This is a genomic window from Jiulongibacter sediminis (assembly GCF_001306455.1).
In the GTDB taxonomy this organism is placed as follows: Bacteria; Bacteroidota; Bacteroidia; order Cytophagales; family Spirosomataceae; genus Jiulongibacter; species Jiulongibacter sediminis.
In genome coordinates this window covers 57,672-173,014 of record NZ_LGTQ01000015.1, presented here as the reverse complement: position 1 = coordinate 173,014, position 115,343 = coordinate 57,672, and the positions used below count along the sequence as shown (strand labels likewise).

The following is a 115,343-nucleotide window of genomic DNA, read 5'->3' as shown; positions in this document are numbered from 1 at the left end:
CTCTACCTGCCGCCAAATATGGTTCATGGGGTTACCACAGACTCCTTCGGCCTGGATGTTCTTGAAGTTATATGGCCTGCTCAGGAAGGTATTCAATCCAGAATTGCTGATGCCCAAAAGGCCTTTCATGAGATAATCCCGGAAGATGCTGAAGCCGAACTGTTGATCGACGGCTCAAAAACAAAGCCCACTCTCATTTTCACTGAAGGGCCGAAATGGATGAATGGCAAAGTCTATTTTTCCAATATGTTCTTTGATCAAAACTTTGGGGCTTCGCCTCAAAAAAGCTCTACCATTGAGATGGATCCCGATGGGCATTACCACGCCATTACTCAAGGGAAAATGCAGACCAACGGCCTATACCCCTACAAAAACGGCAACCTGATTGTTTGTGATATGATGGGGCACCGGGTGGTGGAAATGAGCACAACAGGAAAAGTGATTCAGGTATTGGCTAACGAATATAACGGCAAGCCCATCGACGGACCGAACGATGTGATCACCGATAAAAAGGGAGGCTTTTATTTCACTGACCCGCAGTTTACCATGGAACCCGAGAAATTTCAACCCGGACGGGCGGTGTATTATGTCAATGCTGATAGAGAAGTGATCAGAATCACCGAACCCAATGAATTTGCCATGCCAAACGGGATTCTGCTTTCGCCGGATGGCAAAACGCTTTATATCAATAACTGTTACGACGATGAAAGCTGGTTCCCGGTGAACAGCGAGAAGGAAAACTACGTCTGGGCCTATGATGTCAATGAAGACGGAACCATCCGTAACGGACGGCAATTTGCCAAACTTCTACTCCCCGAAAATGTACTGAACCGAAAAGGAAAGTCATCCAGTGCAGACGGAATGGCCATTGACACCGAAGGTAATATCTATGTGGCCACTTACATGGGCGTTCAAATCTTCAATAATCAGGGAGTATTTATGGGCATCATTAACCTCCCCACTTTCCCAGTAAGTTTGTGTTTTGGTGAAGAGAACATGAAGACGCTTTTTATCACCAGTTTTGATAAAATCTATAAGATTAGGACAAAGAAGGCAGGGTATATTAACTATTTATAAATTTGGTTAGAGTTTGTCCGAAGGGAACTGTGGCCAGAAGTCAAACCCGATAAGTTTCGGGGATTTTGAAATTTTTGGATCAAAAAAGATGAAAAAAACACTTCTGGTGGTTCTCGAAAATAGCGAAATAGACGCTACTACCCCACTGAATCTCATCGACAATACTATTACTGGTAACTAAGAAATAAAGAATGAATTACATATATGAAAAAGGTAATGACCTAGTATTAAAATGTGTAGATGACATAAGTGAAGAAAATTGGATTAAAAAACAATTCGCGGACCGAAATTTAGCTAAAATCAGAAAAGCTTTCAATTTTAAAAAATCCGATATTATTGATCAGCGAGAACTTGATGCAGGTGAGGAAGAAATGGATGGCTTTGAATATAATTTTAGAATTGGTACTAAAGTCGGAAGTTATTACAAACTAAGTAAAAGTGTATTCGGAATTGAAAATGATATATACATCAAAGTCGGTTCCGATTTCACAATGAAACACTTTGTAACAACTAATAATGCTTCTGTCATAAAGCGACTTGATGACTTAATTATAGAACCTTTATACATTGGAGGAGATGAAAGTGGGAATGGTAAGATCCCATCTAAAGAGTACAATGAACTATTAAAACTATTACCGAATGGTTATGAGGTAAAACTATATTCAAATGCTCGAATAGAAAGTACTCTATCAAATTTCTTGGAAACAAAAGAAAGTTCTACGACTAAATTTAATAACTACCTAAATAAAAAACTTGAACAACTAAACAATCCAGATTTAGCGAAACTTTTTGATGAATATGAAATACAGAAATTGAATACAATTCTTGAGCATTTAGAAGACATGCTTAAAAGCGAGAGAAAATATTCTGAAAAACAATGGCAAGATCAAATTCTGAATATTTTAATTCTGCTCTTCCCAAAGTATATCGCGGTATTTAAGGAAGTCAAATTCAAAGATATATACTCCGGTAAAACGAGAAGACTTGATTATGTTCTTGTTGATTATTTAGGCCATATAGATATTATCGAGATAAAGAAGCCAATGGAATCAGCAATGATATCGAATAGTCATTATAGAGATAATCACATTCCCAAGAGAGAGCTATCAGGAACCATAATGCAGATAGAAAAGTACATTTACTATCTCAATAAGTGGGGAAAAAAAGGAGAGGATGAACTTACCAAAGAGTATAAAAATTGCTTGCCGAAAGGAATGAAAATAAGAATAACAAACCCAAATGGACTAATAGTTATGGGTCGAGAAAACAACTTAACTATTGAACAGTTAAGTGATTTAGAAATTATTAAGAGAAAATATAAAAACGTTATTGATATCATCTCGTATGATGATCTAATTAAAAGAATAAAAATTACAATTGAACAAATGTCAAAAGTTTAGCTACCAGTAAAATATAAGAGCTTCCTAACATCACTACTCAAATTATCTCGAAACCTAAGATACCGGTAAGTCTTTACCACCAACCTACCTCAAATCATCCCCCATCACATCATAACCACGCCATTTGAACTTTTTGGCCGAGATTGAAGTATCAGCACAGACTATTCACTTAAACACCAGCAAGACAAAATCAAGCATTGATTACCGAAGGGCCGATGAGCTTTCTATTATTTCTCCCCATAATGAAATAACAAAGCCATGATATTCTCCAAGTCAGCGTCTTCGTCGTTGCATAGCAGCACTACACCAAGGCCAGTATCTCGATCGAAATACATTTCTGTTGTCACTCCCATCTCGCCACCGCTATGACCAAGGTATTTCTTGCCGTTGATGGTTTCGTAATAAAAAGAAAGGCATTGCTCTGTGCTGCCAAACTGGAATTTTTTCATCTCTGCCATACTGGAAGCTGAAAGTATCTGATGGCCCTGAAAGGTTCCATCCTGAATGATTGCCCGTAAGAAAATGGAAAGATCATGAAGACTGCTTCTAAGTCCGCCATTCGGATAATCGGGGAAGGTATAGTGTGGATTAGCACGGTTCGTTTCGCTTGAATACGGTATAGCCAACTCATTGAGAGGTGTTTTCGCCAACCGCCACTCGGTTTTGCTCATACTCAAGACCTCAAAAATGTGCTGTTTACAATACTCGTCGAAAGGCATTTGAGTGATTCGCTGCACCAAATAACCAAGTAAGGCACTTCCCAAATTGCTGTAGTCCTCCGCCGTTCCCGGTTCTATATTTGAAAAGTTGTTTTTCGAATAATAAAGGCCGTTTTCCGTGAAGGTTTCTTCAAAAAACGTTTCCAGAGTCATAGGACAATCTGTACCATAGCAGTACAAATCCAAACCACTCTGATACCGGTCAGAAATGCTGGACATATGGCTGAGCAGCATTCGGTATGTTATTTTGGAATCAGGAAATTTGGGGTTTCGCAGTGGAAAAGGCAGATAAGCCATGATGTCATCATCAAGGTGTATTCGTTTTTGCTCAACCAACTGCATGATCGCCACCGCTGTAATAGTCTTTGACACAGAAGCGAGAAGATATCTCGTCTGATCTGTGGCGGGTACTTTATTCTCTTTGTCGGCAAAGCCCCAGGCACTACTGATTAATATCTCCTCGTTTCTGACCAGTGAATAAGCAACAGAACTTAGTCCGTTTCTTTCAGCCTCGCCCTGAATTTTCTGTTGAAGTTCTTCCAGAGAATTGGTCTCAAGATCAATTTCTGGCTGACAGGCCATTAACCCGTTGAAGAATAGAAAGACAAGAAGTATGTTTTTCATCATGGGAATAAAAACGCTATAAATTAGAAATTATTCCCTTGTTGTAGATTGAGATAAAATGGTTGACTATGTCAACGCTGGTCATCCCCCATCACATCATACCCACGCCATTTGAATTTTTTAGCGAGGCCTGAGGCGGCTGGCCAGGCGATTTGATGCTGGTCGCTGGCTACCCATTTACGGCGGTTTTCTTCAGTGTCAAACTCAATCTGAATCTGGTAATTATATTCCGTAGGCTCGGCTTCGATGCCTTTGGCCACCTCCTCTGGGAAAAGTCTGAGCAGTTTTGAGCTCATATACCCGTCTTGAACAATCATGGCTGGTACATATATGGAATAATACATTTTCTCAAACTCTTCGGCATTGGTCGGCTCAACGACAAATTCCATTTGAAGAGCCATAGATTTTGGTTTTACCAAAGGCTCTTGGATGGCCATTCCGCTTTCTTTTGCAGCCGCAATACCAATCACCAATATCTGTAAATCATTGCTTCCGATATTTTTGAAACTCAGGTCTTCGCCCAATTCTCCGTAAAAAGCATCATCTGTTTTAAATGCAGCGGTTTGTCCGTTTGTACTCAGTGTTCCTGAGCCATTGACGACGTAATAAACCTCCTGAAATCCTTCCAGTTTCCGGGAGTCAATTGCCTCACCAACCGGAATGATCAGATGATCTACATGGTGCCAGTCTGTGCGAAAAACCTGCGGACCAAGCACCTGAAGCGAGTGGCTGCTCCGAGGTTTTGGGCCAAACCTTGGGGGCGTTGCCGGGATTTCTTTCTTTTCTAAACTGGCAGAAACGAAAGTGGGAATTGCCTCCAAAGATGCTCCCTGCCGGGTATCGCCCAGGTCAAACGCATCGCCCTGACCTTTGACCTCACTTACGGCATAATTCAGCCATTTGAGAGGCTTATTGGTATGATTATAAATGGCATGAGAATCCCCCCTTTTGCAGGGCACCAGAGCCGGCCCTTTAATTTTTGAGGTTCTGCCATTGATGGTAAACTCAGCCTCACCGTCCAGAATCACATACATTTCTTCAATAGTATGATGAAAATGATGTCCTATACCCGATTTCGGATCAATAGTACCGCTGTGCAAATAGAGAAAATTTGTGGCCAGATCATACCTCCCAATTAACTCCGTAAAACCCATTTGACCCGCACCCGCATGTACGCCGGTGAGTTTTCGGTAATCAGCGGGATCATTATGAGTTATCCTTTCCTGAAGCGTTTGGGCTTTGACCGAAACGATTAAGAAGAATGTCAGAAGGCTGGATACTAAATATTTCATACGTCAATAGGTTATAGTTGAACAGCTTAGGGTTTCTTATTGGGCAAAGTATAAACGACATAGCCTTTGGGCAAAGCCCCCGGCTTTTTGGAGTGATCATAGCTATCAGGCGTAAAACTGGAGGCAGCGTTAATGACCAGATATTGCTTGCCATTGACCGTGTACATACTCGGCTGGGCATTGGTCTCATGACTTAGGGTGGTTTGCCAAAGAATCTCCCCGTTTTCTGAATCAAAAGCATAGACTTTCCCGCCCTTTCCGTTGGCAAAAACTATCCCGGTTGAGGTGACGATCATCCCTTTTCGGGCAGTGCCATTCTGAGCTCCCACAGATGGATCGCCCTGCGTATAAAGTGAGTCCTCCCCAAAAGGCTGTTTCCAGAGCATTTTACCTGTATTTAAATCATAGGCCATGATATAAGACCATGGCGGCTTCACCAGGGCCGTCCACTCAATATCGTAGCTGCTGGTGTAGCGTACATCAGGATGCTCAGTGCCTTCGGGATAATCAGCCATTGGGGCAGCACGTTTGCCATCATCCTCAATGGGTGCCCCGCCAGAGGCCACTACAGGCCCTTCAGGGTCTACGTACTCATCGCTTCGAGCACCAAAATTGAAACGTCTTGGATTACCTCCCAGCAAGCGATAAAGAGCATTGAGGGTTTCCTCATCCACGTGCGTAAAGCCCGGCATTTGCCCGCGTCCATTTAAGATAATCTCCTTAAACTCGCTGTATAGATACTGGTCGCCAACGTTTTTCAATGTCGGGCCTACAGAGCCTTCCATATTAGGCCCATGGCAAGTTTGACAGGTTTTGTCGTAAAAGGTTTTGGCTTTTGTTCGGTCATTGGTTGAAAGCTCAATCTTCGGAGGTTCCACCTTACTCAATTTATAGACAGAGGCACAAGTTTGTGACATGATATACATGATGCCCTTATGTGGGTCTGCCGCCGTATTTCCATAGTTAGCCCCGCCCAGAGCACCAGGCATCATAACAGTCTCATACTCGCTGGAAGGCGGTACGTATAAGCCAGTCTTTGCCTTGCTGAGGCGATCTATCCAGTAATTTCTTGTTTCTTCTGAAAAATGAGGATTGAGAATTTCCGGAGTCACTTCGTGATAGGTGAATGAAGGGATTTCGGTAGGGATTGGCTGTGTAGGCCACGCTTCTTCACCCTCCATTTCGCTTTTTGGGAAAGGCTTTTCTTCAATATCAAAAAGAGGTTCGCCGGTGACCCGGTCAAAGACGAAAAGAAAACCATGCTTGGTGGCAACAGCTACAGCATCCACTTCTTTTCCTTTTCGGTTAACAGTCATAAGCTGCGGTGCCGGTGAAAGGTCATAGTCCCAGAGATCATGATGAACGGTTTGATAATGCCAGATTCGTTCGCCAGTTCGAGCGTCTACAGCCACCAGCGAATTCCCGAAAAGATTGCTTCCAAGACGGTCTACCCCGTAAAAATCGAAAGTTGGTGAGCCAATAGGAAGGTAAGCGATGCCCCTCTCGGTATCTACAGAAATCTCACTCCAAACATTTGCTCCGCCGGCGTATTTATAAGCATCTTTCGGCCAGGTATCATAACCAAACTCTCCGGGATGTGGAATGGTATGGAAAATCCATTCCATTTTTCCGGTCACTACATTATAAGCCCTCACATGGCCTGGCGGGGAGAAATAGTTTTCGCCGGGAGCGGAACCCAGAATCACCAAATCTTCAAAAATAACTCCGGGCATCATGCTTTGTATACGGCGGATAGACGCCGGATCACGATCAAGTCCCTCTTTTAAATCCACGTAGCCGTTATTGCCAAAGGTCAAAATGGACTTCCCTGTCATGGCATCTATGGACTGCAGCGTGTTATTGATTGTAAAAATGAGGCGGCGGTCTTTGCCATCTTTGCTTTGCCAGTAATTAATACCTCTTCGGGTAATGCCTCTCAGGTTAGAATGAATCCAGATTTCTTTACCGGTTACCGCATTTATGGCCGATAGCGACGAGTTTTTACCATAAACATACATGATGGTATCCACCACAATGGGGCTGAAGAAATTGAAGACGTCATCTGAGGTTTCATACACCCAGGCGACTTCCAGACCGGCAACATTCTCTTTGGTAATTTCGGAGGCTTCAAAGTAGCGGGATTGCTCAGGACTACCTCCGTAGTGTGTCCATGTATTATTGGTCTGGTTCTTTTTACAACTGATAGAAGCAAAGAGAATACCACAGACCAGCACCAGATGGTATTTAGATTTTATCATTTCTTCAGGGTTGAATTTTTAGTTGCTACCGACCTCTTTCTTCCTTGTTAGAACAAAAGAATTTTAAGTGTCGAAATAACAACTAAAGTAAATCTACAGAAAGCAAGACCAAAGAGAAAGCGGAATAGGTCAAAAGACAGATTAAAGAAATCACTACTGATTTTTTGACGTCAAAGACTCATGAAACGGATTGCAAAACTCAATTTTAGGCCGTGAAATTATCATTCTTTGATTTTTGTCCTGCCCATTATCACCAGACCTCACCAAAATATTTGGTTTATATGAAGGCCAAAGGAGATAGCGAGCAGATTAAAAAAATTAAATGTAATATTTTTTGTTACATTTAAAATTCCGTTACCTTTGCGGCGTAATGAACAACACCAGATTTGCCACGGCCCTTCATATCCTGACCCTTCTTGCTGACAGCAATGAAGAATGGATAAGCTCTGAGTGGATCGCAAGTAGCATTAATGTGAATCCCGTGGTGGTTCGGCGTGAGCTGAGTGTTCTCAACGAAGCCGGGCTGGTATTAAGCCGAAAGGGGAAAGCAGGAGGCTCTGCTCTGGCGAAGAATAGTAGTGACATTACGCTGGACAGCATTTACCGGGCTGTCAAAAACTCGGAGGTTCTGGGGAAACGAAATGAGAAAACCAATCCCCAATGCCCAATTGGTAAAGAAATTAATGCAAAACTCGATGGTCTTTTTTCAAGTATTGATGATTCAGTGATAAGAGAGCTTCAGGGAAGAACTCTCGAAAGTTTCGTTGCTGAGTTTCATTGATATTTTTTTAGGCCAAAATGTAACATATTTTATTACAATTAATTAACAGACAAAATGAAAATTGGAATTGCCGGTGCTACCGGTCAACTTGGATCTTTAGTTTTAGAGCAATTGAAAAGCAGAACAGAAGCCGGCAACCTTGTGGCTCTTGTCCGCTCTCCGGAGAAAGTAGAGGGAATTGAGGCCAGAGCTTTTGACTATGAAAAACCTGAGACTTTGGCTGCTGCCCTAGAGGGTATTGAAACGCTTCTTTTGATCTCCGGAAATGAAATCGGAAAAAGAGCTTCGCAGCACGAAAACGTTATCAAAGCTGCTCAAAAAGCAGGTATTCAGTGGATTGTTTACACTAGTATTCTGAAAGCTGATACCACCACTATCAGCCTTGGCGGGGAGCACCTTATTACCGAGAAACTTTTGAAAGAATCAGGTATTGAGCATACGATTCTTAGAAACGGCTGGTATACTGAAAATTACACGGGCTCTATTCAGGGAGCCTTACAGGCAGGAGCTTTTGTAGGCAGTGCCGGAGAGGGCAAAATTGCTTCAGCAGCCAGAAAAGACTTTGCAGAAGCCGCCGCAGTAGTCTTAACAGATACAAAACACAAAGGGAAAGTGTACGAACTGGCCGGAGATGAAGCTTACACCCTTTACGAACTGGCCGCTGAAATTTCAAAGCAAAGCGGAAAAACCATTCCATACCAAAACCTGCCCGAGCAGGAGTATAGCAAAATTCTGAAAGGAATCGGCATCCCTGATGTTTTTGCCGATGGTCTGGCCAGCTGGGATGTGAGTGCTTCTCGAGGCGACCTTTACGACGACAGCCATACGCTTTCATCACTAATCGGTCATTCGACTACCTCTTTAGAAAGTGCCGTTAAAACGGCTCTAAATTAATGAATTTGACCCCGCAGTTGAAGTCTGCGGGGTCAAGCTTTTTACTCCTATCTAAACTGCTTTGTGAGCAGAATGAGTCAAAGTTATGAGACTCATCATAAGCGAGGCTCTGATTTAAGAATAGCTTGTCATAGCTAATCTTAACAGCCATGATGCGGTTTATTCTACTTCTGCTGTTTTCTACTCACCTGATGGCTCAGGGAGATAGCATTGGGGTGAATCAAAGGACTTCGGGTTTATTTAGGGTGACTACCCAAGATCAGGAGCTGAAACATTATTTTGACAGTAAAGCCAAACAGCAGTTGCGTGCTTTTCGTAATGGTTTCTTTTATGGTCTGACCTGCGAAGTTTATCTTATGGCCTTGCCGGAAGAAATAAGTAAATGGGATCGGGATAATATGTTTAGCCTGCCGCATCTGGTGGATCATTATCGCGAAACGTTCAGCAATCCTCCGGTCATTGATCACGACGTTTGGTATGTGAATTATCTGGGGCATCCCTATCAGGGAGCGTTTTATTATAACTCCATCAGAAGCCAGGGCGGGACTGTACTGGCCTCTTCAGTGAATGCATTTCTACAAACCATCATCTGGGAATATCTCTGGGAAGGAGGCCGCGAAAGACCAAGTATTCAAGACCTCACGGTAACGCCACTCAGCGGTATTGTTTTGGGAGAACTTAGTCATAAAGCCAGCATGGCCATGGCCAGAAACGGTTACAGTTTCCCCGAAAAGGTGCTGGTTACTCTTATCGACCCTTCATTCTTACTCAACGGCAACTTTAAAACCGCGAGACACTTAAGACCTAATCTCTGATCGTAAAACTATACTGGCCCGAGCCTAACGGAAGTACGAAATACTGACCACTACGACTTAAACCATCCCAATCCCGGATAGAGCGACTAGCTTCCTTAATCTGCGTAATTGAACTCGCTTTGAGGTAAAGGTTAGCAGTGGTATTAGCCGGAACTGTAAAATCGTAGCTGGTCTCATTCCCCTCTACTGCCCACTTGCTTTCAATTCGGCCATACATCGAATCATAATAGCCTTCAGCGTGGGTGATCTGACCTGTAGGATCAGGTGTTGGTTTTAACACAAAATGCTTAAAACCAGACTCATCAGGACTCCTTTGAATACCCAGTGAATAATTATACATCCATGCCGCCACAGCCCCGAAAGAATAATGATTGAAGGAATTCATACTGTTATTGCCTCCAAACCCATTCTCAACGGTATAGCTGTTCAGTCGCTCCCAAATGGTGGTAGCCCCATTAACTACAGAATAAAGCCATGACGGATACTGCTTGTTCACTAAAAGCTGATAGGCCAGATCATCCCGACTGTTTTGAGAAAGTGCTTCACTGATAGAAGCTGTACCAATAAACCCTGTCATCAACGAATTTTCAGGTCTCTCAACACCGAGATCATCAGTATTCTTACGGGTAATGGTTTCACTTAAATACCTAATGGCATAAGGTTTATTACGGGTGTTGAAAATATCAAGAGCCAAAGGAATGGCATAAGAGGCCTGTGTATCTATCAGCTCGCCTTTATCTGTAGTATTATCGCCTCTACTCTCACCTGGAGGTCCCATGAATCCTGTTCTCACACCTGATTTTACCGTCCTTCGCGTTCTTGAACTAACATAAACCTCATTGAAAGTCTCTTTGATTTCCTCGCTTCGCTGTTTGAAAGCTATGGCTTCCTGACTTTTTCCAAGAGCCTCAGCCATTTGACTCATAATATCTAAATCATAGGCGAAATAGGCCATCCAGAACAAGGTATTATCATTTTTGTTACCTTCCGGGCTCAGCCAATCACCCAGCGGACCTTCATTGAGAATTCCTTCATCATTAACTCTGGTTTCCAGAAATGCGATATACTTTTTCATGGCAGGGTAATGTTGCTCCAGCAATTGCTTATCTCCATACTGACGGTATGTCTCCCAAGCCACCACAATACCGGCACTGCCCCAAAGTGTTCCTCCAAAACCACCGCCAACGGGAGCTACGTCTGTAAAACGACCACTCTCTGGCTGTAAATCACGCATAGCCATCATATGCTTTCTCAAAAACATATTGGCATCACATAAGTACGTTGCAGCCTTTGAGAACACTGAAATGTCTCCACTCCAGCCCATTCTTTCATTACGCTGAGCACAGTCCGTTGGGATAGAAAGGAAGTTACTCCGCAAAGACCAGGTGATATTCTCCCACAATTTGTTCACCAAAGGGTCACTGGTGGAATATTCTGAGGCCAGCTCATCTACAGAACTGATGACCAGACCCTCAACGGCATCCACAGGAAGGGCATTGTCAATTCCCGTAATCTCAATAAAACGATAACCATGGAAAGTGAAACGCGGCTCAATAATCTCGTCACCACCCTTCAAAATGTATTGATCCTGAGCCAAGGCAGCACGAATATTCTCCATCATCACCATGCCTTCATTTCCTTTATATTCGTCAAGATCAGGATAAAGCACTTCTGCAAAACGCATATTGATAACCTGGCCTTTCTGGCCGTTTTTGATATGAATCCTTGGTACACCCACCATATTTTGACCCATATCGTACACAAAGACTTTCGGCCTTGGCTCTTCCACTTTCTGAGCCGTCAACGTAAGTACATGTTTGGCACCCTCTCCATATTGACCAATCAATTCAAAGTCATCATAATTGAAATTAACCTTTCCACCTCTTGACGGGAACTCGCCCATGTAAGCTGTGCCCTTCAATGGTACCTCTACAGCCGTTTTCCACCCGGAATCATCATAGTTGGCTGAGGCCCAACCTTCAATTGACGTCTCTTTTGAGGCATCATAAACCTCACCCTGAAAGAAAGAACCAACTCTGATTGGCCCATCCGTGAAGAGTTTCCAGTTTTTATCATTAGAAGTAATCACCTGCTCAGACCCGTCTTCATAAGTAATCACCATTTTAGCAAGAAGTGACTGTCTATCTCCAAAGAAGTTCCAGCTTTCGCCACTGTAAGTGATATTCCCGCTCCACCAGCCTTCAGAAAGCCAGGCTCCCAGGGCATTACTCTCACCTGATTTCAGCCTATCAGTGACATCGAAAGTCTGATACATATGGTGTTTATTGTACTGCGTCAGGCCGGGATTGAAATAGTCTTCGCTCACCTTTTCTCCATTAAGATAGAGATCATAAATACCTCTGGCAGTCGCGTATATTCTGGCTTTTTTGATTTTAGCAGTCTTCGTCTGAAAAGCTGTACGCAGCATTGGCGTTGCATTTTGACTTGGGTTTGCTGTCACCAAAGTGCCTTCGTCTACCCGATAAACTCCTTTTTTGATTTTCAATTCAGAGAATAGAGCCTCGCCCTTTTCCGGAGCATCGGCAAAAAGGGTATTTCCCGGGAAACGGAAGTTTTTGATTTCAATATTGGAGAAATAGGCCTTTTGACCTTCGCCTGTTTTCAAACCTATATCCGCCAGCATCGGAAAACTAATGAAGTTATTTCCTTTGCCGACAGGATTAAGATTCAATCCTGGCTGACCATAAGGACCTTCTGCTTTGAAAGAGGCATCCTCAACTTTATTTTCAGGCGTTTGCCCGTCAATATAAAACTCAAAAACTCCAAAGTTACATTCAGCATAGATCGTATGCTTTTCATATTTGTTGGTGGCATTGATCAGGTTTTCAGGAACGGAAATCTTTTGAAAAGGAACATCAGCCTTATCGCCATTTTCATAACCCACACGATAAACATTCAATTGAGCTGGTGAACCATTTCCCAAGCCGGAGATATCTAGCTCCAGAGCAATATAGCTCTGGTTTCTATCCTTTTGAACTGCCATTAAATTGAGGTATTGATTAGCCAGTCGGCTATCATTTGCTCCAAAAAGAAAAGAAGCTTTGGTCGAACTGCTCTTTTCATCAAGCTGAACATCAAAATTGAGCTTGAAAACAGAGAGATAATGCGAATAGAAGTTCAAATCCTCATCACCGCCGCCGATCCACCGGGCACCTGACCAGGCTTGTTCTGATGGATTCATCAAACCGGTTTCAAACCAGGAGCTACCTTCAGCAGTTGTGTCATTGCTTCCCCAGACTTTAACTGACCAACTGTAACGCGTAGTCGGCTTAAGGGCCTCCCCTTCATATTGAATGGCATGTGCCAGACCTGAACTCACTTTTTCAGAATCCCAAACGATGACCCCAGCTTCGTTTTTAACGGTCAATTGATAGGCTAACTGCTCCGCATTTCTCACTTCGCCGTCGGCCTTCATTTGCCATGAAAATTGAGGCGTTTCCAGATCAGTTCCCAAAGGAGTTGTCGTATAATTGACCTGAAGGTTTTGAAGTGAAAACTGAGCGAGTAAGCTCTGTGAAACAGCAAAAAAGATGGCTAAACACGCGGAGAATTTGAATTTCATAGGTATCGGTTATTGGATCGTAAATCTAGTAGAATTCAATGATTTGGCTGGCATGGACTATCCTTTTCATCAAACTGATGATATCAATATCTTTTGATCGTATCGAAAGATATTATTGTTTAGTAAACAAAGATATCTTTGTCAAGTAGCAAAACCACCCTAAACTCATGTCCGGAATTATTGAAGAACTCCTCCAGAGTATCGGAAAAGAAAGTTTATTAACAGCCGAAGAAGCTGCCAACCGACCAGCCAGTCTCTGGCTTTCAAATGATAACCTCAATTGCAAAGCTCTTTTAAGACCTGCAAATACTCAGGAGGTTTCAAAAGCTCTGAAAATCTGTAATGATCATGGTCAAACCGTAGTACCACACGGTGGACTAACCGGAGTAGCCAGAGGTGAAAAAACCGGACCGGAAGACATTGCCATCAGTCTGGAACGGATGAATAGCATTGAGGAAATTAACCTTCAAAACAAAACGGTGACTGTGCAGGCGGGAGTTATCCTTCAGGATTTGCAAAATGCTGTCGCCGATAAAGGCCTTCTTTTTCCGCTGGATTTAGGATCGAAAGGTAGCTGCATGATCGGAGGGAATATCTCAACCAATGCCGGCGGACTTCAGGCTTTGCGTTATGGGGTGACTCGCCAACTTGTTTTGGGTTTAGAAGTTGTCATGGCCGATGGAACAATCATCAGTTCTATGAATAAAATGCTGAAAAATAATGCCGGTTACGACCTTAAACAACTTTTTATCGGCTCTGAGGGTACGTTGGGAATTATCACTCGTGCCGTACTCAAACTTGAGGATGCTCCGAAAAGTAGAAATACGGCAATGGTGGCTTTGAAAAGCTTCAACCACGCTGTTGATTTTCTAAACCGATCAAAACGTGATCTGAATTCCACACTTACCACTTATGAGATATTCTGGAATGATTATTACCGCCTCATGACCACTCCACCATCAGAATACAAGCCTCCGCTCGCTCAGGATTACCCCTTTTATGTATTAATGGAAACGCTGGGCCAGGATGAAAAATCAGACGAAGAACGATTTCATCAACATTTGGAGTCATGTCTCACCGAAGGTGTAATCGAAGACGCCTCACCGGCCACATCGCATCAGGAGTTTACCAACTTATGGGGAATTCGTGAGAAAGTGGAGCTCATTTTTCAAATCCATCAACCGGTTTTCCTTTTTGATGTAAGTCTGCCTATCTCGGAGATGGAAAATTATATTTCCTCGATTGAAAAGCAGTACCGATCAGAGTGGGACGAAGTTCATTTCTATGCCTATGGCCATATGGGTGACGGAAACCTACATATGTATGTCTGCTGCGGCGAGAACGATCACAAAACAAGGCATCGGGTGGAAGAAATCGCCTTTGAACCCTTAAAAGCCATCGGTGGCTCTGTTACAGCCGAACATGGCCTGGGGCTTGAGAAAAAACCATGGGTTCATTACTGCCGGACACCCGAAGAGCTGGCTCTGATGAGGACCTTGAAAAATGCTCTGGATCCAAAGGGAATTCTGAACAGAGGTAAAGTGATCTCAGAAACATTCCCTACTTTTAAACACCAAAATTGACCTATTGATGATGAAGAAACTTCTTGCTTTGAGCCTTTTAACTTTCAGTGCCTTCGGGCAACAAATTATTCCGCTTGATCACAAGCCTGTTCCCGGGGTATCCTATGAAAACCCTGAAAAACAGTTTTATTCTGAAGCCTGGCAAACGCAGGTAGTCACCAATGTATCCAAACCGGTTCTGATGGTTTATGAACCTGAAGAGGGAAAGAAGAATGGCACCTCAGTCATTATTGCTCCGGGAGGTGGTCTTTATGGACTCAGCATTAACAGCGAGGGAATAGATGTCGCCAAATGGCTGAATGAAAAAGGAATAACGGCCTTTGTACTTAAATACAGATTAGTACCAACCGGTGAAGATGGGTCCACCGAAATTGGAGTCGAGATGAGAAATAGTCCGGGTACCCTTTTCCGTAAAGTTGCTGAAGTTCTCCCCTACTCTGTGAATGATGGTTTAACCGCAATTGGTTACGTCAGAACTCATGCTAAGGAGATGGGAATTGATCCCGGGAAAATTGGCTTTATGGGCTTTTCTGCCGGTGGAGCAGTGACCATGGGTGTAGCCTATAATTACACAAAAGACAGCCGACCCGATTTCCTGGTACCGGTGTATGCCTGGACAACCGCCCAGCCTGTACGAACCGCCCCTCAGGATGGCCCTCCAATGCTATTGGTTTGTGCCACCGATGACGGCTTAGGACTTGCTGCAGGAACAATCGATATTTATAATTCCTGGTATACACAAAATCTCACCGTCGGCCTGCATCTCTATTCCAAAGGTGACCATGGCTTTGGAATGAAAAAACAAGGGCTGCCATCTGATCACTGGATTGAACGTTTCTACGATTGGGCCGTCACTGAAAAAATCGTGAGCGAGTGATTTTTAAAACTTTCGTTCTAAGTTCTATTGCTCTCCTTGGCTGCCTATTAGACAGTAATGCTCAGGATGAACTTCCCTTAGAAAAGAATGCCGTTTCTTTTCAAATCATGGGAGGTACTGCTCTTGCCGGATTTGTTTATGAACGTTCGGTAACCGAGCACTTATCTGTTGAAGCCGGTGCGGGTTGGATTAGCGGAATGGCTGGTCTGAAATATTTTCCTTTCAAAATGAAAACAAAAAAACTCTTACCTTCGATAGGAGTTCAGGCATCTGCTTCTCCTCTGTATTCAGACTGTGAGCTTTGTTTTGGTGGCGATGGACTTTTACTTTACTTACCAGTCGGGCTTTCCTACTTTGGACAAAAGGGACTCAATCTCGGAATTGATGGAGGCTATGCAACAGTTTTTGAAGGAGGGTTTCTTTATGGAAGCCTAAAGATTGGTAAACGATTCTGAGATGGGGAATTGACTTTAACTTACGTTCAGAATCCTCATTCCTTCCGAACCGATTCTCCTTTTCGTTTCTTCTGTAATATACCGTTGCTGATCTATCTGCTGCGGCTGATCCAAAGCACAGAAATAGCTATGAATACTTCTGCGATCCCGATCTGTCAGATTCTGTGTACCTCCGTGCCATACATGGGAGTTGAAAATAAATACTGAACCCGCCGGAGCCGTAATTTTTATTTCATCAGGATGTGGAGCAAATGGATCTTCCAATAACTCACCCGGTAAATTCTTTGAATGATGGGTGCCCGGCACAATGCGTGTAGGACCGTTCAGCTCTGTGAAGTCATCCAACAGCCAGATGCTGTTGCACACTTTATATTCTCCTTTTGGAACGGAGTTGCCGAAATCGACGTGAAGCTTTTGCAATCCTTTTCCAGGCTTGGCGGCCCGGTAATTCAAAGAAGACAGTTTAAAGCCACTGCTCAAAACAGCACCTACTCCGGCCAAAACTCTTGGATGTGTATAGAAAATATCAAAGACTTCACCCTTATTAACCAAATCAGCCAAACGATCAGCTCCCTCTTCTTTGGGGTGACGAATGTATTTAGAATCCATGAGTTCAGCCCCGGCAGTTTCGCCTTCCTGCTCTCTGAGCTCATCTAAGCGTTCATTGATCTTTTTAACCTCCTCAGCTGAGAGCAAGACTCCCAGATCAAGGTATCCGTTCGCTTCCAGAAAAGCTGTTTCTTCAGGGTTAAGTATCATAGGGTTGAATTTGAGTTAAGCAATTTAGATCAATTCTCAGAATTTTCGGATACGATTACTTTGGTATCGGAAACAAAAAAATCCCCCACCTGAAAAGGCGAGGGATTCTAAGTACATCATTAAGTTGCCTATTTTTTATCGGCCGTCACATCGAACATACCCATCAACTTACCTTCCAGTGAAGTGTCTCCCGCTTTCATCAATTCCACGTTGAGGTCGTAGTTCATCATATTGAAATAGATCGTAACGCTGCCATCGGTTTCTTCCACGTTATCAAGGGCCACTTCATCCATTCCAGCATCTTCAGGGATGATACTTCCGGTCAACTGACCATCTTTACGCTCCAGATGAAGGGTCATTTTGGCATCGCCCTGCGGAGTACCTTTGATCATCATATCCCAGTCGCCCGAGAAGAAATCCGCTTTTTCAATGACACGTTCAGAAGTCACATCAAACATGCCCATCATTTTTCCCGCAAGTGTTACATCATCTTCTTTTACCAGCTCCACATTGAGATCATAGTTCATCATTTTGAAATAGATGGTTACACTGGCGTCCGTTTCTTCCACATTATCCAGGGCTACAGGCTCCACACCATCCATATCAGGGGCTATTGTACCAGACAATTTTCCGTTTTCTCTAACCAATGTCAGTAACATATTTGCATCACCCTGAGGAGTGCCAACGATAGTGGTGTTCCATTTACCGACGAAGAAATCATCATAAGACGACGGAGCAGCAGCACCCACCGCTTCTCCTTCTTCCAGCATTTTGAACTCAGCACCCATCATAATGAAGAGCGAACCTTCAGCTCCCGGATTACTAAATACCACGCAAAGATCCTGAAGTTTTGAGGCTTCCTCAGCCGAAACTGAAACAGGTACCATGAACGCTTTCGGAGCAAAACCTCCGCCATCCCACGGTTCTATGAATTCTGACTGACCAATCAACTTCCCTTTAGGGCCACCCAGACGCAACTGGATTTTTCCTCCTTTGGTGTTCAGACGGGCTACCGGAGCGGTAATAAGAAACTCTATGCCTTTGATGCCACCCAAATCAATCTGGTTCATCATGACATTGGCTCCTGATTTTGAAATGATAGAGAGCTTATTTCCTCCGAAAGACATTTTGTTAATGTCTTCAAAGCTATCAAAATCATGCGGCCCGATTTTCGAATTTCTCAACACGAACGTTTGCTCAGAACGCAATGAAGGCATTCCGTTTGCACCCTGGTCTTCATACGAAGCCCGAACAATATAAACACCTGCACCGGTATCGTTAGGTTTTACTTTTGCGGCATATGTCCCTTTCACAGGAAGTGTTTCGACCTTTGTCTGATTGGCAATGTTCAGAATGTATTTTACCATTTCAGAAGCATCTTCCTTGGTAATTTGCGGGTGGGCAGACATCGCCATTTCACCCCAATTTCCACCACCGCCATTGATGATTTTAGCTGTCAGCATTTCCAACGCTTTACTATCACCTTTGTATTTTTTTGAAACCTCTGTATAGCTTGGTCCAATCGATTTGTCATCAACTTTATGACAGGCCAAACAGTCGCTACCGTCAATCAGCTTTCTACCTTTTGCATAAGCAGCACTGGCATCAGCGGAACGGTGCCCACGGGCAATCTCCACTTTATCAAAACCTTCAGCCAAATAATCAATGTTTACCGCCACTTGATCAGCATTAATGCCTTCTCCCAGTTTGCCGTCTTCTTTATCGCTTACTTTGATATCGTAATTGAACGTTCTGTTCGGTGCAAAGAAGCTTTTGTTGCTTCCCGGCATTTCCAGTGTCAATACCGGAGGCTCGTTACCGGCCACCACTTCAGTACTTTGAGAAATTTTACCACCATTGCCATCGTTTACGGTCAAATTAACTGTATAAACGCCAATGTCTTTCAAACTCAATTCAGCAGTTTGTCCTTTGATAGAAGAGGCAAAATCATCACCAGTGATTGTCCATTCATAAGCCAGTTCGTCTCCGTCAGGATCGGTAGTGCCTTCAGCACTCAGAGCCAATTTGAAAGGCACAGCACCGCCATCGGCATTTTTGTTCATCACCACTTTCGGCATTCTGTTGCCACCGTTGTATTCGATGCGAATCAAACGGGCATCGTCATTGGCACTGAACCAACCAGAGCCATACTCCAGCATGTATAAATCGCCATTATCAGCAAATTCCATATCCATCGGATTGCTGAATTTATAACTTGGCATAAAAGGCTCCATGGACTTATACTTACCATTCTCGTCGAAAGAAACCGCCATGATCCAGCCTCTCATCCATTCGTAAATGAAGTGCTTGCCATCGTAATACTCAGGGAAAGCTCCTTCAGCACCTTTGAACATATCTTTATAGTACACCGGGCCAGCCATAGGGTTACAACCACCGGCACCTACCAACGGGAATTCCTCGCTTTTATCATAGGTGTACCAAACCATGGCTTCCTGAGCCTGTGGTAATTTGATCAAACCTGTGTTATTCGGTGAAGTGTTCATAGGATTCAAATAATCCCATTTCTCACCCGAGGTATTGGTGGCAAAATCAAACTTATTATACGCTTTGTTGTCGCCTACAAAATGCGGCCATCCATAGTTACCGGCTGAGAACGCCTGACCAAATTCGCAGGTACCGGCAGCACCACGATTAGGGTCCGCTGCATTTGCATCTGGTCCTACATCTCCCCAGTAAAGGGCTCCGGTTTTCTTATCAACGGCAATTCTGTACGGGTTACGATGGCCCATGGTAAAGATTTCAGGACGGGTTTTGTCCATGCCTTTCGGGAAAAGGTTGCCCTCAGGAATGGTGTATGAACCATCAGCCTGCGGCGTAATTCTCAAAATTTTACCTCTTAAATCATTGGTATTTGCAGATGATTTCTGAGCATCCCAAGGCGAACGACCCGGTCTTTCATCACTCGGACTAAAGCCATTAGAAGCATGTGGGTTGGTATTATCACCAGTTGAAAGGAACAAGTTTCCGTTGGCATCCCAATCGATAGATCCACCGGTGTGGCAGCATTGCTCACGCTGTGTTTCCACTTTCAGCATCTGCACTTCAGAGTTAAGATCAAGCTCGTCACCTTTCATAGTGAAACGCGACAGCACATTGTATGAACCCTCCAATGAAGAATAATACATGTAGATCCAATTGTTCTTCGCGAAGTTTGGATCCTTGCTTAAACCTAAAAGACCATCCTCGGCCACAGACTCCTTGCCCTCGGCATCTACATACTTTAAGCTTACCGGAATGTCTGCAATATTTGTCAACTCAGCCGTTGAGTTTTTGTACAATTTCACCTGTCCTTTTCTTTGAATGAAAAGCACTCTGTCATCATCCAAAACGGCGATTTCCACCGGCTCATCCAGTTTGTCTTTCAAAACCACCTTCGTGAAACGGTTTTCTTCAGGCTTAGCCTTTGAGAAATCAATCACATTCGGCTGATCACCACCGGTTACATAACGTAAACCTTCCCAAAGGTGGGTAAGGAAAAGTGGCTCGCCGAACGTTTCGTCTGTATGACCCATGGCCGTATAAAACGCCCGGCCACCCTGAAACTCATGGTACCAGCTCATCGGGTGATTATCACCGTTTGTACCTCCACGGTAGGTTGTCTCATCAATTTTCAGAACAACATTGATGTCGTCAGAGATATTCTTGAAGCTATAAAACTCATCGGTACGTTCAAAAGACTCCGGCATGTGGGCTGTCAGGGCATTTTTCTCCGTCACAAAAAAGCGACCTTTTTGTACGTTGTCCGGGTTGGGGTGATCTTGAAACCAGGCACCAGCCAGCATATTGTACCAGGGCCAGTCGTACTCCGTATCAGTAGCGGCGTGTACTCCTACATAACCACCGCCGGCCTGAATGTACCGCTCAAAACTCACCTGCTGCTCGCCATTGAGCACATCGCCGGTGGTGTTTAGAAAAAGAACGGCATTAAATTTCTTCAGATTGGCTTCTGAAAACTGGGAAGCATCTTCGGTAAAACTTACCGTAAAACCCTTCTCAGAAGCCATTTTCTTTAAAGCAGCCTGACCGGCTTCAATGGAAGCATGACGGAAAGCCGCCGTTTTGCTGAAAACCAGAACGTTGATACCGCTCTGAGCAAAACTCACCTGAAAAGCCAGCAGAAAAGCCAGCATCACAGACATGATGTTGATTTTTTTCATATTTAGATAGGTCTATCGTAATTAAAGAGGAACAAAAATAGTGGGAATATTTTTATTGTCTACTTTATAGACAATAAAATTTCGTCTAACTTTATATTTGGAAAGTTCAATACCATGAACGGCGTGTTCACAGGATGAATGAACCCTAAGACCTCTATATAAAAAAGTAATGAATCAATTTAACCCTGAGCAGTATATCCCGCAGCTCTCGATAGACAGCGTCATCTTCGGCTACAGGAAGAAGCAGCTGCATGTGCTGATCTCAAAAATGAATTTCGGGCATAACATATATACTCTGCCCGGAGGTTTTATCTCGCAGGATCAGGGCATTGACGAGGCGGCCCTGCAAATTCTCAAAGAGCGGACAGGGCTTAAGGATATCTTTCTGGAACAATACAAGACCTTCGGCCCGGCCGACCGGAAAAACAACCCGATTCTGGATGTCCTTGATCAGGATAAGCCCACTCCGATGCCCGATGAACAGGCGGCTGTCGAATGGTTTTCTAAACGCTTTATTTCTATTGGTTACTATGCCTTGGTTGACATCAATAAAGTAAAACCACAAAAAACAGATCTGGATGAAAGCGTGGATTGGCTGCCTATCGAAAGCCTACCTTCTCTTATCATGGATCATAACCAAATGGTGCAGGAAGCTCTGGAAACCCTTCGGCGAAATCTGGATGAAAAGCTCATCGGCTTCAATCTACTACCCGAAACATTCACCATGCGTGAGCTGCAAGAACTCTACGAGGCCGTGTACGACAAAGCCTTCGCACGCAATAATTTTCAGAAAAAAATGCTCAGCCTGGAAGTGCTGGAACGACTGGAAAAGAAATTTACCGGTGCAGCCAACAAGGCTCCTTATTTGTACCGGTTTAGGAGGTAGGGGGGGATTAACGGTGAGCGTATGGTGCCGTCAGGATTGTGGGCTATAAACCTATCCATTTACCACCCAAATTGATGTGGCTGACACTCCTCAAAAACTTCTAGCGATTCAAACAGACTCCGCCTCCGTTCAACACAGGCCTATCGCAGGGCTAATCGCCATAGCTATTCAGCCTTTAATGTTAACATTAGTGTTTTTTTCTTTTTGAGTTTCTCAATATACGATTCAACCTTTTTTAAATAATCATCCTCTATGCTGCTAATGAAGGAAATGTAACCGGATACTTGGTTTAGATTAATTTCTTTACCATTTATGATGTACTGATGCAGCTCGGCTCGAAGTTGTTTTTTTAATTCACTGCTAACCTTTGGTTTACCGCTATTTATATAGACACCTGTAATTGACATTTTTCCTTTCCCTGATAAGTACCTTGTCTTCTTTTTGTTGATGTTAAACCCGTTAGTGTATAGTAAGTGACTAACGAATTTGTATACGTATTGCAATGAATTCTTATTGTCAGAAGAAAATGTTAAATCATCTGCATATCTTGAATAGTTTACCATCTCAGAATTACAATACTTCATTATTTCATCATCAATCCCCTTGAAAACTAAATTTGATAAAGCTGGAGAAGTTGGTGCTCCTTGCGGTAGAGATCTTTTGTATGTGCAGAGTTTCGCCATTTTTAGAGCAAAATCCTTATCATAATATATTTCATACAGAACTTCAAAAACCTTTTTCTGCGAAATTGAAGGAAAGAAATCTTTAATGTCAATTGTCAATAGGTATTTGTTTTTCATATGAAAAAGAGCGTTCCTCTTTATTCCTCTTTTAGGCACAAAACCATTAACCCTTTTATTTACTTCAACCTTATTTAAGTATTTCTTTAAAAAAAATCTTTGAATAGCTTTTAAATTGGCGTTAGGGCAGTCAATAACTCGTTTCTCTCCCTTCTTCTTTTTTGGAATGTAAAAAGTATTGTAGCTGGCATCAGAAAATGTGACATAATTCTCTATGGCACTTTTAGTTAGTCCAATTTCTAATATGAAGTTCTCAAACTTTTTCATCTCGATTAAAATGGATAAGGAGGCTTTTACTTAGATAAAGTTAGTTTTGAAAACTCTAACGTTTTCAAAATCTAAGTTTATTGTATAAATGTAAGTTGAGACCAGAAAGACGAAACGTCATTCTATTAATGGCTACTTTAATGCTAAAAGCTTTAACTCCTTATCCATAATTTTCTTTTTCCTCTTACTTCGGTTATTAATTATTTGTAATCTTATTTTATTAAAGTCATTTACTATAGCGAGCTTTGGAATTAATTCCTCATATACATACTGATGCCCTTCTGTTGTTAAACCGAATGCCTCGGAAAAATCAGATTTGATATCCTTCTCTATTCTATTTTTTTGGATTAAAATTTGAATTGAGGCATCAATAAATTTCATTTTTATTTTTTCATCTTCTTTTTCAGACGTGAACTCATTAAGTTTTTCAATAATTCCATCCTTGGAAAGAGGTTGAAATATTGAAATTAGATAAAATATGTATCTAGATAAATTAAAGATATTCGCTAAATCATAGGAGTGTTTTTTCTCATATCGCTTCTTAGAAATACTTTCAATTAATTCTTCCAATATTTCTGATTCACGGCCTTTGTGAAAAAATACAAGGTTTTTAGGGTTGTTCTTTTTGATTAAATCAAGAGGTCCTAAATTGATGAAGCTTTTGGCGTTCCGATATTTAAAATCATTGATGGCAATTATTTTTGGAAGCAGCTTCTTATTAACAGTAAACGCTCCTATTTCTGCTAATGTTCCTTGGCCTTCAAGGGGAATTATTATCAAATCAACATATTTTGCTAGTTCATCTTCAAGTTCTAGTAAGTTATCGTCCTTTCGATTTAGCAGTGTTGCAAAAATGAATTCTGGGTACACAACATTGAACCTGGCATGTTTTTGAAATTCTGAATTAAGTAAATATCTAAATGAATCAGTTCTTCCAGTGTCTGCTCCACATAAAAAAATATTAAGCGTAGAGTCAACATCTCTTTTGTAGAGGTTGTTGTAAATCTTTTTCGCTATGCCTATTTCTTTATTCATTTTTCATTAATGCCAACGAGGTCCAGAATACATTCCAGTTTCTAAGCAAATTTGCATATATCCAACTTCAAAGACCAAGTTAATGCCTGAGTTTAAATTTACAGTCAAATTGTAAGCACTTTCTAAGTTTATGAGTTCAGATTAAGACCTTATGTTAGCTGCCTTTTCTTTGATTTAGTAGGTCAGACCTCTGTGAGGTCTGACCCTATTCACCATTTACTCATACAATGGCCTACCCTTCGGTTCTCAGCCATCGGACGAGGTGTTAGAAGTACATTTTCTATCCATCTGCGGGTTGGTCATCTGAATTCTTCGTATCTTTTGAACATCTGAAAAACGAGTCCCCTTTCCCTCGGAAAACGCTCATCATCAACAAGAACAAAAGAGTACTTCATGACCAACCATACCGTCAAGGTTTATCCTTCTAAAACCAATCTTCTGAAAGAAGAGCAGTTGGCCTGGAAACTGGCCGCCATGACCACCGACCTCACGCCCATCGATGCAGAAGTCACCGAAATGGTGATCAACCGCATCATCGATAATGCTTCAGTAGCCATCGCTTCAGTCAATCGCACACCCGTCGTCAACGCCCGTGAACAAGCTCTGGCCCATTCCAGAACCGGGAACGGAGCCAACATTTTTGGCACCTCAAACAAGACCCGCGTCCATGCCGAATGGGCTGCCTGGGCCAATTGTGTAGCCGTGCGTGAGCTGGACTATCACGATACTTTTCTGGCAGCTGATTATTCGCATCCGGCGGATAGCATTCCGGCTGTTTTAGCCGTGGCCCAGCAGATGGGCAAAGGCGGAGCCGAAGTTTTAAGGGGCATCGTGGCGGCTTATGAAGTGCATGTGAACCTGGTGAAAGGCATCTGCCTGCATGAGCATAAAATTGATCACGTGGCCCACCTTGCTCCGGCCCAGGCGGCAGGGGTTTGTGCCTTGCTTGGCCTCGATACAGAGACCACCTATCAGGCCATTCAGCAGGCTTTGCATACCAGTATCAGCACGCGTCAATCCCGCAAAGGAGAGATCTCCAGCTGGAAAGCCTACGTACCCGCTCATGGAGCTAAACTGGCCATTGAAGCGGTGGACAGAGCCATGCGAGGTGAGAAAAGTCCGTCGCCGATCTACGAGGGAGAGGACTCTGTGATCGCCTGGATTTTGGATGGTCCCGAAGCGAACTATACGGTACCCTTACCAGATCACGGAGAGTCCAAACGAGCCATTCTGGAAACCTATACCAAGGAGCATTCCGCCGAATATCAGTCGCAGGCCCTGATTGACCTGGCGTTCCGGATGCGGGAAAGGATTGCGGATTTTGAGGCCATCGAAAGTATTTTGATTGAGACCTCCCACCATACGCATTATGTGATCGGCACAGGTTCAAAAGACCCTCAGAAATTTGATCCGAAAAGCTCCCGGGAAACGCTTGATCACAGCATCATGTATATTTTCACAGTGGCTCTGCAGGATGGCTTCTGGCACCACGTGAAATCCTATGCCCCTGAACGGACGAACCGAAAAGATACTGTTGACCTATGGCATAAAGTGAGCACGGTGGAGAAAGAAAAGTGGACGAAACTGTACCACGACCCGGACCCCGACAAAAAGGCTTTCGGCGGAAAAGTGATCATCACCCTGAAAGACGGAACAATCATCGAAGACGAACTGGAAAGAGCCAATGCCCACCCTGCCGGTGCCCGGCCTTTTGTGAGAAAAAACTATATCCAAAAGTTTGATATGCTTACGGAGGGCATCATCACTTCGGCAGAAAGAAACCGTTTTCTGGAACTGGTCAGTCGCCTCCCCGAGCTTTCGCCGCAGGAAATCCAGCAGCTCAATGTGGAAGTGCCTGAAGGCTATTTAGTAAAAACTCAACAAAAAGGAATTTTCGGATGATCAACTCAACAATAACCGCCACAGAAAAACGGAAAGTGCTTGCAGAAGGCCTGGCCTCCGGCAAACTCCTGAAATTCCCCGGAGCCTACAATGCTTTGGTGGCCATGATCATTGAGCAGCTGGGTTTTGATGGTATTTATATTTCAGGAGCCGTTATGTCGAACTCGCTCGGCTTGCCAGATATTGGCTTTACCACCTTGACGGAAGTATCTCAAATTGCTTCGCAAATCGCCCGGGTGAGTTCTTTGCCGGCCATTGTGGATGTGGATACCGGGTTTGGCGAAACCATGAATGTAGCCCGCACCATAATGGAAATGGAACGGCTGGGACTGGCCGGTTGTCATCTGGAAGACCAGACCAACCCTAAACGCTGCGGGCATCTGGATCACAAGACCATAGTTCCGATGGAAGAAATGATCAAAAAAGTGAAAACGGCGGCTGAAGCCAAAACAGATCCCAACTTCATCGTGATGGCCCGTACAGATGCCCGGGCCAGTGAAGGACTTGATGGGGCCATCAACCGGGCCAAAGCCTATGTAGATGCCGGAGCCGACATGATTTTCCCGGAAGCCATGTATTCAGAAACCGATTTTGAGCAGATGCGTAAAGCCATCTCCGTGCCTATTCTGGCGAATATGACGGAATTCGGGAAATCTGAACTACTGACGGCCAAACAACTGGAAAACCTGGGCGTGAATATGGTCATCTACCCTGTGACTACGCAGCGACTGGCCATGAAAGCGGTATCTGATGGTCTTAAAACCATTTTGGATGAGGGCACACAAGAGAGCCTCTTACCCAACATGCAAACCCGAAAAGAGCTGTATGAGGTGCTGCGGTATGAAGATTATGACGCCTTCGACAGCTCGATTTACAACTTTAACCTCGAATGATATGGAACAAGTATTCAAAGGTTTAGCTGGAGTGACGGTTGATACCTCTGCCATTTCCAAAGTAATGCCCGAAACCAACTCACTCACCTACCGGGGCTATGCTGTGGAGGAACTTTGTGAGTACCGTGACTTTTTAGATGTCGCTTATTTGCTAGTGCATGGCGAACTCCCCGATAAGACCCAAAAAGAAAAGTTCATGGCAGCAGAGCAAGCAAAGCGAGGACTTTCCAAGGAAGTGTTAAACTGCCTGCAGTCCTTGCCGACTCACGCCCATCCCATGGACAGTCTGCGAACGGGAATAAGTATATTCGGCTGTGAAGACGAACGAATCTGGGACAACAGCCACGATACCAATCTGGATAAATACCTGAGTCTTCTGGCCAATATCCCGTGTATGATCGCGGCGTCTTACCGGCACAAAATCGGTAAATTGTATATCAGGCCTGACCGCACCCTTAGTTTCTCTGAAAACTTTTTTCACATGTGTTTCGGTGAAGTACCGGCTCCGGAAGTGATCAAGGCTTTTGATGTTTCTTTGATTTTGTATGCCGAACATAGTTTCAATGCTTCCACCTTCACAGCCCGGGTGATCACCTCCACCACCTCTGATATTTACTCGGCCGTTACGGGGGCCATCGGTGCCCTGAAAGGTCCGCTGCATGGCGGTGCCAATGAAATGGTAATGCACATGCTCAAGGAAATTGACCAACCCGGGCAAGCCGAAGAATGGATGCTGACCGCTCTTCAAGAGAAACGGAAAATCATGGGTTTTGGTCACCGCGTTTACAAAAACGGAGACTCCAGAGTACCCACCATGAAAAAGTATGCCCGGAAAATGGCTGATTTTGTGGGTGAGAAAAAGTGGATTGAAATTTCTGATATCCTCGAAAAGGTCATGCTCAGAGAAAAAAACATTTACCCAAACCTGGATTTCCCAGCCGGGCCTGCCTATTATATGATGGGCTTTGAAATTGAGATGTTCACGCCCATTTTTGTGATGAGTCGCGTCGCTGGCTGGACGGCCAATATCCTGGAACAGAATGCGAACAATAAGCTTATCCGGCCGCTGAGTTCTTATAATGGAGTTCCGCAGAGGAAGGTACTTCCCTTCTAAAAAAATCCTGCCACGACTAAACTCAGGAGAATTCGGTCGTGGCAGGTTTATACTTCGGCAGTAGGAAGAAGGTTTGATTTTATTCCTCGTCCTTCATGGCCTTCCAGTTCTTCACGATGCCATCCAGAATTTCTTCTGTAACACCCCAAACTTTGCCCTCTACAGCCAGTGGCATGAAATCGTCAATGTATTTCTGACTGATCGTCTCATTGTCTCCGTACTGCTCACGAAGAGCATCCAGTGTAGTGTGCATCTCTTTGCGAATGTCGGCATAAGCCGGGTCATCATAATAATTATGCTGCTCGTTCGGATCCTTTTTGCGATCAATTAACTCCCAGTAATTCTGATCAAAATAGTAGTGGATCAGTTTATAATCCTTGGTAACGGCTGCATAATGACGATTTACATTATGCTCTGACGGATGCTCATAATAATGATAATACACCGCGTCTCTGTCCCAGTTCTCCAAATCTCCTGTCAATACCGGCATCATGCTTTTTCCTTGCATATCGGCTGGCTGCTCTACACCGGCTACATCCAGGAACGTTTCAGCGAAGTCAAGGTTCTGAACCAGTTCATCCGAAGTTGTTCCTGCTTTGATTCTGTTTGGCCATGAAACCAAAAGTGGAGTTTTAAAGCTTTCATCATAAATGAATCGCTTATCAAACCAGCCATGCTCGCCAAGGTAGAAACCCTGATCTGAGGTGTAAACAATAATGGTATTGTCCATCAGATCATTTTCTTCCAGGTAATCCAACACTCGGCCTACATTTTCGTCTACCGATTTGATGGTTCCCAGATAATCCTGCATATAAACCTGGTAACGCCAACGGGTAAGATCTTCCAATGTCATATTCGGGTAACGCTCTTTGAGGTCTTCACTTCTCTTTTTGTAGAAGGCGTCAAAATTAGCCTTTTGAGAGGAGTCCAGTCGGCCGTAGGCGTAATCAAAGCCTTGCTTATCAAACCCTATTTCATCAACTCCCATTTCATCCATAGTCTCCGGATAGATCTTCAGATCGCGGGCCCAGCCCATATTGCCACTAATATTCATTTCAGCTACTTTCGCCGCAGGCATTCCTTCATGATCATCAAAAAGCGTTTCTGGCTCGGGGAAAGTTTTATTCATATACTCTTCCATATGACGTTCAGCCATGTACCAAGAGCGGTGCGGAGCCTTGTGCAAATACATCAACATAAAAGGCTTTTCCGCCTCACGTTCATTGCTAAGCCAGTCTAGGGTCATGTCGGTGATGATATCAGTCACGTAACCATTGACTTTAATTTCACCTTCATTTTTGGTGATGAAATCAGGGTTATAATAAGAGCCTTGTCCAGGTAAAATTTTAAACTGGTCGAAGCCTTTGGGATTATTACCAAAATGCAGTTTACCAAACATGGCCGTCTGGTAGCCGGCTTCCTGAAGCAATTGCGGGAACGTCACATTCGTGGTATCAAACGGGTTGACATTATCCACTTTGCCGTTCAGGTGAGAGTGCTTACCAGTCAGAATGGTGGCCCTGGAAGGGGCACAAATGGAATTGGTCACACTGGCATTGGTAAATAACATGCCTCGCTCTGCAATGCGGTCAATGTTTGGAGTTTCAATCAACTTATTATCATAAGCTGAGATCGCCTGATAAGCATGATCGTCAGACATAATGAAAACGATATTCGGTCTTTCGCTTTTTTTATCGGACTCACAGGAAGTAGAAAGACCCAGGGCCAATAGAGAGAACAGGGCCAACATCCCTTTTTGCAAGGGTAATAAATTATTCATTCAGGTAAATAAGGTTAAAGAGTAAATGGTAATCGTGCCCAATTTACTGATTAATTAGGGAAACCTGAGTTGAAATTTTCGTAAGGAATGTCTGTCAATCAGGCACAACCGTAATAATGACCCTTTTATAACTCGTCAATTTCGGCTGTCCCGTATCAGAAACCTCCAGAACCATGTGAATGGTAGATGGTTTGGCTACTTGGGGAGCCGTAAATGTTAACGTCTCCTTTTCGGTTTGAATTAAAGGAACAAAACCCTTGTAAGTACCCGCCTCCTCAAACTGCCACCAGTGAGCCTTGGTTCTGGGGAAATTCTTTTTGGCCATTTCTTCAAAGGTCTCGCGGGTGCCTCCGTGCTGCTGATAAATGGGACCGTACTTCCGCCATAACTCATCAAAATCCAATGGATCTGGATCACTGAATTCACCTTCCAACGTGACAGTATGACCAGATTTTACAGTTATGTTTTGCTCTCCTTTGATATTGACAACCGGTGCGTGATTGGCTTTTGAAAACTCATCTGTTTCACACCATTTCAGTCGGGCCTGATAATCGCTGTTAACATGTTCCACCCATCGCGTATACGAACCTTTATTGGCATCACGATACACATTTTTAAAGCCATCCACTTTATAAAATAGACCTCCCCAACCTCCAAAAGTGGGATCTTCAAAAGACCGAAGGCCGTTAGGTATGGAATAAAAGAAAGAGGGGGAATCGCCTTCGCTGATGTATGTCTGTGGGTAAAGTTTACCCAAATGCCCTTTGCCGTTTGTCAGATTTTCCGTTACAAAAGCCGTGGAATTGTTCTGACTACCGTAATCCCAGGTTCCGCTGAAATGGTAAGAAATGAGCATGGTGACCTCCGGGTGAAATTGCTCAATATAAGACCCCGCCCCATCCTGATACCAGATATTATACATGACCGCCTTTTTAACTGCTTTTTCATACTGATCGGGGTATACCCGCTTTAGCTTTTCAAAAGCTTTGGCAGCTGTATTTCCACCACCCCAGGCCTGAATGAAGACCGGGCCGGGTTTAGAGTCCAACAAAACTTCTACAATCTTATCCGACCCCGGTGTATCTGGCCATTGAGATGGGTCAATCTGCGGTTTCATTCCGGGAACACGCATTGGTGACCGGTTGTCAACAACAATGTGTGAAGAATCCTCATCACCAACATAGCATAAAGCCCGGAGCTCGGCCGCTGTTGGGTAATTTTTGGCATGTTTAGTTAGGTTCGGGTAGTCTTTTTCGTAGGCATCCAGCTGATTTTCAAGCCAGGGTTCCACGCTGTGACCGTTTCTTTGATACACCGAGTTTGATTCAATGATGGCTTCAATATCAAATTCATTGGCATACAATAAGAACCGAATCATGGAGCTTTGGTCGTCTACTTCGCCGTCTGTCATGACAATGATTCTGGGTCTGGCTTCCTGAGAAAAGCATTCCCGGCCAAGTACTATTCCGACGAGTAAAAAAAGGTACTTCATGTTATTCTAATTTAATTTTTCATTCCAGCACTAATTAATGCCTCTATTTGCGGTAAAATTTGAATTTCCAGCTTATCCCCTCGCTGTTTAAATGTTTTCAGCTCCTTCAACCATTCTTCGCTCTGTTCTCTGGACGAATTGGATTTCAATGATTTTAGTCCAATTTCCGTAACCTTTGACAAACGATCTGCATAAATAGCAAACTCTTTAGGATTAGGGGCTTTTGTGATCAGTTGAGTTATTTTAGAAGATGCCAAATTCCATTCTTCTAGCTGATTTAATAGACGTACTTTTACCAAATCATCTCTGTTTTGAAGATATTCTTCCACGTTTGTCTTAAAAACCCAGGCTTCTTTATAATCGCAGGCCACAAGATCTTCTATGGCCACGAGTGGCACACTTTGGTATTTTTTGCTTTCAGCCGCTACAAACTGAGAAAGCAATCTTCCATAACCTCTTGCAGGAGCCAGTGCCGTTAAGACCTTCAAAGCTGCCGAGATATCTTGTCCGTTTGCCAATGCAGATAACATTCTCTCAGAATTCAATTTGTGATTAAGGCCATTTTCTTCCAATTTATCTTCCAGAATGAATAGCCTGCGATACATCTCATCAACATCATTGACAGACTCCGGAGACCACAGACGCTCAGCCACAGCGGCTGTTCTGGGCCAGGCTCTGGTTTCAAAACCATTTTCATCTACCAGCTCAGACCATAGAGCGGCCTCGCCACCTAAGATATTCGGGTGCACTTCCTTTGGGATATTGGGGTTGTTATAATGTGCCTTTGCCTCCAGAAAATAATCCAGGTAAAATCCCTTTGAAATCAAAACCTTGTTTCCTTTTTGGGCTATTTCCATGGCATTTGGTCTGTTGGCACCTATGGCTCCCCATTGTTGTACGATAACCTCTTTTGATAAATCAGCATTATAAAGCTCTTCCCAGCCAATGGTTGTTTTATGGTGCTTGCTCAAAATTTCATGCATTCTTTCCACAAAATAGGCCTGAAGTTCTTCAGCATTTTCAAAGCCTTTTTGTTTCATAAAGGCAGCTATTTTCGGATTTTCAAGCCAGGCAAGTCCGTTATTTTCATCAGCACCAATATGCATGTACGGCGAAGGAAACAAGGAGCTCATTTCTTCAATAAACTGATCCAAAAATTTAAATGTGGATTCTTTGCTGGGGTCTAAAGTGGGTAAGGCCGATTTCATAATCACCTGCATGGCTTCCTGCATGGAAGCTCCTTCTTTTACTTTATACCGATGGCCGGGTTCATAAGGACCGGGAGCACTGGCCAGCTCTGGGTAGCCCGCAAACCAACTTGTGCTGTGCCCGGGCAGGTCAAATTCAGGATAGACCATTATTCCTCTTTCTTTGGCATAGGTCACCAGATCTTTAATCTCTTCCTGTGTATAGAATTGCCCTTTTGATCCTTTTTCATGAAGTTTAGGAAACACTTTTGATTCTACCCTAAACCCTTCATCATCGGTGAGGTGAAGATGTAACACATTAAGCTTTACCACCGCCATAGCATCGATATTTCTTTTCAGAATATCCATTGGGATAAAATGACGGGAAACATCGAGCATCATACCTCGCCATCCAAAACGAGGAGAATCTTTGATTTCGACGGCAGGAAAGTAAAAGCCTACGGAATCTGTTGCTACTAATTGAAGCAGTGATTCTAAACCAAAGAGGGCTCCGGATGTAGTAGGAGCAGAAAGATGTACACCGTTGTCCGTGATACTTAATTGATACGATTCATCAAGTCCAATTCCCGGTTCTACCTTCTGATCAACCTTAATTTGAAGTGATGAAGACGAAAGAGACTGATTTAATTCAATTTTCTCCTGCTTAAAATAAGCAAGCGTATTACGGTTAATCCTTTGCAAAAAGCGATTTGCAGCTTCCTCTAAAATATCATCATCTTTTTGTCCGGTCAGATTAACGGTAAATTCTGAGGTAATCCTGAATTGACCGGCGTTAATTTCAACACTTTTTGGCCAGGGCATCAATGTCAAATTTGCTGACGATTGCTGTGCAGAAACTTTACAAAAAGCAAGTAGAGAGAAAATCAAAAAGTACTTTTTCATCAGATAGCTATTTAACAATTACCCGCACTCGATCCAAATTCTGAATCTTCGCAAAATGAGAATCTGGATTCCCGTTTCTATTTGCTTTTACTCGAACAGTCACGAAATAGGTTCCGGATTTATCAAAGACGTGGCTTTTCTTAATAACCAGCTTTTCTTTAAATTTCTTAAGGATTCTTGTCTCTGGATAATAATTTTCGTTTGCGTCAAAATCCCAATCTATCTGAACAATCTTGCCCATACCAGCTGGTACCTCTACCACGGCTTGAAGTTTTACTTTTTCTCCGGCTTTGACCTCTACCTTTTTCATTCCACCTACCGTAAGTGAAACAGTCTGCTGAATTCCCTTACGTTCTTGAGCCAACTTTGGCGTAATTACCTGACCATCCACGATTTCATACTGAGTACTTGCGGCAGGACTTATGCCTTTTTCTACCCAAGAAGAGAGATCTCTCAAAGCCTGATGCAATACCCCAATATAACCCACAGCCCGGGTAGGGTCACCCAATTGATCTTGCTGGTCTCCATGCAAGGCGTGCTCTGTATACCAAAGCCTGAAATTTTTATCGGCTTTATCGCCTAAATGTTCCTTTACCCTCGATCTGTACCAGTCGCACTGCCATGGAAAAGCCTCCCTGTCCATTAAAGAGCCAAGAAGAATCATTTTGCCTTCAAACTTCCCCGTAGGCAAAGAACCGGCAGCTCCCATAGTAAACATAGGCCCAAGTAACATGGGTCTTTGCGGATAAATAGGTTTTCCATCTTTATCTCTGAATTGATCCCAAACTTTATATTCAGGCCCAGGCACCTGATGTCTGTGGTACGACTGAACCGCCAGAAAATTTGAATTATCTACTCTTACTTCATCCCCGGGTTTAATTTTTGCCAAAATCTCTGCAGAATTGGTAGGAGCCAGCACCACTTTATTGCCAGTAATGGTTTCTACCTGTAGTCTTTGACCCTTGGCTTCACCACTATTGATGAATAAATCGCCGCCCAAAAAATCTATTTCAGGTAACAGATCAGTTATTTCAAAAGCAACGGGCACTCCGGCTCCACTACCGCCGGCAGCTTTCCAGGCCAAATCCGCACTGCCACGATCTGCATCAGAAATTGGCTGCTTTATTCCAAGTTGCACCGCTTCATCAATGGCTATTGGCTTCAGTAATTTAGAATCTTTCTGTAATCGAGCACCTTCAAAATATTCAGGATGATCATAACCAAGATAACCTGGCTTGTTCCAGAAATCCTGTGTGAAATAGGCGTTATCTGCCATTACTACGCCATTATACAACACAAGGAAACCATGAATACCCATGTTTTTGTAATCGTACCAGGAGTTAGGTGGAAAACCCATTTTCGTCACTTCCTCTAAAGCCGTTTTTTCCTGATCAGTAAGACCTGCATACATATCTCCACTTCCACCCGCATCCATGGCGTCATTGATCTGATCAAATTTATCTTTGAGAACTCTCATGGCCTGCATTCTGGCCGTAAACACATTGGGAATGGCCATGGGAGAACCCAATACAAAAGGTACTACACCGTCCCAAACACCTTTTGTGTTTTCAAAACCACCAATGGTCCGATACGCACCTCCACTACCTCCAAAAGCATAACCGTAAGGTCTGCCACCTCCAAAAATTTCCTGTGCCACTATTCTTGAAAACTGTGCAGAAGCCGCATTGGCCCGGTAGGCACCAATCGTTGCGTCATTCGCCATCGGATTTGAAAAATCAGTAGGCCCTCCTCCATTAGTCTCTATAAAGTATGCTCCGCTTTCATTGGCAAAGCCGATTGAATTCAGTTCTCCTGTTCCAAATTGTGCAAGATTTTCGTTGTCCGGGAAGGGTGTAACGTATTGAAAAAATCTTCCCTCATATTGTTCCTTTGAGGGGAAATAGAAAGAAAACCGTGTACCTGTACCCTCAAAACCACCATGAACGTAACGATGGGGTGACGGTATGGACCGCTGTTCGTCTATGTCTATATAGGGCTTGGTTAAAAGAGGGTCTGTTGTAGAAAATTGCTCTGACAAACGCTTGCTCATGCTAAGCAAACTATTTTGAGCATAAACAGATGAACTTTCGAGAGCCAATACTACGGCCGCAAGTCCAAACAATTTCTGAGTAAAAAATTTCATTGATCTCATTATACTATCGGTTTTCTTATTCTTCATCTGTTTTATCCCATCCGGTCATATACAATGGAACTATGTCAAACATTTTATCCATTGAGCCGGGAGTCTTGTCTGTCCATTGGGTATGGATGATAGCTTCTGATGACTTCATGACAAATCTTTCAATGAAGGAGTCAATTTCAGGGAAATTGTATTGAAGCGGCTTTAAGGCCACTATATGGTCAGCTCCTACTTCTTCAAATAGCCAATGTGCCCAACCAGCTTGTTCAAATTGACGATGCAAATAAAGTGAGCCGGCGAAAAGCGTATTATCTACTTTCTTTGAATCAAAACTTACCAATTGATCTAAAGAGCCATGCATGAGCAGCATAGGGCAAGGCTTTCTTTTCCAGTTAAGGGTATCTTCCTGGACTATTACATTACCGGCGTGAGAAATCACTCCGGCATAATTAAAATCTGCAGGAAGACCAGAAGCTACAGAATTTTCAGAGCAGATAGCATACTCAGCAGTAAGACAGGCAATTGCCCCAGCACTTCCACCTGAAATCATGATTTTCTGTGTATCAATATTCCACTCTTCGGCTTTCGATAAAATGAATTTTGTGACATCCAATAAATCTTCAGTACCCATGGAAACAGCATTGTTTATAGCTGTCATGTCTGGCTGTTGATTTCCGGCAAGACCCAATCTGTAATTGATGGAGATGGAAACAAAGCCTTGTTCGGCAAAGTGCTTATTGTATTTAATTTGAAGGGCATTTTTGCTGCTCCCCATGGCAAATCCCCCGCCATGCACGTAAATCATGACTGGTCTTTTGTGGTCAGCAGGAACAGAGGAGACGTATTTATCCAGCTTCAGCTCAAGTCCTTCTTCAGATTTATAGACCAAAGTTTCTTTTTGAATAGTTTTCTGAGCAAAGGTTTGATTTAGTGTCAGCCCTTGTAAAGTCAGAAATAAGAGATATATACTTCTTTTCATTGCTAAATAAATGTCATTTTTCAATGACAAATTTAAACAATATTTTATTGTATACTTTAATATACATTATAAATTATTTTAAAATATAATTACCTTTGACGTGTCATCTAAAAAGAGCTTTTTTTGCAGTAAACCCATATAAACAGGCCATTTTGGAAAACAGTAAATTTATTAACCAGGTCAGCATCGACTGCGTCATTTTTGGATTTGAAGAAAACGAGCTAAAGGTGCTTATCCCAAAAATTAATTTTTCGGGTGATTTCTATGCCTTGCCAAGTGGTTTCATTTATCAGGAAGAAGACATTGAAAATGCAGCTAAACGGATTTTAGAAGAGAGAACTGGTCTGAAAGAAATTTACATGGAGCAGTTTAAAGTTTTTGGCAAAGCCAACCGCAAGAGGCAGGAATTCATGGATGAGCTGATTTCCAAAAATTACATTGACAATATTGAAGAAGTTAAAAAGAACCCCGGTTATGCCTGGTTTACCAATCGATTCATTTCCATTGGCTACTATGCCCTTGTGAATATTAAAGATGTAAAACCGCGACTTTCTGCTATTGACCAGTCATTTCAGTGGTATAATATCGATCAAGCTCCAGAGCTTATCATGGATCATCCTGAAGTTCTCAAAGAAGCTTTAAAAGCACTAAGGGAGGATATTGACACCAAGTTCAATGTTTTTCATCTGCTTCCCGAAAAGTTTACCATGAGAGAGGTGCAAGATGCCTACGAAACCATTTTTGAAAAAGAATTTGTCAGAACCAACTTCCAGAAAAAAATCCTCTCCATGGATGTGCTCGAGCGGTTGGAAAAGAAATTTACGGGAGCCAAAAATAAGGCTCCGTATTTATATCGTTTGAAATCTGAATAGCTATTTCAGTGATACCTTATTCTCACCGGATGTCATTCGGACACTTTTGTGGTTCCAAAGAAATTCTCCTGTAACCCCTTGGGGTAAGCTTAAAATTGCCTGCCCTTTATCCAGATCGTAATCGACTGAAATCATTCCTTTGGGATGTGGCATTTTCCCGGCAATCTTTTTCAAGTCACCCAAATGTGGTTCAAAGACAATTTTTTCAAAGCCGGGAGCTCCACTCTTTATCCCGAGAATTGTTCTGTAAAATTCAATATTCGGGCTGGCCCCCCAGGCATGGCAGTCTGATCGGGTAGTGTTGGCATCCGTATCTTCTCCCCAGGTGGTGAGCCCGATATCCATATGACTTCTCCAGATATCAAGCCATGCCAGGTATTCATTTCCAAAGCCGGCTTTAGTAAGGGCCAGATGAACATAATATTTGAAATAAATAGAAGCCTGCTCCAGCAACTCCTCGTTTTTGAGTTTCATTGCCAGGTCAGCAGTCAGGTTCTGATCAATTAGACCAGACAGAATGGCCATAGCATTGGCATGTTGAGAAAATATATCTTTCTCGGGTGTATCAGCAATCAGCCCCTTTTCCTGGTCCCAATACTTTGATACAATCATCTTTTTCAGGTCGTCTGCCCTTCTTTCATAGAGCTGACTCAATTCCTGCAAGCCGATTTGCTTCTCCAAATCAGCAGCATACTGATAGGCCAGCAATAGCTGCAAATCCAACACCGAAGAACTTCCATCTTTTCCTAAAGGAGGCATACCACGTTTCCAGTGATCAGCCCAGTCTACGAAAAACCAGTTTGGCAGATTTTTTACAGAGCCATCCACATCTCTGTATTGCTCAAAATAAGACAAAACTTCTCGCGTGCCCCCAAGTTTTTGCTTCACAAATTGCAGGTCATCACCATAATAGAGATAATCATGCAGCATGCCAATGTACCAAAGTGAGAAGGTGGGAATAATCTGTGAATTTTCTGTTGGATACCGGCTGCGGGTAAGTCCATCTATCATTCGGGAGCGATCCATCAGGTCAAGGGCATTTCTGACGAGTCGCTGGTCACCCGTCGTATAAAGTGTTACCATTCCCTGAATTCGTGTATCTCCGATGTATTGCAACTGCTCGTAGTATGGGCAGTCCATATAGGTTTCATTGGCACAAAGACGAGCTGTTCGCCAACCGATCTTTAACATTTCGTGCATTTCCTGATTGTCAATCGTCAACTCATCTTTTCGCTCAAACGGGTAACCGGTAAACGTGCTATAAATGTCATGAATCGTTAAAGGTGAATTCTCTGTTTTAACTTTAAGCTCAATATACCTGAAGGTGCGGTAAGCCAATGTTGTAAACTCCTGATTTAATTGCCCGTTAGAGATAAGAACATCCCGACGGCCCACCATTTTTTTGCCGTCTGTCTCGTTTCGATTCCCTTTATTGTTTCCCTGATAAAGGGCTTCAGCATACATCAGGTCTATCCTTGCATTATTTCCTCCGCTGAAATGTAACGAAGGGTAAGCGTTGGTCAAAAAAGACTGATCAATGAGCAAACGAGCTTCCGTATTTGCCGGAATCACAAGTGTTCCGTTTTTCTTCGGGAATCCATCGGGAACTGGCACACCGGAAGACTCAGCAATTCGTTCAAAACGTTGAGGAGTAAGCTCCATTTGAGGGATGTAAGATGGAATTAACCGCCAGGAGTTCCCACCGTCTAAACCAACCGTAAACTTTGGAATTCCGGGGTTTCCCAAGCGGGCTGAAGACCAATCTTCATCATTAAAACCGTTCTTTTCCCATCCTTGTAGATGAGAGCTCATCATAATTTTTTCCCCCGGGCCAGCCACATAGTAGCCTTTGGCAGTGGAGGTTTCGAAAGGGCCATTTCTATTCCAATGATTAACCAGAACAGGTTCATAGCTCAAATCCTGAATGCATTTCCAGCTTTTATCAGTGTTCACTGCAGATGAATTTTCGGAAGAGCCCTGAATGATCAAACCCGTTTCATGGCTAATCTGAAATTCCGGCTTATAATCTGCTTCATTCCAGACCTTTACAGACACAAGGTTCGACCCTTCTTGCAGATAAGCTGCTAAATCAAGGATATCAAAATTCCAGTTGAACAAATCACTTTTGGCCGGACCCGTGCCCACCCACTGACCATTCACAAACAATTTGTAACGATTATCAGCTGAAATAAAAACCGGAAAACTTTCGGGTTTTTCATTGAGCACAAAGGACTTTCTGAAGATATAAACCCCATAGGCCGAATTGTCGGTTTCAGGTACTGAAATCCATTTGGCCGGCCAGGCTTTTTGTAAGAATTCAGCAGGTATTTGCTGACCCCTGATGTTCGTAAAAAAGAAAAGGAAGAACACAGAAAAGAGACTGGTTCTCCGGGTCAATGTATATTTAAGCATAAGGTTTCAATAGGGTAATACGAAGCAAGTTAGACATAATACTGAAAAAAGAGGTCGAAGTTCGACCTCTTGAAATTCATCATCCGGCTTCTACTGATTTAACAAAGAACCCATCTTTTTTCGGATAAAATTGGCTGCATATTTCGGTGCCAAACGGTAGAGTTTGTCAAGAAATCCGGCGTCTGGCCCCACAGTAACTCTGAACTGATTTTCCTCCATCCCTTTGATAATGATTTCAGCCGCCTTTTGAGCTGGCAATGCTTTAAACTTTGAATTCTCAGCCTGCTCAGCAGAGGGTGCTTTCAAACCTGAATTTTCGGAAATATTGGTTTGGATCGCCCCAGGAAAAACCACGGTTACTTTGACATTGGTCTTGGCCAGTTCTGAATACAAACCTTCAGTCAATAACTTAATTGCCGCCTTGGAAGCTCCATAAATTGTTTGCCCGGGAACGGGTAAAAAGCCACCCATACTGGAAATGTTGACAAGATGACCTTCAGGTCTTTTCAACAAATGAGGAAGAAACGCTTTTATAAAATAAACAGGACCGTAAAAATTGACATTCATCACCCGTTCTATATCCGATAACTCCAGCTCATTCACCATAATGAATTTCTGAATAATGCCAGCATTATTGATCAGGCCATCGACCTGACCAAAATGACCGATCACTTCTGCTGGCAAAGCATCCACTTTCTCCTTATTGGTGATATCCAGCACAAAACCTTTAAAACGGGAGTCATCCACACCGCCAAGCCTTTGTGTCTCAGCCAACGCATCGGGGTGAATATCAACACCTGCTACATTTGCTCCTTTTTTCAACAAGAGAAGGGCCATTTCGCGGCCCATTCCGCTTCCGGCACCAGTAAGTAAAATGGTCTTTTGGTTTACTATCATCCGTTTTTAAATTTTATCGATGGTCACAAATAGGACACTTCTGGCTGGCAAACTCATAGCACCTCCCTTCACTTTCTGACCTTTTAATTCGGGTACTTCGATACCATTGACAAGGTTTAGTTCTGTACCGTTCAGTTTGACCTTTTTGGTTAATAATTCCTCTGCGGTCAATAGGTATTTTTTGCCTCTGCCCGGCAAATTAACCGTAGCCTCTTCTTCTGTAGTATTAAGAATGAGCAGCGTTCTGCCGTTCTCATTTCCCTTTATATTATGAACAAACATATCAACGCCCAGGCTAAGAGTACCGGCATCATAAACTTCGGTGCCCATCAATTCTCCCCACAATAAAGCGGCCCAATAATTAGGACGAGGCTCATGGGTATCGTGTTCAAGCAAAGCATATTCACTTCTGGCGAGTGTATTATGCATCACACTTTGAACACCCATTTTAGCAAGTCGGCCGAGCTGCTCCAGATACCTGAAAACATCAACATATGTCGCCGCTAAAGGGTCTCCGCCGCAGGCTGCTTCAGCCGTTTCATTAAGCCAGATGGGTGCTCCAGGGGTATATTCATCTCTGGACTCAAGGTAAAAACGAAGACCTTTTTCGGTCTTGCTGAGCCAGTCTTCAGTCAGAACACTTTCCGGGGTTTGATTACCTCCGCAGCGTTTTGAAACACCTCCGTAATAGTGATAGGTGAAAACCTCAAACGGTTTCTCCGGCAATTTTGACATAAGCTCATCCGTTGGCAGGTCGAACTCAATTCCTGCTGAATTGCCTGTGGTCAATACCCCACCTTCTCCCACAGCTCCCGGACCTGAGATTTCCATCTCAGGATAATATGACTTAACAAACTTTGAGAAAGTATTAAAATCCCGGGCATACCAGCTTGCATTATATCCTTTGGGTGCACTCCCATGGCTTGCCAGAGTTGGTTCATTAAACATTTCGGCTGAAGTAATTTCCCCATCAATTGATTTTGTATAATCAATCAAAGCCTTCACCTGATCTGTCTTGTAGCTCCCATCGGCATTATGCATCCCATCACTTATTGGAAATGAAGTGACCAGCTTGCCATCCACAGCTTTTACATAATCAATAACACCTTTCCACTGAGCTCGTGTCAAAATGTTATTAAATCCTTCCGGAGCACTCTGCATTACTGGTTCATCATTATTCTGAAAATAGACGTCATTGGCCCAGGTACCACTCACTCTCACATAGGCAGGACCCAGAGCTTTCGCCAGATTTCTTAACTTTTGTTCATACAAATTGATCGGCTCAATTTTCCATTTCAGGGCAGCAAAACCGGTTTTTCCAGAGTGCTTCATGACAGAATCAAGCAGATGATAAGGCACCCAAAAGTCTCCTCCTATCACCTCACACATTTCAATATTATAGGATTGATACCGCTCATCTACTGAACCAATATGAGGCATGGTTTTGAGATCAATGGATTGCGAAAAAGCACTCTGAAGTGCAAAAAACAGAAGGCCTGAAAGAGCAACTTTGAATTTCATCTTTTTAGAATTTACCGTTAGGGTTTATTTCGCCACTCTTCGAGCTTTGGCATCGAACATATCCATCAGACTGCCTGAAAGCTTATTGTCGTCCACTTTTTCAAGCATTACACTCACATCATAACCCTGAGCAGAGAAGAAAATTTCTATAGAACTTTCCTCTTCGTTAATGTCTGTAATCATGATTTCGTCTCCTTCCTGACCCATAGGTGTTAAATTCCCGATAAGGGTGTCGTCATTTCTGCTTAATGACATCAGCATCTTCGCATCTCCGTTTGGTGTACCAATAAACTCAAGCTCCCAGTCGCCGGCAAAAAAATCCTCTGCCTCTTTGATACGCTCTGCTTCTGCATTAAACATATCCGACAAATCACCCTCCAAATGATCTTCATCCACCTTTTTTAAGTTCAGAACGAGATCATAGCCCTGAGCAAAAAAGTCAATGGCAATACTGGTCTCAGTTTCCTCCACATCACGGATTTGAATGGGCTCAGACTCCGTGGTGCTGGTCAATGTCCCGGTCAACATATCACCTTCGCGGTACAAATCAGCAATGATCTCAATATCTCCCTGAGGGGTATCATGTACGTTTACAGTCCATTCACCAACGAAGAAATCAAGCTCGATTATTCGCTCGGCTTTGGCATCAAACATATCCATCATAGATCCCTCCAGATGGTCATCATCTACCTTTTTTAAACTTAAAACTAAGTCATAGCCCTGTGCAAAAAAGGCGATATCGATGGCATCCTGCTTTTCCTCAATTTCTGTAATCGTGATTAAGCTTTCAGCAGCATCAGTTTCTAAAGTACCTGTGAGTTCACCGTCTACTCTTTTCAGGTCAGCTGTGATGTTGACATCTCCCTGAGGTGTACCGAAAACATTAATATTCCATTTACCGGCAAAGAAGTCATCTGAATCATCTGAAATCTGGCCAATGGCCGATAGCGATAGACAAAAAAGAAGGAAGGTTGTTATTTTTTTCATTTCAAATAGGTTAAAGTGTTTATAACTAGTCAGAATTGGTAAAGCAATATAAATAAGATTACTCACACTTTCTGAACACCTCAAACTTAAACAGAATTCTATTGTCTACAAAGTAGACAATAGAATTTGGCCTTTTTACTACCTGTTTTGGTCAACAAACTAACAGCAAATAGCTAAATCTGTAGAAACACTATTCTCTCCCGTTTGTATATTGCCAGATAACTGACCGATTTTCATTCCTAACCTTAATCATCAACTCGTCATGTCAGAGAAGTCAACAAGAAGAAATTTTCTCCAAAAAATAGGAGCTACCACCTTGGTATCAGCCGCCACTCCGCTTGCCTCTTTGGCTGCTGCCCATAAAGCGGAGGAACGCATGCTCTTCTATGAGCGTAAAATAAGCTCAGCAGATAAAATACGGGTGGGTGTAATTGGTTATGGAGTTCAGGGTCATATTGACCTCAATACAGCTCTCAAAGTTCCCGGAGTGGAGCTGGCCGGCATTTGCGATCTTTACACAGGCCGAATTCAAAACGCTCTGGAAACCCACGGTAAGGATCTTTTTGTTACCCGAAATTACAAAGACCTTCTTGACAGATCAGATATCGACGCTGTCATTATCGCCACTACCGACATCTGGCACTATCAAATGATATTAGATGCTTTGGCCAAAGGCAAACATGTATATGTTGAAAAGCCAATGGTGTATAAAATTGGTCAGGGTAAAGCAGTTATTGATGCCCAGAACAAATCAGGCAAAGTTCTTATGGTAGGGAGTCAGCGGGTAAGTAGTATTGGTTATGCCAAAGCAAAAGAACTTTTGGCCGCAGGCGAAATCGGGAATCTGAATATGGTCAATGCTGTGTATGACCGTCAAAGTTCCATCGGAGCCTGGGAGTATACGATCCCAAAAGACGCAAGTCCTGAAACGCTGGACTGGGAAACCTTCATTGAAGCCACTAATAAACTGGCCTATGACCCGAAAAAGTTTTTCTGGTGGAGAGCCTTCAAAGAAGTCGGTACGGGTGTAGCCGGCGACCTTTTTATTCACCTCCTAAGTGGAACTCATTTTATCACCAATTCACTGGGTCCAGAAAGCATCTACAGTACAGGTCAATTAAGCTATTGGAAAGACGGCCGAAACCTGCCTGATGTGATGTCCGGCGTAATGCAATATCCTGACTCTCCAGAGCACCCTTCATTTCAGATGACCCTACAGGTGAACTTTGTTAGTGGTACCGGAGGACAACACGCCTTAAAATTTGTGGGATCTGAGGGTGTTATTGATATACAGGGAAACAACCTGAAGGTTACCCACAGTATTATGCCTGAAGCTCCGGGCTTTGGTGGCTATGATTCCGTTTTCACCTTCTCTGAAAAACTACAAAAAGAAATGCAGGCCGAGTACGATGCAAAATGGACAGAAGCCCAGAAAAGGCGTCCGGAGAAAGAAGATATCGTATTCAAAGTACCGCAAGGTTACAGCGATCACCTTGATCACTTCACAAACTTCTTTGACGCCGTAAGAACAGGAGGCAAAGTCGTGGAAGATGCAACTTTTGGTTTCAGGGCTGCGGCTCCGTCACTGTCCTGCAATGAGAGTTATCTTCAAAAGAAAATCATTCATTGGGACCCTGTGAAAATGAAATTAAAATCCTGACTTCAATAGGGAGTATAGTGAGAGGCAGCCTTCGCAAAAGGCTGCCTCTTTTTTTGACCTTACCTTACTGTATCACTACAGAACCGGAGGAGCACTATCATGATATTTTAAAACATAAAGTCAAATATTACAGTCAAATCCTGTTTTCTTAGTATTATTGTCTCCTCGTAAGACATTAACCTATGATCACAAGAAGAAATTTTATAAAAACAGCTGGTTTGGCTACTGCCGCAGCATTAACACCTATGGATCAAGTTCTGGCCATGCTGAAGAAAGAAAATAAATTGGGAATTCAGCTTTTTTCAATTCCAAAATTATTGTCTGAAGACTTCCTTGGCGGCATAAAACTATTACAGTCTTTAGGATATAAAGAGCTCGAACTCTATGGCCCTTTCCCTTTCAGTGCTGAGAGTAATCTGAAGAGTTGGGCTGAAGCAGGTAAAATGCTTGGATTCTCCGGTTCCGGATATTTCGGTAGAACAGCCAAAGAAGTTAAAAAGGTATTGGACGACCACGGTTTAAGTACTCCCGGAACGCATACCGATTTAGACACACTCGAGAACCATATGGATAAGCTTGGTGAAGCTTCGGCCATTATGGGACATCAATACGTTACACTTCCGGCTATTCCGGATGATCGAAGAAAAACATTAGACGATTATAAGCGAATGGCTGAGACCTTTAATAAGATTGGAGCTTCAGCCAAGGAAAACGGGGTTAAATTTGGTTATCATAATCATGGGTATGGAATCAAACCATGGGAAAATGACATAGTGCCACTCGAAATATTACTGGAAGGCACAGACCCTGATCTGGTCTTTTTTGAAATGGATATTTTCTGGACAACCTGTGGTGGTGCAGACCCAATTGAGTATCTGACCAAATACCCGAACCGTTACAAAATGCTTCATTTGAAAGATATGACGGAGAAAAAAGAATTTGCCGGTGACGGTGGAGGAATGAATGAATGGTTAGGGATGTTCCCGCTCATGGCTTCTGCCGGCGATGGAGTACTTGACCTTGTCGGTATTGTCAATAAAGCGAAAGAGGTCGGCGTTGAACATTTCTTTGTAGAACAGGATATGGTAGCCAACCCGGAAGTTGCTCTTGACCGGAGTGCAAAGTTTTTAAACCCTAAATTATAACCTGTGCGGAGATGCCTGCTTCGGTGGGCTTCTCCCCTTTTCACTTATTTGCCATTGTCAGGGCCTTCCTTTTAAAAGGCAACCAAGGTGACTCTATTCTCAAGAAAACATATTGATTTCCTTCTTCATGAGGTTTCAGACCTTCCGGAATTACTGAAGGAAGAGTACTTTTCAGGCCATGACCGGGAAACTGCCGACATGGTACTCGATACCGCCTTTGAGATTGCTCAAAAAGAAATTGAACCCCATTTTGTTGATTCAGACCAGAAAGAGGCCAATTACGAAAATGGCGAAGTAAAGGTACATCCCGGAGTACATGGCTTTGTCAAAAGTCAGGCTGAGAGCGGGTTGCTTTCTGCAACTTTTCCGGAAGAAGTTGGAGGCTCTCAACTTCCGGAATCTGTGGCCGGTGCCGCTGCTTTTATTGAACTTTGCCACAGCAACAGTTTCCCCATGTACACCGACCTCCTCTCGGGCTGTGTGAAACTGATCAATTCTTTCGGAACCACTGAACAAAAGGAAACCTATATTTCGAAAATGCTTACCGCCAATTGGATGGGCACCATGTGCCTTACTGAACCACAGGCCGGAAGCTCACTGGCAGAAATCAACACTAAGGCCACTCCTCAAAACGATGGCACTTACAAAATAGACGGACAGAAAATCTTTATTTCAGCGGGTGACCATGACATTACCGAGAATATCATTCATCTCGTACTAGCCCGAATTGATGGAGCTCCGGCCGGGGCAAAGGGCATTTCGCTATTCATTGTTCCCAAGAACAACCCGAAGAACTGTTCTGAATCAAACGATGTAAAAACGATCGGGCTTTTTCATAAAATGGGACAGAAAGCCACTCCGGCTGTGCATCTCGCTTTTGGGGCTGAGGGCAAATGCACGGGCTATCTTTTGGGAAAACCCAATCAGGGCCTTCCCCAAATGTTCAAAATGATGAATTCGTCGAGGTTGGGAGTTGGTCTTACCGGGTTGGCTCTTTCTTCAGCTGCTTATTATACTTCAAATCAATACGCTCATGAGCGTAAGCAGGGGCGTATACCGGGTGGGAACGAGAATGTGCTGATTGCAGAGCACCCTGATGTGAAGCGAATGTTGCTAAAGCAAAAAGCCATTCATGAGGGAGGACTGGCTCTGTTTATTCAGGTTTACAGTTACCTCGACTGGCAAAAAGCCGGCAAAGAGATAGAGAAATATGCAGCTCTTACAGAACTCCTCACTCCCGTCTGTAAATTTTACGGCTCTGATCAGGGTTACCACTCTGTTAACGAAGGACTTCAGGTACTCGGTGGTTATGGATATACCTCTGATTTTCCTCTGGAACAAATGGCTCGTGATGTTCGCATTTTAAGCATTTATGAAGGAACCAACGGTATTCAGGCTCAGGCTGTACTTGGCCGACAGGTGCAGGTTAACGGTGGAGCCCCTTTTCAGTTATTGCGGGCAGAAATTGAGAAAACACTTAGTCATTTAAATGACTCCTGTCTTTTCAAAAGAGATTTTGAGACGTCTTTTAAGAAACTCCAACAGGTAACCTCCACTTTGCTGAGCAAACAAAACCCAACAGAGCTCTTGGCTGATGCCACACTCTATACTGAATTTCTCAGCCTCATTTGTGTCGGCTGGCAATGGCTTAAAATGAGTCTGGCCACTGAACAAATGGATACGGAATTCAACGAGTCATTTAAGCAAACCATAGGTTATTTCTTCAGGTACGAGTTCACGAAGTGCTTATATTTGAGCGAAATTCTTCTAAAAGAGAACAAAATCACAGTTTAAGATCAATGAAAATTATAATTGCCGGTGCAGGCATCGGGGGGCTCACCGCGGCCCTGAGTCTACATGAAGCGGGATTTGAAGTGAAGGTTTTTGAGTCTGTCAAAGAAATTAAACCACTCGGCGTAGGCATTAACACGCTCCCTCATTGTGTAAGGGTTCTGACGAATTTAGGGCTGCAGGAAAAAATTGCCGAATGGGCCGTTGAAACCAGCGACCTGGTGTATTTTAACCGCTTCGGGCAGCAATTTTGGTCTGAGCCCCGTGGCCGGAATGCCGGACTGAAGTGGCCGCAATTTTCTCTTCACCGGGGTCAGCTTCAAATGCTTTTGTTTGATGAAACACTGGAAAGATTGGGAGAAAACTCCATTCAGGTTAATCACCATTTGAGCCTATTTGAGCAGGATGAAAATGGTGTGACAGCCTACTTTGAAGATAAAGATACCGGTGAAATTGTACACACTGAAAAGGCAGATCTTTTGATTGGTGCCGATGGTATCAACTCGGTGGTAAGAAAACAACTTTACCCCAACGAAGGCCCGCCGGTATATTCTGAGAATGTGCTTTACCGTGGCACCACACGAATGAAACCTTTTCTGAATGGCCGATCAATGGTCATGATTGGTAGCCTGAAGCAAAAAATGGTAGCCTACCCAATCAGCAAGCCGGATGAAAATGGTGAGGTATTGATGAACTGGGTGGGTAACCTGAAAGAAGGCAAATCAAAACTTACCGCCCGGGACTGGAATCGCCGTGCTGATCAAGAAAGATTGGTAGAAACGTATAAAAACTGGGTTTTCGACTGGGTGGATGTAAAGAAAATGGTGGAGGATGCCGACGGAGTTTATGAATTCCCAATGTCTGACAGAAATCCGCTGGAGCAATGGTCTTTTGGCCGCGTTACGCTATTGGGAGATGCAGCACACCCCATGTACCCAATCGGCTCAAACGGTGCTTCACAGGCCATACTGGATGCCGAGTACATCGTAGAATGTCTTCAAAATGAAGAAAATGTGACAGAAGCTCTAAAAGCATACGATGCCGAGAGAAGACCGGCTACCTCAAAAGTGGTACTCCAAAACCGCAAAAAAGGACCGGATGAAATCATGGATATGATGGAAGAATGGTACCCAAAAGGTTTCAAACCCGAGGAAGTACCTCACGAAAAACTCAAAGCCGTCATGGATAATTATCGGAAAGTGGCAGGCTTTGACAAAGAAACGCTAAACTCAAAGGCATAAAACAAAAGAGGCCGCCCTTCAAAAAGGCGGCCTCTTTCTAATTGATTTTGCTTAGTTTACTTCTTCCAGCTCTTTGAGCTCTTGAATAACCTTCAACGATTCTTTCAGGGCTTTCAGGTGAGAGTGCAGCAGAAGTCGCTCCTTCACTTCGATAAAGTCTTCATTTGCCAACATAGAGTCATAGGCTCCGATAATCACATTTTCGCCAAACTCACAGCTGGATAGTAAAGCCTCTCTGTTCTTGTTGGTCACAGCGGTCTTGATATCAATCCATGTTTTGTGTACATCAGAAAGGAAAGAGTTCTCTGAATCTGTAACCTCCCCGCCTCCTGCGGCAATCACCAAATCTAACTCTGCTTTGGCCTCCTCACTAAAAGATGCCATGCTCTTAAACATTTTTCGTAAACCGAAATCTTCAAGATCAGTTTCTTTAATGACTTTTCTGAAGCCATCAATTCTATCCTGATGAAGTTCTGCTAGTGTTTGAAAACCGTTTATTATTTCTTGCTTTTTCATATTATTAATTTTTTGTTCACCTATTTTGGTAAAAAGGCCATTCCAGTAAACAGGAGACACATTTTGAGCCATGATTGTAGATTTTATTCGACATTATTTCACCAGTTTCCACAACCCGCCTGATTGAGTTTTTGGACGGACCAATCTTCGGAAAATGTGTGGAATGTATAATGAATGTGGTCAAAGTTCCACACTTCTACATGTAATGCTTCGGAATGTTCTTTTAAGAATCGCGGTCATTAGAAAATAGACTACAGTATTATGACAGCAAATGTTAAGACTAATGAAGCCATTTTAATTCAGGGATTGAAAGCACGAAAAAGCGAGAGCTTTGATTACCTATTATCCAATTACAGCTACTCCATCAAAGCTATTATTGCAGGATACCTTAAAAACGAGCAGGATCAGGAAGATCTTCTTCAGGAGGTATGGCTAAAAATCTGGAAAGGAATTCATAAGTATAATGAGCATAAAGCAGGTCTTTACTGTTGGATGGCTACCATAGCCCGCAACCTGTGCATTGATACTCTCCGCAAATTTAAAACCCGAAAAGTAGAGGGTAAGAGAGAGCTGGAAACTTTGGAGAATACATCTTACTTCTCAACTATGCAGAGAGATGAATTAATTGGCGTTGAAGAATTGCTGGGAGATATGAAAGAGAAAGAATTACCTGTGGCAAAACTTTTCTTTTTTGAAGGATACACTCACAATGAAATCTCTGAAGAGCTGGATATCCCCGTAGGAACCTCAAAATCGAGGCTAAGAAGCGGCTTAAACAGTATACGTAGATATACACCGGAACTTTGCCTCAGCAGAAGAGCTTAGATACTCTTTAATTCTTCAAAGAATTTAAAATGCCGCCTTTCATTAAAGGCGGCATTTTTTTATCATCCCAATGTCTTCAACAAAAAGAAACCGGAGATAAATACGCTGTCCTGCAAGATTTCGCTGTACACTAATTATTATTCGCATTGGTCAAATCTCTACGACTTATTCCCAGACCATACTATTCTACAAGTGACAGGTATGAAAAAAAGGCCACGGTATATAACCGTGACCTTTATCTATTTGAGATACAACTATGAATTATTGTTATCTCGCCGATTCTGTTCTCATTTGATTCCCTGGAATTATCAGAACATCCACACGTCTGTTTCTATCTCTTCCTTCAGGATAGTAATTGAAGAAATCAGGATACTTTTCACCGTAGGATTGAACAAAGAGTCTGTCTTTATCTACACCTAATTTCGTCATATAGTTTGCTACCACTGCAGCCCTCACATACCCTAATTTGTCATTAAAGTCGGCCGAACCGATGGCATCAGTTCTACCAAAAAAGACGGCATATGTTTCAGGGTTGTTCTTTAAACTGAATGCTAAATCTCTTGCCGCATTTTCCATCTCATTAGTCATACGGTATTGACCAGATTTATACATGTCACCTCTGTCAAATGAGACCAAAACTCCCTGACCCATCTGAAGTACGGTGGCTTCGTCTGCAAGATTTTTGGAAATCTTCTCCCCGAGATAATCCATTTCAGAGGTCAGCTCCCAGTCTTTCATACCCTCCATAGAATATTTCAGGACAGTATCTGCCAACGGGTAATTCAGCTGTTTCAGCTCTCCGGTTGATAAAACTCCGTCGTAATCGACTACATTATTTGTTGATGTGCATGCTACCATTGATACGGCAACAGCAGTTGATAAAATTATTGTTGTTAACTTTTTCATAATATAACTTGTTGTTTTACAGCTATATACAAAAAAGACATTCCATACCCCAGCAGCTCAATGCCGTGGTATCAGCTCCACATCTTGTGTAAAAACCCCTATACCCCTCACCAAAACCGCAGATAGGAAGGAATCTTAAAGCGACCTTTACGCAAACCTGCGTTTTGCCAATGAAATTCTTTCATTTCATAATAATTATTGGTGCGGTCAGGCAATGAAGAGTCAAATGCATGTAAAGCGAAAGCCAACCAACCAATGAGTAAGAACAGTACGAGTATAGATAGTAACATAGCTTTTAATTTTTTGAGTGTGATTTAAAAGGTAGTTCCCCTGAAAAAGCCCGAAGAACTGTAGAACAATTTACTCAAACTCCACATCATAAAAATACTTTCGCCACTATTTTAAAATATAACCTGCTGAATTAGTGAATATTACAAGAAGTGTAAATCAGGAATGATCCTTTTGAATAAGTGGGTATTATCAACGTAAAACTGAAACAAATGAGGGCCAGATTAAAAAAGGAAAACTTACCCGGAGTACTTATTGCGGTATCTCTTATTGTTCTTGTTTTAGTCTACCTTAAATCTATTCTTATTCCCTTGATTCTTGCTCTTTTGCTCTCTGTGGCGGTTGCACCAGCGGTAAATTGGCTAAAAAGCAAAGGGTGGAATAAAATAGTCGCCAGCTTTACCGGTATTGCACTGGTAGCTCTCATCTTCTCTTTTCTGTCATATCTGATCATTTCAGAATTAGGTGAATTTAATGACAGACAAGACCAGATTATGAACAAAATGGCCCATTACAATAACTTACTAATTGAAAAGTTCAGAGGTAACCGTATCGGAGAAAGTCTGGTCAGAATTTATAAAAAAGAGGTTACCACTGAGGAATATTTAACCGAGTTTTTCGAAAACTCATCCGGTTCATTACAAGCTTCATTTGACTTCATTGTCAATGTGGCACTAATCCCGATCTACATGTTTTTCTTTCTGGTCTATTCTGATTTTTTCATTTTCGGAATCAGGAGGATGTTCAAAGATTTTGACACCAGTAATTATATCAAACTTATTGACAGCTCGAAAAGAGCAATACAGTCATATTTTCAGGGATTTGTAAAAGTAACATTGATACTGGCCGTCCTAAACTGCATAGGCCTATATATCATAGGTGTTGAAAATGCTCTCTTTTATGGAGTCTTTGCCGCTTTGCTATGTATAATTCCTTATATCGGAATTTTCATAGGCTCACTTTTACCAGCATTCATGGCCCTAATCACACTTGATTCACCATGGTATGCCGTGGCTGTGATCGGCTGGATGTCCTTTGTACAGTTTTTAGAGGGTAATTTCATAACACCATTTGTTGTTGGCGACAAAGTCAAAATAAACCCTTTTATGGTCTTGATTTTTCTGCTTATCGCAGGAAAAATCTGGGGTATTCCGGGTTTAGTGGTGGCTGTGCCTATGGCAGCAGTATTCAAACAAATCTGTGAGCATGTGCCTTTCCTGGCTCCTTTGGGCTCACTAATGCATAGTTTTCCGGAAGATCCGGAAAAGACAAAAAATAAACGACTTCGTGTTAGCGAGGTATCAACTTAAATTTACAATTATGAAAGAAGCAAAAAACGAAAAACAGTTAATCCCGATCAGAAAGATCATACTTTATACCGTAATAATAGGAGTAGGCCTAATGCTCATTGCTCTGGCCTCAGGTGTATTTACGATTGGTACTGACAATGCCGAAACACCTTATGTAGACGAGGCATCAGCGGTTATGGAGTAAAAACTTTTACATTCGTAAAGAATATAAGAAAAGCATGTCTTTATCAGACATGCTTTTTCTATACCCCATAAAGGAAAAAGAGAGCTCAGAAAGCTCTCTTTTTACCCAACTTGTATTAACCCCTTAACCGTTAAACTTTTATTTGTGCAGCCATTTGATTTAGCTGCCTGAACTTCTCTCTTATTTCCTTATTACCTGATTTTTTTCTGGGCCGAATCACGGGCTTTCTAATAGCTTCTCTTACTACCATGAAAGCAATCACTATCATTACAAGGCAGCTGCTTATTGTTAATAAATTCATAGCTTTTCATAATTTGTTACTCCGGGAGTTTAAATTCTGATTCCCTGATGAATTTGTTATCAAAAGCTGTAGAAAAGGGAAGATAGTTCTACACTTTGTGTAGCATTATGTGGTCAGTAAACTGTTTGAATGTCTTTCGGGCTGAAGCAATTACAGTTTCATGTTGCTCCTGCGGGGTTGCGTTAAGATAAATCAGAAAAGACTGCCACATAGCAAAGGTCCTTTCACCATAACCTTCAAAAAAACGGAAATCATGGTCCGGCTCCGGGTAAGTATTCCGAAGCATTTTCACAATATACTGGCCACCCAAAGTAGAGCCTTCCAGTACATATAATATCCCTAAAGCTTCGAATAATGAAGATATTGATGGTTTGCTATTGAGAGGTTTCATCTCAGTTTTAGGGTCAGCCTCAATGGCTCTGATCTCTTCTGAAAGCCAGCTGCTTTTTCTGCGAATAGCCATTTCAGGTACTGCATTTAACTCTTCTATTTCTGTCATTTCATCTTCCATTGCCTTAAAAAAGGAATGAAAAACTTGCAGAAGCTGAAGATAGGCCGACCTTGAGGTCGAATTTTTTATTAAAGGTAGTGTTACTTTTTCCAGGGCTACATGCTCTGCTTTAGTAGCACTTTTAATTTTATCTGAAAGCATTTTATCTTTTTGAATTTGACGGCTTAGTAAGCTATTATTGCAAACCTTTGCCGGGGTAAAAACTTCTCAATCTAAACGAAACGAATTACCAAAGTAAACAGCCATTTCATGAACGTCAAAAGTATTGTTTACGACGATATTGTCAATCTGGAGAATTGCGAAAGTGAGCCCATACATGTGCCGGGCTCCATCCAGCCGCATGGTATCCTCCTGGCTGTTGATACAAACCTGATTCTCAAATTTTGCAGTCAAAACCTTGAGACCCATAACTTAAAAGCCTCAGAGGTACTCGAGAAACCGTTGAAAAGCCTGTTCTCAGAGGCCGATTTCAAAACAATCACAGAACTGTTTGATCAGGAAGATTATACCAGAGGTGGTAATCAACACATCCGGTGGAACGACACCTTTTACAGTGTTTTGGTTCATAAATCCGGAGATTATCACCTGATTGAGCTTGAAAAAGCAACCGAGGCCGATACCGAACTTACTTTCCTGAATTCACTCTCCTTTGAGTTTGCTCGTCACACCGGCGAAGCAAGAAATCTCAAAGAGCTTTGCCAGAGAGTCAGTGAGCACATCAAAGAAATTACCGGCTATGACCGGGTGATGATCTATAAATTTGATCAGGATTATAACGGGGAGGTTTTCGCCGAGGCCAAAGAAGAAAAACTGGAGTCTTTTCTGGGCCTTCACTATCCACATACAGACATTCCGCCGCAGGCACGGGCACTATATATGACCAATTTGGTTCGTATGATCTCCGACGTACACTATAAGCCAGTTCCTGTTCTCACATTAATTAAAAACAGTAGCCACCGGTCGCTTGACATGAGTATGGCCACCCTGCGAAGTGTGTCTCCTATTCATGTTAGCTACCTTCAGAATATGGGTGTGGGAGCCACTCTTACCATTTCTCTAATCCATGAAGAAAAGCTTTGGGGCCTTGTGGCCTGCCATCACTATTCGCCCAAGCACCTCTCTTATTACGGCAGAGTGTCTTCCTTGCTGCAGGGGCAACTATTGGCTTCGCAAATCAGGGTTCAGGAAACGGCCGTAAACTATGAAATCAAAAAAGAGCTGGAAAAACATCTGGAGGGTGTTCAGCAGCTTTTAAGAACAGACACCTCACTCAATATCAGCTCTCAACATCTACTGGAGCTTTGCAATGCAGATGGTTTTATATGTCAATCTGAGAATCAACTAATTAAAACGGGCGATCTGGCAGGAGGTAAAGAAGCCGAGAGGATTTTTGATCTCCTGAAACAAAAAGAAACGGACTATCTCTGTACAAGATCAGTCAGTCAAGACCTCGGGATTGAAACAGAAACAATTTCAGGTATTCTTTTCTTCAAGATTGACGTTAATACCTATGCCATGTGGCTCAGGAAAGAGTTTAATCAGGAAATAGAATGGGCCGGGAATCCCAACAAGGCCATTGAAAAAGACAAAAACGGCCTGAGCCCTCGTAAATCCTTTAAATCCTGGAAAGAAATCATCAAAGGCCAAAGTCGCCCATGGACTGAAGCAGAGAAAGACATCGCAAAAAACTGTGTTTATCTACTTCAAAAGCATTTCAGTTATCTTAATAGCCAGAATATTCAGAAAAAGCAGGAAGATCTACTCAATCAACTCCAGCAAGCCAATGAGGAGTTGGAAAATATCAACTGGATAAGTGCACATGACCTTAAAGAACCTTTACGAAAAATCAGAATCTTTTCTTCCATTTTAACTGAAGACAGCCGTTATCAGCTTGGTGAGCGTACGCTAAAAATGATAGACCGAATTAATAACTCAGCCAGCCGTATGCAAAGACTTCTTGACGACCTGATGGAGCTCAACCGGACCAAACACGTAAAGCCCGAGTTAGAAAATGTGGCTTTATCAGCCTTGATCTCTGAAATTATTGAACATTATGAATGGGAAGAAAACAAGAAAATCAGAGTGGCTATAGACCTGCCAGTGGTTAAAGGAAACGCCTTTTTACTTACGCAGCTTTTCACCAACTTAATTGATAACTCCATTAAATTTGCCAAAGAAAATGAGCCACTAATCATCGATATTACCTGGAGTGAGAAAGGAAAGAATAAGGTGGTTATAAGCCTGAAAGATAATGGACAGGGTTTTGAGAATAAGTATGCGGAAAACATGTTTAAGGTCTTTCACCGACTAAATGATTCTGGCTCTAAAGAAGGCTCCGGAGTAGGCCTGGCAATTTGCAAAAAAGTTGTTGAATTACATGGGGGTGAAATTTCTGCACAAGGTATTGAAAATAAGGGTGCTACTTTTAACGTTACACTCCTACTCCCGGAAAATTAATACCACTCAATAAAATTTTATACAGGATCAATTAAAAACCAACGGCAGAGTAACATCTGATTATTTTAGCTAAATTTGAAAACTTAACTCCAGCCGTGAACATTGGATGAATCATAACTTAACTAAAATCCAGATGCTTGTTTTTCTGGTAGATGACGATCCCGAAGATCAGGAAATTTTCGAGATGGCCCTGACCGAGGCTGGTGTACCCGTACAACTTGTTTGCTTTAATTCAGCCGAGGATATTCTGGATGAACTGAGAGGCTTGAAAAAAATGCCGGATTTTGTATTTCTGGATTTGAACATGCCGAAGATTAATGGACTTGAGCTTTTGCAGATTTTCTCAAAAGAGAAATTTACCGGCAGAACTAACCTTATCATTTATTCAACCAGCTCTAACGAAAAAGACATCACTCAAGCCAGAGCACTTGGTGCTGATGAATACCTTATCAAACCGACAAGTTTCAGCCAATTGGTAAATTCTCTAAAAGATCTGATTGAAGGAGAAATAGCTTAAAACGGGTGGGCTATTGCCAGAGAAAATACCAAATTTTCGCGTCTCCAGTTTTTCTGTCCAAATCGAATCTGATCAAAAACCCATGGGTCTTCTCTAAGCCAGGGCTTTCTCACCGGAATGGCCAAATCACCACGTAAAATCAGGTAGGTGAAGTCAAGACGAAGACCAAGTCCTATATCTGCGGCCAGTTCGTTGAGAAAGTTTTTTGAGAATTTCCCGTCTGTACCAAAGGCCGAATTTTCATTATAGAACCAGATGTTACCGGTATCATAAAAAGTGGCCAATTCTATCAGATCGTTAACTTTATACCTGATCTCTGAGTTAAACTCCATCCTGATATCCCCGCTGATGGCGTTCCCGAAAACCGAGCCGGTGAGGTTTTGAGGAGCCACGGTACCCGGGCCTAATGAACGTGCTCTAAAGCCCCGAAGACTATTGCTTCCTCCAATAAAATACTGCTTAAACTGTGGAATAATAGAGGAGTTGCCGTAAGGAAGCCCAAATCCTGAAAATAAGCGACTGGCCCAGGTTATATCACCGAACTTGCGGTAAAAACGGGTTTCAAACGTCAGTTTGACAAACTGATCAAACGGAACACCAAAGAGGTTACGAGTACCATTTTCTGAATTGACATCTTTAGAAGCAATAAGGCTGGCGATGTTCCCTGCAATATCAAGACCAAAATTGAGATTCCAGGTATTCCAACGATCCTGTACGAAAGCTGGTAAGTAATTGAGTTTGTATTCTATTCCAAGAATCAGGCGGCTGTCCAGTATTTCAAAATACCGTCTCAGGTCATTCGGATTTTCACTTTCCAATACCTGATCGACAAAAGCCTCTGAAACATTTCGAGGTTTTACCAGATTAAAATAAAGTGGGGTTAGCGTGTGATCATACTCCGCATTTTTTCGCCAGTAGTAGGTAAGCCCTGTATTCAGCGAGGTTTGCGTATAAAGCCCTTCCTGATTTAATTCTTCATAAGAAAGATATACGCTGCTCTTGGGGATACCCCCTGAAAGCGAGGTCTTCAGCTTATTGAAAAGCAAAACAAAACGTGGGAAAACCAGCTCAGCACTAAGATCAAAACGAGTGAAATTATTGGCCAATTCGCCATTTGAGAACTGTAAATCACGGCCAATGTTAAAGTCAATGGTAAGATTTTCAGCGGCATGAAAAAAGTTGCGGTTTTGCCAGCTTGCCCCCACCTCGGCTCCTACCAGACCATTGTTTTTGGTTTGGCCATTTAGCTTTGCTGTCAGGCTTTTACGTTTGACCGGGCTAAGAAAGTAACTCACATCCAGCCAATTCGCTGAGCTATCACTGGCGATATCAAATTTGTTTCTGATAAACTTAAAGTTTTTGAGGTTTGCCAGTCGATTGTATGAGGCCTCCTGCCGTTCTTTTGAGTATAAATCACCTTGCCTGAAAACAATGGATTCTTTGAAAACTTTTGGCTTAAAATACCGGCCGGTAGAATACACCAACAGACCCGTATTTTGCAAACTGCTCAGGCTTTGCTGAAGCGTATCCCTTTTTTCGCCGGGGTTATCAAAACTCGTGTATATCTTAACATCCCGTATAGTAAAACGTCGGCTAAACTGCTCCCTGAACTCCTCTTTAAGCTCTACGTGGAGATTGGCCTCGTAACTATTCAGATTGGTATCAACCCGAACAATAATACGATTAGCATCAAGTAAATAATAGCCGTCATCCTGAAAAAGCCCGGAAATTCGCTGTCGCTCGGAGACAATATCCTGCAGTACATACGGTTGCCCGGACCGCAGTCTGGACTTTCGGTAAATAAGCTCCGGCTGGCTATGAATGCTAAAGTCTGCTGTGTCAAAAGTCACCTCTTTAATAAAATACCGGGGGCTTAACTCCACCTCATAGACAGCCTTGGTTTTGTACTTTTTTGAAACCGCTTCTCCCCTGACCTCGGTGGTGAAATAACCCATATTTGAGGCAATGTTTTCAAGGTTGTCTTCATTGGTCTCTAAATTTGAAGGATTAAAAAAGACAGGCTTTTCTGCTAGTTTTCTCTGTAAAAAACTCCGAAGACCTTTCTCTTTCCTGGCTTCTCCAATGGTATAATAAAACCAGACTTTGTACGGGAAGCCCAGCAACATGGTATTACTAGCCGGAAATGTATTTGAACTTAAAACCTCCTCAGCCTCTCCGGGCTTTCCTCTCCCTGACTCAGATTTCACATTCACCTCTGCCCCTGCATATAACCTGGAGCCTTCAGGTAATTTCTTTTGTAAACTGCAAGAGCTCAAAAAGGCTAAAAGTGCTATGTATTTGAAAACTCTCATTGGTTTTGCTTGCGGTTAAATAATTCTGCCACCTTATCATAATCTGCTCTAAGCTCAAAACCCACTCCGGTTTCAACCACAAAACCCTCCAGTAATGTTTGGTATTCATTATTACGATAAACCTTGGCCACATAGCGGCCATCAGGCGTTACCAGATATTCAATGTTAATATTATCAAGCACCTCGGTAGAGCTTCGGCTTACACCAGTGCTATTGGCCAGTTCAAAGTTTTTCCCTAGTGATACCCGTATGCGGTCATTGAGAAAGCTCTGGCTTAGTCCAAGATTAAATTCAGTTCGTGAGCCAGAGCCTTCAGCTCCCTGAAGAACTTCAGAATCAACTCCAAAACTCAACCCTACTCCTCCAAGCAGATTCCCAGCGAGTATGTTAAGCTGTTCGGTCAGTAATTTACTTACACTTTGACGAGCCACTGACTCCCCATTAAATCCATTGCCCGAAAATGATAAAAACTGATTTGACATAAACCGGTTGAATAAAATCAGGGAAAAAACCTGCTGGTTCATCTCCGAACTGTTTTGCCGAAGAGATGAAAAAACATCATTTGAAGAAATCAATGATTTGATGGAATTCTCGGCTTTATCAGAGACTTTGACATCAAAATTCACTTCAGGTTCTTCAATTTTTCCGGTTAGCTTCAGAAGCACATCCAATGGTACCTTGCCATAAGAGGTAGAGTTTAGGCCAAAGGCGTTCAGTGACTGTATATCGGTACTCACTTCGTAGGATGCGGTAATATCCAACTCTGCCTGATACGGGTCTCCGTTCCAGGTTAGTTTACTTCCTTTTAGTACCTGAAATTCACGTTTGAAGACTTCGAGTGAAAAACTGTAAGACCCACGTGTAAGATCAAAACTCCCGATCAGGTACTGCTGCCCATTGGGGTAAAGTCCATAAGTAAGATTTGAGGTTCCACTGAAATCCAGCTTATCCCCATTGATTTCATCTACTACAAAAGTAAACTTCGCTTCTTCATCCGTTTCTACAGCAACCAGTATCTCATTCACCACTTCTGCAAAGGCATCAGCGGCACTTAAGGTATCTCTGACTGGAGCCGCCTGCACCGCCAAAGAGCTGTCTTTTGGAGGTACAAAATAGACGATTCCCTGCGTTTCGGCAGTTTCAATATCGGCCGGCATAATGAAGGTAAGATCACTACCTTCTTTAATTTTTACCCTACCATCTACGCTGGGCTTCTCACCCACTCCCTGAAGTTTGAGATCTGCATCCATTTTCAAAGTACCGTAAACCAGATCATTATCTTCGACGGCGGTATTCAGCAAAAGGAAATCAGTGGTTTGCAGATCAAGCTGATAAGAAACGGCATCCAGATCAGACCAGTTCAGGCGGCCATCAAAAACAAGGGCCTGACCGGTAGAATCTTTCACCGTAAACTCATTAAAAAAGACATTCTTGTTATCAAACCTGAGCTCCTGATTATCAATAGCTAGTGGCACGCCAAGGTAGGTTGGAGTCACGTCAAATTTTCTAAAACCAAGTGTGCCCTTCGGTTGCGGGTTAGTAAATGTTGATGTCAGTTCAATTTTTCCGAATAACTCGCCTGCGGCTTTTGCCACCTGACCTGCACTAAAAGCCCGGATCAGGGCCGCGTCCAACCTTTTCAGGTCAACGACTAAATCGAGGTTTCCTTCATCCGCGAGATTCACCTCACCCTCCATTTCCGCATCGCTTGAAGGGCCTTTCAGACTTCCGTTTATGACAATATTTTCGGCATCAAACTCGGACAAATTCATCTGAAAATCACCTATCAATTCGTTATCGATGGTTAATTTGGCAAGGTTTATTTCAGCTTTTCCTGACAGAGACCCCAAGTTATTTCTTAACTGTAAATCACCATTTAAAGATGCCTTAAGGTCAACCTCAGGGCTATACAACAAATGATAAAAAGGCTCAATATTGACACCTTCCATATTTAACGCAATCCATTCATTATTGGCATTTAAAGCTATTTTTTGATTGTCAGATTGCATCACCAATCCATCTGTCAAAAGTTGATTCTCAATTAGGCGAATTTTGTGATCATTGATTTGAAAATCCTGATGGCCAAAGCTCAGTTTTTGTACTTCAAACACTTGGCCTGCCTCCATGTTTTCCATTTCGAAGGCTATTTGGTGAAGAGTGTTTCCCGCACTATCGGCTGTTTGAAAATCAAACTGGAAAACATCATTTTCAAGATTGGCTAAAAGCACATTACCGGAAAGAGCCGTTTCCCCCAGGTCAAGACTTTCAAGAAGAGTTTCCGATTTAAAGTCATTCATGCTGCCGGATATTGTAGTTTCCCAGCCGGACAATACATAATCCTGATAGCGGAGTTGTTGAAAATTCAATTGCCCATCAAAATTTTTCCCGTCAGATGTCAAATCCATTTTCACTGGCTGATCAAAATAAACTCCGGGTAAAACACTCTCCCAAAGGGGGCTCCAAACCAACTGACCTGATAATTCAAAACGACCTTCGGGAGCTGAGACTTCAGAGCTATCTGTCACTAAACCAGAGAAGTTATCGGCAAAAGATAACAGACCGGACTTTGAAATCAGATCAAAATTCATGTAATCTGCATCAATTTTGACCTGTTGAGTGGTACCGTCTTTAAGGAAATTCCCGTTAAGATTTCCGGCATTTTTACCACCTAACTTTAATTCCGCGATTTGGGTAGTCCCTACCAAATAAGTTTCTGACTCGAAAGCCAAATCAACATTGAACCGGCCTGAGATATCATCCTCCAGATCGCTGATATTAAGAGTTTGCAGATTTAGCTTTTGAATATCTACGATTCCTTTGAATGCAGATTTGTCCGAGCTCAGGTTAGCTCTAAAGTCAGCATTGAGTCTTGCATTTACATCAGCCGAATTTGCTTTGAGAATTAGAATACTATCCTCAAGATTGACGTCCAGATTTATATCCTTATAGCTGTAATCCTTATACACAACCGACTGAATTTGGCCATCAGCTGTTATACTACTAAGATCAGCATTCCCATTAACCTGAAGCTCAGCTGTTAGAAGACCTATTTCCTGCTCCTCTTTATAAAGTTTTTGGAGATTTAAATCAGTGGTTTTAAGATAACCTGCATACGACCTCAACGAGTCTGAAGCCGCATTCTTAAGTAAGCCTTTCAGGGTAATTTCCCCCAGATCAGTACTTAGGTTTCCGTCAAGCTGCAGAGCTTTTGCATTTCCCTTTACCAAGCCATTCATACTAATAGTCTCAGGCAATTGATACGAAGAAACATCAACAGAGTCTGGAATAAAATCCTGATATAAGTCTCGCTTAACCCGCAGGTCTTCGATGTTCAGGTCCACCCTTAAATTGTCAAGGTTTTTCACCCCTCCAACAAAGCCATTGAGAAAAAGCCGGGTTTCTTTATCCAGGGTCACCTGAAGATCTTGAAGTAAAAAATTGTCCTGATTAGATTTTATCGATCCGTTTAAACGAAGACTTTTAGAAGTATTTTTTGCTAGTCCGGGATTTTTCTTCAGATCCGCATTAAACTTGAAAATATCGTTGAAAGCAATCTGACTCCGATCTGCCCTGATCAGTATTTTGCTCGTAAGAGGGTCATTGATGAAATCATCCAGGGAGTGATAAGAAAGAATAACTTCGCCTTCATAATCAGAGTAGGGAGTTTCAAAACTCAGATCCCTTAAGGCAATCAACTGATCGGTGTAAGCAAAGTTCACTGCTAATTCTTCAATGTTTAGGCCCGAGCGTTCTCTTGCTTTCACCTCAGTGACTTCCCCCTTAATTTCGTTGCCATCATAATAGAAATTCCTGAGCTTAATATCGGCTTCTGAAAAGGTAAAATCTGAACTGTTAAACTCTCCGGGCTTTAAAACCGGCTGAGCAAGGTTATCCCGATAATGCACTTTTCCCTCCTGAAGCTCAAGTTCAGCAAGTGTGATTGTCCATGGTTTACCTTCATCACCGGTAGACTCATTAAGAGGCTGTTTGAAAAAAACGTCAATGTCGGCATTTTCAAAAAAGGCCTCATTAAGTTCAATTCGCTGTTCACTGAGATCTATTTTATTAAAACTAACTTCGGCCTTCCCGGCTTTGATGGTATTCTCCACACCGATATCTTCACCATCATATTTCCAGCTAAAGTCTGACAGGCTTATATCGCCCAACTCTAATTTTACAGATTCTCCAGCCCCTTCTGTTTGATTGACAACTGTTGGAATAAAAGTAAGCAGTCGGGTTTCAGCACTATCAACCACGATCCCGGAGAAACCGTAGAAATTATCTGTCACGTTAAAATCACTAAATTCTGCTGAGCCTTCTTTAAGGAGAATACCAAAGTCAATTCCGGCTGTTTCATCCCGGAAACTGAACCGTGTGTTTTTCAATTTGGCCTCATCAATTCTAAAAGAATTGCTCTCGGAGCTATCAGATGAAATGGTATCACTTCCGGAAGAAAAGGCATCGATTAAAAATCGATAATTGAAATCTCCATTTTCGTTTATGGTGTAAAGTTTTGCGATTCCGCCTTCAAGCTCAATGGTGTTCACCTGAAAATCACCGGTAAGTAATCCAAACATATCGAGGTCAATCCGAACCCGTCCGGCCATCAATAGCGTGTCTTTCTGAGGGTCTTCGAAATATACATCTTCAAGCTCTACCCAGTCAGGAATATTGTAGCTGAGTCGTCCAATGGAGTAAGGTGTTGTGAGCTTTTGGGAGAGAAAATTCTGAAGCTGATTTTGAACGGTTTTCTGCCCTCTATCTGACCGAATATACATAGCAAGCCCCACCATCAGCAATAGAATCACTGAAAGCACGATCCCCGAGATTTTAAAAAATTTAGCCATATAGATTTTATCTGGGGAAATGCATTAAAATACAGTTCCACAAAAAGTGCACCATCAGCCCCAAAAGAACGTAAAAATCAGCAGGAATAGCTTTTTGAGACGTTACGAAAAAGAGATAGCACCATGCAAAACCCTATTTATCAAATATTTGACAACCTGTCTTCTTTCAAGAATGCTCTTTTGCTGAGAAAGAAAGCCTATGTTCATGCCTTGAAAATTCAAAACCTCAGAATTGATGAGCGAGGAGAGCTTATCACAGGTTTACTGGAAAGTGTGAGGATAATTTCTGACCTTAAGAAACGTATTGATGATATCGTAAGAAATTTAAGTGACCTTTCTCTAAAAAAAGAAGGGACATTACAATGTGACTTTTATTATGACCTCGCTGTAAAATCAGACAATACAAAATCCATTTTTCTATCACTTCAACTGGGAGATATGTGGCTACTGCAACGTCTTGAAGAATATTTCAAAAGCCTGAATAACAACCAACTACAGACCTTCAAAGAGGAAATAAAGGCTTTCATTAACACCATGAGAGAATCCGTAAGCCGAAGCCAGAAACAAAAGCTTTTGGTGGCATAAAAAAAGTGCCCGGGAAACCCGGACACTTACTCAGATACAGGAGCCACTACTCCCCTGCATTGAGCGGTGCAAAAATGTTTTATTTGAGTAAAACCGAGGTAATACTATCTCACCTCGTCATAGCACAATTGTGTAATTTTCTCTACACATAAGCACCTGGTGTTTTTCCATAAACCTCTTTGAATTTCCGAATAAAATAGCTCGGGTTACTAAAACCAATTTCCTCGGAGAGCTGAACTACCGTCAGCTCCGGATTATTGTTCAACATCGTACGGGCTTTTTCCAGACGAATATTTAGTAAATATTTATTGATCGTTAGCCCGAAAACCTGTTGAAAGAGTGAAGAGAGTTTATTGAGATTCAGACCCACTCTTCTAGACAAATCCTGTTGTAATGGTGGTGTTTTAAACTCCTTGTGAAGAATATCAGCGGCCTCTTCCACAGCCTGCATATCAGCAGGTGACAGAGTCGGTTTTGCCTGAGTATCCTCCTTAAAAGAAAGGCCATAGGCCTGAGCCAGCAACTCAACAGCCTGACTTTCAAGTATAAGTCGTCCTTTCAAACCACTGGTCTCCTCTGACCACATTTGCATGATAATATCCTGTATTCTCTGAGTGAGTGGTTGGGTTTCTGTCGTTGACTTAGCCGCCAGTTTTGTCAGTTGTTCTGCTTTACCAGGCTCGTCGCAGTATTTTTCATTGATCAGGTTTTGCAGATCTGTTTCTATGGTTACTGCCCTGAAAGTTCTGTTGGCTTTGAGACCTAAAATATAGGCCAGAAGATTATTCGAGATCAGCATTTCTTTTCCTAAAACCAATGCCTGTTCAGAGACCGTTTTTGACAAATGATAATTCACCGGATCTCCGTTATTGCACAACACTTTAAGCATTTTACGGTACTCGTCGCCATTGAAAAGTAGGTCAACATCCTCATGAATTTGGAAATCAAAACTGGTTAGTGAGATTTTATCAGCTGTTTGACAGGATTTTATTGTGCCGTCAAAAAAAAGATTCTTGTAATTACGAGTATAAACTCCGCAGTCATGACTCTCTGTAGTCTCAAATACTCTCCCATCTGACCCTACTAATTCATTTTCTTTAAGACTAAACATAGTTTTCTTGTTTGGTTAGACGACAAGTTTAATTCAGCTCACTATCACTAATTTTTACTTTCTGGTTCTCTATAAACTCCGCATGTTCTTTAGACCCAATAGGCTCTCTGGCTACTAAAGCCAGATTTCGGGTATAAGCGGCCCCGAAATACAAAATAATGCTGGTGTAATACACCCATGAAAGCAAGATGACGATGGTACCTCCCTGGCCAAAAATGGAGTTCAGATTACTCTGCGACAGGTATAATCCGATAAAATACCGCCCAATAAGAAATAAAACAGTGGTAAGTAGTGCCCCAGCTGAGGCTACACGGTTAGACAGCTTGATGTCCGGCAAAACCCGGAATATCAAATAGAATAACGCACTGATAATGACAATCATAACTGCGTTATTTACTACAAATGTAGCCAATGCAGAAATAGCAGATAAGTTTTCTTCAATTTTTTCTCGCAAAACATCTATGGCTGAGTTAATTAGCATAGAAACAAGTAGCAAAAAACCAAAGGCAAGAATAATTGAGAAGCTCAGTAAACGGTCTTTGATAAACGACCAAAATCCTGAGTTTTCTTTGACCTCCACAGACCAGATTTCGTTCAGCGAATCCTGTAATTCCACAAAAACACCTGTGGCAATTACAAGCAGTGTACCCGCACTCACCACGGTACCTATTTGAGATTGATTTTCAATCATCGTTCGGCTCAGCATACCCTGCAAGGTCTCGGCAATACCCAAACCCACAAAATCCTGGAGTTTGGTTAAAACCTCACCACGAAGAATTTCTTCTCCATAAAATAAGCTACCAAGCGTTAGAATAAGATAAAAAATAGGAGCTAGAGCAAATGTAGTGTAGTAGGCCAAAGAGGCACTTTTCTTCGGAATTTTATATTCCCCGAAGTTCAAAACTGAATTCTTTAAGGCGAGCCAAAAAAAGGCTGGTTTTAATTTTCTTACCATACTCTAGTGAATAAGAAAATCATTCCACAACCGTTACATCATCAGGCTGCTGGCAGTGTAAGGATAAAAGTAGCTCCCAAACCCAGATCTGAATCAAGCTCAAGGTTTATCTGATGAGCTTTAAGTATTCCTAATGTACTTGCCAGACCCAGACCTACACCGTTGGTCTTCCGGGTATAATAAGGCTCAAAAATAAGGCCTTGATCTTCTTTTGAAATGCCTGGCCCGTTATCAGAAATATAAAGTTTATTGCCCTCAATTGACACCCGTATAACACCGTCCTTATTTTTATCAAGAGCCTCCACAGCATTGACCAAAAGGTTTGAAATCGCCAACGAAAACTGTTCTTCATTAAGATTGACAGGCAATGGTTTCTGAGGCAGATTTACAACGAGTTCAATGCCTTTCAGGTGAGCCTTATCTTCAATGTTCTCAATTACTTTTCTGAGTACATCAATTAAATCCATGGGCTCAAAAGCCATGGTTTCTATCTGTGAGCTATTTAATACTTTAGAGATAATACTGTCTATCCGGCCTGAGTTTCGTTTGATGATTGACAAATAGGGCGAAACCTCCTCTTCTTCGGCCTCCATACCTTCAATAGCTAAGGAAATATTGCTAAGTGGGTTTCTTACCTCATGAGCCAGCGTTCGCATAAAACGAGCCGTTGACTCCAGTTTTTCGTTAACCAATCTCGATTGCAAAGCTTTAATTTCCTCCGTTTTGTCAATGATCACCCCATGAACGAAATCGTCCTCGGTAAAGGCCTGCTGGTAATTGCAGGTGATGAGTACGCTTTTTAGTTCTCCGTTTTTACACCGGATAGTGGCAGATTGTTTAATGACTGCCTTTTTATCGCTTAGGTGTTTTTTAAGTTTAACTTTTACCTCTTCATCCTGAATGAGTGCCAAAAGCCCCTCTTTCTGCAACTCCTCCTTTCTGTAACCTGTGATGGCTTTAAGCGAGTGACTTACATTGAGAATATTACAATTAGTATCCGCGATGAAGAGAATATCCTGCGACTGCTTTAAAACCGCCCGATACTTGGACTCACTCACTTTTAAGGCTAAAATAATTTCATGGTTTTTCATGGAGTAACGAATGCTCCGCTCTAATTCGGGAGCCTTAATATCTCGTTTTACGAGGTAATCGTTCACTCCTATTTCGGAGGCCTGTCGGTCTACTTCGCTATCTCCTTTGCCAGTCAAGAGTATGATTGGAGCAATTTTACCCATGTCTCTGAACTTCTTACATAGCTCCAGACCAGAATAAGCTCCCAAAAGGTAATCTACGACCAGAAGGTCAAAGTTTTCGTCCGTTATTTTTTCAAGTGCTTTTTTGTAAGAACTTACCCAGGTGGTCTCAAATTCGAAGGTCTCTATTTCGTCAAGGGTTTCTTCAAACAGCTCAAAATCTTCTTCATCATCCTCTACCAACAACAGCTTAATTTTTCTCATCCCTTTCAATTTAATTTAGGTTTTGGGCAAATAAATATAGAATGTAGTTCCTTCTCCTTCTTTTGATATGACGTCAATGATACCGTTGTGGTTTTCAACAACCTTTTTGACAATGGCCAGGCCAATCCCTGTTCCGGGAAACTCAGCCCGCCCAAAAAGCCGCTTAAATGGAGTAAATATTTTTGAGGCAAATTGCTGTTCAAAACCTATGCCGTTGTCTTTATACACAATTTCGTAGTAGGGGGTGATGGTACTCAGGCCTAACTTCTTAGCCTTTTCAGCAGAAAGGCCGCTGTGTGAAATATGTATAGCTGGCACCCGGTCTTCAGCTCTGAATTTCAGCGAATTACTGATGAGATTCTGAAACAGCTGGTGAAACTGAGTGTCGGAGCCCATGAGCTCCGGAAGATCATACTCAATAACCGCACGGGTGTCTCTGATACTTTCTTCATAATCACCTACAATACCATCCAGAACAGTCATCAGACTGATTTTTTCAGGTTCAATTTGCGTTGAGCTTACTCTTGAGAGCTTCAGGATATCGTCAATCAGGTCACTCATTCGGGTGGTGGCCGAAATCATTTTATCCATGTAGTGCTCTGATTTCTCAGAAAGCTGATCACCCAGACTTTTCTTTAATCGATTACCGTAAGCCTCAATTTTTCTCAAAGGCTCCTGCAAATCATGAGACGCCGTATATGCAAACTCTGAAAGTGCCTCATTAGATTGGTTTAGCTTTTTGATATTATCAGCAATCTCGGTTTCATTTTTACGGATATTCGTAATATCTCTAATAATACCCTGTGCCGAGTATACTTTACTATTGGCTGTAAGTAGCTTCAAAGTAGAAATGCTAAGCAAACGCATTTTCCCGTTGCGGTCAATGATACGGTGCTCCAGGTCTTCAACCTGAGAACTCGTTTCTATGACATAAGCAAGAGCGTCGGTGACTCTTTTGCGATCTTCTTCAATTACAAAACTCAGGTATGACTGAATATCCTGAGGAAAGTGCTCTACATCCTCAGGGCTGAACCCAAAAAGATTCATCATACCGTCTGACACACTTAATTTATCCTCCTGCAAGAGATACTGCCAGGTACCCATCGCCATCTTACTCTCGGCCTCATTCAGTATCTGGTAGTGTCCTCTGAATGGCATTTTACGATTCTTAACAAGCACAATAAGCTTAGCCTCAGTACTATCTGACAGACTTACTTTCTTTACGCTTATTTTTGAATAGCCAGCCATTTGTGCAAGATCATCTTCTGATATATCACCTTTGACAAGGTCTTTCAGCAGAGATATCACCTTTTCCCTTTCAAACTCACTTTCGAAAGATTCAAAGTTTTTATTGCTGTATTCCACCTCCAGAGTGTCGGTAGTAATAATCACAAAACCGTCACTCATGGCTTCGTACAGGGCACGGTCTTCAAACCGAGTTTCTTGTTTCCTGACTTGATCCACAAATACGTTTTTCACAAGTTGTAATATTTAATTTTGTTATACAGTGTCTTACGGTCAATGTTGAGTATTCTGGCCGCTTTACTTTTATTAAAATTCACCTCTTTAAGTGTTCTCACAATCAACTCAGCTTCAGCCTCTTTGGCCGCTTCCTTTAAATCAGCCGGCATGCGGGAGTGATGTGTTGGCTTTATGAGATCGGCCATGATCTCCTTGGTGCTGTTGCTTCGTAGAAAATTTGGATTAGACTCCTGCTCGTTCTCTGAGTCAGCAAAGTGAATATGATCATGGTTTACCAGTTCATACGGTAGATTTGCTACCTTAATCATGTCTGACTGACAAAGTAGAGCAGCACGCCTCACCACGTTTTTCAGCTCTCTGATATTACCATGCCACGGGTAAGTTTTGAAAACCTCAATCACCTCATCACTGAAGCCATTGATGGATTTATTGAGCTCGTCATTGACTCCGTCAAGCATAAACTCTGCATACATCATGATATCTTTATCCCGATGTCTCAAAGCCGGAACATTGATTTCAAATTCATTAAAGCGGTAATAAAGGTCTTCTCTGAACTTACCTTTTTTTGCAGCGGCCAGCAGCCCCTCATTACTGGCTACGATTATTCTAACGTCAACCGCCTTTTCTTTGGTGCCGCCGATAGGTTTTAACTTACGCTCTTGCACAACCCGAAGTAGAGACACCTGAACATCATAGGAAAGATTGGCCACCTCATCAAGAAAAAGAGTGCCGCCGTTCGCCATTTCAAAATGACCGGTCTTATCGGTTACCGCTCCGGTAAAGCTACCTTTTACATGACCAAAAAGCTCACTACCAGCAAGTTCATTACTAATAGCACCGCAGTCCATAGCCACGAAAGGCTTGTCGCGGCGGTCACTACGATGATGAATTTCACGGGCTACGGCTTCTTTACCTGCTCCACTTTCACCATGAATAATCACACTGAAATTAGTCGGGGCCACCAGATTAATCTGATTTACCAGATTCTTACTGGCCTGGCTTGTACCAAAAATATAACCGGTTTTCTTTTTCTTCTTTTTTGCAGCTTTCTCTTTTGTCGTGGTTTCTACCTTAACAGTATCCTCTACTACATCATCTTGTTCGCCAGCTGAGGCCAGTGCCTTTTTGATCGTATTGAGAATTTCCTCTGGGAAAAGCGGTTTAGTGACATAATCAAAGGCCCCGTTTTTCATGACATTAATTGCCACTTTGATATCAGAATATCCCGTAATAATGATGACAGGAAGCGAAGGGTGAGCCTTTTTAACTTCTTTCAGAAGCTCGCCACCGGTAATATCGCCCAGCTTAAAATCAGACAGAACCAAATCAGGGACGTCCTCATTGAGCATTTTTAAACCTTCTTTGCCTTTTGAAGCTACTCTAACGTCAAAGTCCTGCCTTTTGAGAAATCGCTCCAAAAGCAGACAAACGTCTTTATCGTCATCTATTACCAGTATTTTCTGCATATTTCTTGTTGTTCGTTGGGGTTTAATTAATGGTTGTGGTTGTGTCAGGATACTTTCCGCTCTTTTGAAGACGGAATATTACCCGATAATCTATATTTTGTTATTGTTCTGCGTGTCAGGCTTATGCCTTCTCGTTTAAGAGCTTTCTGGATATCAAAATCACTGAGCGGATTGCTTTTGTCTTCATCCTGCACCAGTTTCATTACCATGTCCTGCACTTCTTTGTTACTCTTACGGCTACCGTCTTCTAAATAAATAGCTTCAGAAAACAGGTCTTTCAAATGAATAAGACCAATTGGACTCCTTGCATATTTATTGCTTGTAACACGGCTTACCGTAGAGATATTCATATCAATGTACGTAGCTACGTCTTTCAGGATCATGGGTCTTAGTTTACTATTATCTCCTGTCTGAAGGTATTCGCCCTGCAGATGAACGATGGCCTTAATAACCTTTGACATGGTATCGTAACGTTGCTGAATGGCATCTATCAACCAATACGCCGATTTCAATTTATCATTTACAAAAGAGCTGGCTTTACCTTTCCCGCCCTTGATACTGTTCGCGTAAGCGGCATTCACGCTAAAGTTATATCGTTTAGACTGTGCTACCTCACCCACCAGCTCTCCGTCAATCACTTTTATTTCGTAGTCGGGTACTATTTCGCTTTTCACCTTTAACCAATCGGTACCAAACCCTTTGGTAGGATAAGGTTTATAGGCCGCAATCAATTTTAAAACGCCATCAATATCGCTTCTGTCAAGCTCTTCAGACTCATCTAGTATTGCGGTCCATTTAGCCGATTTGAATGATTCAAAATGATTCTGTAGAATAATTAACCCCTTCTTTTTAAGATCTTCATCAGCTTTATCGTCGGACTTAATAAGCGTTATGAAATAATCCTGAAGGTCGTAACAGGCAAAGCCTTTTGGGTCTAGCCTATTGATTTTATCTTTTATTCTTTCAATCAATTGTTCGTCGTAAAATTTGCCGGTGGCAAAACTCAACTGATCAGCGAAAGAGTCGAGATCAGTATCCAAAAAGCCTTTCTCATCTGTAGAATTAATGATGAAATGAGCGATTTCAAGCTCTTCATCATTCAAACCCAAAAACCTTACCTGCTCCATAAACACCTCAGAGACATCAACCTCCGCTGTGTGTCGCTGCATGCTTAGCTCGTTCCAGTTGGTTTCAGAAAAATTATTCGACTGAAGTTTATAAGACGGAGCATCGTCTTCCAGAACCTCCCTGCTGTATACCTCTTCTATACGCATTTCGCCGGTAAGGTCATCTGTATCAGCTCCGTTATCTGCCTTAAAACTCTCTTCGCCTGGCTGCTGCTCCAGAAAAGGATTTTCCAATAATTCTCTATCAATCTGGCTTTCAAGCTCATTTTGATTGAGAAAAAGAAAATTTAAAAACTGAATCTGTTTGGTGTTGATTCTTTGGTTTTGACGGGCCGTTTGTATTTGAGCATTTCTAGTCATAGCGAGTATCTGTTTAGGAGGTCTTTTTCACTAATATGTTTGACAATTTATACTCCACAAATCCTTAATTTTCGCTAGATTGGATCCCTGAGGATATAATTAGCTCAAAATCAATAGATTATTTTTTGCATTTTTTTTGATCATGCTATGAACACTAAATTTTACACAAAAATCAACCGTAGAAACTGTGGAATAGTTTCTACAATTTGGTCTTAAAAAACAACACCTGGTGAAAAGTAAATCTATTGACATTCTCTTTCTTTCGGCATTTCTGTTTATTGGAATCACCCTCTATACCACTTACTCGAGTGTTCGCAAACAAGAGTCATTTAACGACTTAGTGGATCACACCTATCTGGTAAAAAATAAGATCCTGGATCTGGAGAGTGAGTTCAGGTCGATGATTTCAAATCAGCGGAGTTACATGCTTTCTGAAGACACTCAATACCTAAAGATCTATCGTGATCGCTCTTCTGCTTTAGATCAGATGTATGAAGAACTCTTAGCCATGACTCAGGATAACCCTGATCAGCAAAAGAACCTTAAAGACCTGAAAAAGAGCTTAAATGATACGAGATATGTACTAAATCAGCAGCTCAAACTTTTTGAAAATGGTGGGCTTTTTTCAAATCGCAAAGTGCGAAACCATATCAATGAAACGGATCAGTATGCTGATAGTTTTTTGAACGCCATTCGTAGAATGTCAGAAGTGGAAAACGAGCTACTCAAAGAACGTATTTACTCTCAGGATGCCGGTGAGCGGCTCACACCTTATACTTTCACCTTGTTAGGAGTGCTCTCTTTTGCCATTATTGCCTTTGCTTTCTTTAAACAGAAGGCTAGTTTAACCGAGAAAAACGAACTTTTAAAAAATAAACGACATCTCCTCAAGAACTTACTAAACTCTAATGCTGACCTTGAAGAATATGCATATTTAGCGTCTCATGACCTCAAAGAGCCGCTGCGTAAAATTCAAATCTTTAGTGATACTGCTCAGATAGCAATAGACCGGGACAATCCGGATGATGTTAGAAAATATCTTCAGAAGATTGATAAATCCGCCAATGATGCCGCCAGAATGGTCGATGGTTTGTTAAGTCATGCACAACTTGAAAAAAACGAGAAAGATCTTTCACTCAATCGTCTTTCGGATCTCTTTGGTGATGTGGCGGCCGAGTTCAGAACTGCCCATGAGCCGGATATTAAATTTAGTATATCCTCTGAAGAAACCCCGATGCTCATGGTTTACGAAAGTCAGATTAAAGATCTCTTCAGAAACCTGTTCTCAAATGCTGTTAAATTCAGAAAGGAAGGAGACCTGGTTGAAATAAAAATGACCTGCGATCAGGTCAATGTAAAAGGTGAAGAGTATTACAGGGTGTCTTTTGTGGACAATGGTGTAGGTTTTGATCAAAATTATGCCGGACTCCTGTTTGAGATGTTTAACAAGTTAAACCTTCATCAGAACTCTAAGAAAAATAACACCGGTCTTAGCTTGTGCAAAAAAGTAATGGACAATCATCACGGGAAAATAGAAGCTCATAGTGTAAAGAATGAGTGTTCCACTTTTCATCTGCTTTTCCCTAAAATAGTTTAATACCAGCTGGCTTCTTCTACTTGAATGGGCACGTCTTTATTCGCCCCGCTTCTTAAACCTTCTTCCAGCTTTTCAACGGGCTTTATGGCCTCTATTTCACTTTTAGCCATACCTGATTTAATACTGTTTTGGATATCCCCGATTTCTTCTGAAAGCAGAAACTTTTCATCGTCAAGTGTAAGCTCAGTTTTGTCTGAGACCCACCTCAAAGCATTTCTCAAACCTTGAATCAATTTTATTTGAGCATTACGGTCTGAGAATTTCCGACTCACCACATTGGCCGCCACTGGCAAGGCCATTCGAGCTACAGGGTTTCTTATACCCAATGAAAGGCCAGATACCAAGGTACTTGCAACCGGACTACCACTGGTGCCACCAGCTCCAATCATCTCCTTAAACAAGCCTTTTGGCGTCAACTTACCTAATATCTCTCCCTCTGCCAGATTGATTTCAGCATCAACTTCCGCCATTCTTTCCCTAAGGTCGTTTCGGTTTTTCTTTAATCTATTCTTCATGATTTTCTCCTTCTTTAAAAATGTTATCTATCAAGTCATTGCCAATGAAATCTGCCAGCCAGTTTTTACCCATGAAATAAAGAACGAACCCGGCTAACACAAGCAAAGCTCCTGTGATAAAAAAACCGACAAATGGATTTTCCAAACGATAGTTCAGAAAAATAGCAAACCCAAAACAAAACATTGTTATCGCTAACAGAGCCATAACCATAAAAATGACTTTTACAGCTAAGTTTGCCAGGGTATTGGACGACTTCTCTACCAGGTTTAATACAACCTTTTCCTTCTGAAGCTCCACATAGTTTCCTAGCTGCTCCATAAGGGTTTGATCTTCAGTTTCGGTATAATAATATTCTGCCATGGTACTTTAAATCTGATGTAAAAAAAAGACAGGCAGCCCAATAGCTACCTGTCACTTAAAGAACTGTCTATTAGGCAGCCTTAACTACTTTTCCAGAGACTTTATCTACCAGAGTATCAACTGTTTTCTTACCCTGATCTATTAAAGTTGAAGCCTTCGCTACTGTTTTATCTTTGGTGTTCAGGGCTACATCCTTCACACTCTCAGATAGATCTTCTGCCTTTCTTCTGATTTTCTTTCTGGTTTTAGAACCCTTGTCCGGAGCGTATGCAATTCCTACTGCTGCCCCTACTGCTGCTGCTGCTATTATTCCAGTTAATGCTTTTGCGTTATTCATAATCGTATGTTGTTTAAAAATTAAAAATCTGTTTAACCTTTTAGTTAAAATTTAGGTTCCTTAGCTGTTTTGCTCTCAAAACCGCTCAATTGTGGAGTTTTATGGACAAAACTGTAGAAATTCAACACTATTCAACCGAAGCTTCTTTGATTTGACTCTCAATTGCATTTAGCTCGTTAATGGCCTGATTGGCTAATCTGTTTGCATTTCTTTTTAATCTCAGGCGGCTTACACGTCCTTTTGCAGGGGCAAATAGCACACCGGCCATGAAACCTGCCACACCGGCCATTAAGTATATTGACTTATTCATTTGATTTATATGAGTTTTGGTTACACCATGCCCTCTCAAAACAGTGTTCCACTACCTATATATACTAGTCAAAAATTATAGACTCTTTCATACAGTCTCAATATTCCTTTTTCTGCCTCAACTTCTGTCAGCAGTGTTGAAAACCAATGGGTAAGTGTGGAATTTCCACAACAAAATCACCCCGTCAAAGATTAGCAAAAAGGACATAAACAATTAATTATCAGCTATTTAATTATATTTCAATCCGTGAAGGATAGATTATTTGAGCGTAGTGGTTAATCACAAACAATACAATTATGAAAAAGTTAAAACTAAAATCAATCGGAGCAGCTGCCCTGGCAATGACGCTACTTTTCAGTAGCTGCAACAGTTTGAAAAAACTGACTCGCGAACAGAAAGGTGCCATCGTAGGTGCAGCCGGTGGGGCTGCTGCCGGAGCTGCCATTGGGTCAAAGAAAAAGAATCCGGCCGTTTATGCCATTGTTGGTTCAGCTATAGGTGGTGTAGCCGGGGGTATTATCGGAAAATACATGGATAAGCAAGCCCGAGACCTCGAGGACGAGATTGGCGAAATAGCCGAGATTGAAAGAATAGAAGAAGGTATTAAAGTAACCATGGGCTCAGGAATCCTTTTTGATTTTGACTCCTATACTTTATCTGCCACTTCTAAACAGAACATTGCAAAGCTAGCCGAAGTGCTTGATAAATATGAGTCTACTGATATACTGGTAGCGGGACATACTGACAGCATTGGCTCAGACGCCTATAACCAGGAACTCTCCGAAGACAGGGCAAATGCAGTAGCCGCATACCTCATGGCCAATGGTGTAAAAAGAAGCCGTTTGGTGGTGATGGGTTACGGTGAGGAAAGCCCGGCTTACAGTAATGAAACAGAAGCAGGTCAGGATAAAAACCGCCGTGTAGAACTGGCTATTGTAGCAGATGAAAATCTGAAGAAGCAGGCGGCCAATGAAGCCAACAGCGTGGCTTTCGGGTCTAAATAATAAACCTTAGTCTGTTATCAGCTCCGGAAGGAGGTGTGGGTAATCAAACTTTTGACATCAAAACACAAAAAACATAATCATGAAAAAGTTAATAGCACTGGCTGTTTTGGCCACATTGACAAGTCTGAGCCTTAAAGCTCAGGACAATTTTGAAATCGGTATCCGGGCCGGAGCCAATTTATCAACGATCCGCGGCGAAGGTTCGGGAAGCGATCAGGGTTTCTGGGATTCTGAAGATACCAGAAGTACCGGTTTCACCGGGGGGCTCTACACCCGCTTTGGTAACAAGTTCTTTGTTCAGCCCGAGCTTATTGTCTCTCAAAAAGGTGGAACTACCACCGGCCTGCTAGGTGTAGAAAGAGATTTTAAACAAACCTATTTTGACATACCAGTGCTTCTGGGAGTAAAAGCCACAGATGTCGTACGTTTTAACGCAGGTCCGGTAGCTACATTTTTAATCAATGAAGACGACACGTTCCTGGAAAACATTGGAATTACTCAGGCAGAAGAGGGCTTCAGAAAAGCCTTACTGGGTTATCAGGTAGGTGTTGGCTTTGATATCAGAAGTATACGTCTCGACATGCGATATGAAGGAAACGTAAACGATGTCTTTAATATCGATTATGACGACCAGCAAACTGAAAATCAGTTTTCTGGTAAAGGAAATTCATTTTCCATTACTGCCGGATATGCCTTCTAAGCAGAAGAAAATCAATTTTTTAACTAAAAACACAATCACATAAATGGAAGCTTTAATAGGAATTAATAAGAAAAATAAAACTGAAATATCTGATGCCTTGAATGTTATGCTGGCTGATCAGCACATTCTGTACATCAAACTCAGAAATTATCACTGGAACATTGAGGGAAGCTCTTTCCTGGAGCTACACGAGTTTCTGGAGAAATTATACACCGAGCTTGCTACCGGAATTGACGATACGGCCGAGCGAATCAGAAAAATCGGGAAAGTGCCGATGGGCTCTTGCGAAGAGTTTCTACAGTTTACTAATCTCAACGAAACTAAGGAGCCATACCATGATTCTAAAAAGATTCTGAAGTCTCTCCTTGATGATTATGAAACCATGACCCGATGGATGCGTGACCATATAGAACTGGCCGCTGATGCCAAGGACTATGGTACTGAAGATTTCATGGTAGGGCAACTAAGACACTGCGAGGAAGCCGCCTGGATGCTAAGAGCTTACCTCTCTAAATAAGACAATAAAGTCATTTTTTTCACTTAAACGAATATCAATTATGTTACGATGGTCAATAGGATTTTTAATAGTTGCAATTATCGCCGGAGTTTTCGGATTTGGAGGCCTGGCGGCCGGAGCAGCTGAAATCGCCAAAATTTTATTCTTCCTTTTCATTATCCTTTTTGTGGTCACCCTGATCACTGGAAGAAGAAAAAGCCGGGATTTACTGGATTAAAGCAAAGCTACATTTCACAACAGACTGGAGGAGTCATTTATGGCTCCTCTTTTTTTCAAAAAGATCCCGACCAATGATCTAAATCAGCTACCAGATCGTATACACAAGACACTAAACCCGAAACAGAAACTTAAAACAAACAAATAATGAAAAAGCAAATTTTAACAATGATGGCAGCAGGGTTTATGGCTGCAATGACCTCTTGCGAAGATAACGGAGGAATGAACCCGATGAATACTACGGCAATGGTCTATGCATCAAATAACGCCAACGGTGATGTGACTTTATATGAGTACGAGAATAACTCTATGGCCACCACTACTACCTATGAATCAAGCTCTTCTGCTGCTGACGGTGTATATTACGATGCTTCCTCAGATCAGATTTTCCAGGTCTCCAGATCAGATAAAGGGATAGAAGGGTTCTCTGCCGATGCCAGTGTAAGCGTAGGTGGCTTAATAAACGTCAATATCAGCATTGACGGGCCAAATGACATGGAAAGCCCAAGAGAAATGGCCGTAAATGGCAACTTTTATGTAGTGGCAGACAATGCAGATGTAGACGGCGACAGCAATACACCAGATGGCAGACTCTTTGTCTATCAGAAATCAGGCAATTCGTTTATGCTGAGAAACGTGATTACCACTGATATTAAACTGTGGGGAATCACCTTTATAGGAGATGATTTATACGCCGTTGTAGATACCGACAATGAACTGGCCGTTTACACTGATTTTCTTTCTAACAGCTCTACAGGAATGTTAACCACCGGCAAGCGTGTGGCCATAGAAGGTCTAGTTCGTACGCATGGTTTAACATACGATGCTGCCAGCAATACTATGGTGATGACAGACATTGGACAGGCCTCAAATGGTCAGGATGACGGAGGTTTCTACATCATTGAAAACTTCATGAGTAAGTTTGACGGAACAGCAAACGGCGGAATGATATCAACCTCTGAAACTATCATCGTCAGCGGTAGTAACACCATGATGGGCAACCCTGTTGACGTGGCATATGACGGGGCCACCAAAACTGTCTTTATCGCTGAAGCCGGTAATGGCGGTGGTCGTGTATTGAGTTTTGCCAATGTAACCTCCGGCGGTAATATCGCCCCGAGCACCAACTATAACTTAGAATCGGCCTCTTCGGTCTACCTACATAAAATGTAAGTCTTAACTAAGCTAGACTAACATGAACCGGCCAGAAAACTCTGGTCGGTTTTTTTATTGACAACTGCGATTTTTTTTGCCCGAAATTTCCCATTTCCACAGCTTTCGCAGGCCTGTGATGGAGGAACAAGCCTTTATTTATAATGATTGAATCAAATCGTTTTTAATCATGAAAAAGCAATTAAAGTTACTAACCATTACAGGATTATGTTTAGCACTCTTCTCATGTAATATGAAAACAGAAGATCAGGCAGAACTTGAAAAACTGAGAGCTCTCGATTCATTAAGAAATGAAATGAATCAGTCGGCATCAGCAAATCCTGATGTGGATTTTTACAGCCCTGATTATGAGCCATCTGAACCCGTGGCCTACAAGCCCGAGGAAAAGAAAATGTCAGCAGCTACCAAAGGAGCACTCATTGGTGCCGGAGCCGGTGCAGCATCAGGAGCTGTTATTGATGGCAAAAAGCCAGTAAGAGGTGCTGTTCTTGGCGGTGTTCTGGGAGCAGGTGCGGGTGCAGCTACCGGAGCCATCATTGAAAAGAAAAAGCGTGAACAATAATCGGAAACTGTTAGTAAACAATATCAGAGGAGGGGCTACGGCTTCCTCCTCTTTTTTATATCATCTATCACAATGAATTAAGTATAAGAAGCAAATTACTTTTCAAGCTCTACCTATTTTTCAGAAAACGAGCAAGATTAGTTTCTATCACTTTTACCAGCAAACTCCGATCAACATACCAAAAGTTAGTCAGTTTATTACCCCTCACCCAATTCCACACTTTACAATAAAAGTGGCAAATTTTCTACAGTTTTCATGTGATTCCACAATCAAAAAAAAGGAACGTTGATTTTATACACAATCCTATAAATCAACTACTTACAATCATGAAAACAGCAAACTACTTTTTGATAACTATAGCCTTTTTGGCCTCAAGCTTTTTAAGCTCATGTTCTGAACTTACTTCTGTTGAACCACTACCAGAGGGTTCGGGCTCAGCCACTACCGAAGAGAGAGTATCTGCTCAAAGCACAACACAGGAAGAGCCAAATTCACCGCAAGAGCCTACCATGGGTCAACTACTTACAGCCGGAAACGTAACTTCTTACACAGTAGAGAAAAACAGATCGTACGGGCCAGACAAGCTACAAAATTATGACCTGTACAGACCGGTGGGTACAGGAGAATCTGTACCATCCGTTTCTGTAGTGCTAATTCATGGCGGTGGCTGGAGTCTTCTTGACAAATCGTTTCTTGATCCAGTTGTGGAAGAGTTTAAAAAGAGAAATATTAATGCTACAATTTTTAATATAAATCACCGCTTAGCAGGGAGTCCCGGTGTTAATTTCCCGCAAATTATGGAAGATCTCGACCTGTTTTTCGAGCATCAGCAAAGCTTGAAAGGTGAGCTTAACCTCAACGATGATGTGGTATTATGGGGTTACAGTTCAGGCGGGCATCTAGCTTTAACTTATGCCTACAAAAGAAAAAAACGATTCATAAAATCAGTGGCGGCTGTTGCTGCCCCTGCAGATCTTACCCAGCCTTCAATTTACAATGGGATCGTAGATGACAAAAACCGAAACTTAACAGCTCTTCTTATAGGCGGAACGTACGACCAAAAACCGGAGGCCTATCAAGATGCCAGTCCTATTTTTGAGGTAGACGGAAACAGCGTTCCTACAGTTCTATTCTATGGTGATAATGACCAGGTTGTAGACGACCAGAATCAGGGAGAAAGATTACATACTGCCTTAAAAGGTCGTAATGTAAAGGCCAGATTTCATACCGTGAGCGACGCAACACATGAAATGCATGGTAAAATGCCGGGTATTGTCAATAACACAATAGATTTTTGGAAGACAATCAACTGATAAACCAAAGCCCAAACTAAAAGAAGCTGTCTCGAAAAGGCAGCTTCTTTTTCGTTTATCAACTGCGGAAATTATCTAAATTCAACCATTACTTGACTGTCTATTAAATTCTAAGAATTCGATCTGTTACAACCGTCAAAAACGATTTGCCTCTGAATTATTTTAAGTATTCCTGAAGCACAGTCTTCGTCAGGGACTCCGCGGAATTACTCCCCGAACATAGCAGGCACCTCTACCACAGCCTTCACAGCTTCTTTTGGCTGATGATTTCTATCCCATAAGAGTGGGTAGTTGGTACGGCCGGCGATGGGATAGCCGTTTTTCCATGACATTTCATCAGAGACGCCCCATAGTGTTACACGGTCAATTTTGTCTTTCTTTCTATAGAAAATCTCAAATAGCTCAGCATAGCGATCGGCTAATGCTTTTGATACTTCCGGCGGCATTCTATCCGCATACGGATCAAGATATTCTTTGAATTCTTCCAGTTGGTATTGCGGGTGAAGCATTCCTGTTCCAATAATCTGGCCTTCGCGGGTCAAAGGCAATACATCCACATCGAGTTCGGTTATCATAACTTTTACTCCTGCAGCGGCATAAGCGTCAATCGCCGCTTCTATGTATTCAGTTTTGGGATAATTCAATCCCCAATGACCCTGAATGCCAACGCCGTCAATTCGAATACCTTCGTCTTTCAGCATCTTCACCAGCCGTATAATGCCCTGCACCTTTTCAGGCCGCCAAGCATTGAAATCATTATAATACAACTCCGTATTCGGAGCGTATTGAGCAGCGTAGGAGAAGGCAAGTTTCACTAACTCATCTCCGCTTCCCATACTATTAACCCAGGTAGTAGGTCTGTAGGAGCCGTCATTATCAATCACCTCATTGACTACATCCCAGGCATCCACTTTACCGGCATACCGACCCGCTACTGTTTCAATATGCTGACGAAGGCGTTCTTTCTGTTGCTCCGGAGTATTTGGGTTGCCATTCGCATCTTTGAAAAACCAATCCGGGCATTGATTATGCCAGACCAGAGTGTGACCCACCGTGAACATATCGTTTTGCTTTGCAAACTCCACATATTCATCAGCCGGGGTAAAATTGAAAACGCCGGGCTCTGGATTTATCAATGCTGCCTTCATCACATTCTCCACCGTGACAGTATTGAATTGTTTCAAAACAATAGCCTGATTGGCGGAGTCCAGGCCGTTGACGATGGCAGGATTCACGGCTGAGCCGATTTTGAACGCTCCCGCATAGGCTTCTTTGAGAGAAGGCAACTGCTGGTCATGCTCTTGCTGACAGCTGAAAAGAACCAGGCCTGAAAAAAAAACAGAGGCGGAAAGGATTTGATATTTCTTCATCATCTAGGGTTAAAGTGTTAAAATTACAGGAAATAATTATTGCGTAAACCTTTCAGCAGTTTTTAAGATCAGGCCTTTAACCAATCCCTCCGTTGAGTTACCGAAAACTAAATGACGTAGAAGCTGCCCTCACCGATAGCAACGCCGCCTTCCCGATGTCTACGGTGATCGTAGTCAGTCTTGAAGGTTCTCTTCGCTCATCCGACGTACGGCACGCGATGGATCGTCTTCAAAAGCGACATACCCTGCTTAGGGCCCACATCTCACGACAGAAAAAAGGTTACTACTTCAGTCCAACAGAGGAGCCTCTTGATCTATCCATTCATCCGCGGGCATCTGCTGACTCCTGGAAAAAATATGTTGAAGAGGCTGTCAACCGCCGGTACGATACGAATCGCCCCCTCTTGTATGTTCTTTTTCTGGAAGACCCAAAAGGAGAAAATCACACTGAACTGATCCTTGTTTTTCACCATGCGATCATTGATGGCATTTCAGCACGTCAGCTCCTGACTGACATGCTCAGCCTTCTCGGCGAGGAAATACTGGAGGAGCATAGCACAGTTTCTTCCGGTTCATACGATTACCCTGAGGCTTATCAGGGGTGGCCGGGCCGCTGGAAAAAACTGAGCTTTCTGGCCCGGCAAATGAAGGATGAAGTCTTATATGCTTTCCGGGGTGATACCCCGGCCCCGCTTCAAAACTCTGAAAACCGAATTTGCAGCCTGACTCTAAACACCCATGAAACCAGGCAATTGTTAGTAACAGCCGGTCGGCAGAAACTATCTTTCAATAATGTTCTTTCAGCCGCAATGCTTTCGGCGTATATCAAGCAAAAAAACAGGAGCCGGAAACAACTCTTTCGTTCCATTTCGTTTGCGGATATCCGTCATTGGATGCAGCCACCAGTACCCGACGATGTTCTTGGATGTTATTTTTCGATGACGCGATTCACCCTGGCTTTACCTTCGGCCTCAGGCACCAAAGAAATCGCCCGCGACCTGTGGAAGCAAATGTACCAATCCGGAAAAACAGGCGATATTGTTCTTTTTGCTCAAATGAGCCAAACAATGATACAACTGATGTTGAAAACCCGAAAATTCAGGATGGCCAGTACTGCTTTGAGTTATATCGGTCAACTGGACCTCAAAACGACCTATGGTCACCTGAAACCCCTGGAGGTTCGTACGTTCATCAGCAATAATCAGATAGGCCCTCCGGTTTCTGCCTTCGGGCGTCTTTTGTATGGCCGCCTGCGTCTCGATTTCACACTTTTGAAAAACGAGTTTACCGAACAGGAGAGCGAGCAATTGATGAAGTCAATTCGAGATTCCTTATTATCCTTTTCAAAATAATTTAATCTTCCATTCAGTGTACTGGAAAGACTCTTTTTTCCTCAGCTTTTGTTATTCAAAACATGCAAACAAAAATCCTTGACAATATTATCTGGAATGCCGCAAAGGAAAACCCGTGCCTTGTCAAAAGCGGGGAGGGGGCCGTAGTATTTGAGCCTGAGGTTAGTCCGTTTGCCGGAATGCCCGGGTACACTTCGGATGATTTCAGAAATCTAACGGAACTAGCGGCTCAAGGTCAGGAGGTTCTGATTTTCACCCCTCATCGTCTGGACTTTCCCTTCTCTTGGGAATTCGTGTTTGAAGGAGAAATGCATCAAATGGTTGCTACGGAATCGGTCAGCGAAAACCGTGAAGAGAAAGTCGTACTACAGCCCTTGACCATAGAAAATGTACCTCAAATGCTTGCTTTAACGGAATTGACTAAACCAGGGCCTTTTCTCCCGGGGACCATCCGATTCGGAAAATATCTGGGGATTTTTCATGAGGCCCGTCTGGTGGCTATGGCTGGCCTTCGGCTTTGTGCCGGATCTTTTATGGAGATTTCAGCCGTCTGCACTCATCCTGACTTTACCGGGAAGGGATTGGGGAAAGCCCTCCTTCTCGGGATGATGGAACATATTGCGGAGCTCGGAAAAACACCTTTTCTGCATGTCCGGAAAGACAACACTTCGGCCATTCGCCTTTACAAGCAACTGGGCTTTGAGGTTCGAAAAGATTTTTATTATACCATGATCAGAAAAAAATGAAAATCATTCAACACCCTTCCGGCGATGATTTTATCGCTGAAATCATTGGAGAAGGACTTATCATCCAAAGCGAAGAGGAAGCCAAAAACTTATTAATGACCATCCGTTTCGAGGGGTCCGACCGACTGATCCTCTATCAGAAAAATATCACGGCTGATTTCTTTGATCTGAGTACCAAACTAGCCGGAAATGTGCTTCAGCATTTCTCCAATTTCAGAGCCCAACTTGCCATTGTCGGTTCGTTTGAAAATATTGTAAGCCAAAGTCTCCAGGATTTCATTTATGAAAGCAATAAGGGGAAGAGGGTCTACTTTGCTGAAAGTCTGGATGAGGCTTTAAAGGCACTCTCTTAGGTTGTTTTGAAATAAGGATTGTAAATCAAACCCAGCAAGTTTCCCCAAGGGTCTTTCAGAGTTGCTACCATAAGCTCCCCACCTACATTTTCGGGTTCTTCCCATACGGTGGCACCCTGGGCAATCAATCGTTCAAACTCTTTATGGATATCTTCAACGCCCCATAAAACATGGACATTGGCTGATTTTTCCACTGCCTTTTGCGAATCAGGCATTAACCCTAACTCATAACCTCCGATCTCAAAACCAACATAAAACGGCTCATCAAAATACGGTTCTTTTTGAAAAGCTTTTGAATACCAGGCTTTGGCCTCAGCAAGCTGATTCACTTTGTAAATGGCAGTTCGTAGTCCGAGCATAATTTTTTGGTTTAAAACTCGAGAATATTCAGCAGAAAAACTGCCTGAAATCTTAGCAAATGCTATTCATGCGAAAGCAACTTCACTACTTCATCATGGCAGTCTTTTTGAGCCATTTGCAGAGCCGTTTCTCCAGATTCCATTTTCAGGCTTTTATCAGCATGAAAACGAAGCAGTAGCTTCACCATCTCAACAGTACCCCGATGAGCCGCAGAATGTAATGCAGTAACTCCCTGCATTTGAGGACTATCGACGTCTACACCAGCAAACAAAAAGGACTCTGCCAGACCCACATTATTTCTAGCTACAGCCGCGTGCAGTGCATTTACCTTAGCATTATTTCTGGCTGGTATGCCGGGATTCGCTCCTTGAGAAAGTAGCCAGTGGGCAATTTTCTCCTGATTGAAATATGCCGCGAGGGCGATGGGCGTAAAGCCATCAGGAGCGAAGCTATTCAATAAGCTTTTTTTCTTCTTAAGAATAGCATCACAAAGCTCCTTTTTGCCTGCCATAATGGCTTCATAGAAGTCAAAGCTCTGTTTTTGAGTAATGGCAAAATCGAAGGCCTTTTGAAGGCCGTGATAGGCAAGAGTTGCAAAACTTGAAGAGCCTCCCTCCTGTTTTAAATCCAGAACAGCGGGATATTCAGCAATAAGTTCTATTAGCTTTTCTTCATCCCGGCTTGTGAGCAAATCTTTGAATTTTGTTTCCATCAGACTTTTGTTGAACCCCTTAAGATACTCAACAATTTCCGGCTTTCCTTTACCTATAGTCTTTCAAGTTTTAAAAGAATTTCTGACAGATGGGAGTCCTTGGGCTCTCCGTTTGCGGTAAATACTATCTCTCCGTTTTCATCCAAAAGATAGACGTAGGCTCTTCGCAAATCATAAATGCCGAGCTCCCCCATATACTTCTTTTTGTCTCCGTAAAAAGAGGCCACTTTATTGTGTTTCTCCGGCGGAATCCCACTTCTCATCCCAGAATCTATAATGAAACTCATTAAGCGGTATTTACCACTCATCATGGGCAACTCGTAACAGTCTATACCCTTATTTTTAAGCTTTGTATCGTAGAGTTGAAGCCATTTTGTGGCCTGAGCCTGAGGTTCTTCATATTTTCCGCCATCTTCAAAAACCAGAATTAACAGCGTCATCTGAGGTCCCAGTTCGGCAGGTATTGTCAATTTCTGACCGCTAAGAGTTTTCGTTTTTATCTCAGGAAATTGCATGATTTAAAACTCAATAATAAAACCAATACTTGGAGTCGGCTGCCCGCTTGGTTCGCTCAATATCAAAGGAATTGCATTGCTCCCGTCCTGTCTTACCGACAGGCCATCTGTACTTGCAAAGCCAGTATTGTCGGAATTACGCTGGAACGTAAAATTAGGCACCGACTCGTTTTTCTCACCCCAAAGATTCTGAACATCGATGAATAAATCAAGTGTCCAATTCGGGTAGTTGAATCGCTTGTCAATTCGCACATCCATTTGATTAAAGCCATCTAATCTCAATGAATTCAGGCGGGAATAATCAAAAATTCCCTGACCTAGAGAAAGGTAGTTACGTTGTGAAGCCTCAATATCAAAAGGCGAATATGGACTACCCCCGGCCCAACGGTATTTAACTCCTAGCTCCCAATTTTTGCCAAATTTGTAGCCATAAATACCCGAAAAAAGGTGACGGTTATCCCAGGCTGATGGGAGCAATTCTGTGTTTATCCCTCCGAATTTGGAGCGGACAAAAGTGTAAGACAGTGTAAAAAACTGCTTTTTCACCAATTTCTGCTGCATGAACACCTCGAAACCATAGGTTTTCCCTTCCCCACCTGAAATCACTCTTTCATTTCCTATCGCCCCGAAACCTCCACCGAGGTTAGCGAGAGAAAGATTGTCAAAAACCGAAACAGGATAATTCCGATAATTCTTTATGAAGCCCTCTACTGTAAAGCGTAAATCTGTTTTTGGTAAATACTCAAAACCTGCCGCGTAATGAATGGAGTTAATGTATTCATTGTCTCTGTTGAGAAACTGCCCGTCGTTTTGAAAACCTAATACAGTATAAATCGGTAGCTTATAATAAGATCCCCAGGTAGCATTGGCCCGCACTTTTTCGCCTAATGGTAACGAAGCCGAAAGACGCGGAGAAAGGGTTTTCAAGGGATCAATTCCGGTATCGGTGAAAGAATTCATATCTGTTCTCAAACCACCGGAGATAGAAACCTGATTTCTAAAAGTTTTGCCCGCTTGCACATAGGCCCCATACTTCCAAAAACCAAGGTCAGTATTGAACGTATTGCTAACTTCTGGTTGCAATAATTGTCCTTCTTCACTTCTGATTTCAGGCCTGATCAGAGCAAAGAAGTCATTGTCATAATTGACTTGCTGAACTGTTGCCCCATAATTGAAAGTCAAACCATTAGTTGAGGTCTTAACATTAAGACGAAGCTTATTTTCAATCTCATTGGAAACACTTGAGAAGTTGATGGTTTCAGGATCTTTGATGGTATTATCCTCGAAACGTTCCAGATTATTATTGAAATGATTTCGGCTCAAGCTCAGGCTGATCAAACCGTTATTGATCCTGTGTTTTAAAGTCGCCCCTCCTGTGTAATTCCACTGGTTGATATAGCTGTTTGATCGCAAAATGTAAACGCTCTCGGGCGAAGCATCTTTAGGAACGGCAAATTTGAAAAGGTCAATAGCTCCGATACCCAGAATATCAAGTGAGGTCTTCTTCCCCAGTTTATGCGAAATCTTGGTTTGAAAATCCCAGTAATCGGGTCGAATGGGCAAATCAAGCAAGGTAAAAAGAAAGGCCAGATACGAACGGCGTGCTGAAACCAGGTAGGTGGTTTTAGGACCAGCCGGACCATCAAAAGTGGCTGCAAACTCCGAGGCACTTAGCCGAACATTTCCTTGTAGTTTTTCGCTATTTCCCTCCCGCTGTTTAAACTCAAAAACTCCCGAGGTGGTATTGTCAAACCTGGCATTAAATGCCGAAGTAGACAGTTTAATATCCTCAATAAAGGAGATATTAATGATACCGGCAGGCCCACCGGCCGAGCCTTGAGTGGTAAAGTGATTCAAAATTGGAATTTCGATATCATCAAGATAGTAGACGTTTTCATTTGGACCACCACCTCGTAAAATAATGTCGTTTCTGAAACCGCCTCCACCTGTAGTACCTGCCACTCCGGGCAATGCCTGAATCACTTTTGAAACATCAAAATTACCACCCGGATTGCTTCTGATCTCCTCAGTTGTAAGTGACTGAACAGACAGCGGCGTCATCACATCGGAGGCTAGAGCTGTTTTGGTTTTTGCTTTTGTGCTAACTGTCACCTCCTGAAGAGCTGCAACTGAAGGTTCCATCTCAAAACTCACCGAAAGATCATTTCCCGAATTCACTACCACGTTATACTTGATCTGATCAGTATAGCCGATGAAGCTGACTTTCAGATTGAAAGTACCTACCGGCAGCGTTAACCGGTATTTACCGTCGATATCAGCAGAAGTGGCGTTTGACCCTTCTTCAGTGGTTATTGTGGCTCCTATCAACGGCTCTTCAGTGTTTTTGTCTTTTATTTCGCCGTAGATAGTCCCGGTATTTTGGGCAAACCCAGGCAGTGCGGCGAATTGTACAACCAGGCTGAAAAGAATGGCTTTTTTTGATAAAGTGCTTTGCGACATTTTCTGACCGCGGTTAAATGTGATTAAGTTTTTACTTTTTATCAAACCAAAACAATCTTAATATAGTTTTATATCAGACTAATAATTTTTATTTTTGAATAATGAAGTATGAAATCCTCAAAGAACTGATTGCTTTATCGGAGGCCTATGAGTTAGAGAATTCTCCCAAAGAATGGAGAAGAGAACAGTTTATCGCCTGGCTACTGCAAAGGGGTGAAAAAGAGGAAGGACCTTTCAAAAAGGACGATACCATACCTTCTCAGGATGGCCTCATCGCTATGTTCATCTCATTACTTTTTAAATACGCACAGTTTTACTCCAAAAGAATTCTCAAAGACTCTCCACTTTATTCCCTTGATGATTTCGGCATGTTAGCCGGTTTGTTTCCAAATATTGAATTGAAAAAAACGGACCTCATCAGAAGAAGTATCATGGAGAAATCGAGCGGAAACGAGGTCATAAAAAGGTTGTTAAAACAAGGGCTCATTGCCGAGAAAAACCATCCCGATGATGGCCGGGCTAAACTGCTATTTCTTACGCCCGAGGGTAAAGCTGCCATGCAAATGATCAGCGGCCGCATGAGCCTGATGAGTAAACATGTGGTTGGCAACCTTGATCAGAAAGAAAAAGGGGCTTTGCTCCAGATGCTCTTTAAGCTGAACGAGTTTCACAAGCCAATTTTTGAGCGGGCGGATGAAGAGGAGATTAACAAACTTTTCAATCAACCGGTATTAAATTGAAAGAGGCTAGTCAATTTTTGATCAAAAATGACCCGATTTTAGGGCAAATTATTCAGTCCACCGATCTGGAATTGCCGCTGTCAACAAACTTTGTATTTCATGATCTCATGAGTTGTGTAATTGAGCAACAGATTCATTACAGAAGCACAAAAAAGACCTTTGAGAAGCTATTGACTAAAGCCGGAATTGAGACTTTGACCCCTGAAAACTTTCATTTGATTGAGCAGGCGGGCCTTACTGAACTCAAACTTTCCAATCAAAAACTGAATACCATTCAAAACATTCTTGACTTCTGGGAAAAAGAAGAGCCATATTTTCAATCTGAAAGCCCTGAGAACATGAAACAAAAACTGGGTACCCTAAAAGGATTTGGCCCCTGGACTATCGACATGATTATGCTCTACACCTTGGGGCAGCCTGACGTTTTCCCGGCAGATGACTATCATCTAAAAAAAGCGATGTGTGAGCTTTACGGACTCAACCCCAAAGTCAGACTGCGGGCTGAAATGAAGCAGATCGCCGAAAAGTGGAAGCCCTATTCTTCATTGGCTGTTCTTTATATTCTACAATGGAGGAAAAATAAGTAAAGAACTGTGATTAAACCTTCCGTCACTCTTTTTGATTAATATAATAATTCAATGCACCGGAAGGGCATTTGTCAATAGTCGTCATAATCTCCTCGGTAGAAGCGGCCTCGGGGTTTACCCAAGGCTTTTCCTTGGGCTTGAAAACAGCCGGGCTACTTCTAACACAATTGCCCGAATGAATACATTTACCTGATTGCCATACAATGGTTACTTCGCCATTTGTATACTCTTTTTTGATATTGTCCTTGTCCATGTCTGTTAAATTATTCCTCCTACAATTTAGTTGGAAAATTAGACCGAACCAAAGCCCCATTTTGAGTCTCCACGAATCTTTAAAGCCTGATTTGAGTTATCATAAAAGTTTTATCTCAAAACCTGAAAATATGAAGATCAGCATTATTTCAAGCAGTACCCGCAAAGGAAGAGTAAGCCATCGCATAGCCCTTATGCTTCAAAATCAGTTAACTGAGAGAGGCGTTAACGCTGAAATCATTGATCTTATGCATTTTGACATGGGGAGATTTGAAGAAACTTTTGCATCCAAAGATCAGCCAACCACTCAGGAGAAAGAGGTTTATCAGAAGCTTGAAGCAGCTGACGGCTTTATTTTCGTGACACCTGAGTACAATGGCAGTATCTCAAGCGGACTAAAACATTTCATTGACTTTTATGCCAAAAAGCCGTTTGAGAAAAAGCCCATTGGTGTGGCCACAGGCTCAACGGGTATGATGGGTGGCACCAGAGCGGCTCACCAGCTTCAACTGAATATTCTGGCCTGTTTCGCTTTCCCGATCCCGCACATGCTACTCTCCGGCCAAATGGATAAAACTATGAGCGAAGACGGCACCATTCTCGATGAAGCTTATAAAGGAAAAGTTGATTTTTTCCTGAATGCCTATGTAGAGTTTGCTGAGAAACTGAGCAGATAAACTCAGCTAAAATAAATTACCCAATAGGTCATTAAATTACCCAAACCATGTGCTAACCAACCGGGTAAAATGCTTCCCTCTGCTTTTTTCTCATTGATATAACCTATCAGATAGGCAACTGCAAAGGGGATAATGAAAATGGATATTAACCAGAGGATATTTGAAGTAATGGTAAGGAATAATGCAGTATGCAAAACTCCGAAAAGAAGGGCCTGAGTGAAGTTGCCCCACCTAAAGCCCAGCCAACTAATTAACCTTTTGGCCAGAAAACCCCGGAAAAGAATTTCTTCAGCCAGTGCGGTTTTGAAAACCGCGATGAGAATTATTGAAGTAACCAGAGAAGACCCAAAAGTCAATTGCTTTAAAGCCCCGGTGACGCTTTTAGGATTGTGCAAAACCTCTGCAAAAGAACTTCCTAAAAACACCGGCAAAACCAGCGTACTCAAACCTAAAACCGACAAGCCCGCAGCCAATATCAACGATTTTTTGTTTGCTTTTTTGAAGCCAATCCATTGAAAAAAGCCAGTTCTTTTTCTGAACCTGATCAGATAAAATAGAAAAGGGATCAAAGAAAAAACTGAGAGCTGAAGGAAGGTTGAGAATAATTCACTGATCATAATTCCTCGTTTTTTTGATACTCAATTATATCCCCGGGCTGACAATCAAGGGTTTCACAAATAGCCTCCAGGGTACTCCAGCGAATACCTTTGACTTTACCCGTTTTAAGCAAGGAGAGGTTAGTTTCAGAAATGCCGACGACCTCAGAGAGCTCTTTGAGCTTCATTTTTCTACGAGCCAGCATTACATCAAGGTTTACGATAATACTCATAGGATGCTTTCTTTATCTTCCTGCAAAACTTTGCCTTCTTTAAAAACCTCTGCCAGCACAAAACAGGCCAGAGAAAACCCTATGGCTCCAAGTGATGGTGAAAAGTTTAATCGCTCAAAGACCTGATTCTGATCAGCATTGAAATAACTAAGAAAAGAAAAAGAGCCAAGAACCGCCATGATAAGACCCAAAACCGCCATTTTTCTAAAACTCCCGATATTCCCTTCGTAAAAAGTATTGAGGTTTCTTACATTTTTCAATACCTGAATGGTCTCAAGCGAAATCAAATACAGCAGTCCTATCCGCAGGCTCATCATCAGGAAAATCCAGAGAAGCATACCTGTACTGAGCGAGTTTAAATGTACCGTCATGCCAGTATCCAGGCAGTCTTCACATTTGAAAATATTGTATGGCCCACCACCCTTTACTATTTCCAGCATATAATCAGAGATAAAATCAGGTGCCAGTAATGAGGTAAACATAAAGGCGGCCATCAAAATAAACAGAGCAATGACTATCCATTTAAAAATCTGGGCAAAACCGAGTGCGAGTGTTATGTTCTTTGACATGAATTTGTAAGTATTTATTATCCCAAAAGTATATATTTTTATGTAAAACATAAATTTTATCAAAAATTTCATAAAATTATTTTCCTATTTCCTGAACATGTATATTTGAAAACCAACCCATGTTTATGCGAAAACTCTTATTTCTGCTTTGTCTTTTTCCTTTTTTCCTCAAAGCCCAAAAACCTCCTAACGTCATCATTTTTTTTGCCGACGATCTGAGAGCGAGTGCTTTGGGTTGTTATGGCAATTCGTATGTTAAAACTCCAACAATTGACAGTTTAGCGGCCCACGGAATGCGGTTTACCAATACGTATATTCAGGGTAGTCATCATGGGGCATTATGTGCACCCTCCAGAGCGATGTTATTGACCGGCAAATCCTATCACCGTATCAAAGACAAAATGGCTGGCCATGAGACCATTGCAAAGCGACTCAAAGACCGGGGCTATAAGACCTATATGACGGGTAAATGGCATAATGAAAAGCAGGTGGTAGCCGAAAGTTTCAGTAAAGCCCGCAATGTGATGTTTGGCGGCATGTCTGATCATTATCAGGTCTATTGTCAGGATTTATTGCCCGATGGCAACTTTACCGACATTGAATACAAAGGGTTCTCAACCGACATTTTTGGGCAAACCATGATGGATTTCATTGACGAGCACCCGAAAGACAAACCCTTTTTCATGTACCTGCCGTTTACGGCTCCACATGACCCTCGTTCGCCACTTCCTGAATATGCCAAAATGTACAATCCGGCAGGTATGCCGCTTCCTCCGAATTTCATGCCGTCGCATCCATTCTACTTCGGGCATTCCATGGAGGTACGAGATGAAAACCTGGCTCCATACCCGAGAACGCCGGAGGTGATGCGAGCTCAATGGGCCGAATATGCCGGACTCATTACGCATATGGATGAAACGATAGGCAAGGTAATTGCCAAGCTCAATGCGGAGAATTTGACCGAGAATACGCTCATCATCTTCCTTTCTGATAACGGGCTCGCCATGGGAAGTCACGGGCTCATTGGCAAGCAAAGTGCCTATGAGCATTGTATGAATGTCCCGATGATTTTCAGTGGCCCGGGCATTCCCCAAGGTGCTGAGTCTGATGCGTTTTTATATACTCTTGACATTCTGCCCACTATCACTGACAAGCTGGGAATCGAGAAGCCTGATGATCTTGATGGTGTCTCCTTTGAAGCCAGTTTCAGACATACTGAAACCTCGTACCGGGAAAGCATTTTTACGAGCTATATGAATCATCAAAGGGCCATTCGAGTAGGTGATTTTAAACTGATACGATATCCGTATATCGATAAGACTGTCTTGTTTAATCTGAAAGAAGATCCTTTTGAACTCAATGACCTTTCCAACCGGCCCGGCTCTGCCAACAAAATCTCTGAACTGATGACGGAAATGAGAAATCAGCAAGAAAAATTCGGCGATAAAGCTCCGCTAGTGGTGGAAGAAACGGTTTCAGAAGATTGGGATTATCGGACGATCGACCGTAAACCGGATCAATGGCAGCCGCAGGAGGTGATTGACAAATATTTTAAGGATTAGCCACCGGGATATACCAACAGTTTTTAAGTCGGTCTATTCCACCACCCAGATTTTCCTGAACTACTCTATCAATCACAAAAAGTCCTTTTTGAGCCATATTCTCAAAATTGTCAATGCCATTATTGGGGAACCCTACACGAGTGCGGTGAATATTAAATTGTTCTCCGACAGTTCGACCGAACGCTTTTTCAATGCCAGATTTGCCGAGCATGAAGCCGAGCATACCGCCCCAGGTAGCTGTTGGATTGTCAGAATCCCAGCCACAAAGGGCTCCGATTTTAATGGTTTCTTTCAGGTCGCCTTCGCCGTAAAAAAGACTGATGAGACTGGCTCCGAAGTTGATTCCGGCGGCGAAACAGCCATTGCAAACCTTGTCTTTGGTTGACCACGAATAGCCGTCTTCCTGCCGAACCTGGTATTTTTCATGCAAGGCATCGCGGGCCTCTTCCCAGGTAGCTCCTTCATCATATTTCTCTTTCACAAAACGATACATGGAGGCGGCATAGGAGTTTTCGGGCAACACTTTGCTGGCCCGATCAGCCATTTCAAATAGGCTTGTTTTCAAATCCTCATTGCCGTCACGGATGGACGCTAACGAATACATGGTCACATAAAACTGTGAAATCCATTCCGCATTTTCACGGGCTGTGGTATTAATGGGTAACTGAGCCATTTTTTTGGCGAAATCCGGTCGGCCGGGAGCAAAAAGACCAAAAATCTCTGTGGTCAGCTGGGCATCTATCATCTCATAATCCGGATTGTTTTCCGGAGCAGAAGTGGCCGGAGGGATTACTCCATCAAGCATAAGATTAAGAGCCGTTTGATTGGAGACCCAAAGGTAATTCTCCTCCTCATGTTTCATGTGCTTCAGCCAGCCTTCTCTGATTTGCTCCCCCGTAAGTAGCGAAGTCTTGTTTTTGAGCAAAAGCTCCTGATAAATGTATTCTATGTCGGTGTCATCATCAGCCCCCCAAAGGCTGTCTTCAAAGTAAAATCCGATAGTTTCACTGAGCTCGTTTGAGCCCCAGATATTGGGTTCATCGGGCCCGCCCCAGTTTTCTCGGGTATAAAAACCCGCCCCCTTTCCATCAAGTCCATCCCCACCGATTTTATCCATTTCGGTGATGAGGCCCGTCCAGTTGGCGATACACTGGCCTAACCAAAACCCTTCTAATTTCTCCTGATATTCTACCCGATCAATGACTATTTCGGTTCCTTCGGGTTTGTATTCTGCAATTTCGAGATCCGGATTGAAATTGAAACTACTTTCAGGATCGGTCTTACAGGCGGATAAAATCAGAATGAGGGCAAAAAAACGCTTCATAGGTTTGGGTTAATTATGTTCAATATCTCTAAGATAAGGAATTGAGGGCTGTGCCCCTTCAATAGTCACGGAATGGGCAGCAGCTTTGGTGGCGATTTCTATGGCTTCATTCAATGGTTTATTTTGACTCAACAAGGCCGCCAGATAGCCGTTGAAAACATCACCAGCCGCCGTGCTGTCTCTTGGCTTTACTTTCGGAGTCTTGAAATACGTCTTTCCCTTTTTGTTATAAAGTAACGAACCTCTTTCTCCCAAGGTCATTAAAACATTCCTAACTCCTTTTTGAAATAGTGTAACGGCCATGTCTTCTATGTTCTCCACTTTACCGTTGGTCAAGTAAACGGCTTCATGCTCGTTTGGAGTAATCATCCACAGTTTGCTCAGTAAATCATCTGAAAGTTCCTGAGCAGGGGCTGGGTTCAGGATAACTTTTGCTGAAGAGTCCTTTGTTAATTCAATAACATACTCCACAGTTTCGAGCGGAATCTCAAGCTGCATCAATATGAAATCAGCAGTCTTTAATTGCTCTGCGAAGGGCATTAAATCTTCCGGTACTAAAGCGGCGTTAGACCCGGGAGAAACTGCAATGGCATTTTCCCCAGCTTCAGAAACCCATATTTGGGCAGTTCCACTTGGTCGGTTTTTGTCTTTGAGAAGGTATTCTTCAGGCAAGCCCTCTTTTATGAGGTGGCTTCTCATTTGGTCTCCGTAAAGATCATTTCCAAGTTTGGTAATAAAGCCAATTTGTCCACCGGCTCTTTTGGTAGCTACCGCCTGATTAGCCCCTTTTCCACCAAAAACCATGGCCGAATCTGACCCCAAGAGGGTTTCGCCAGGCGATGGAATTTTCGGTAGCTTGATGACCAAGTCCATATTTGAGCTACCGATGACGAAAAGATTCATGCTAAAACGATTTTTTTACATTGCAATGTAAGTTTTTTCAGAATGCTGCGACTAAACAAATAACAAAGCTCAGGTATCAAATGGAACAAGCCTTTCTGGAAATGATCAATCAACATCGCGGGATTATCCTTAAAGTATGCCGGCTATACGAGGATAACAGCGAAAACCGGCGGGACCTATTTCAGGAAATTGTCTTGCAGCTTTGGCGGTCATATCCGCGTTTTCAGGGCGGGTCGAAAGTCAGTACCTGGGTTTACCGGGTTGCCCTTAACACAGCAATCACCATCTTTCGGAAAACCAGCAAATCGCCTAAAACAGTTAGTATTGACCTTGGTCTGACGCTTGCCGATTTCCAGAATTCCGGAACCGATCAGATGCAAATGCTTTACTCCGCAATTGACCAGCTAAATAAACTGGAGAAAGGATTGATTTTGCTCTATCTCGAAGATAAAAACTATCAGGAAATGGCTGAGATTACCGGTTATACCGAATCAAACGTGGGGGTAAAATTGCACCGAATTAAAAACAAATTAAGTAACATTTTAAATCAAAAGTCATGAACATTGATGAATTCAAAAATCACTGGAACGAGCTCAACAAAAAACTTGAAAGCCTGCAAACCATTTCTGTAAGAAAGGAAGAGTTAGCACTTCAAAATAAAACCGGTAGCCGAATAGAGACACTTAAATCTGAGAACCAAAAGCTCTGCATTCTCTTTGGTACAGAAGCATTAATCATCCTTGCCATTCTTACCGGAAATCCGTTTGATTTCATCCATGCCTGGCAGTTTATCCCTTTAGGAATTCTTGGTATAGCCATAATAATAGCCCTGTTAAGATCAATACGGACTTTGAGAAGTTTGGGTCATCTGAATTCCGACCAGAACTTAAGTTCTTACCTGAAAACGGCTATTGTGCATTTTGACAAAGTGGAACTGTTTAACCGCTGGTTTCGCCTCAGCTTTTTAGCGGCAGGTATTTGTACTATTTTTAGTTTTATCCCTCATCTTACCGCCTCACGTGAGTTTACCTCCGTGGCTCCTTTTATCCTATTTTTAGTAGCCTTTAGCTGGAGTATATATTGGCTTATTTTTAAATCAGGCTGGATTGTCACGAACAGGTCGGCCGCTTTTGAAAACGACTTAAAAGAATGGGAAGACCTGAGGGCACTGTCCGCCTAAAAACAGAAGAGGCCGCCTTTCGGCAGCCTCTTTGTCACTCATCTACTTGTTTGGGTTACAGGTTTATAAGTCCATCAAGATCGACAGTGAGTGAAAGATTAGTTTGTGCACCAGCATTGACACCAACATTGCTGAGATCTACAGTACTTTCAAGACCTAATAGTGTATTTAGTCCAATACCCTGTCCGTTTTCCTCTGGCATATCGCAGTGAATTTCATAATTCCCCTCCGGTAAAAAGGCTAATGTAAAGTTCCCATTAGCACCCACTTTGGCAGAAGTTACAGCCTTTGCGTATTTCACCTCGCTATTACCGTTCGCATTAATCTCTGCATTTTCGTTAAATTCTCCCTGCTTGTATGCGTATACGACAGCACCACCTAAATTGTCATTATAATTTTGAATTGTACCGGTGATTTCACCTGTCATTGCTTTGTTATGTGCTCTTACAGCCGAGTTTAATTGACCACGACTCACAAAGGCGGCCTTATTATTATTCATTTTAATGGCCTTTCTAAGGTCAAAATCCATGATGATTTCAGTGCTTCCGTTTTCACTAATGGTGAAATCCTTTGGCTTGAGACTGATTTCAGCCGTTCCGTTTCCGCTAAGCTCAAGAGCCTGCTTGGTTCCGTCTGTTTTTTGAATATAACAACCAGGAGCATTCCCCGCCTCATCAGTAGCTGAGCTAATCACCAACTCAAGGTTCGAATAGGTACCAGCGGCTACATCCATACTGCCTAAATTGAGAGAATTCCCGTTTTGAAGAGCTAGCAGATTCACGGTTTTGGGCCCTTGAAAACCCGTAAAAGTTTGCCCATCAATTTTTATTTCGGTAAAAGTTACAAACGCTGCTGAGACATCAGCGGCGTCAATCGGTGCATCTGTAATGCTCATGCTTAACGTGCCCTTAGGAGCATCCGGATCATTGATGTCGTTTTTCGGGCCAAACATGCCTTCTTCACAAGACATAGTAATGCCGGCTAATAAAACCGTTAGAGCTAGTAGAATTTGAGTTTGCTTTTTCATTTTAATTTTTCGTTTTGTTTAAGAAAAGACCTTCTTTAATTCTGTTGTTTTCAGAAAATAATAAGAAATCATTCCGCTAGCTTTTTGCCCTTCATTCCAGAAATTTTTGTGGACAAAGCTTCCCTTTTTTCCTCAAACTGAACTCAAAAGAGCAATTGAGAAAATACAATTGTGGTCAGGAACTAAACTTTTGCACTGCACTAAGAATTTTTAATGTGGCCAATCAGTGTCAATCCATCTTTTTGTAGATTAAAGGAGGGATTCAAAAAAGCATTTCATGGAGTTTTCGCGAAGAGATTTTGTCAAAGGGGCTATGGCCTCTGGCCTGCTGGCAAAAGTAAGTCAAACCACGGCCAACGAGGTGTGGAAACCAACGGATGATTGGGAGAAAGTTAGAAAACAATTTCCGTTACAATCCGAAAGAATATATCTCAATAATGGCACTTTCGGGCCCTCACCAACTCCGGTTTTAGAAGCTATCAAAGCTTCCTTAACAGAAACCAATACCAGCGGTGAATACGGTCATACGACCGAGGCCCGAAAAGAACTCGCGGCATTTGTGGGAGCAAAAGAGGAAGAAATTTCATTGACCCATAATACCACCGAAGGTATCAATATTGTTTGCTGGGGGTTACCTTTAAAGGCAGGAGACGAGGTTGTTATTAGTTTGCATGAACATGTGGGCAATGCCCTCCCATGGTTAAACCGGGCAAAACTTCATGGGATAATTCTAAAGCCAATCATGCCGGGCAAGACGGCTGATGAAACTCTCTCTAATATTGAAGCCGCCATTACACCAAAAACACGAGTATTGGCCCTGCCTCACATTACCTGCACCACAGGTCAGGTCTTTCCATTAGAAGGCATTGTGGCTCTGGCCAAAAAGCACAATCTGTTTACAGCCATTGACGGAGCTCACGGATTAGGAACTATCAATCTGGATTTGCCAAAGCTTGGCGTTGACTTCTACAGCAGCAGTTGTCATAAATGGATGCTGGGCCCAAATGGCACCGGCTTTTTATACATTAAAGAAGAATTACTTGATACCCTGCAAGCCTATCATGTCGGAGCTTATTCAGACTCCGGCTGGGATATGTTTGCCAGCCCGCCTGAACTCAGCGGTTATAACCCCACGGCCCATCGTTTTGACTATGCTTCGCAAAGTACGCCTTTGTACACCGGGGCAGCGGCGGCCGCACAATTTCACACTGAAATCGGCAAAGCAAAAATTGAGAACCGTATCAGAGAACTCAATTCTTACCTTTTTGAGGGTCTCAAAGAATTGGGGAAATTTGAAATCCTCACTCCAGAAGAACCCAAGTCCCGAATCTGCATGGTCAGTTTTAAATCGCGGGACAAAGATTACCGTGAAATCGGGCGAATGCTCTCCAAAAATAAATTCAGAGTGCGGCTGGTACCTGAAAGCAAACTGGATGCCGTCAGAATTTCAACACACATTTATAACTCTTTTGAGGAAATTGACAGACTGCTGAAAGTCCTTGAAAATGTTTAGAACGAATACGTTAGAGTCGTTCTTAGATTAAAAGGCGTACCCGGAGTAAAGTGAATTTCCTCCACCGGGTTCAGTTCATTGCGAAGTCTCGACTCGGTGGCAAACTGTGTTTCATTCCAGCTGGTGTTGAAAAGATTTTGTACCTGTACGCCCAGTTTAATTTTGCCGAAAGCGTAATTGACATTGGCATCCGTTATCCAGTAACCCTCAGCTACCAGATTGTAATCTTCATTGGCAGGCCTGTTACCCAGCATACGGGTTTTCAATCCTGCTGAAAAGCCTTTGAAATCCATGAGGCTAAGACCGGCCGTCCAGGTAAATTGCGGAGCCAACGGTATGTAATTTTGCCCGGCCGGGTCATCAATGCTTCGGGCATTTGAGTAGGTGAAATCTGTATCAAAAAAGAGACTCTGAGCCAATTCTGCTCTTACGCTTAAATCTGCTCCCATCCGGCGTGTACGGCCACTTGGCTCTACAATACCTTCATCTCCCACGTAAACAAACTCCTGCTGGAGATAGAGATACCAAAGCGTAGGGTTGATCAACAATTTGTCAGAAACTTTCAGGATACTCCCCAAATCAGCACCAAAAGACCTAGGCAAAGTCTTTCTGCCGAAATTCTGCACGGCGGCACGGCTGTCGTTCGAGTGATACCCATAGCCGGTTTTAATGAAGAACTGTTGGTTCTTTTCGGTCTGATATACCACACTCAGTTTAGGACTGGCCAAAAAAGCCTGATCACTATTCATTGGACTTCCTGAACCCAAATTATCCCGATAATTGAAAAGAAACTGGTCTAATCTCAATCCGGGAATAAAAGTGAATTGAGCAGCACTTATCTCCGCATCCAGATTCACGAAAGCGTTGGTTTCATTGATATCGCCCAGATAAATATTCTCAAGTGTCAGTGTTTTATTCTGCGTTCTGGCCAGTTGATTTCCTCTGATTAAATCAGACCTTAAACCTGCTTTGATTTCATAATTGACACGTTTTGTTTCTTTACTAAAGGCCGTCTCCGCTCCAAAAAGGTTTCTGTGCTCTTTTTGTCTGATCTGATCACCGGCTACAGGATTTGCAGCAAAAAACGTGAAATTAGAATACAGCTCAAAGTCGTAATAAGTGTAGTAAGCCTTGCTATTCCAACTCCATTGATTTTGCAGAGCCTTGTCATAGGCTATGGTAGAATTCAGTCTTGAGGTAGCTCCGCCTTCAGTATCGTCAATCGCACCAAAACGTGTTATGAGACCACTGTTAACCGCTCTTTGCGGGATTTGCCCGGAGGCATTCCAGTCGCTGTCAAAATAGGAGCTACTGAACGTCAATTTGTCGTCTTGACCGGGACGTGTGGTTACCTTGGCCAGGGCATTGAACCTTCCCAGTTTTTGCGGAGACTCAAAAGGGCCGTCGTCATACAAATACTCGGTGGCCAGATAAGCGTCTGTTTTCCCGCTTTTTTGAGGGGTAAGATTAAGCATACCCACAAGCCTGCGGTGATTAAACTGACCGTATTCAAGTTTCACATTACTTTGGTCCAGATGGTCTTTGGTTTGAAAAGACACGCTACCAGCTGTGGCGAAGTTTCCCTGATCCGCCTTGTAGCTTCCTTTGGAGAACTCAACACCCTCTACGGTTTCAGGTATAACAAAATGCAAATCTGAATAGCCCTGACCGTGAGCATGAGAAACCATATTGACCGGCAAGCCATCTACGGAAATGAAAAGATCAGTGCCGTGGTCAATATCAAATCCACGAAGGAAAATCTGCTCAGCTTTTCCACCCCCTGCGTGCTGACCGGTAAACAAGCCGGGCACCAGACGGAGTAAATCCTGCGAAGAGTTTACCGGATTAGTTTGTAAATTAACATCTGCAAAAATGGACTGAGCATCGATGCTTCTTCTCACCTCTACGCCATCCAGAGATATTGTTTTTTGACTCAAAACGATATCGTTTGAGTTTTCACTTAAGACCAGATTGGCCTTTTCAAAACCCATCAAACTGACCTTAAGGCTATCGCCTATCTGACTCTCTGAGATACGGTACACTCCGTTAAAATCTGTATGGCTGTATGCCCCGGTTTGCAGGTTTTGAACCGTTACTCCTGGCAAAGGCTGGCCTTGCTCATCTGTGACTTTACCGCTGAAATTCTGCGACCAGGCCAGTTGACCTGTCAATGTAATTAAGATTATAAGTATCGTCTTCATATGGATTCTGTTTAAAATTGATTCACCCTTCTTACAACCACGGGCCCCAACTCATAGGCGGCATTCATCAGCTCTTTTTTGAGTTCAGCTACCTTGGCGGTTTTTCCGTTAGCTGCATAAATTTCTGCCACAGCCAATAGACTCTTGGGCTCGTAGGTTTTTTCTAACACTTCCTTCTCTGCCACGTTCAGAGCCTTTTCTTTTTGATCATTCAAAAGATAGGCTGATGCCAGCAACTGGTAAGACTGAGGCGTTGGTCGGTTAATAACTTCACGATGAGCCAATTCGAGTGCTTTAGCCGGGTTGGTCTCCATTAAAGAAACCAGATAGGCGTTATACATATCTCCGTAGGCAGGATTTGAAGCTAGCTGAATAAAGGTTTTCTCCAGATCTTCCTTTTGCTCTATATCTCCATTAAAATCAGCAATTTCTGACCTTAGCAGCAGATAATCAGGCACCGGGTGAGCCTGTTCCAAAGCAGCGAGAATCCGGCTGGCTTCTGCTGTGTTTTTTTCATGTGAGAAGTTAATCCAGGCGATACCTTTGAGGGCGTAATGGTAATGAGGATCAATTTCTAAAGTCTTTAAGTAATGTTCATATGACTTCTCGATTTTGCCAATATGCCCGTAAAAATCTCCGAGATTTGAATAAATCCAAAGTCTGAGGCCTTCATTTTTCATCAATTCAGCTTTCGCTTTCGCCAGTTCTAACTGGGCAACAGCAGCCTCGGTGTTTCCCTGATAATCAAGCCATTTGGAATATCTGATCAGGTAATGAAAATCGTCTTCGCTTTGAAAGCTTTTGAGTAATCTTTTGGCCTCATCGTATTCACCAAGCTCCATTTTTACATCAAAAAGCATTTTTTGCGTTGCTTCATGCCCTTCTCCCAAAGAATCGGCTTTTATCAAACAGTCGTTTGCTTCTCTGAATTGGTGGTGAGTAATGTACGTTTTAGCTAATGCCCGATACAATGGTGCACTGGATTCGCCGGTTTTGTCAACAGCCATTTGCAGGTTTTGGCGAGCATTATTGAGGTATTTTATATCTCCTGTTATATCAAAAAGCAGATTATTGGCTGCAGCCATTTTACTCAGATATGCATACTGATTGGGAGATTCACTGAATTTATCTGACCAGAAAGTAAGTTCTTCTTCTGCCAGTTTGATTTTTTCATTTTCACCTGAGGTATTCAGGTATTGACTGTAGTCGTCAGGATTTGTAATTGGTTTCTCTGGTGAGGCACAAGACAAAGCAATAGCACTCAACAGAATCATGTATAGCCGGTTCATAATCGTATTGTTGATAGGTTTGAGAAAAAAAAGGGGTGGATGATACACCCACCCCTGTAGCAATCTTTAGATTAGCTTTGATTAATTACCATGGACTCGCCAGATATGGGAATGAAGTATCAAAGGCTTTGTCGTTCGCGTTAACATTGTCGTCTGTCAATCCCGGATTTTCAGAGAAATCTTCACCTCCAAAAATTAGTAGTAACTCCACCGTGATCACATCATCCGCAAGATTACGCCCGGTTAGTACATTTGTACCGTCGTAGAAGGTAGTTGTACCTGTAGTAGATACAGTTAGAATATCTGTGGCTAATACTGAACCAAAAGTGTCTGCATCCAAACCAAGAGCATTGGCATCCCCCGGGTTAGCGTAGGCCGGGCTTAGTGCTCGCAGACCATCAGCAAAAGCTGAAGCGTACATGGCTCCCATTTGCGATGGAGGCGTTACGTTAAAATTGTCTTTCATGCCAGACGGCACAAAAACCGTATTGATAGCCGGACGGCCCATTTGATCTGCTGTCATATAGGTGCCACTGAAATCCGGACCATTATCAACAGGGTTCATCATGTTATCATCTTTATCGCAGCTGGTTAATCCCATGGTGGCCAGAAGGGCAAGGCCTAAAATGTTTCTTATTAACTTTTTCATTTTATATCTCTTTTAAATGTTTTTGATTCAATTATTTCTTCTTCGCTTCTACCCAGGTATTCAACGTTCCTGAACCTCCAAGGCTGGATTTTGGTACTTCTATAACCACTGACATCACATTAGAGCCGGCAAAAGTATCCGTGCCATTGGCATCAAACCCTGTAGCGTTACCTGCCAGAATATCAGTGAACTTACCAAAGTCAAAGAAGAACGGATCGTCACGCGGACCTGCAAAAGCCATCATCCCATTGTTAGATGCAGTAATAGCATTACTTCCGTAAGGAGTGATATCAACAGATACCGTATTGGTGGCGTTTTCCTGAACCATGCTGGTGGCACCAGGTGTACCGGGAGCTACCGGCCCGAAGAAGTACATTTTACCATCTCTTGGGATTGCCTGAATTACTAAATCCTCGACATTGTCTCCGGTGTTATCAATGTTAAACTCCACCATGACATTTTCGTCGAAACTGGCAGAACCGGTAGCAGACGGACTCAACAATCCCTGGACGTTAGCTACAAAGACCAGATTACTGGTGTTTTCCCCTTGAAAGGCGTAATAATCTGTGATGTCTGCGGTGGTACCCTGTACGGCCGGAGCATCAATGTGGTCTGCTGCTATAATGCCAAACCCGACAGCAGCTAAGGCCGCAACAGCTAGAAATTTCATAGACTTTTTCATAATTTTTTTGTTTTAATTAATGAATTCGGTCTAGGTACGAGCTGACACGGCTTTTTGGATCAAATTTTTATTTAATCTATCAATTTAACCCAATAAAAAGTTTATAACTAATTGTTTTTGAAGACTTTACACTACCTTCTTCTAAGTTGTCTTTTCTCAAGACTCTGAATAAACCTCATCAAATTTGACCTGTTTGAAGCCAAAGAATTCAGATTATTGGTGATGTTATTTTTCTGCACGGAGGCTATAGACCCGAAAGGTGAACTGGTTGGAATTTTGGAGTAGTAGTACCTCGACTTTAGTAGATTTTTCTCAGAAATTTCAAACATTTCCAGGAGCTCCTCTTTTAAAGCAATAGCCTTAATTTCATCTTCCGGCTTTTTGATTTCCTGAAATATTGCCGTCTTCTCTCCGATCTGATTGAGATAATTTAATCCCTCTTTCATGAAGTGATACCCTAATGAAGATTTGGCCATATCAAGGCTGGGGTCAAAGGCAATTGCTCTTTCGTAGGCCAGAATTTTTCGAATCTCCGGCTTAATAATAAAGTGCAACTCTAAGGTATCCTTATAATTGAAATTCCTGGCTTCATTTCTTTGAGGTGGCATCTCCTGATACAATCTGAACTCCCGTTGTGTTAGAGGATAATCCATGAGTTGCCATACCGGATCAAAAGGTAAATGCCTCCCAATAAAACTCTCTCCATCAGACAAATAATAGTCTTCATTTCGTCTTTTATGAAATTTCAGTTTGTCATATTCTACATAACCAGCACTCCAGGTAAGATCCAGCAGATACCATTTTTCATTCACCTTTACTGCATTCCAAGAATGAAGCATGTCTGAAACATGATGTCTGCCGGATGATGGGTCAACACTCTTAGAATACCCCGGAACCGTTTCGACGGGAACATCAATGGCCTTGCAGAGTTCAGTAAAAAGTATGGAATAGCCCATGCATACGGCCTTTCTGTCTCTCAAAACCACATCTGGCTGCTGCATTTCTACAAACTCTTCAACATTTCTACGGCCTGCCTTTTTATAGAGTTTGGTATCATATTCGATATTGTCAGTAATCCATTCATATAAGGCTCTTACCTGAAGAGAATCATCGGTAATATTACCAACAATTTCTGCTGCCAAAACGGGAACTGTCTGAGATTGAGCATTTAAAGTAATTGAAGCCAGAGTGAGGATTAGAATTGATAAAGACTTTGCCAACGTATTAAAATTATGTGTTTCTCAATGTTAGTCATAATAAACAGCCCTGCCAAAGTCTAAACACAAAAAAACGTGATCAAAAGACCACGTTTTCAATTCTATCTTCTCAAACACCAAAAGCCCCCTTTCGGGAGCCCATTGGCGTTTGGACTATGAAAATCCGGCTACAAAAAACTATACGTTTCCGATCACGTAAAGTTCTTCCAGTGTTGGGCTGGGAACGCCCCCTTCTTTTTCGAGTGTAATGGCAAAAGCACTTGGCTTACCACTTACTGCTTTCATAGAAAGCAACCTATCCTCAAAGTTGTTATCTAACATCCCCATGTCTTCCGGTCCGTTTTCTCCGATAATCCACAGCTGATACTGTTTACCCTCAGCAGGTTTCGGTAGATTATTAACAGCAAGCTGTACCGAATTATCTTCCTGGTTCCAGAAAACGGTCACGGCAGCGTCCGGTTTTTTCTCCGTTCCTGATAGCTTCACCACTTTATTCGTAGGGTTCTGAAAACTTGCCAGTAACTCACTTGACATATTACTTGCCTCCTCTAAAGTCTCTATTCTGGTCGCTAATTCATTCTCTCTGTTTTCCAGATTTTTATTTTCTGAATAAAGCCAACCCGAAACAGCCACTAAAGCTACCGAGGCAGCCAGCGAGAGCTTGCTCCACATCGGTATTACTCTTGCTTCGGGCGTCTCTTCCGGTGATTCTTCCTCAGTAATCTCAAGTTCTTCTTCCTCGGCAAAAGTCATCTGATCAAATATCCTTTCTTTAAGATCAGCCGGGGGCTGTTTCTCATAAAGACTGGCATATTTTCCTAATGATTCCTGTAACACGGTTATTTCTTGTTTTATCTCAGGGTAGGTCTTTGCCAAACACTCCATACCCTGTGCTTCGGTCTCTGAAAGGGTTCCTAAAACATATTCTTCCAGCAGACCTGATGTTTCTATGTATTCCTGAATATTCATGCTGCGTAATAAAGTTTAAGGTCCTTTAATGCGGTTCTTATTCTCGATTTGGCCGTACCCAATGGAATATTGAGCTTTTCGGCGGCCTCCTGCTGGGTAAACCCTTGAAGGTAAACCAAATCCAGCAGTATTTTCCTTTCGGGCCTTAGCTTGTCAACTATTCCCCTCAGGTCCATAGTGTTTACGTTCATTTCATCTTGGTTATTGGCATCTACCACTCCCACCTGATCGTCAATATCCACCATGTACTTGTTTTTTTCTTTTCGGTACAGGTCTATTGACGCATTCCGGGCAATGTTCATCATCCAGGTGAACAATCGCCCTCTCCCGGGTTCATAGTCGCCTATTTTTTTCCATATCTTCAGAAAAACATCCTGCATTAAATCAGCCGCTTTTTCTTCATCTTTTATTACTCTTGATATGACACCAAATAAGGCACCAGAGTAATTATCATAAAGATAATCAAAGGCCGATCGCTGATTTCTCTTCAACGCATAAACCAGTTGTTCTTCTTCTGAATATCTGTTTGTTTTTGTAGCCAAAATCTATTCAGTTTTGAGTTTATATAAATAAAACTTTTGTCCGTCATTTTGTCCCGCTAACCCTTAAGTAAACCGGGATTTGCTTTTCATAATTTGTGTTGATTTTCAAAATCTGTTTATGTACGTCTGGTAATAAAAAAGAGATCACGGTTTTAGATTTTTTTTTGAAGACAATCTGATTTGAGAGAATATTCAAATCAGATTGTAAAACAAATTTTGGACTTTACGGCTTTGATGAGACCTGATAAAGCTATTAAAGAGAAACCATAGCTCCCGTACATCCAAGGTTTTTTTTGAAGATTTTACAAGGAAATAATACTCGGTTTAACTTACTCTTAGAGATCAACCCAAATACTGCTGACCATTACAACTGTACTTTATAAGGATTGGCCGGTTTAAATTTAAAAGCACCTGAACGCTGACTATTTTAGAACTTTTCCCATAAAAAAAGCCCTTCCTGAAAATCAGGAAAGGCTTCTCTCGTATAATTTGGTTACTGATTACTCAGCTACTTCTTCAACTGACTCAGCAGCATCTTCCATAGTAGCAGAAGCAGAATCAACTACAGCTTCAGCAGCTTCCATAGTTTCTTCAGCAGCGTCTTCTACAACAGCAGCAGCCTCTTCAGTTTCTTCAGTAGCAGATGAACAAGCAGTGAAAGAAGCCATACCGGCAAGAAGGATAACAGCGATTAATTTTTTCATTTGAATATGATGATTAAAGTTTGAAAGCTTAAAATTTTCTTAAATTTTTAAATCCTGCAAGCGAAAGATCAAGAAAAAATTAAAATTTCCTTAAAATCTGTAAAAAGTACAAGTTAATCGACTTAAATGAATATCAGTTTTGTTGAGTCTTCATTTTATCGTACAATCCGGTACTTCTGAAGGTGAAGAGTCTGTGACCGAAAAAGTTAGCAATAAAGCTGCAAGCCATACCAGCTAAGTGAGAGCCTTTATCTCTGATGAATTCGCTGTAATCAGTAAAGTAAACGTTAGCAATCTGGTTTCTTACCAGAATGGAAACAACCTCCTGTACACCAAGTGCTAGCGTGGCAATAATGAAAAACTTTAACCACTCGCGGCGGGTATTGCCAGTAGACTTGGCTGAAAAAGCCCAGATTTTTGCAGGAATAAAGCTTACAGCCGTAGCAATCATATAGGCCCAGAAAACAGACCAGGCAAAGGCCTTATTGTCATTCATTCCAAAATTGACAAACATTGTCTTTAAAGGAATTTGTGAAAGGAAATTGACAATGGCTCCTAAAACGCCAGTCATGAAGAATTTTATAAATCCGCCAATTTCTTTCTTAGTGATATGCCTGGTTAGATTTCCCAAATAGCCATTTAAAATAGAGAACGAAGTATCCATGGAAATATTCCAAGAACAATCGTACCAAATGTGGTAATGGCAAATATAAACTTAGCAAGCGGATTAATTGTAATACTTTCAAGACTGGTCTTCTTTGACATACTCAGCAGTACCGGCTTGAAATAATAATAGATGGCTATAGCGGACATCAGCACCGCCATGATAATTACCCAGAATAATCCTGAAGAGGCCGCATCTCTGAAAACAAAGAATTTCCCCCAAAAACCACCAGTCAGTGGAATACCAGCTAAGGAAAGCATGGCGATGATTAGAACAGTAGCCAAAAAACCATTGTTCTGAGCCAGTCCTTTAAAGAGGTCGTTTTGCTCATAAACCCTTCCTTTCTCAATTCGTTCTTTTGAAACTACCATAAGTACACCAAAAGCAGAAATCGTAGCCAAAGTATATACCACAGAATAGAACATGATAGAGCCCAGAGCATTTTCATGATCTCCGAGAAGAGCCAGAAGCATAAAACCGGCATGAGAAATACTCGAGTAAGCCATCAGCCTTTTGAAGCTGTTTTGAGATACCGCTCCGATGTTTCCAATCATTAATGAAAGGGTAACCAAAACGGCAATCATGATCCACCAGAAGTCCTGAAGACCTGAGAAGGTTGTACTCAAAACTTTGAAAAGAGCTACAAAACCAGCCGTCTTCACAATGGTTGACATATAGGCTGTAAAGATGGTAGGTGCACCTTCGTAAACATCGGGTGTCCAGAGGTGGAAAGGTGCCGCAGCTACTTTAAACAGCATACCAATCAACATAAACGTACAACCAATCCACAAAAAGAAAGAGTTGTCTCCACCGATGAAAACGCCTGAACCGATATTGAAAGTACCCGTTGCTCCGTAAAACATGGCCATTCCAAAAAGCAGAATACCCGTTGCAAAAGCTCCCATTAGAAAGTACTTCAAAGCAGCTTCATTACCTCTGATATTTCTTTTATCTGCACCCGTTAAAACGTACATGGCAACCGAGAGAATCTCGATTCCAAGAAAAAGCATAATGAGGTTTTTAAAAGAAACCATCATGATAGCTCCAACTAAAGAAAACTGAACGATAGCGAAATACTCTGCCGGCTGAGCAAACTCAAAACGCTCAAAGCCTTCTGAGAAGCCCATGATCAAAATAGCCGAAATGATCAATATAGCCCAGAAAACAATACTGGTATTGTTCACCTGAAGCATATCATTGAAATAAAAACCAGGGGCGTTCCAGTCAATAAAAGCCGTAGCCAAAGCAATCAACAAAAAGGCGATGCTGGCCGGGAATACAATTTTCTTGTTCTCAGAGAAACCAAGAAAAAGTGTCAGAAGGCCGGTTACAGAAAGTGATATTATCGGATACATAATTTTATATCTTGGCCAATAGGTTTAAAAGAGCTTCAGAGGCAGGTTCTGAAACTTTCAATAAAACATTCGGGAACACACCCATAAGAATTACCAGACCTGAAATGATGGCCAGCGTCAGCTTTTCGATTCCACTTACATCTTCTACTGATTCGGTGAGTTCATTGCTTTCACCAAACATGGTTTTCTGGAAAAGACGAAGCATATACACTGCCCCGAGGATAATACTCAAACCTGCAATGATACCCAAGAGCTGATGTTTCTCAAAAAGACCTTTCAGCATCAAAAATTCACCAACGAAACCATTGGTCAATGGTAGTGCCACACTACCCAGCAGAATAATCATGAAGAAAATACTCAAAGCCGGAGCAGTTTTGTTTAAACCGCCAAGACTTGAAAGGCTTCGTGAACCTGTTCTTTCAAAAATGATTTTAGCGACGAAAAATAAGCCCACTGCGTTAACTCCATGAGCCAGCATCTGGAACACGGCCCCTTGCAAACCTTCAATATTACCACTGAAAACACCTGCGGCCATAAGCCCCATGTGTGCAAAAGAAGAGTAGGCTATCAATCGCTTGATGCTATCTTGCTTGATAGCGATGATAGAACCGTATATCAGACCAATCACCGCCATACCAATAACTATCACCGAATAATGCTCTGCAGCCCATGGCGAAAGAGGCAAGGCAATTCTAATCAAACCATAAACTCCCATCTTTGACAATAATCCTGAAAGAAGCATAGTAGCCGGTGTGGGCGAAGTAGTGTACGCATCCGGTTGCCAGGTATGCATCGGGAAAAGGGGCATTTTGATGGCAAACGCCAGAAGAAACGCCCAGAACAAAGCTCTCTGAACTCCAGAAGGCATGAACTCAGCCGTGGAGATCAAAGCATCCATATCTGCTGTCTGACCTTTTGAGTAAAGAAATACCAGAGCCACCAGCATGATTAGCGAACCGAAAATGGTGTAAATAAACATCTTAAACGATGCTTTTGAACTCTCTTTATTTCCCCAGTTCAATGCAATGAAATATGCAGGAACCAGTGCCGCTTCGAAAAAGAAGTAGAAAAGGAAAATATCCTTGGCAGAGAAAACACCTACCAAAGCCGATTGAGTCACGAGAATCAACGCATAGAGCAAATGCGACTTATGATATTCAATCTTTGAGGTGCTCAAAATAATCAGAGGAATCAGAACCTGACTGAGAGCGATAAGCAAAAGGCTTATGCCATCTACTGAAAATTTGAGAGCCAGATTCATTTCAGGAAGCCAAGGCTTATTTAGCGATAAAAGCTCCGTATTGCCGGCCTGATGCTGAATGGCAGCATAGATGAACACAACCAGTGAAATCAAACTGCCCAAAAGAGCAATGTTTTTACTCAGGCTCTGATTGTTTTTTCCTGCCAGGAGGCTGATCAAAGCACCAGCCAAAGGAATCAGAATTATAAGGTGAATTAACATCTATCTATTTGGTTTGAGCATTGAAAATTGAGAAAAACTGATCTGCTATTTCGGTGCCCATATTCAAGATCAAAATGGCCGCTACAGCAATGCTCATCACCAGAATATAAAATCCTGTGGAGCCCGTCTGTAGTTTAGTGCTGAGTCTATTGAGTAAAGATGTCAGGTCGCCGGTGCCTTCCACTACACGGTCAATGGCCTTTTTATCAATGGTACTGTAGAAAAATTGAGAAGCTTTTTCCACAGGCTTAACAAAGGCAATTTGATAAGCTTCATCCAGGTAGTATTTGTCAGCCAATACCTTTTTAATACCACCAAGTTGAGAAGGATCCGCCGGTTGAGTTTCTTTCTTCACATAAATAAACCATGCAACTCCTAAAGCGACAGCAGCTAATAATACGGAAAAGCCCATCAGCATCCACTCGGTAGAATGACTTAAATGAACCAATCCGAACTCAGGATTCACGGCTCTTGAACCATCATAAAGAGGACTAAGAAAATCTGCTAAAGCGTGAGGCAAATGGAATATTTCCGGGAAACCGATGAAGCCACCAACAATGGACAAACCAGCCAGAACAATCAGAGGGATGGTCATTGAAGAAGGCGACTCATGAAGGTGGTCTTCCTGCTCTTTGGTTCCTCTGAATTTTCCAGTGAAAGTCAGAAAGAACAAACGGAACATATAAAACGCCGTCATGAATGAGCCAACCATTGCCAAAGCCCACATGGCTTTATTATGCTCAAAGACATGTGCAAGAATTTCATCTTTTGAGAAGAAACCGGCAAAAGGCGGTAAACCGGAAATGGCAATTGTACCAATCAAGAATGTGGCAGCCGTGATCTTAATTTTTGACCAAAGACCTCCCATTTTACTGATATCTTGCTCATCGCTCATGGCGTGAATTACTGAACCCGCACCTAAGAACAAAAGTGCCTTAAAGAAAGCATGAGTGATCACATGGAAAAAGCCGGAAGTGTAAGCCATTACACCAAGACCAATAAACATATAACCCAGCTGACTCACTGTGGAGTACGCCAATACTTTTTTAATATCGTTTTGGAAGAGGGCAATTGAAGCCGCCAAAAGTGCAGTCAATGTGCCTATCCAGGCAATGAATTCAAGCGTATCCGGTGAAAGCGTATACAGCACATTGCTTCTCACCACCATATAAATACCTGAAGTTACCATGGTGGCAGCGTGAATTAAAGCTGAAACAGGTGTAGGACCAGCCATGGCATCCGGCAGCCAGGTGAAAAGTGGAATCTGAGCGGATTTACCCATCGCCCCGATAAAGAGACAAAAGGTAATGAACATGATAGAAATGTTACCCATTTCTAAACCCTGAGCCTGCTCAAAAACCGAGAGATACTCAAGTGTTCCAAACTGACGAATGATTAAAAAGATACCAATCAGGAAACCGAGGTCGCCCACACGGTTCATGATAAACGCCTTACGTGCAGCATCGCCAAAATCTGAACGTTTATTCCAGAAACCGATCAAAAGGTATGAACAAAGACCAACGCCCTCCCAGCCAATGAACATGATGAGGTAATTAGCTCCCATTACTAAAAGAAGCATAGAGAACAGGAAGAGGTTCAGGTAGGCGAAAAACTTGCCGTAGCCCTCGTCATGACTCATATAACCCTTTGAGTAAAGGTGAATCAGTGTGCCCACTCCCGTAATGATGAAGAGCATGATAATGCTCAACTGGTCAATTTGAAAAGCAAAAGAGATATTCAGCCCTCCAACAGTAATCCAGTCAAAAAGCGGCTGAATGATGGTTTGGCCATCAGCCTTAAACTGGAAATAAACCAGTACAGTGGTGATGAATGATAACAATGCGGCTCCAATTCCTACCGGGGCCACTATTGCTTTTGGAATTTTCTTATAGCCAAGTCCATTGATCAGGAAACCAATCAGTGGAAAGAGCGGAATGAGTGCTATTAATGACATACTTCTGTTTCTTTTAACCTCTTAGTTTATCCAGCAGACTAATATCTATGGATCGGATATTCCTGTAAATCATAACAATTATGGCCAGACCAACCGCTACTTCAGCCGCAGCCACGGCCATGATGAAGAATACGAAAATCTGTCCGTTGGGGTCAGACCTGTAAGAAGAAAAGGCTACAAGTAGCAGGTTTACAGCATTGAGCATCAGCTCAATAGACATCAGCATAATAATAGCATTTCTTCGAATCAAAACACCGGCTATGCCAATGATAAACAGAATGCTCGCCAACAAAACGTAATTGTTAAGCGGTACCTGAGCTATGACGTCCGGCATGGCCGGTAATTGGTTCTCCATTCTTGTATTTTCAGGAGTTTAGAAAATTTGCCGCAAAATTAGCCATTAAATCTTTTACACAGAAAAGAATCGAAGCTATTTAAGAAGAAGGATTTGTATTTTTCTAAGAATTTAACCGAACAGGGTATTTGAGGTGCTCAGCTTTATTTGAGTTAATTTTTGTTTGGTATCTCTCGGAAAATCATTGTTCATGATCCAGTCAAAATAAGCAGGCTCTCTTTTCAGGACGTCTGTCACCAGTTTACCCTTGTGTTTTCCAAAGTTGAACACAATCTCGTCTTTATCGTTATAGGCCATTCGGGCCGCAAAATCAACGATTTTGCTAGAGGTAAACTCATGTAGCACCTCCACGTCGTTTTTAATCGGCTCTATTTCTTCACCCTTTTTGGTTTCAATTTTTACTCCTTCATATCTTGCGATTTGAGCATCGAGAACCTCCAGTGTAGCCAACGTATCAGCTTCTGCACTATGGGCATTGTCAAGTGTTTTGTCGCAATAAAATTTGTAAGCTGCACTCAGAGTTCTTGGCTCCATTTGATGGAAAATCCGCTGCACATCCACAAACTTCCTGTTTTTTACATCAAACAGGCTGGAATCCACTCTTAAAAACTCCTCCACCAACATCGGTATGTCAAAGCGGTTGCTGTTAAACCCGGCCAGATCACAACCTTGAAGAAACTGAGCCATTGATTTAGCCATTTGCCTGAAAGTAGGTTCATCTTTTACATCCTCATCATAAATGCCGTGTATGAGGCTGGATTCAATTGGAATCGGCATTTCCGGGTTTATCCTTTTCGTTTTTACCTCAACAGAGCCGTCGGGCATTGCTTTAGCAATTGAGATTTCCACTATACGGTCACGCGAAATATTGGTCCCGGTAGTTTCAAGGTCAAATACAGCCAGAGGCTTTTTAAGTTTCAGAGAATGATTCATGAATTTGATTTATGC

At 42.4% G+C, this 115,343-nt stretch carries 101 protein-coding genes (1 of these 101 only partly in view); 41 read left to right on the top strand and 60 right to left on the bottom strand.

Annotated features, from left to right (window positions below; all coding sequences use genetic code 11):
• Together AFM12_RS18565 and AFM12_RS18560 are read left to right on the top strand one after the other, a co-directional pair.
• A protein-coding gene (locus tag AFM12_RS18565; RefSeq protein WP_055151647.1) for an SMP-30/gluconolactonase/LRE family protein crosses the window boundary here: on the top strand, positions 1-1,077 show its 3' portion. Its footprint begins 828 nt before the window's first position; the window shows 1,077 of its 1,905 coding nt (coding positions 829-1,905); its start codon lies off the left edge, out of view; its stop codon occupies positions 1,075-1,077.
• A 191-nt stretch (positions 1,078-1,268) separates the two neighbouring features.
• Positions 1,269-2,477, top strand: a complete 1,209-nt coding sequence (locus tag AFM12_RS18560; RefSeq protein WP_055151644.1) for a Shedu immune nuclease family protein — start codon at positions 1,269-1,271, stop codon at positions 2,475-2,477.
• A gap of 227 nt (positions 2,478-2,704) precedes the next feature.
• On the opposite strand, the gene AFM12_RS18555 is transcribed toward AFM12_RS18560, so the two are convergent.
• From AFM12_RS18555 to AFM12_RS18545, 3 genes are all read right to left on the bottom strand, one after another.
• Entirely contained in the window at positions 2,705-3,823 is a 1,119-nt protein-coding gene (locus AFM12_RS18555; RefSeq protein WP_055151641.1) for a serine hydrolase domain-containing protein, read from the bottom strand.
• Positions 3,824-3,891: 68 nt separating this feature from the next.
• Positions 3,892-5,112 (bottom strand): cupin domain-containing protein, encoded by a 1,221-nt coding sequence (locus AFM12_RS18550; RefSeq protein ID WP_055151636.1) that lies wholly within the window; start codon positions 5,110-5,112, stop codon positions 3,892-3,894.
• A 26-nt stretch (positions 5,113-5,138) separates the two neighbouring features.
• Positions 5,139-7,370 (bottom strand): outer membrane protein assembly factor BamB family protein, encoded by a 2,232-nt coding sequence (locus AFM12_RS18545; protein ID WP_055151633.1) that lies wholly within the window; start codon positions 7,368-7,370, stop codon positions 5,139-5,141.
• Between the two features lie 370 nt (positions 7,371-7,740).
• Between AFM12_RS18545 and AFM12_RS18540 the strand changes: the two genes are divergently transcribed.
• The 3 genes from AFM12_RS18540 (at position 7,741) to AFM12_RS18530 (ending at position 9,860) form a co-directional block, all read left to right on the top strand.
• Entirely contained in the window at positions 7,741-8,151 is a 411-nt protein-coding gene (locus tag AFM12_RS18540) for an Rrf2 family transcriptional regulator (RefSeq protein ID WP_055151630.1), read from the top strand.
• A gap of 54 nt (positions 8,152-8,205) precedes the next feature.
• Positions 8,206-9,045, top strand: coding sequence for an SDR family oxidoreductase (locus tag AFM12_RS18535; RefSeq protein WP_055151627.1), 840 nt, complete (start codon positions 8,206-8,208; stop codon positions 9,043-9,045).
• A gap of 149 nt (positions 9,046-9,194) precedes the next feature.
• Positions 9,195-9,860 carry a DUF3943 domain-containing protein gene (locus AFM12_RS18530; protein ID WP_055151624.1) on the top strand — a complete coding sequence of 222 codons (666 nt, stop codon included), beginning with the start codon at positions 9,195-9,197 and terminating at the stop codon, positions 9,858-9,860.
• On the opposite strand, the gene AFM12_RS18525 is transcribed toward AFM12_RS18530, so the two are convergent.
• Complete coding sequence (locus tag AFM12_RS18525) at positions 9,850-13,443, bottom strand: alpha-L-rhamnosidase (protein WP_055151621.1); 3,594 nt, start codon at positions 13,441-13,443, stop codon at positions 9,850-9,852. The genes AFM12_RS18530 and AFM12_RS18525 overlap by 11 nt on opposite strands.
• 167 nt (positions 13,444-13,610) lie before the next feature.
• On the opposite strand from AFM12_RS18525, the gene AFM12_RS18520 reads away from it, so the two are divergent.
• The 3 genes from AFM12_RS18520 to AFM12_RS18510 are packed head-to-tail and all read left to right on the top strand — an operon-like array spanning position 13,611 to position 16,358.
• The gene (locus AFM12_RS18520; protein WP_055151619.1) at positions 13,611-15,026 is read left to right on the top strand and encodes an FAD-binding oxidoreductase; all 1,416 of its coding nucleotides are present in this window, start codon (positions 13,611-13,613) and stop codon (positions 15,024-15,026) included.
• A 7-nt stretch (positions 15,027-15,033) separates the two neighbouring features.
• On the top strand, positions 15,034-15,903 hold the full coding sequence (locus AFM12_RS18515) for an alpha/beta hydrolase (RefSeq protein ID WP_216598525.1): 870 nt from the start codon (positions 15,034-15,036) through the stop codon (positions 15,901-15,903).
• Positions 15,900-16,358 carry a hypothetical protein gene (locus AFM12_RS18510; protein WP_055151616.1) on the top strand — a complete coding sequence of 153 codons (459 nt, stop codon included), beginning with the start codon at positions 15,900-15,902 and terminating at the stop codon, positions 16,356-16,358. Before AFM12_RS18515 ends, AFM12_RS18510 begins: the two co-directional genes overlap by 4 nt.
• Positions 16,359-16,373: 15 nt before the next feature.
• Here the strand turns inward: AFM12_RS18510 and AFM12_RS18505 are convergent, their stop codons facing one another.
• Both AFM12_RS18505 and AFM12_RS18500 read right to left on the bottom strand, forming a co-directional pair.
• Complete coding sequence (locus AFM12_RS18505) at positions 16,374-17,114, bottom strand: phytanoyl-CoA dioxygenase family protein (protein ID WP_082391420.1); 741 nt, start codon at positions 17,112-17,114, stop codon at positions 16,374-16,376.
• A 131-nt stretch (positions 17,115-17,245) separates the two neighbouring features.
• Positions 17,246-21,295 carry a ThuA domain-containing protein gene (locus tag AFM12_RS18500; protein WP_082391417.1) on the bottom strand — a complete coding sequence of 1,350 codons (4,050 nt, stop codon included), beginning with the start codon at positions 21,293-21,295 and terminating at the stop codon, positions 17,246-17,248.
• A 169-nt stretch (positions 21,296-21,464) separates the two neighbouring features.
• Here AFM12_RS18500 and AFM12_RS18495 point away from each other — a divergent pair, with 169 nt between their 5' ends.
• Positions 21,465-22,181 (top strand): NUDIX hydrolase, encoded by a 717-nt coding sequence (locus AFM12_RS18495; protein WP_055151610.1) that lies wholly within the window; start codon positions 21,465-21,467, stop codon positions 22,179-22,181.
• A 164-nt stretch (positions 22,182-22,345) separates the two neighbouring features.
• Here AFM12_RS18495 and AFM12_RS18490 read toward each other — a convergent pair whose 3' ends face one another.
• Positions 22,346-23,248, bottom strand: a complete 903-nt coding sequence (locus AFM12_RS18490) for a retron St85 family RNA-directed DNA polymerase (RefSeq protein ID WP_055151608.1) — start codon at positions 23,246-23,248, stop codon at positions 22,346-22,348.
• Between the two features lie 132 nt (positions 23,249-23,380).
• Positions 23,381-24,283 carry a retron St85 family effector protein gene (locus AFM12_RS18485; protein WP_055151605.1) on the bottom strand — a complete coding sequence of 301 codons (903 nt, stop codon included), beginning with the start codon at positions 24,281-24,283 and terminating at the stop codon, positions 23,381-23,383.
• A 393-nt stretch (positions 24,284-24,676) separates the two neighbouring features.
• Between AFM12_RS18485 and AFM12_RS18480 the strand changes: the two genes are divergently transcribed.
• From AFM12_RS18480 to AFM12_RS18470, 3 genes are read left to right on the top strand one after another with little or no spacing between them, the layout of a single operon-like run.
• Positions 24,677-26,185, top strand: a complete 1,509-nt coding sequence (locus AFM12_RS18480; protein ID WP_055151602.1) for an MmgE/PrpD family protein — start codon at positions 24,677-24,679, stop codon at positions 26,183-26,185.
• Positions 26,182-27,078, top strand: coding sequence for a methylisocitrate lyase (prpB, locus tag AFM12_RS18475; RefSeq protein WP_055151599.1), 897 nt, complete (start codon positions 26,182-26,184; stop codon positions 27,076-27,078). The genes AFM12_RS18480 and prpB overlap by 4 nt, the downstream gene beginning before the upstream one ends.
• 1 nt (position 27,079) lies before the next feature.
• Complete coding sequence (locus AFM12_RS18470) at positions 27,080-28,192, top strand: bifunctional 2-methylcitrate synthase/citrate synthase (RefSeq protein ID WP_055151594.1); 1,113 nt, start codon at positions 27,080-27,082, stop codon at positions 28,190-28,192.
• Positions 28,193-28,271: 79 nt separating this feature from the next.
• Here AFM12_RS18470 and AFM12_RS18465 read toward each other — a convergent pair whose 3' ends face one another.
• From AFM12_RS18465 to AFM12_RS18445, 5 genes are all read right to left on the bottom strand, one after another.
• Complete coding sequence (locus AFM12_RS18465) at positions 28,272-29,972, bottom strand: sulfatase family protein (RefSeq protein ID WP_055151592.1); 1,701 nt, start codon at positions 29,970-29,972, stop codon at positions 28,272-28,274.
• 94 nt (positions 29,973-30,066) lie between these two features.
• On the bottom strand, positions 30,067-31,464 hold the full coding sequence (locus tag AFM12_RS18460; protein WP_055151590.1) for a DUF1593 domain-containing protein: 1,398 nt from the start codon (positions 31,462-31,464) through the stop codon (positions 30,067-30,069).
• Positions 31,465-31,475: 11 nt separating this feature from the next.
• Positions 31,476-33,554, bottom strand: coding sequence for a beta-N-acetylhexosaminidase (locus AFM12_RS18455; protein ID WP_131458484.1), 2,079 nt, complete (start codon positions 33,552-33,554; stop codon positions 31,476-31,478).
• A gap of 7 nt (positions 33,555-33,561) precedes the next feature.
• Positions 33,562-35,706: a PKD domain-containing protein gene (locus AFM12_RS18450; protein ID WP_216598524.1), complete on the bottom strand. Its 2,145-nt coding sequence runs from the start codon at positions 35,704-35,706 to the stop codon at positions 33,562-33,564.
• 16 nt (positions 35,707-35,722) lie between these two features.
• A complete protein-coding gene (locus tag AFM12_RS18445) occupies positions 35,723-36,673 on the bottom strand; it encodes an alpha/beta hydrolase (RefSeq protein WP_055151585.1) in 951 nt (316 codons plus the stop codon).
• A gap of 152 nt (positions 36,674-36,825) precedes the next feature.
• Between AFM12_RS18445 and AFM12_RS18440 the strand changes: the two genes are divergently transcribed.
• A complete protein-coding gene (locus tag AFM12_RS18440; RefSeq protein ID WP_229308532.1) occupies positions 36,826-37,545 on the top strand; it encodes an NUDIX hydrolase in 720 nt (239 codons plus the stop codon).
• Here AFM12_RS18440 and AFM12_RS18435 read toward each other — a convergent pair whose 3' ends face one another.
• The 4 genes from AFM12_RS18435 to AFM12_RS19880 all read right to left on the bottom strand — a co-directional run bounded on the left by AFM12_RS18435 (position 37,546) and on the right by AFM12_RS19880 (position 43,362).
• The gene (locus tag AFM12_RS18435; RefSeq protein WP_055151582.1) at positions 37,546-39,957 is read right to left on the bottom strand and encodes an alpha-L-rhamnosidase-related protein; all 2,412 of its coding nucleotides are present in this window, start codon (positions 39,955-39,957) and stop codon (positions 37,546-37,548) included.
• Positions 39,958-40,047: 90 nt separating this feature from the next.
• Positions 40,048-40,854: an SDR family NAD(P)-dependent oxidoreductase gene (locus AFM12_RS18430; protein WP_055151579.1), complete on the bottom strand. Its 807-nt coding sequence runs from the start codon at positions 40,852-40,854 to the stop codon at positions 40,048-40,050.
• Positions 40,855-40,860: 6 nt separating this feature from the next.
• On the bottom strand, positions 40,861-42,375 hold the full coding sequence (locus AFM12_RS18425; protein WP_055151576.1) for a hypothetical protein: 1,515 nt from the start codon (positions 42,373-42,375) through the stop codon (positions 40,861-40,863).
• A gap of 24 nt (positions 42,376-42,399) precedes the next feature.
• Positions 42,400-43,362, bottom strand: coding sequence for a hypothetical protein (locus AFM12_RS19880; protein WP_174721313.1), 963 nt, complete (start codon positions 43,360-43,362; stop codon positions 42,400-42,402).
• A gap of 262 nt (positions 43,363-43,624) precedes the next feature.
• Here AFM12_RS19880 and AFM12_RS18415 point away from each other — a divergent pair, with 262 nt between their 5' ends.
• The 4 genes from AFM12_RS18415 (at position 43,625) to AFM12_RS18400 (ending at position 49,199) form a co-directional block, all read left to right on the top strand.
• The gene (locus AFM12_RS18415) at positions 43,625-45,022 is read left to right on the top strand and encodes a Gfo/Idh/MocA family protein (RefSeq protein ID WP_055151573.1); all 1,398 of its coding nucleotides are present in this window, start codon (positions 43,625-43,627) and stop codon (positions 45,020-45,022) included.
• Between the two features lie 182 nt (positions 45,023-45,204).
• Positions 45,205-46,167 (top strand): sugar phosphate isomerase/epimerase family protein, encoded by a 963-nt coding sequence (locus AFM12_RS18410; protein WP_055151570.1) that lies wholly within the window; start codon positions 45,205-45,207, stop codon positions 46,165-46,167.
• An 87-nt stretch (positions 46,168-46,254) separates the two neighbouring features.
• Entirely contained in the window at positions 46,255-47,961 is a 1,707-nt protein-coding gene (locus tag AFM12_RS18405) for an acyl-CoA dehydrogenase family protein (RefSeq protein WP_055151567.1), read from the top strand.
• Positions 47,962-47,966: 5 nt separating this feature from the next.
• The gene (locus AFM12_RS18400; RefSeq protein ID WP_055151564.1) at positions 47,967-49,199 is read left to right on the top strand and encodes a flavin-dependent oxidoreductase; all 1,233 of its coding nucleotides are present in this window, start codon (positions 47,967-47,969) and stop codon (positions 49,197-49,199) included.
• A gap of 51 nt (positions 49,200-49,250) precedes the next feature.
• Here the strand turns inward: AFM12_RS18400 and AFM12_RS18395 are convergent, their stop codons facing one another.
• Positions 49,251-49,715: a PA2169 family four-helix-bundle protein gene (locus tag AFM12_RS18395; RefSeq protein ID WP_157687480.1), complete on the bottom strand. Its 465-nt coding sequence runs from the start codon at positions 49,713-49,715 to the stop codon at positions 49,251-49,253.
• 261 nt (positions 49,716-49,976) lie between these two features.
• On the opposite strand from AFM12_RS18395, the gene AFM12_RS18390 reads away from it, so the two are divergent.
• On the top strand, positions 49,977-50,540 hold the full coding sequence (locus AFM12_RS18390) for an RNA polymerase sigma factor (protein ID WP_055151558.1): 564 nt from the start codon (positions 49,977-49,979) through the stop codon (positions 50,538-50,540).
• A gap of 267 nt (positions 50,541-50,807) precedes the next feature.
• Here the strand turns inward: AFM12_RS18390 and AFM12_RS18385 are convergent, their stop codons facing one another.
• Both AFM12_RS18385 and AFM12_RS19765 read right to left on the bottom strand, forming a co-directional pair.
• On the bottom strand, positions 50,808-51,446 hold the full coding sequence (locus tag AFM12_RS18385; RefSeq protein ID WP_055151555.1) for an OmpA family protein: 639 nt from the start codon (positions 51,444-51,446) through the stop codon (positions 50,808-50,810).
• Between the two features lie 107 nt (positions 51,447-51,553).
• A complete protein-coding gene (locus AFM12_RS19765) occupies positions 51,554-51,736 on the bottom strand; it encodes a hypothetical protein (protein ID WP_131458482.1) in 183 nt (60 codons plus the stop codon).
• A 210-nt stretch (positions 51,737-51,946) separates the two neighbouring features.
• Between AFM12_RS19765 and AFM12_RS18380 the strand changes: the two genes are divergently transcribed.
• Both AFM12_RS18380 and AFM12_RS19760 read left to right on the top strand, forming a co-directional pair.
• A complete protein-coding gene (locus tag AFM12_RS18380; protein WP_131458480.1) occupies positions 51,947-53,044 on the top strand; it encodes an AI-2E family transporter in 1,098 nt (365 codons plus the stop codon).
• Between the two features lie 10 nt (positions 53,045-53,054).
• Entirely contained in the window at positions 53,055-53,228 is a 174-nt protein-coding gene (locus AFM12_RS19760; RefSeq protein WP_157687471.1) for a hypothetical protein, read from the top strand.
• Positions 53,229-53,358: 130 nt separating this feature from the next.
• Here AFM12_RS19760 and AFM12_RS19755 read toward each other — a convergent pair whose 3' ends face one another.
• Entirely contained in the window at positions 53,359-53,529 is a 171-nt protein-coding gene (locus tag AFM12_RS19755) for a hypothetical protein (protein WP_157687468.1), read from the bottom strand.
• A gap of 88 nt (positions 53,530-53,617) precedes the next feature.
• Positions 53,618-54,181 (bottom strand): biliverdin-producing heme oxygenase, encoded by a 564-nt coding sequence (locus AFM12_RS18375; RefSeq protein WP_055151550.1) that lies wholly within the window; start codon positions 54,179-54,181, stop codon positions 53,618-53,620.
• Between the two features lie 108 nt (positions 54,182-54,289).
• Here AFM12_RS18375 and AFM12_RS18370 point away from each other — a divergent pair, with 108 nt between their 5' ends.
• Both AFM12_RS18370 and AFM12_RS18365 read left to right on the top strand, forming a co-directional pair.
• Positions 54,290-56,497 carry an ATP-binding protein gene (locus AFM12_RS18370; protein ID WP_055151547.1) on the top strand — a complete coding sequence of 736 codons (2,208 nt, stop codon included), beginning with the start codon at positions 54,290-54,292 and terminating at the stop codon, positions 56,495-56,497.
• Between the two features lie 106 nt (positions 56,498-56,603).
• A complete protein-coding gene (locus AFM12_RS18365) occupies positions 56,604-57,014 on the top strand; it encodes a response regulator (RefSeq protein ID WP_055151544.1) in 411 nt (136 codons plus the stop codon).
• Here the strand turns inward: AFM12_RS18365 and tamL are convergent.
• Positions 57,011-59,326 (bottom strand): translocation and assembly module lipoprotein TamL, encoded by a 2,316-nt coding sequence (gene tamL, locus AFM12_RS18360; protein WP_082391416.1) that lies wholly within the window; start codon positions 59,324-59,326, stop codon positions 57,011-57,013. The two genes, AFM12_RS18365 and tamL, sit on opposite strands and share 4 nt — an antisense overlap.
• Entirely contained in the window at positions 59,323-64,173 is a 4,851-nt protein-coding gene (locus AFM12_RS18350; RefSeq protein ID WP_055151534.1) for a translocation/assembly module TamB domain-containing protein, read from the bottom strand. Before AFM12_RS18350 ends, tamL begins: the two co-directional genes overlap by 4 nt.
• A gap of 123 nt (positions 64,174-64,296) precedes the next feature.
• Between AFM12_RS18350 and AFM12_RS18345 the strand changes: the two genes are divergently transcribed.
• On the top strand, positions 64,297-64,758 hold the full coding sequence (locus AFM12_RS18345) for a hypothetical protein (RefSeq protein WP_055151531.1): 462 nt from the start codon (positions 64,297-64,299) through the stop codon (positions 64,756-64,758).
• Positions 64,759-64,900: 142 nt separating this feature from the next.
• Here the strand turns inward: AFM12_RS18345 and AFM12_RS18340 are convergent, their stop codons facing one another.
• From AFM12_RS18340 to rpoN, 6 genes are read right to left on the bottom strand one after another with little or no spacing between them, the layout of a single operon-like run.
• Positions 64,901-65,869 carry a helix-turn-helix domain-containing protein gene (locus AFM12_RS18340; RefSeq protein WP_055151528.1) on the bottom strand — a complete coding sequence of 323 codons (969 nt, stop codon included), beginning with the start codon at positions 65,867-65,869 and terminating at the stop codon, positions 64,901-64,903.
• A 28-nt stretch (positions 65,870-65,897) separates the two neighbouring features.
• Entirely contained in the window at positions 65,898-66,824 is a 927-nt protein-coding gene (locus AFM12_RS18335; protein WP_055151527.1) for a YihY/virulence factor BrkB family protein, read from the bottom strand.
• Between the two features lie 41 nt (positions 66,825-66,865).
• On the bottom strand, positions 66,866-68,281 hold the full coding sequence (locus AFM12_RS18330) for an ATP-binding response regulator (protein WP_055151524.1): 1,416 nt from the start codon (positions 68,279-68,281) through the stop codon (positions 66,866-66,868).
• 15 nt (positions 68,282-68,296) lie between these two features.
• Positions 68,297-69,760: a sensor histidine kinase gene (locus tag AFM12_RS18325; protein ID WP_055151521.1), complete on the bottom strand. Its 1,464-nt coding sequence runs from the start codon at positions 69,758-69,760 to the stop codon at positions 68,297-68,299.
• Positions 69,757-71,229, bottom strand: coding sequence for a sigma-54-dependent transcriptional regulator (locus tag AFM12_RS18320; RefSeq protein ID WP_055151518.1), 1,473 nt, complete (start codon positions 71,227-71,229; stop codon positions 69,757-69,759). Before AFM12_RS18320 ends, AFM12_RS18325 begins: the two co-directional genes overlap by 4 nt.
• A gap of 44 nt (positions 71,230-71,273) precedes the next feature.
• Positions 71,274-72,716, bottom strand: a complete 1,443-nt coding sequence (gene rpoN / locus AFM12_RS18315; RefSeq protein WP_055151515.1) for an RNA polymerase factor sigma-54 — start codon at positions 72,714-72,716, stop codon at positions 71,274-71,276.
• Positions 72,717-72,945: 229 nt separating this feature from the next.
• Between rpoN and AFM12_RS18310 the strand changes: the two genes are divergently transcribed.
• Positions 72,946-74,313 (top strand): sensor histidine kinase, encoded by a 1,368-nt coding sequence (locus tag AFM12_RS18310; protein ID WP_055151512.1) that lies wholly within the window; start codon positions 72,946-72,948, stop codon positions 74,311-74,313.
• Here AFM12_RS18310 and AFM12_RS18305 read toward each other — a convergent pair.
• The 4 genes from AFM12_RS18305 to AFM12_RS18290 all read right to left on the bottom strand — a co-directional run bounded on the left by AFM12_RS18305 (position 74,310) and on the right by AFM12_RS18290 (position 75,836).
• Complete coding sequence (locus AFM12_RS18305; RefSeq protein ID WP_055151509.1) at positions 74,310-74,828, bottom strand: hypothetical protein; 519 nt, start codon at positions 74,826-74,828, stop codon at positions 74,310-74,312. The genes AFM12_RS18310 and AFM12_RS18305 overlap by 4 nt on opposite strands.
• On the bottom strand, positions 74,818-75,189 hold the full coding sequence (locus tag AFM12_RS18300; RefSeq protein ID WP_055151506.1) for a phage holin family protein: 372 nt from the start codon (positions 75,187-75,189) through the stop codon (positions 74,818-74,820). The genes AFM12_RS18305 and AFM12_RS18300 overlap by 11 nt, the downstream gene beginning before the upstream one ends.
• Positions 75,190-75,259: 70 nt before the next feature.
• Positions 75,260-75,526, bottom strand: a complete 267-nt coding sequence (locus tag AFM12_RS18295; protein WP_055151503.1) for a YtxH domain-containing protein — start codon at positions 75,524-75,526, stop codon at positions 75,260-75,262.
• 127 nt (positions 75,527-75,653) lie between these two features.
• Complete coding sequence (locus tag AFM12_RS18290; protein WP_131458478.1) at positions 75,654-75,836, bottom strand: YtxH domain-containing protein; 183 nt, start codon at positions 75,834-75,836, stop codon at positions 75,654-75,656.
• Positions 75,837-76,132: 296 nt separating this feature from the next.
• Here AFM12_RS18290 and AFM12_RS18285 point away from each other — a divergent pair, with 296 nt between their 5' ends.
• The 7 genes from AFM12_RS18285 (at position 76,133) to AFM12_RS18260 (ending at position 81,321) form a co-directional block, all read left to right on the top strand.
• Complete coding sequence (locus AFM12_RS18285) at positions 76,133-76,840, top strand: YiaD family glycine zipper/OmpA-like lipoprotein (protein ID WP_055151495.1); 708 nt, start codon at positions 76,133-76,135, stop codon at positions 76,838-76,840.
• A gap of 79 nt (positions 76,841-76,919) precedes the next feature.
• On the top strand, positions 76,920-77,540 hold the full coding sequence (locus AFM12_RS18280; RefSeq protein WP_055151492.1) for a porin family protein: 621 nt from the start codon (positions 76,920-76,922) through the stop codon (positions 77,538-77,540).
• Between the two features lie 43 nt (positions 77,541-77,583).
• Positions 77,584-78,057 (top strand): Dps family protein, encoded by a 474-nt coding sequence (locus AFM12_RS18275; RefSeq protein WP_055151489.1) that lies wholly within the window; start codon positions 77,584-77,586, stop codon positions 78,055-78,057.
• Between the two features lie 40 nt (positions 78,058-78,097).
• On the top strand, positions 78,098-78,274 hold the full coding sequence (locus AFM12_RS19550) for a DUF1328 family protein (protein WP_082391415.1): 177 nt from the start codon (positions 78,098-78,100) through the stop codon (positions 78,272-78,274).
• A gap of 146 nt (positions 78,275-78,420) precedes the next feature.
• A complete protein-coding gene (locus tag AFM12_RS18270; protein WP_055151486.1) occupies positions 78,421-79,446 on the top strand; it encodes a hypothetical protein in 1,026 nt (341 codons plus the stop codon).
• 169 nt (positions 79,447-79,615) lie between these two features.
• Positions 79,616-80,008: a YMGG-like glycine zipper-containing protein gene (locus AFM12_RS18265; RefSeq protein WP_131458476.1), complete on the top strand. Its 393-nt coding sequence runs from the start codon at positions 79,616-79,618 to the stop codon at positions 80,006-80,008.
• Positions 80,009-80,334: 326 nt separating this feature from the next.
• Entirely contained in the window at positions 80,335-81,321 is a 987-nt protein-coding gene (locus tag AFM12_RS18260; protein ID WP_055151480.1) for an alpha/beta hydrolase, read from the top strand.
• A gap of 206 nt (positions 81,322-81,527) precedes the next feature.
• Here the strand turns inward: AFM12_RS18260 and AFM12_RS18255 are convergent, their stop codons facing one another.
• The gene (locus tag AFM12_RS18255; RefSeq protein WP_095533242.1) at positions 81,528-82,691 is read right to left on the bottom strand and encodes an endo-1,4-beta-xylanase; all 1,164 of its coding nucleotides are present in this window, start codon (positions 82,689-82,691) and stop codon (positions 81,528-81,530) included.
• A 92-nt stretch (positions 82,692-82,783) separates the two neighbouring features.
• Here AFM12_RS18255 and AFM12_RS18250 point away from each other — a divergent pair, with 92 nt between their 5' ends.
• The 3 genes from AFM12_RS18250 (at position 82,784) to AFM12_RS18240 (ending at position 85,142) form a co-directional block, all read left to right on the top strand.
• Positions 82,784-84,043 carry a phthiocerol/phthiodiolone dimycocerosyl transferase family protein gene (locus tag AFM12_RS18250; RefSeq protein ID WP_131458474.1) on the top strand — a complete coding sequence of 420 codons (1,260 nt, stop codon included), beginning with the start codon at positions 82,784-82,786 and terminating at the stop codon, positions 84,041-84,043.
• A gap of 62 nt (positions 84,044-84,105) precedes the next feature.
• A complete protein-coding gene (locus AFM12_RS18245) occupies positions 84,106-84,789 on the top strand; it encodes a GNAT family N-acetyltransferase (protein WP_055151474.1) in 684 nt (227 codons plus the stop codon).
• On the top strand, positions 84,786-85,142 hold the full coding sequence (locus tag AFM12_RS18240; protein ID WP_055151471.1) for a DUF4180 domain-containing protein: 357 nt from the start codon (positions 84,786-84,788) through the stop codon (positions 85,140-85,142). The genes AFM12_RS18245 and AFM12_RS18240 overlap by 4 nt, the downstream gene beginning before the upstream one ends.
• Here the strand turns inward: AFM12_RS18240 and AFM12_RS18235 are convergent.
• The 4 genes from AFM12_RS18235 to AFM12_RS18220 form a co-directional block, all read right to left on the bottom strand.
• Entirely contained in the window at positions 85,139-85,501 is a 363-nt protein-coding gene (locus AFM12_RS18235; RefSeq protein ID WP_055151468.1) for a VOC family protein, read from the bottom strand. The genes AFM12_RS18240 and AFM12_RS18235 overlap by 4 nt on opposite strands.
• A 62-nt stretch (positions 85,502-85,563) precedes the next feature.
• Complete coding sequence (locus tag AFM12_RS18230; protein ID WP_055151465.1) at positions 85,564-86,214, bottom strand: ankyrin repeat domain-containing protein; 651 nt, start codon at positions 86,212-86,214, stop codon at positions 85,564-85,566.
• A gap of 53 nt (positions 86,215-86,267) precedes the next feature.
• A complete protein-coding gene (locus AFM12_RS18225) occupies positions 86,268-86,729 on the bottom strand; it encodes a hypothetical protein (protein ID WP_055151462.1) in 462 nt (153 codons plus the stop codon).
• Positions 86,730-86,732: 3 nt separating this feature from the next.
• Positions 86,733-89,189: a TonB-dependent receptor gene (locus AFM12_RS18220; RefSeq protein WP_082391419.1), complete on the bottom strand. Its 2,457-nt coding sequence runs from the start codon at positions 89,187-89,189 to the stop codon at positions 86,733-86,735.
• A gap of 101 nt (positions 89,190-89,290) precedes the next feature.
• On the opposite strand from AFM12_RS18220, the gene AFM12_RS18215 reads away from it, so the two are divergent.
• Positions 89,291-89,929 carry a MarR family winged helix-turn-helix transcriptional regulator gene (locus tag AFM12_RS18215; protein WP_055151460.1) on the top strand — a complete coding sequence of 213 codons (639 nt, stop codon included), beginning with the start codon at positions 89,291-89,293 and terminating at the stop codon, positions 89,927-89,929.
• Complete coding sequence (locus tag AFM12_RS18210; protein WP_055151458.1) at positions 89,926-90,516, top strand: DNA-3-methyladenine glycosylase family protein; 591 nt, start codon at positions 89,926-89,928, stop codon at positions 90,514-90,516. Before AFM12_RS18215 ends, AFM12_RS18210 begins: the two co-directional genes overlap by 4 nt.
• A 22-nt stretch (positions 90,517-90,538) precedes the next feature.
• Here the strand turns inward: AFM12_RS18210 and AFM12_RS18205 are convergent, their stop codons facing one another.
• Positions 90,539-90,769 (bottom strand): (4Fe-4S)-binding protein, encoded by a 231-nt coding sequence (locus AFM12_RS18205; RefSeq protein ID WP_055151456.1) that lies wholly within the window; start codon positions 90,767-90,769, stop codon positions 90,539-90,541.
• 130 nt (positions 90,770-90,899) lie between these two features.
• Here AFM12_RS18205 and AFM12_RS18200 point away from each other — a divergent pair, with 130 nt between their 5' ends.
• On the top strand, positions 90,900-91,445 hold the full coding sequence (locus tag AFM12_RS18200) for an NADPH-dependent FMN reductase (RefSeq protein WP_157687466.1): 546 nt from the start codon (positions 90,900-90,902) through the stop codon (positions 91,443-91,445).
• A gap of 2 nt (positions 91,446-91,447) precedes the next feature.
• On the opposite strand, the gene AFM12_RS18195 is transcribed toward AFM12_RS18200, so the two are convergent.
• Genes AFM12_RS18195 through AFM12_RS18185 form a run of 3 tightly spaced genes read right to left on the bottom strand, consistent with a single transcriptional unit; the run spans position 91,448 to position 92,843 of the window.
• Positions 91,448-92,062, bottom strand: coding sequence for a CPBP family intramembrane glutamic endopeptidase (locus tag AFM12_RS18195; RefSeq protein ID WP_055151451.1), 615 nt, complete (start codon positions 92,060-92,062; stop codon positions 91,448-91,450).
• Positions 92,059-92,274 (bottom strand): helix-turn-helix domain-containing protein, encoded by a 216-nt coding sequence (locus AFM12_RS18190; protein ID WP_055151448.1) that lies wholly within the window; start codon positions 92,272-92,274, stop codon positions 92,059-92,061. The genes AFM12_RS18195 and AFM12_RS18190 overlap by 4 nt, the downstream gene beginning before the upstream one ends.
• The gene (locus AFM12_RS18185) at positions 92,271-92,843 is read right to left on the bottom strand and encodes a DUF2975 domain-containing protein (protein WP_055151445.1); all 573 of its coding nucleotides are present in this window, start codon (positions 92,841-92,843) and stop codon (positions 92,271-92,273) included. Before AFM12_RS18185 ends, AFM12_RS18190 begins: the two co-directional genes overlap by 4 nt.
• 125 nt (positions 92,844-92,968) lie before the next feature.
• Here AFM12_RS18185 and AFM12_RS18180 point away from each other — a divergent pair, with 125 nt between their 5' ends.
• Positions 92,969-94,405, top strand: coding sequence for a sulfatase family protein (locus AFM12_RS18180; RefSeq protein ID WP_055151442.1), 1,437 nt, complete (start codon positions 92,969-92,971; stop codon positions 94,403-94,405).
• On the opposite strand, the gene AFM12_RS18175 is transcribed toward AFM12_RS18180, so the two are convergent.
• Both AFM12_RS18175 and rbsK read right to left on the bottom strand, forming a co-directional pair.
• Positions 94,395-95,729 (bottom strand): ADP-ribosylglycohydrolase family protein, encoded by a 1,335-nt coding sequence (locus tag AFM12_RS18175; protein WP_055151439.1) that lies wholly within the window; start codon positions 95,727-95,729, stop codon positions 94,395-94,397. The genes AFM12_RS18180 and AFM12_RS18175 overlap by 11 nt on opposite strands.
• Positions 95,730-95,738: 9 nt before the next feature.
• Positions 95,739-96,632: a ribokinase gene (gene rbsK, locus AFM12_RS18170; RefSeq protein WP_055151436.1), complete on the bottom strand. Its 894-nt coding sequence runs from the start codon at positions 96,630-96,632 to the stop codon at positions 95,739-95,741.
• Positions 96,633-96,712: 80 nt separating this feature from the next.
• Here rbsK and AFM12_RS18165 point away from each other — a divergent pair, with 80 nt between their 5' ends.
• Both AFM12_RS18165 and AFM12_RS18160 read left to right on the top strand, forming a co-directional pair.
• A complete protein-coding gene (locus AFM12_RS18165) occupies positions 96,713-97,192 on the top strand; it encodes an RNA polymerase sigma factor (protein ID WP_055151792.1) in 480 nt (159 codons plus the stop codon).
• On the top strand, positions 97,189-97,812 hold the full coding sequence (locus tag AFM12_RS18160) for a hypothetical protein (protein WP_055151433.1): 624 nt from the start codon (positions 97,189-97,191) through the stop codon (positions 97,810-97,812). Before AFM12_RS18165 ends, AFM12_RS18160 begins: the two co-directional genes overlap by 4 nt.
• A gap of 55 nt (positions 97,813-97,867) precedes the next feature.
• Here AFM12_RS18160 and AFM12_RS18155 read toward each other — a convergent pair whose 3' ends face one another.
• On the bottom strand, positions 97,868-98,839 hold the full coding sequence (locus AFM12_RS18155; protein WP_055151430.1) for a DUF4382 domain-containing protein: 972 nt from the start codon (positions 98,837-98,839) through the stop codon (positions 97,868-97,870).
• Between the two features lie 277 nt (positions 98,840-99,116).
• Between AFM12_RS18155 and AFM12_RS18150 the strand changes: the two genes are divergently transcribed.
• On the top strand, positions 99,117-100,352 hold the full coding sequence (locus AFM12_RS18150; protein WP_055151427.1) for an aminotransferase class V-fold PLP-dependent enzyme: 1,236 nt from the start codon (positions 99,117-99,119) through the stop codon (positions 100,350-100,352).
• On the opposite strand, the gene AFM12_RS18145 is transcribed toward AFM12_RS18150, so the two are convergent.
• From AFM12_RS18145 to AFM12_RS18080, 14 genes are all read right to left on the bottom strand, one after another.
• Positions 100,349-102,553: a TonB-dependent receptor gene (locus tag AFM12_RS18145; RefSeq protein WP_055151424.1), complete on the bottom strand. Its 2,205-nt coding sequence runs from the start codon at positions 102,551-102,553 to the stop codon at positions 100,349-100,351. The two genes, AFM12_RS18150 and AFM12_RS18145, sit on opposite strands and share 4 nt — an antisense overlap.
• 11 nt (positions 102,554-102,564) lie before the next feature.
• On the bottom strand, positions 102,565-103,842 hold the full coding sequence (locus tag AFM12_RS18140; RefSeq protein ID WP_055151421.1) for a tetratricopeptide repeat protein: 1,278 nt from the start codon (positions 103,840-103,842) through the stop codon (positions 102,565-102,567).
• 85 nt (positions 103,843-103,927) lie between these two features.
• Positions 103,928-104,491, bottom strand: coding sequence for a DUF4331 family protein (locus AFM12_RS20010; protein ID WP_082391411.1), 564 nt, complete (start codon positions 104,489-104,491; stop codon positions 103,928-103,930).
• 31 nt (positions 104,492-104,522) lie between these two features.
• Positions 104,523-105,173 (bottom strand): DUF4331 family protein, encoded by a 651-nt coding sequence (locus tag AFM12_RS20005; RefSeq protein ID WP_055151418.1) that lies wholly within the window; start codon positions 105,171-105,173, stop codon positions 104,523-104,525.
• Between the two features lie 131 nt (positions 105,174-105,304).
• Positions 105,305-106,393 (bottom strand): transglutaminase domain-containing protein, encoded by a 1,089-nt coding sequence (locus tag AFM12_RS18125; protein WP_055151415.1) that lies wholly within the window; start codon positions 106,391-106,393, stop codon positions 105,305-105,307.
• A 174-nt stretch (positions 106,394-106,567) separates the two neighbouring features.
• Positions 106,568-107,359 carry an anti-sigma factor gene (locus AFM12_RS18120; protein WP_055151412.1) on the bottom strand — a complete coding sequence of 264 codons (792 nt, stop codon included), beginning with the start codon at positions 107,357-107,359 and terminating at the stop codon, positions 106,568-106,570.
• Complete coding sequence (locus AFM12_RS18115; protein ID WP_082391410.1) at positions 107,356-107,901, bottom strand: RNA polymerase sigma factor; 546 nt, start codon at positions 107,899-107,901, stop codon at positions 107,356-107,358. The genes AFM12_RS18120 and AFM12_RS18115 overlap by 4 nt, the downstream gene beginning before the upstream one ends.
• Before the next feature lie 500 nt (positions 107,902-108,401).
• The gene (locus AFM12_RS18110) at positions 108,402-108,605 is read right to left on the bottom strand and encodes a hypothetical protein (protein WP_055151409.1); all 204 of its coding nucleotides are present in this window, start codon (positions 108,603-108,605) and stop codon (positions 108,402-108,404) included.
• A gap of 133 nt (positions 108,606-108,738) precedes the next feature.
• The gene (locus tag AFM12_RS18105; protein WP_082391409.1) at positions 108,739-109,269 is read right to left on the bottom strand and encodes a GtrA family protein; all 531 of its coding nucleotides are present in this window, start codon (positions 109,267-109,269) and stop codon (positions 108,739-108,741) included.
• Positions 109,245-110,624, bottom strand: coding sequence for an NADH-quinone oxidoreductase subunit N (locus AFM12_RS18100; RefSeq protein WP_055151406.1), 1,380 nt, complete (start codon positions 110,622-110,624; stop codon positions 109,245-109,247). Before AFM12_RS18100 ends, AFM12_RS18105 begins: the two co-directional genes overlap by 25 nt.
• Positions 110,625-110,628: 4 nt before the next feature.
• Positions 110,629-112,086, bottom strand: a complete 1,458-nt coding sequence (locus AFM12_RS18095; RefSeq protein WP_055151403.1) for a complex I subunit 4 family protein — start codon at positions 112,084-112,086, stop codon at positions 110,629-110,631.
• A 4-nt stretch (positions 112,087-112,090) separates the two neighbouring features.
• Positions 112,091-114,040 carry an NADH-quinone oxidoreductase subunit L gene (gene nuoL, locus AFM12_RS18090; RefSeq protein WP_055151400.1) on the bottom strand — a complete coding sequence of 650 codons (1,950 nt, stop codon included), beginning with the start codon at positions 114,038-114,040 and terminating at the stop codon, positions 112,091-112,093.
• 13 nt (positions 114,041-114,053) lie between these two features.
• On the bottom strand, positions 114,054-114,395 hold the full coding sequence (gene nuoK, locus AFM12_RS18085) for an NADH-quinone oxidoreductase subunit NuoK (protein ID WP_172678820.1): 342 nt from the start codon (positions 114,393-114,395) through the stop codon (positions 114,054-114,056).
• A gap of 111 nt (positions 114,396-114,506) precedes the next feature.
• Complete coding sequence (locus AFM12_RS18080; RefSeq protein WP_055151397.1) at positions 114,507-115,328, bottom strand: 3'-5' exonuclease; 822 nt, start codon at positions 115,326-115,328, stop codon at positions 114,507-114,509.
• Between the last annotated feature and the right edge of the window lie 15 nt (positions 115,329-115,343).

Coding starts and splice junctions, on each gene's coding strand:
- rpoN (WP_055151515.1), bottom strand. CDS start 72,716: ATGACTAGAAATGCTCAAATACAAACGGCCCGTCAAAACCAAAGAATC.
- AFM12_RS18235 (WP_055151468.1), bottom strand. CDS start 85,501: ATGCTCGGACTACGAACTGCCATTTACAAAGTGAATCAGCTTGCTGAG.
- AFM12_RS18320 (WP_055151518.1), bottom strand. CDS start 71,229: ATGCAGAAAATACTGGTAATAGATGACGATAAAGACGTTTGTCTGCTT.
- AFM12_RS18410 (WP_055151570.1), top strand. CDS start 45,205: ATGATCACAAGAAGAAATTTTATAAAAACAGCTGGTTTGGCTACTGCC.
- AFM12_RS18395 (WP_157687480.1), bottom strand. CDS start 49,715: ATGAAAAAGCAAGAAATAATAAACGGTTTTCAAACACTAGCAGAACTT.
- AFM12_RS18525 (WP_055151621.1), bottom strand. CDS start 13,443: ATGAAATTCAAATTCTCCGCGTGTTTAGCCATCTTTTTTGCTGTTTCA.
- AFM12_RS18450 (WP_216598524.1), bottom strand. CDS start 35,706: ATGAGATCAATGAAATTTTTTACTCAGAAATTGTTTGGACTTGCGGCC.
- AFM12_RS18380 (WP_131458480.1), top strand. CDS start 51,947: ATGAGGGCCAGATTAAAAAAGGAAAACTTACCCGGAGTACTTATTGCG.
- AFM12_RS18425 (WP_055151576.1), bottom strand. CDS start 42,375: ATGAAATTCAAAGTTGCTCTTTCAGGCCTTCTGTTTTTTGCACTTCAG.
- AFM12_RS18550 (WP_055151636.1), bottom strand. CDS start 5,112: ATGAAATATTTAGTATCCAGCCTTCTGACATTCTTCTTAATCGTTTCG.
- AFM12_RS18560 (WP_055151644.1), top strand. CDS start 1,269: ATGAATTACATATATGAAAAAGGTAATGACCTAGTATTAAAATGTGTA.
- AFM12_RS18175 (WP_055151439.1), bottom strand. CDS start 95,729: ATGAAGCGTTTTTTTGCCCTCATTCTGATTTTATCCGCCTGTAAGACC.
- AFM12_RS18265 (WP_131458476.1), top strand. CDS start 79,616: ATGAAAAAGCAATTAAAGTTACTAACCATTACAGGATTATGTTTAGCA.
- AFM12_RS19760 (WP_157687471.1), top strand. CDS start 53,055: ATGAAAGAAGCAAAAAACGAAAAACAGTTAATCCCGATCAGAAAGATC.
- AFM12_RS19550 (WP_082391415.1), top strand. CDS start 78,098: ATGTTACGATGGTCAATAGGATTTTTAATAGTTGCAATTATCGCCGGA.
- AFM12_RS18280 (WP_055151492.1), top strand. CDS start 76,920: ATGAAAAAGTTAATAGCACTGGCTGTTTTGGCCACATTGACAAGTCTG.
- AFM12_RS18375 (WP_055151550.1), bottom strand. CDS start 54,181: ATGCTTTCAGATAAAATTAAAAGTGCTACTAAAGCAGAGCATGTAGCC.
- AFM12_RS19765 (WP_131458482.1), bottom strand. CDS start 51,736: ATGTTACTATCTATACTCGTACTGTTCTTACTCATTGGTTGGTTGGCT.
- AFM12_RS18165 (WP_055151792.1), top strand. CDS start 96,713: ATGGAACAAGCCTTTCTGGAAATGATCAATCAACATCGCGGGATTATC.
- AFM12_RS18195 (WP_055151451.1), bottom strand. CDS start 92,062: ATGATCAGTGAATTATTCTCAACCTTCCTTCAGCTCTCAGTTTTTTCT.
- AFM12_RS18095 (WP_055151403.1), bottom strand. CDS start 112,086: ATGTTAATTCACCTTATAATTCTGATTCCTTTGGCTGGTGCTTTGATC.
- AFM12_RS18335 (WP_055151527.1), bottom strand. CDS start 66,824: ATGGTAAGAAAATTAAAACCAGCCTTTTTTTGGCTCGCCTTAAAGAAT.
- nuoL (WP_055151400.1), bottom strand. CDS start 114,040: ATGTCATTAATAGCACTCATTCCGCTCTTTCCACTGATTGGTTTCCTG.
- AFM12_RS18330 (WP_055151524.1), bottom strand. CDS start 68,281: ATGAGAAAAATTAAGCTGTTGTTGGTAGAGGATGATGAAGAAGATTTT.
- AFM12_RS18390 (WP_055151558.1), top strand. CDS start 49,977: ATGACAGCAAATGTTAAGACTAATGAAGCCATTTTAATTCAGGGATTG.
- nuoK (WP_172678820.1), bottom strand. CDS start 114,395: ATGGAGAACCAATTACCGGCCATGCCGGACGTCATAGCTCAGGTACCG.
- AFM12_RS18220 (WP_082391419.1), bottom strand. CDS start 89,189: ATGTCGCAAAGCACTTTATCAAAAAAAGCCATTCTTTTCAGCCTGGTT.
- AFM12_RS18545 (WP_055151633.1), bottom strand. CDS start 7,370: ATGATAAAATCTAAATACCATCTGGTGCTGGTCTGTGGTATTCTCTTT.
- AFM12_RS18460 (WP_055151590.1), bottom strand. CDS start 31,464: ATGAAGTACCTTTTTTTACTCGTCGGAATAGTACTTGGCCGGGAATGC.
- AFM12_RS18240 (WP_055151471.1), top strand. CDS start 84,786: ATGAAAATCATTCAACACCCTTCCGGCGATGATTTTATCGCTGAAATC.
- AFM12_RS18290 (WP_131458478.1), bottom strand. CDS start 75,836: ATGAATAAGTCAATATACTTAATGGCCGGTGTGGCAGGTTTCATGGCC.
- AFM12_RS18105 (WP_082391409.1), bottom strand. CDS start 109,269: ATGGATACTTCGTTCTCTATTTTAAATGGCTATTTGGGAAATCTAACC.
- AFM12_RS18160 (WP_055151433.1), top strand. CDS start 97,189: ATGAACATTGATGAATTCAAAAATCACTGGAACGAGCTCAACAAAAAA.
- AFM12_RS18295 (WP_055151503.1), bottom strand. CDS start 75,526: ATGAATAACGCAAAAGCATTAACTGGAATAATAGCAGCAGCAGCAGTA.
- AFM12_RS18180 (WP_055151442.1), top strand. CDS start 92,969: ATGCGAAAACTCTTATTTCTGCTTTGTCTTTTTCCTTTTTTCCTCAAA.
- AFM12_RS19880 (WP_174721313.1), bottom strand. CDS start 43,362: ATGAAAAAAATAACAACCTTCCTTCTTTTTTGTCTATCGCTATCGGCC.
- AFM12_RS19755 (WP_157687468.1), bottom strand. CDS start 53,529: ATGAATTTATTAACAATAAGCAGCTGCCTTGTAATGATAGTGATTGCT.
- AFM12_RS18140 (WP_055151421.1), bottom strand. CDS start 103,842: ATGAACCGGCTATACATGATTCTGTTGAGTGCTATTGCTTTGTCTTGT.
- AFM12_RS18495 (WP_055151610.1), top strand. CDS start 21,465: ATGAATCAATTTAACCCTGAGCAGTATATCCCGCAGCTCTCGATAGAC.
- AFM12_RS18100 (WP_055151406.1), bottom strand. CDS start 110,624: ATGTATCCGATAATATCACTTTCTGTAACCGGCCTTCTGACACTTTTT.
- AFM12_RS20005 (WP_055151418.1), bottom strand. CDS start 105,173: ATGAAAAAGTCTATGAAATTTCTAGCTGTTGCGGCCTTAGCTGCTGTC.
- AFM12_RS18270 (WP_055151486.1), top strand. CDS start 78,421: ATGAAAAAGCAAATTTTAACAATGATGGCAGCAGGGTTTATGGCTGCA.
- AFM12_RS18365 (WP_055151544.1), top strand. CDS start 56,604: ATGAATCATAACTTAACTAAAATCCAGATGCTTGTTTTTCTGGTAGAT.
- AFM12_RS18215 (WP_055151460.1), top strand. CDS start 89,291: ATGAAGTATGAAATCCTCAAAGAACTGATTGCTTTATCGGAGGCCTAT.
- AFM12_RS18490 (WP_055151608.1), bottom strand. CDS start 23,248: ATGAAAAAGTTTGAGAACTTCATATTAGAAATTGGACTAACTAAAAGT.
- AFM12_RS18470 (WP_055151594.1), top strand. CDS start 27,080: ATGGAACAAGTATTCAAAGGTTTAGCTGGAGTGACGGTTGATACCTCT.
- AFM12_RS18485 (WP_055151605.1), bottom strand. CDS start 24,283: ATGAATAAAGAAATAGGCATAGCGAAAAAGATTTACAACAACCTCTAC.
- AFM12_RS18385 (WP_055151555.1), bottom strand. CDS start 51,446: ATGAAAAAGTTAACAACAATAATTTTATCAACTGCTGTTGCCGTATCA.
- AFM12_RS18080 (WP_055151397.1), bottom strand. CDS start 115,328: ATGAATCATTCTCTGAAACTTAAAAAGCCTCTGGCTGTATTTGACCTT.
- AFM12_RS18500 (WP_082391417.1), bottom strand. CDS start 21,295: ATGAAAAAAATCAACATCATGTCTGTGATGCTGGCTTTTCTGCTGGCT.
- rbsK (WP_055151436.1), bottom strand. CDS start 96,632: ATGAATCTTTTCGTCATCGGTAGCTCAAATATGGACTTGGTCATCAAG.
- AFM12_RS18435 (WP_055151582.1), bottom strand. CDS start 39,957: ATGCTTAAATATACATTGACCCGGAGAACCAGTCTCTTTTCTGTGTTC.
- AFM12_RS18515 (WP_216598525.1), top strand. CDS start 15,034: ATGATGAAGAAACTTCTTGCTTTGAGCCTTTTAACTTTCAGTGCCTTC.
- AFM12_RS18455 (WP_131458484.1), bottom strand. CDS start 33,554: ATGAAAAAGTACTTTTTGATTTTCTCTCTACTTGCTTTTTGTAAAGTT.
- AFM12_RS18230 (WP_055151465.1), bottom strand. CDS start 86,214: ATGGAAACAAAATTCAAAGATTTGCTCACAAGCCGGGATGAAGAAAAG.
- AFM12_RS18255 (WP_095533242.1), bottom strand. CDS start 82,691: ATGAAGAAATATCAAATCCTTTCCGCCTCTGTTTTTTTTTCAGGCCTG.
- AFM12_RS18155 (WP_055151430.1), bottom strand. CDS start 98,839: ATGAAAAAGCAAACTCAAATTCTACTAGCTCTAACGGTTTTATTAGCC.
- AFM12_RS18190 (WP_055151448.1), bottom strand. CDS start 92,274: ATGAGTATTATCGTAAACCTTGATGTAATGCTGGCTCGTAGAAAAATG.
- AFM12_RS18300 (WP_055151506.1), bottom strand. CDS start 75,189: ATGGCAGAATATTATTATACCGAAACTGAAGATCAAACCCTTATGGAG.
- AFM12_RS18145 (WP_055151424.1), bottom strand. CDS start 102,553: ATGAAGACGATACTTATAATCTTAATTACATTGACAGGTCAACTGGCC.
- AFM12_RS18535 (WP_055151627.1), top strand. CDS start 8,206: ATGAAAATTGGAATTGCCGGTGCTACCGGTCAACTTGGATCTTTAGTT.
- AFM12_RS18200 (WP_157687466.1), top strand. CDS start 90,900: ATGAAGATCAGCATTATTTCAAGCAGTACCCGCAAAGGAAGAGTAAGC.
- prpB (WP_055151599.1), top strand. CDS start 26,182: ATGATCAACTCAACAATAACCGCCACAGAAAAACGGAAAGTGCTTGCA.
- AFM12_RS18555 (WP_055151641.1), bottom strand. CDS start 3,823: ATGATGAAAAACATACTTCTTGTCTTTCTATTCTTCAACGGGTTAATG.
- AFM12_RS18350 (WP_055151534.1), bottom strand. CDS start 64,173: ATGGCTAAATTTTTTAAAATCTCGGGGATCGTGCTTTCAGTGATTCTA.
- AFM12_RS18465 (WP_055151592.1), bottom strand. CDS start 29,972: ATGAATAATTTATTACCCTTGCAAAAAGGGATGTTGGCCCTGTTCTCT.
- AFM12_RS18110 (WP_055151409.1), bottom strand. CDS start 108,605: ATGAAAAAATTAATCGCTGTTATCCTTCTTGCCGGTATGGCTTCTTTC.
- AFM12_RS18185 (WP_055151445.1), bottom strand. CDS start 92,843: ATGTCAAAGAACATAACACTCGCACTCGGTTTTGCCCAGATTTTTAAA.
- AFM12_RS18415 (WP_055151573.1), top strand. CDS start 43,625: ATGTCAGAGAAGTCAACAAGAAGAAATTTTCTCCAAAAAATAGGAGCT.
- AFM12_RS18520 (WP_055151619.1), top strand. CDS start 13,611: ATGTCCGGAATTATTGAAGAACTCCTCCAGAGTATCGGAAAAGAAAGT.
- AFM12_RS18345 (WP_055151531.1), top strand. CDS start 64,297: ATGCAAAACCCTATTTATCAAATATTTGACAACCTGTCTTCTTTCAAG.
- AFM12_RS18245 (WP_055151474.1), top strand. CDS start 84,106: ATGCAAACAAAAATCCTTGACAATATTATCTGGAATGCCGCAAAGGAA.
- AFM12_RS18120 (WP_055151412.1), bottom strand. CDS start 107,359: ATGAATATTCAGGAATACATAGAAACATCAGGTCTGCTGGAAGAATAT.
- AFM12_RS18370 (WP_055151547.1), top strand. CDS start 54,290: ATGAACGTCAAAAGTATTGTTTACGACGATATTGTCAATCTGGAGAAT.
- AFM12_RS18430 (WP_055151579.1), bottom strand. CDS start 40,854: ATGATAGTAAACCAAAAGACCATTTTACTTACTGGTGCCGGAAGCGGA.
- AFM12_RS18260 (WP_055151480.1), top strand. CDS start 80,335: ATGAAAACAGCAAACTACTTTTTGATAACTATAGCCTTTTTGGCCTCA.
- tamL (WP_082391416.1), bottom strand. CDS start 59,326: ATGAGAGTTTTCAAATACATAGCACTTTTAGCCTTTTTGAGCTCTTGC.
- AFM12_RS18540 (WP_055151630.1), top strand. CDS start 7,741: ATGAACAACACCAGATTTGCCACGGCCCTTCATATCCTGACCCTTCTT.
- AFM12_RS20010 (WP_082391411.1), bottom strand. CDS start 104,491: ATGAAAAAGTTAATAAGAAACATTTTAGGCCTTGCCCTTCTGGCCACC.
- AFM12_RS18150 (WP_055151427.1), top strand. CDS start 99,117: ATGGAGTTTTCGCGAAGAGATTTTGTCAAAGGGGCTATGGCCTCTGGC.
- AFM12_RS18445 (WP_055151585.1), bottom strand. CDS start 36,673: ATGAAAAGAAGTATATATCTCTTATTTCTGACTTTACAAGGGCTGACA.
- AFM12_RS18275 (WP_055151489.1), top strand. CDS start 77,584: ATGGAAGCTTTAATAGGAATTAATAAGAAAAATAAAACTGAAATATCT.
- AFM12_RS18530 (WP_055151624.1), top strand. CDS start 9,195: ATGATGCGGTTTATTCTACTTCTGCTGTTTTCTACTCACCTGATGGCT.
- AFM12_RS18400 (WP_055151564.1), top strand. CDS start 47,967: ATGAAAATTATAATTGCCGGTGCAGGCATCGGGGGGCTCACCGCGGCC.
- AFM12_RS18285 (WP_055151495.1), top strand. CDS start 76,133: ATGAAAAAGTTAAAACTAAAATCAATCGGAGCAGCTGCCCTGGCAATG.
- AFM12_RS18305 (WP_055151509.1), bottom strand. CDS start 74,828: ATGAAGAATAGATTAAAGAAAAACCGAAACGACCTTAGGGAAAGAATG.
- AFM12_RS18480 (WP_055151602.1), top strand. CDS start 24,677: ATGACCAACCATACCGTCAAGGTTTATCCTTCTAAAACCAATCTTCTG.
- AFM12_RS18225 (WP_055151462.1), bottom strand. CDS start 86,729: ATGCAATTTCCTGAGATAAAAACGAAAACTCTTAGCGGTCAGAAATTG.
- AFM12_RS18340 (WP_055151528.1), bottom strand. CDS start 65,869: ATGTTTAGTCTTAAAGAAAATGAATTAGTAGGGTCAGATGGGAGAGTA.
- AFM12_RS18205 (WP_055151456.1), bottom strand. CDS start 90,769: ATGGACAAGGACAATATCAAAAAAGAGTATACAAATGGCGAAGTAACC.